The sequence below is a fragment of the Corynebacterium sp. HMSC074A09 genome (assembly GCF_001811545.1).
Lineage (GTDB): Bacteria > Actinomycetota > Actinomycetes > Mycobacteriales > Mycobacteriaceae > Corynebacterium > Corynebacterium hiratae.
Genome location: NZ_KV805177.1, coordinates 1 through 81606, shown reverse-complemented (window position 1 = coordinate 81606; position 81606 = coordinate 1). Strand labels below are relative to the sequence as shown.

The window sequence follows — 81606 nt, the reverse complement described above, 5'->3', positions numbered from 1 at the left end:
TTGTCCCTTAACGGGCTGTGGGTGCACCTACAGCATGGGGCCAGTGGGCGGGAGGAAACTGGTGTTCATCGAGATCCCCGTCAACCATCTTCCAGTCGTCGGGTGCGCTGTCCCTGGGATCGCTGAGGTCCCCGTCAGTCTGGCTTTGGATCGCCGAGGCCCCGTCAGTCTGGCTTTGGTTGGCGCGTCTCGTTTTTTAAGGGCTTAAACCCGGCCGTGCCGTCACTGTCGTTGCATCTGGGTGGCGGGCTTCTCCTTTAAGTGCTCCGGTACACCCCACAGCATGTTGTGGCGCATTAGCCGTGGTCAGGGATCCCCGCGTGCCTTGTTGTGGTTTGTGGGTGGTGTCTGAAGGATCGCCGGTGTGCCCGCGAACCTTCCCTCGGTTGGCGGGTGGCGGTGTTGTCGCTGGTGGTGAGCCGTTTCCTTTCAGTCGTTGCTGTGTGTGGTGGCTGGGGCGTTAGCTGCTGTCGGGTGGTGGGTCTGGTGGTCGTTCTGCTTCTCGTTCGGCGGTGAGTCTGGCTAGTGCTTCTTGGTATTCCGGCATTGCGGTAATCGGTGCACCCCACGGTGGGATGAAGCTAACCCCGGTATTAAGCCGGTACATGTAGCCGCGCCCGGTAGGCCTTTGTGGGTCATCGTCGTTGATGCCGTTGTGGTAGGCGCACAGGAAGGTGAGGTTTTTAATGTTGGTGTAGCCACCCGCCTGCCAAGGAATGAGATGGTGCACTTGGCAGTAATCAGCTGGTTTATTACAGCCAGGGCGTGAGCAGGTGTGGAATTCCGCGTGGAGGGTCAGGCGTTGGTTGAGGTTTGCTCCACGCGATAGCCGCCAGGTGTTGATGGGTCCTTCGACAGGGTGGATGATGGTGGCGTAGCCGATTTCGGCAAACTTGTGGGTGAGGAATTCAGCGCCTGTCATGCGCGCGCCGTTGGTGAGGTTGAGTTCGATCTCGTCCCCGTTGCCGTTGATGATCTGGTCCAACTCGTTCAACGTGACGATGACTTGGGTGCGCACGGCAGGCTTGGTGCCGGTGGCTTGGGTGAAGAAGACGTCGTTGGCGGCTTGAAGCAGATCGGTGTTGTTGGTGGATTCTAAGACTGCGCGCATGTTGGCAATCGTGGTGGCGTCATCGGTAATGGAGAGTGTGTTAGGGCCTTGCTCTCGGTAGGTGATGCGCACACCTGGTTTCGCGGTTCTTTTACGTGTGAGTTCTTTCAGCCGCGCGGTAGCAACGGTGGGGATGCGGTGTGCTGGTGTGGCGGCGAGTTTGGCTCTAAGGTTCCACGCATCCAGGGTTTTCTTGACTTTTGAAACGTAGGTTTCAATCAGTGTGAGGGTGCCCAGGCTGTGTTTCTGGGCGAGTGCTGCTTGGCGGGCTTTGCGTTGTTTGCCGCTAAAGCGGGTGGGACCGAAGTAAACCTGGTGCAGCTGTGAAAGCTCGGTGGCATCAGAGGCATCGGCGCCGAGCGCGCGGAGCTTTTCGGGTGTGCCAGGTATATGCTCCACCAGCGCAATCCCCGAGTTGCGGAGGCGGAGGTAGGTTTCAATATCCCCCATGGGCACAGAGACTAAAACAGCACCAGCAACCCCGCAACCGGAAGCAGAAACCGCCTGGTTAGCAGGGGTACCACGGCGAAGAGGGGAATGGGCGGAAACGCAAGCCAAGGGCAGGGAGAGTGTTGGCCTTCGCTAGTACAGCGCCGGTTTAATCGCATCCCACGCCGGCTGCAATTGCTTGCCAAACATCACCCAGTCGTGGGTGCCGTCGGTGAGATAGTCGGTGGTGTGGGGGATTGAGGCGTTGTCAAGCGCTGCGGAAAATTCCTCCGTACAGCGACGCGAGCCAGCCTCCAAAAGGGTGCCGCCGATGCGATCATTGACGGATTTCCCGGGATAGGCCGCCAGTTCCTCGTCCGTCCACGCGCCCGAGGCAGCGGCGAGATAGAGCGCCGTGCCGCGAAGCCCCTCCGGATGCGACATGACGTCATTGCGCAGCCAGTCTTCCGAACCGCGCGGCCCCCACATGTTCGTTGGGTCGCCGCCTTTAGTGCGCACCGTCAAGTCCACTGTGCCCTGGCCCACCTTGCTGGTGGTGGAATAGCAGCCGGAAATACCCGCCACGCCACTGAAGAAACCCGGGTTGTTGTTCGCCATCATCACCGCGCCCGACGCTCCCATGGACAACCCAATGAGTCCGCGCTTGCCGTTGTGGTTGAGCTCCGCTTCCACGACGGGGGCGAGTTCGGTGGTGACAAAAGTTTCCCACTTGTGGCGCCCCAGCTTGGGGTCATCCTCTCTCCAATCGGTCCACATGGAACCTGCGCCTTGCGACGGAATCACCATGCTCGCATCCGTATCCCCAAACACGCGGCGCACGTGGCCCTTGGTGATCCAGTTCGAGGTCTCCGGGGAATCTACGCCCTCGAGAAAGTACACAACGGGCCCGCCGTTGCCCACGACGACGTCGACGGGAATATCGCGCCCCATCGACGGCGAGGAGATGATCCACTTCTCACGGCCTGGTTCGTCGGTAGCACGCCGCTCCACGAGGGAAACCTCGTCGATTTCTTTAATCGGGTATGGGTACTCTTCCTGCTCCGTAGACCACGCGTCGGTAAGCAGATGGGAGGAAGTGCCTAAGCCATCGATGACGTTGAACATGGTGTCCACGGCCCACTGCGATGAGGCCTCGTCGCGGCTCGACAGTTGGTAGGAGGAGCCGGGCGTGAACATCAGGGAGCTGGCCACCAGCGCGGGGAAGAGCTTCATAAACGGCTACCTTAATACAGATTCCGGTATGCTCGGCGCACATGCTCGGAAAGGATGACACCATGAAGATGGCCCCGCGCCACCGTCAGCAATTGCCACCGCTTCCGATGGTTTCGGCCAAGCTGGGGGAGCGGTTGGCCAGCCAGGTGTTCGTGGAGGAAGGCCGGGAGTTGCTTCCGGAGTTGCAGGAGTTCCGCCGCGATTTGCACCAGAACCCGGAGGTGGGGCTGCACCTGCCGCGCACCCAGGAGAAGGTGCTCGAAGCCCTTAAAGGCCTACCGCTGGAGATTCATCTCGGCCGTGACCTCAGCTCGGTCGTCGCGGTGCTGCGTGGCGGCAAGCGCGGCGAGCGCCCCGTGTCGGTGCTGCTGCGTGCGGACATGGACGGCCTTCCGGTGCGCGAGCAGACGGGCAGCCCGTTTGCCTCGACGAATAACAACATGCACGCCTGTGGCCACGACCTGCACACGGCGGGGCTGATCGGCGCGGTGAAGATGCTGTGCCGTCACCGCGAGGAGTTGTTGGGCGATGTCATCTTCATGTTCCAGCCGGGTGAGGAAGGCCCGGGCGGTGCGCAGCCGATGATCGATGAGGGCGTGCTCGACGCCGCCGGCCGCCGCCCCATTGCCGCCTACGGTTTGCACGTCGGCCCGCAGGATCGGGGCACGTTCCACCACATCGCGGGCCCGATGATGGCCTCGTCGTCCAACTTGGGAATCACCGTCTACGGCAAGGGTGGGCATGGCTCGCGCCCGCACGATGCGATCGATCCGGTTGCGGCCCTCGCGGAGATCCAGGTGGCGCTGCAGGTGGCGCTGACCCGGCGCTTCGACGCGAACTCGCCGATTGTCATCACGGTGACCAACCTGCGCGCAGGCGACGGTGCGGTCAACGTCATCCCGGACAAGGCGGAGCTGGGCGCGACGGTGCGCGTGCTTCGCGACGAACACATCGACGCCGTCCGCCAAATGATCATCGAGGTCTCGAGCTCCGTGGCGGCCTCGCACCGTTGTACCGCGAAGGTGGACTTTGAGGTCCTGTACTCAGCCACCAAGACCTCACCGCGCGAGGACCAGTTCGCGGCGTCGTTGTGGGCGGGGATGTTCGGCGCGGAAAACGTGCTGACCATGGATACGCCGATGATGGCCTCGGAAGACTTCGGCGCGGTGCTCGCCCAGGTGCCGGGCACCTTCATGTGGTTCGGTACGGGGGATCCGCACACCCCGGAGCACATGCGCGAGTGGAACCACTCGCCGCTGGTGCGCTTTGATGATTCGGTTCTGGGAGACCAAGCCGCAGCCCTGGCGGCGGTGGCCTTTGAGCGCCTCGCTGCCGAGGACGCGCACCCCTCGCCGGCCACGAAGGCTATGCGTGCGCCGGTGCAGGGGACGGGGTCGGATGCGCAGCCGCCTTCTTCCGCAGCGCAATAACGCCCCAGATGGTGGCTACCCACACGGCTAGCACGACGGCCATGCCGGCGAGGACGGGCCAGATGGCGTCGCCAAGCGTAGTGCTGAGCGACGGGAACAGGTTATTCGTCACGTGCACTGCGATGGCGGCAATGAGCCAGCGCACCGGCTGCGTGCGGGAGAGGCCGTAGGCGCTGAGCCCGGTGAACAGCGAGTGGGAGAGCGGGTTGGACGCCAGTCGGATGACCACCGCCCCGATCGACCCGGCGGTATCCGAGTCGAGGTTATCCACCGTCATGCGCGCGAAGGCGGTGGCGTCCTCACCTACAGTGAAGCCGATGCCCACGGCCACGCCCACGAAGACGTAGTCGAGCCAACTGCGGGGCCGGATGACGAAGGTGCAGATAAGCAACACACCGAGGAACTTGAGCACTTCCTCGATGAGCGGCGCATACCCCGCAGCGCCCAGCCAGTCCAAGCCAACGCGGGCGAGAAGGTGAGTCATGTTCGTATTGAGCTCCACCGCGAGCCCGGAGACAGCAAAGCCCCACACCACGCCGTGCGCAATTCCTGGGCGGCGGCGCAGGAAGAACAGCGCGAGGGAGACGAGTACGGCGGCGAAGGCCACCGCAGTCAGCGCGCTGGCGGGCAGAAAGGGTTCATGGGTGTAGTGAACAACGGTCACCCCCAACGCGCCGAGGGTCAGCAGGTAGTACAGGTACTTCAAGCTTCCTCCTTCTGAACCCGATCGGCGAAGTCACTTGCCTTCGGGCCCTCGATATACAGGAAGGAGATGGTGTTGTCGTGCGGGTGAGCCAGCGTGATGCCGTCGCCGTCCTCGACGCGGTAGAGCTCTGGCGCCTGGGTGGTGATGGGGGCGTCGGTGAGCGCGCGCGTCCCGATGAAGGAACGGTGCTGCCGCGGCAGGTAGGTCTCGACCTCGTGGGAGGAGCTGCCTTCCTCAGAAATGATGGTCGCACCACCGCAGTTCCAGGTCTGCGAGGAGGCGTACGGATCCTCCGGGCATTCAAGCCCCGGGATACCGCGTACGGGCGTGGTGTCGGGAGTGGGGTCGGGGAGGAGGGCGTCGGCAAGCGGTACTGCGGCGAGGACGCCGATGCAGGAATAAATCAGTGTGTTTCTCATGCTTTTGACCCTAAGAGCTGCGATTTTGCGCCGGTATCCTCCGCAGGGAGGATTTTGCGGAGTTTCACAATGCTGACAATCGTGGCGACCCACAGGCCGATGAGGATGAGGAAGGTAGGGAAGATGGGCCAGAAGGCGTCCTCAAACGCGGTAGAGATAGACGGGCCGAAATTGGCCGTGAAGTGCACCGCCATGGCGATAAGCAGCCAACGCACCGGTTGCCTGCGGGAGAGTCCATATGCTGCGATGCCGGTGAAAAAGGAGTGCATGAGCGGGTTCGCGATGAAGCGGACAAGGAGCGCCAGCAACGTTCCCCTGAGATCAGAATCGAGGTTCTCCAGCGTCATGTTGGCGTAGTAGACGGCGTTTTCGCTCACGCTAAAACCCATCCCCACGGCCACGCCGACGAAAACGTAGTCCGCCCAGTGGCGGGACCGGATGACGCAGGTGCAAATGAAGATGACGCCGAGGAATTTGAGGACTTCCTCGGTGAGTGGGGCGATGCCAGCGATGACCAGCCAGTCCGGGACCGTACGGATGAGGAGGTGGTACATGTTCTCGTTGAGCTGGCCGGCGACAGTGGAGACCGCAATACCCCACACCACCCCGTGCGCAATGCCCGGGTGCTTGCGCAAAATCAGCAACGTGAGACCGATTGCCACGGCCGCGTACAACACTGCGGCGAGCGCGCTGGTAGTGACGAAAGCGCCGTGGGAGAAATCATAAGCGACGAACACCAGTCCGGCGGCGGTGAGCAGTTCGTACAAAGTCTGTGTTCTTCTCATGCGGTTTAGGTTATGAACCGGGCTTGGGGTGCCGGTATCCTCCGCAGGGAGGATTTTCCGGAACGCAGGGAGAACTATCGTGGCAACCATGACGAGAAAGACGCGACCACTGTGGATCACGGTGCTGCTCATTCTGCTCTGCGTGGTGGCGGATTTGGCGGCATGGATCCCCCATATCGAAAACTTCGAGGGGACGGATCAGGAAGCCCTTGTTATGGGCTTGATGGGTCTATTTAGCTTCGCCACGTGGATTCTGCTGCCCTTCGCCCTGCACCACTCACGGCGGGAGCGCAACATCCACGAGGAGTACCCCGGCCACCCGGTGGTGCTGATTGCGGCTCTGCTCGTCCTGGTACTAGGCGGGTTTCGCCCACTGTCGCTGTCAGTGCTGGTGGTGTTGATTTCAATCATCTCGCGCGGCCGATTGCGGTGGTCCCTGGCGGGGACGGCGGTCTTCGTGGCCTCGTGTGTGACCGTTATCTCTGTGCCTTACATTCGGATGAACATCTTCGATCCCTTTGGTTACGTGTTCTATGGGAGCCTCTTTCTTATCGTTGCCTGGATTACGGGCTCGGTGCGCGCGCAGCGCCGCCAGCGCGAGGTCACGCTGGTGAGCTTGGCGGAGCTTAATGAGGACCAGCTGCGCTCGCGCGAGGAGCGGGCGCGTCTGGAGGAACGCAACCGCATTGCCCGCGATATCCACGATTCCCTCTCGCATCGGCTCAGCCTTATTTCCGTGTACGCGGGTGGCCTGAGCTACCGCAAGGATGCGGACCCAGAGCACATCGCCGAGGCGGCAGACACCATCCAGTCGGAGGCGAAGGCCGCTGTGGAGGATCTGCGCGGGGTGATCAAGGCGCTGCGCGTGGACGATCGGGTGGATCCGCGCGCGAGCATCGAAGAACACATCGAGCGCGCACGGGCGACGGGGACGAAGGTGCGGTATGAGAAAGGGGACGCGCATGAGAGCATCGATAGGCTTAGCACGATGGCAGCTCACACGCTGGGCCGCGCCGTGCAGGAGGGGCTGACCAACGCGCGCAAGTACGCGCCGGGGCAGAAGGTAAGGCTCACCGTGGAGAACGAGGAGGATAAGGTGCGGGTGACCATGCAGAATAAGAAGGTGACGCACCAGCCGAAGTCCGGCGGCGGCAATGGCCTGTTGGGGCTGGAGGAACGCGCCCGGCTGGCGGGAGGCACCTTCACAGTGCTTGACGACGCCTCCACCTTCACCTGGGTCCTCGAGCTACCGGAGGAGGCACACGCGTAATGATTTCAGTGGTGTTAGTCGATGACGAGCAGGCACTGCGGCGCGGTATCCGCTTCATCCTGGAAGGCGCAGCAGACATCGAGGTGGTGGCCGAGGCCGGCAATGGGCGCGATGGCGTGGCCCGCGTGCTGGATCTGCAACCGGATGTCGTTCTCATGGATATCCGCATGCCCGTGATGGACGGCATCGAGGCGGCCGGACAGCTGCGCGCGAGCGCGGCAGACCTTCCGGTGGTCATGCTCACCGCTTTTGATACGGATGAGTTCATCGTGGATGCGCTACACGCCGGCGCGATGGGGTTCTTGCTGAAGACCATCGAGCCGGAAGGACTGGTCTCGGCGGTGCGGGCCGTGGCCGCAGGACAGCAGCTGCTGAGCCCGAAGGCGCTGAAGAATTTGCTGGCGCTCAAGCGTCCTGAGCCTGCGCCCACAACCGCAGCCAAGTCGCCTGAGCCCCGCCCACTGGAGGGCTTAAGCCAGCGCGAAAACGAGGTGGCGGAGCTGGTGGCCCAGGGCCTAGACAACCAGGAGATTGCCGGACAGCTCTACGTTTCCGTGACCACGGTGAAGACCCATATCAAGCACATCTTGGACAAGCTGGGCGGTACCAACCGCGTGCACATTGCGATTGCGGTGTTGGAGTCGCGCTAGCCTCGGCGGAGGAAGGCGGAAATGATGCCGATGATTGCGATGACCACCACGATGATGGAGGCCGCCGGCCAGTACCGGGGGTAGTACTTCAGCGTGTAGCCAAAGACCTGGCTGTCGTTGAACTGTTGGGCCAGTGCGATGGGCATCCACCACAGCTTGGTCAGCGTCAGGATCGCGCCCAAGAGCCCGGCGATGATGCGGACCGGCCTGCGCAGGAAGAAGCTGGCCGCCACGAGGAGAACACCAACAATCGTGAGTGCGAAAAGCAGAGGCGTATCCACGGCGAGCGGCGAGCCATTGATGAGGAACTCGTGGTCCACTTCGTGCTGTTCGATAAGCGTGTAGCCGTCGAGGACGACATCGTCGGGGATGCCCACTTAGGTCTCCTTCTGCTCAGAGTTCGGGTCGTAGCCATCGGCCCAGGTATCGGTGTCGAAGTCGTAGTCTACATTCTCGCCCTTTTCATCGGTGCGCTGGTACCAGTCTGTGTAGCGGTGCGCTGAGGAGTCGAAGTCGGAGCCGGCACCGCGGCCCTCGTCGGCGTGCTCGACGGTGATCTCGAAATCATCGCCGTGCTCCTCGATGCCACGCACGACGGCGTTTTCCACCGCGGCACGCGCGTAGGCGCGGCGGATGAATACCGGGTCGGAGCGCAGGTCCTTGATGAAGGCCACCATCATGACGAGCAGCACGATGCAGAAAGGTAGCGCTGAGAGGATTGTCAGGTTCTGCAGGCCTGTGAGCACGTCCTCACCACCGGTCAGAAGCATGACAACAGCGATGCCCATCATGCACAGGCCCCAGAAGATAACGATGATCTTGTTCGGGGCGGGATTGCCCTTGGAGGACATGGTTCCCATGATGACCGATGCGGAATCCGCAGAGGTGATGAAGAAGACCGCCAGCACCAGGATCAAAATGAAAGGCGTGATGCTGCTCAGCGGCAGGTTGTCGAACATGGCGAAAAGAACCTGCTCGCCGGAGGCGGAGCCATCAAAGTTGGGTAGTTCTTCGCGCTGGAAGGTAATGGCCGTGCCGCCGAAGATGGTGAAGGCCAGGATGAGGATGAGGGAAGGGGCGAAGACGGTCACGGCCGTGAATTCGCGCAGCGTGCGGCCACGGGAGATACGGGCCACGAACATGCCGACGAACGGCGTCCAGGCAATCCACCACGCCCAGTAGAACGCAGTCCAGTAGGACTGGAACTCGACGGTTTCATCGCCCCAGGACAGGCCTTTGGCCATCATCGGCAAAAGCTGGTCGATGTAGGTCACGATGCCGGAGGGCACGAGATTGAGCAGGAGCAAGGTCGGACCGGTGAAGAAGACAAAGATGACCAAGCCGAGTGTCACCGTGATGTTGAAATTAGAGAGATAGCGCACGCCGCGGGAGACACCCGAGACCGCCGAGATGATGAAACCGCAGCCCAGGACCGCAATGATCACGATGAGCACGGAGTTGGTCAGCGGGCCGGCACCACGGATGATGGAGACGCCTTGGCCGATCTGGATGGCGGAAAGACCCAGTGTGGCGGCGGTGCCGAAGAGCGTGGCGACGAGGGCGAGGACGTCGATAAGCTTGCCCAGCGGGCCGTCGGTATCGCGGGAGCCGAACAGCGGCTTGAAAATCGAGGACACCAGAGGGACGCGTCCGCGGCGGTAGGAGGAATAGGCGATGGCGCCGCCGACGAGGGCATAGGCTGCCCAGGGCGAGATTCCCCAGTGGTAGTGCGCCTGGGCCATGGCCTGGTGCAGGGCCTCGACGCTGTTGCCGTCGACGGTGTGCGGCGGCGGGGTGAGATAGTGCGACAGCGGCTCTGACGGGCCGTAGAAGAAGATGCCGACGCCGATGCCGGCGCCAAACATCATGGCGACCCAGCTAAACCAGCCGAACTCAGGCTCTTCGTCATCGGTCCCGAGCTTGATGCGACCTAGACGGGAGCAGCCGATGTATAGCATGGTGGCTACGGCCATCATCATGGTGATGTTGAGCAGCCACCCGGCGTTCGTGATGGCCCAGGAAAAGGCGGAGGAGGATGCGGCCGAGACGGATTCTGGCGAGCTAATGCCCCACACGATGAAGGCTACGACGAAGGTAGCGGTGCTGAAAAAGGTGATTTTGTCGAGGGCGAAAGCGTTGCGTTGGTCCTCCACGCCGATGCCAGGGACCAAGCCCGGGTGCATGTCGTGGGGATAGATGCCTACTGGGGGACCGGTGGCTTGTCGAGAGTTCATGGTGACCATTATCGCAGGTGCGCGAAATGACAGTGTTGTGAGCTAGGATGAAGACACTTATTTCTGCGTCGATTGGAATGCCATGTCGCTGCCTAATTTTGATGAGAATGTCCGTGAGCTGGAGGAAGCCTTCGCTCTCTTCGAACTCGTGGAGGAACACGTACTCGATCCGAACCTTTTGCTGTCGGTGAAATGATTCGCGGGCAACCGGGGGTTGCCCGTGCTAGGAGGTCAGGACCGCATTTCCGCTGCGGTGATTTTCTCGATGAGCGTGTCCAATTCCGCGCGGCTGGGCTGCGAGAGCGGATTGACCACGCAGAAATCTAAGAGGAAGTAGCCGGCCGGTTGCAAGGCGGTGTGGCGCTCCCAGAACTCGCTGATATCGGAGTGGTTGGTCGCCAGCGACTGGATGCTACGCCGTTCCGAGAGCAGCTCGTAGTGCAGGTCGCGCCGCTGTGCCAGCGCTTCCTCGGGGGTCTTGATGAGTAGCGCGCCGAGCAGGGCGGCCATCGCCTCGAAGCAGCGCGTTTGCAGGCGGTAGTGGTTGGTCAGCTGGGCGCGCGGCTTCCACAGCCACAGGAAGAGCATCGCCACGACCACGGAGAGTCCAATCTCCGCCATGCGCGAGCCGATGGTGTGGGCCATGTGCTCCGAAGAGTTGCCCATGAGCAAAGCGAGCGGCGTGGAGAAGATAACGCACAGCGCGTAGTTCTTCACCACCAGAATCTCTGCGCAGAACTGGCAGAAGGCCAGCGCGAGCACCAACCCCCAGCCGTGCGGGCTGAAGGACGCAATGAGCGCAAAGACGCACACTCCTAAGACGGAGCCCAGCATACGTTGCACACCGCGAATCGTTCCCGGAACCCGGTCCGGCCCCCACTGCAAGAGCAGGAGCACCGAGACCGCGCCCCAGTCCGGGCGGTTGAGCCCCAGCGCCATGCCAATGAACGCGGTGGCCAGGCCACCGAGCGCGATCTTTTCCGCCGTCACCACCGCGTGGGAATTGCCCACCGCGGCGCGGTAGAAGCGGTAGCGCATCGTCGGCTTGGTGTGCGGGATGGTGGTGCGGTCCGGGTCCACGTAGGTGGGGGAATCAGACAGCTCATCCGAGTTGCCGCCCACCTGCTTGTGGTGCGCCACGATGCGCTGCTGGGCCGCCAGGGCGCGGTGTACCAGCTCCGCCTGGGCGGGGTGGCGGATGCGGCCGCCGCGGATGACGCCGGCGTCGGCAAGCGCTTGCCAGGCGGTGGAAATAGCAGACTGCGCCTGGTGGTGGCGGGCCAAGAAATCGCTATCGGAGTTCACGAAGGCCTCGGCGGCCTTTTCCAGCGCGGCCACCGCGCGGGTCTCCGGGCCGTGCGGATCCCGGAAACGCGGCAGCATGCCCAGCACGTAGCCGGCCGCCACGCCGGCCAGGCTCCACGCGGCCACCTCCCACGGCGAGACCCCGCGCAGCATTGTGGAACCACCGGCCACCATCACGATGAAGAAGGAACCCGGTGGCGGCAGCCGCAGCGCATTCTGCACGAACGCGCCGATGGTTGCCAGAGCCACCGTAAACACCGCGGACAGCGCCAGGCCATGCACCCCGACGAGGGAGCCGGCTGTGGCCGCCAGCGTGAGCAACCCACCGGCCGTCAGGATCACGTGGCGCCGGGTGCGGTAGGGGTGTCCCTCGCCGTAGATGACGGAGAAGGCGCCGGCGGAAATGAGCAGCACCGCATCCGGGTGGCCTGTCGCTACAGCGATCCCGCCGGGGATAATGATCGCCAACGCCGCGCGCAGGGCACCGGGCCAGCGGCGCGCGGAGGTGTTAAAGGCGGTAAAGAGCTGAAGGGCGTTAGGACGTTGTGGCAGAGGGTGTTCCATATCGGGAGAACACCTTACTCGCTTCGCCGCGCTCGACCAGCCGGCCGTCCTGCAAGACCGCCACCGTGGGGCACAAGTGGCGCACGACGTCAATGTCGTGGGAGACAAAAACCAGCGTCATGTCCTTCGTCACGCGCTGCAGCAACTCGAGGACCTGGGCTCGCGAGGTGGCGTCCAGTGCCGAGACGGCCTCATCCGCCAGCAGGATCTCCGGCTTGCCCACCACGGCGCGCGCCAGCGAAATACGTTGGCGCTGCCCGCCGGAGAAGTCCCGGGGATAGCGCTCGAAGCCATCGATGCCGACCTCACGCAGCACGGCCTCGGCCTCTTCGCGCGTCCCGCCGCCCTCGGCCACGATCTTCCAGATGGGCATGCGCGGGTTGAGCGAGCCCTTGGGGTCCTGGAAGACCATGTGCACCCGCTTCTTCACCGCCACCGTCCCCGAGGTCGGCTGCGCCAGCCCCGTGAGAAGCTTGAGCAGCGTGGATTTGCCGGAACCGGAACCGCCGACGATGCCGAGGCGTTCGCCCTCGCGGACGGTGAGGGAGACGTCGTCAAGCGCGGTGACCCCGCGGTAGGCCTTGGTCACGTTCTTAAGCTCGATGACGGGCTCGCCCAGGGTGGGCATGGGCGGCGGGGTGAGGTCGGAAGTGGTGAGCTCACCGATGCGCACGACGCGGTCGCACACGCGCTTGACGACGTCCTGGTCATGGCTAATAAACAGCAGCGCCGTGTCTTCGCTGTCCGCGGCATCGACGATGGTGGAGAGGATCTCCTCCTGGGTGAAGGGGTCCAGGGCGGTGGTCGGCTCATCGCAGATGAGCAGCTTGGGGCGGCGGGCCATGGCCATCTCGATGAGCGCGCGCTGGCGCTGTCCGCCGGAGAGCTGGTGCGGGAAGCGGTTGAAGCCGGGCACCTTCATCAGCGGGTCGAGTGCGGTCATGGGTTCTTGGAAGACCATGGCCAGCGGGAGCTTGCGCAGGTCGCGGTCGCGCATGCCCAGCAGCTCCTGGCCGTTGAAGTTAATGGATCCGGTGGCCTGCAGGTGGTCGGGCAACAGCCCCATGATGGCCAGAGCCGTCAGGGACTTGCCGCTGCCGGAATCGCCGATGAGGCCGACGCGCTCGCCGGGTGCGATGGAAAAGGAGAGGGGGCCGACGGGGCCCACGCGCAGATCAGTGACGGTCAGCATGGCTTCCTAGCAGGTTGAATCCGAGGACGGTGCCGGCGATGGCCAGCCCGGGCCACAGCGCTTGGAGGGGGTGGGTGGCCAGGAGGGGTTGGGCGTCGTGCAGCATGCGACCCCACGAGGCGGTCGGCGGGGCAGTGCCCAGGCCGAGGTAGGAGAGGCCGGCTTCGGCGAGGACGGCCAACGCAAAGTAGACGGAGGCCTGGATGGCCACGATGCCGCCGAGGTTGGGTAGGACGTGGCGCCACGCGATGAGCGCCGGCGGCACGCGCGAGATGCGGGCGGCGGCGATATAGTCCTGCGTCATGATTTGCAGCGTGCCCGAGCGCGTGACCCGGATGAAGGAGGGGATGCCGGCGATGCCGATGGCGATGGTCGCCGTGAGCGTCGACGAGCCCCACACCGCGCCGGCGACGATGGCCAGAAGGAGCGCGGGGAAGGCGAGCAGCAGGTCGGTGGCCGCCATGATGAAGCCACCACCGCGCATCCCGGCGATAATGCCCAGCGGTACCCCGATGAGGGCGGCGATGGCCACCGCCACCACGCCCACCAGCACGGTGATCTGGGCGCCGGCGAGGATGCGGGAGAAGGTATCGCGCCCGAAGCGGTCGGTGCCCATGAGGTGCTCCAGGCTGGGGCCGGCCAGGCGGTCTGGGGAGATGAGGTTGGGGTCATAGGGCGTCCACACCAGGGAGACCAGGGCGAGCAGGATGGTCAGGCCCACCAGAATGTAGCCGGGTTTCATCGCGCCTCCTTGAGCCTTGGGTCGATGACCCGGTAGGCCAGGTCCGTGAGCAGGTTGACGGTCAGGGTGAAGGTCACGAAGACCATGATGAGGGTCTGGACGGTGGTGAGGTCGCGGGTGGAGACGGCGTCGAGAAGCAGAGAGCCCAAGCCGGGGATGACGAAGACGTTCTCGATGACCACCGCGCCCACCACCAGGGTGCTCAGCTGCACGCCGGTGACGGTGAGCACCGGCAGGGCGGCGTTGCGCAGGCCGTGGCGGATGAGCGCCCCGGTGCGGGATTCACCCAGGGAGCGGGCGGTGCGGATATAGTCCTTGTCCATTTCCTCGCGGAGGGTGGCGCGCACGTAGCGGGTGAGCATCGCTCCTTGCACCAGCGCCAGCGAGATGACGGGAAGCACGAGGTGGCTCAAACCCTCGCGAGGCAGCTGCCAGCCGTTGGCCGGCAGCCATCCCAGGTGCACGGAGAAGACCGCAACCAGCAAAATACCGACGAGGAAGCTCGGTACCGCGATGCCCAGCTGCGTGGCGGCATTGAGCACGGGGAGGCGAAAGCGGGCGAGCAGGATGCCCATGGGGATAGCCCCGGCCAGCGCGAGGGCGATGGCCAGCCCGATGAGCAACAGTGTGACCTGCGCGCGGTCAATCACCAGCGGGGTGATGTCCTGCTGCGAGGACAGCGAGACGCCGAAGTTGCCGGTCAACAGCCCTTTCATCCACTCCAGGTATTGCACGAGAAGCGGGCGGTCCAGGCCCATGGCGTGGGTCAGCTCCGCCACGGATTCATCGGTGGCGTTGACGCCCAAGGCCACGCGCGCCGGGTTGCCGGGCACGGCCCGCATGAGCAGGAAGATGATGATGGAGGCGGCCCACATGGTGCCGAGGAAGCGCAGTATTCTCATCGCACCCCTCGCAATTCAATGGCATCGGTGATTTGGTTCGGCTGCAGGCCAGTTAGGCCTTCGCGGTAGAGCACGATATTGGGCATATTCATCAGCGTCAGGGCAGGCATGTCCTCCATGATCTGGTCCACGGCCCCTGTCATGTCATCCTGCTCCAACAGCGTGCGGGCCTGCGGCGAATCATAGCCGAGGTAATAGTCCGGGTTGCCAAAGATGGTGGGGATATCGCGCGGCTCGACGTGCGCGACGAGCGACATCTGATAGTCCTTGGCGCCCATGACTTGGCTCAGCCACACCGCGGGGAACTCCGCGGTTTCCAGCGTGACCTCAAAGCCCATCTCTGTGAGCTGCGAGTAGAGGAACTCGGAGAGCGTTTGTGCATAGGGCAGGCTCGGCACCGTGAGAGTGAGCGGCGTGCCCACCGCGCCGGCCTCCTCCATCAGCGCGCGGGCGCGCGCAGGCTCATAGGGGTAGTAGTCCTTCCCGCTAAACCAGGGGTCAGTGGGCGGGACGGGTGCTCCGCCAGTGTCCTGCGCGCGGCCTTCCCAGAGGATCTCGTTGGCGGCCCGGCGGTCGATGCCATAGGCCACGGCGCGGCGCACGCGGGGGTCGTCGAAAGGCGCTGCCTGGTTATTCATGGACAGCAGCACCTCACCGTTCGTGGTGCCCACGGCGGTCTCGATGGAGTCATCGAGGGTGTCGAGCAGCTCGGGGTTCTGCACGCCCCATACCGCATCCACCCCGCCGGAGCGCAGCGCGTTAACCGCGGTGAGGGAATCCGGGAAGTAGCGGATGGTGATGTCTTCCTTCGCCGGGGTGCCCCAGTAGTCCGGGCGGGCGCGCAGCGCGATGTATTCGTTGGGGGAGAAGCCCGCGACGGCAAAGGGGCCGGTGCCCACCGCTTCGGTGGGGGTGCGCATCGCGCCAATAGCGGTGCCCATGGACCATAACCACCCAGCGGAGGGACGGCTTAGGGTGACGAGGAGCGTGTGATCATCGACAGCCGTGGCGGATTCCACCACGTCCATCTGGGCGCTAATGCCGTTCGTCCACTCCGTCTTCACCGCGTTGATGGACCACGCGGCGGTGTGCGCGGTGAAAGCCTCGCCGTTGGAGAAGGAAGCCTCACGCAGGTGGAAGGTGTAGCGCGTGGACTCGACCTCCCAGGACTCGGCGAGCCCGGGGACAATCTCTCCTTCCGGGGAGATGCGCACCAGGGTTTCGTAGACGTTGCTCATGAGTGCTGCCGGGATGGCGGCGCCGCCGACGGTGGTGAAATCCAGGGAGGTCGCCGGCGTCGTGGTGGCCAGCGTCAGCGCGGCGGAATCAGAATCAACCACTGCCGTGGAGCCAGCAGAACACGCGCTTAACGACGCCCCCACGACCACCCCCAGCGCACCAATCCAGGCCCTCATCATCCTTCCGACAGCTTGACCTCGAGCGGGGACGTGGTGCCGCGCACGTTCGTCATACCAAGCGTCATGCGGTCCCCGAGGTACAGGATTTCGGTGCACTCGACGGGATGCCCGGAGTGATCCGAAATGTCTAAGTGGAGGCGCCACAACGGGGTGCCGGGTTCGACGTTGAGGGAGCGCGCATCTTCCTCGCTGGCGTAGGCAAGGGAGAGCTCGCGGTTGACGCTGTCGAAGTCCACACCCTGCTTGCGCAGGTGATCGTGGATGGACTCATTGTCGGCATCGAAGCTGAGGATCTGGCTGCCCACGTCCAGTGGGAAGAACATGCGCTCGATGGCGATGGGCATGCCGTTGGCGCTGCGCACGCGGTGCACAAAGATAACGGGGGAGCCGGTTTCTACCCGCAGGAACTCGGCCTCCCTATCGGTAGCAGGGCAGCGCCCCAGCCACAACGTGGACGCGCCGGGCTCGAAGCCGCGCTCGCGCAGCCAGTGCGTCACGGAGTAAATGGAATCGAAGGACTCCGAGGTAAAACGGCCGAGGACGACGGAGCGGCGGCCACGGCCGGAGGAGATGAGCCCTTCCGAGCGCAAAGCCGCGACGGCTTGGCGCACCGGGCCGCGGGAGGAGGAGAATTGCTCGCAGAGCTCGGCCTCGCTGGGCAGGAAATCGCCAGGAGAAAGTTTCTTGCTGCGAATGAGGGTGCGCAGGTAGTCAGCGATAATGCTGTGCTGCTGAGTACCGCGAAGGGCCACAGGGATCCTCCTCTATGTAAAACGCTGTGACGGGCAACGATGCGCGTACGCCTACAATTGCCACGCGCGCGCCAGGTTACTCATGTTACCCAACGCGGCCTTGTGGCTTGTGGATTGCAGGGAAATCATGAGTTCGTCCGCCTGAGCCAACTTCTGGAAGTCGGTGAGATACTCGCGCACGTGCTCTACATTTCCGACAGCGGAGTACTGCAGCATGCTGATGATTTGCTGGCCCTGAGGGGAGTCGATGATGCGGGCGACGTCGTCGTCGCTGAGCTGCCTGCCGCGGCTGACGAAGGCCTTCACGCGGCGGAAGCAGACCTTTTCGAATTCCTCTTCTGCGTCATCCCCCGCGGTGACGTTGACGCCGGCGATGACATAGGGTTCGGGGTGGGCTTCGGAAGGCTGGTAATTCTCGCGGTAATACGCCGTGGCGGCTTCCAAGTGCTGCGGGGCGAAGTGCGAGGCGAAGGCATAAGGCAGCCCGAACTTGGCGGCCAGCGAGGCACCGAAAAGCGAGGAGCCCAGGATGTAAATCGGCACGTTCGTGCCGTGGCCGGGGATAGCCTGCACACCGGGGACGAGAGATTTGCCGGAAAGGTAGCCTTGCAACTCCTTGACGTCCTCGGGGAAACGCTCGGCGGCGTTTCTATCGCGGCGCAGGGCGCGGCCCAAGGTCTTCATATCGGTGCCGGGTGCGCGGCCCAAGCCTAAGTCGATGCGGCCGGGGTAGAGCTCGGCGAGGGTTCCGAATTGTTCAGCGATAACATAGGGCGCGTGGTTCGGCAGCATGACGCCGCCGGAGCCCAAGCGGATGCGCTCGGTCTTCGCGCCGATGTGTGCGATGAGCACCGCCGGGGAGGAGGAAGAAATGGAGGGCATGTTGTGGTGCTCGGTGTACCACATGCGCTTAAACCCCAAAGCCTCCGCGCGTTGCGCTAGTTCGACCGACCTAGCCATGGACTGAGAAGGGGTCTCCCCCTCATAAATGGTGCAGAAATCGAGGATGGATAGAGCCGCGCGAGGCGTCATGGACTACTCACTTTTCTTCGACGAGGATGTAGATACAACGTCGATGATAACGCCGATGGCAAATGCGAGGAGCGTGGGAACCACCCAGCCCAAACCAACGTCTTGGCCAGGGGAGAAATCAAGCGGCACACCGAAGGAGGTGGCGGCGGACCACAGCACGGAAACCCACAGCGCCAAGCGGAATCCCCAGTAGAAGGTGACCCACTTCTTGACCGCCGGCTGCAGAAGCGTCAGCGCGATCAACGAGATAGCCGGCGGGTACAAGAACACGATGAAGGGCACCGCGATGGCAAGCACCGTGTCCAGACCCTGGAAGGCGAAGGCGATGGACAGTGCGGTAAACAAGCAAGCCCAGAAGTGGTAGGTGGTCTTCGGTACCAGCATGGCGAAGAACTCCGAGGTAGCGGAAATCAGGCCCACGGCGGTGGTCATACACGCCAGGATGACGATGGCGGAGAAGACGGCCTGGCCGACGTTGCCCATGGTGAGATTGGAGGCGTCGGCAAGCAAGGCGGCGCCGGAATCGTAGGAGGCACCGTTCGGCATAGTTTGGCCGATCCACGCCAGGCCCAGATAAATGGCGGCGAGCAGCGCGCCGGCGATGACGGTGGAAGTGATGGTTCCGCGCAGCAGCGCCCGGTCGGTGGAGAAGCCCTTGGAACGCAGCGAGGTCACGATGACGATGGAGAAAGCCAGGCCGGCGATGGCGTCCATGGTGTTGTAGCCCTCAAAGAGACCCGTGACGAAGGGCGCGGAAGCGTACTCCTCAGTCGGGGTGCCGGGAACGCGGGGATTCGCCACGGTAGCGAGGGTGATGAGGACGGCGAGCAGGATGACCAGTGCCGGGGTCAGGAACTTTCCTAGGGTGTCGATGATGTCATTCGGGCGCCAGGCCAGGGCCAAAGCGATGAGGAAGAAGACGACGTTGAAGGCGCCGTTGGCAAAGGTGCCCTCCCAGCCAAGCAGCGGGGTAATCGCAGTCTCCATGGACACCGCGCCGGTGCGCGGCAGGGCGTAGAAGGCACCGATGGCCAGGTAGGCGATGACGGAGAAGGCCACGCCGAAGATCTTGCCGCCGTGGTTTCCGATGTCTCGCACGGATTGACCGGAAATGGCCACCGCGATCACCGCTAAGACCGGCAGTGCCACGCCGGCGGCGAGGAAGCCCAAGGTGGCCGGCCAGAAGTTGGTGCCGGAGGAGACACCGACCTCCGGCGGGAAGATGAGGTTGCCCGCTCCGAAGAACATGGAGAAGAGCATGAGGGAGGCAACGATCACGATGCCGATGGGCGAGCTCGTCTTTGAAGCGGACTGGGCGGGGGCCTGAACGTCATTTATGGACATTTTTCTAAGGATAATGCCCATGGCATGAGATGTAAATTTTAGCTAAATGCTTTCTCCAGCCGGTCGAGTGCCTCTTCCAGCAGCTCACGTGAGGTTGCGAAATTAAGACGGGCATGATGCTCGCCGCCCGTACCGAAGGTGACACCCTCGTTGAGGGCTACCTTGGCGTGCTCGCGCACCCAGGCCGCGGGCTTCGGGTCATCCGCAATGGCGGTCTCGCTAAAGTCCAACCACAGCAGGTAGGTGGCCTGCGGGTGGGAGGTCTTCAATCCCGGCACGCGCTTGGGCAGCTCCTCCACCAGCCAGTCGCGGGTCTTCTTCAGATACTCGATTTCCTCGTCGAGGAACTCGCTGCCGTGGCGGTAGGCTGCCTCTGCCGCCAGCACGCCGAGCGTGCCGGTGCCGTCCTTGGCCACGCCGGTCAGCGAGTTCCAGCGCTCGACGTCCGCGGTGTTGGAGAAGATCACCTGCGCGCACTTCAAGCCCGCGGTGTTCCACGCCTTGGACGTGGCGGTGACGGTAATAACGCGGTCGGACAAAGCGCCGAGCGGGATGTGGCGGCCTTCGTAGACCAGCGGGGCGTGGATCTCATCGGAGAGGATGCGGGCATCGTACTTCTCCGCCAGCTCCACCAGCCCTCGCAGCCAGTCCTCATCAAAGACAATGCCCAGCGGGTTATAGGGGTGGGAGAGCAGGATGGAGCCGGCGCCGGCCTGGAAGGCGCGCTCGATATCGTCGAGCTCCAGCGTGGTTTCAATCTTCTCGCGCCCGGCGGTCTCCGGCAGCTCCAGCAGCGGCGGGTAGGAGGGAACCGGCACGGCCACCGCGCCTTCGGTAAAGTACTGCACGCCGAGCAACAAGCCGCGCACCACATCCCCGATCCAGAAGACGTGTTCTGGGCGCCAGCCGTAGCGCGATTCGTAGAAATCTGCTATTGCCGCGTTGAGCTCGGAGGCCCTGGGCGCTGGGGTGTAGCCGAAGGATTCGGCGTCGACCGCCTCCTGGATGGCCTCCTTGACCGCCGGCGCGGTGAGGAAGTCTGATTCGGCGATCCACAGCGGGATGACGTCTTCGTCATAGACGGTCCACTTGCGGGTGCCGCGGGCAGAGAGTTCTTTCAGGCTAGGGAAACGCATGCGTCCCACCTTACTCGTCGGTGGCTTGGACGAATCCGTATTTTTTCAATCGCTGCCGGTCGGCGGCGGAGGCGGATTGGGTCAGGCGCAGCAGTTCAGCGTAGATTCCGCCGGACTGGGCTAGCTCCGCCGGCGAGCCGATCTCGGAGATGCGGCCGCGGTCCAGGGTGATGATGGTGTCCACGTCCGCGATGGTGGACAGGCGGTGCGCGATGATGAGCGTGGTGCGGTCCTTCATTAGCTCGTCCAGACCCGCCTGCACGGCGCGCTCGGCCTTGGTGTCCAGCGCCGAGGTGGCCTCGTCGAGGACGAGGATGGGGGCGTCTTTCAGCATGGCGCGCGCCACGGCCACGCGTTGCTTCTGCCCGCCGGAGAGCTTAAGGCCGCGCTCGCCGATGACGGTGTCGTAGCCATCGGGGAATTCTTCGATGAAGCCGTGTGCATTGGCGCGCTTGGCGACGTCCACGATCTCCTCCATCGTCGCCCCCGGCTTGCCATAAGCGATGTTTTCCCGAATGGTGCCGGAGAAGAGGTAGGACTCCTGGAAGACCACGCCGACCGAGGCGCGCAGGCGCTCCGCAGTAAGTTCCGCGGCGTCGTGGCCCAGTACCGTCAGTTTTCCCTCCGTGGGCTGGTAGAGGCCCAACAGGAGGTTGACCAAGGTGGACTTGCCGCCGCCGGACTCACCGACGAGTGCCACCTTATGGCCTTCCTGGGCGGCGAAGGTGATATCGGCGACGACCGGCTTATCCGATTCATAGGAGAAGGACACGTCCTCGAAGGCAAAGACCGGGCCTTCGGTCGGGCGCAGCGGCTCGGCCGGGGTGAGGTCGAGCTCCGGCACGTCGGAGGTTTCAGCGGCGGCGACCAGCTGCGGGTTGACCGTGGGCTCCGGGACTTCCTCCATGACCTTGAAGTAATCCTTGGAGCCGGCGATGGCGCGCTGGCTGACATCCACGATCCAGCTCATCATGAACACCGGCTGCTTAGCCATGTTTACCAGCTGCAGGAGCATGACCATGTCACCGATGGAGAAGTGTCCCTCCAAGGTGCGCCAGAAGATCAGGCCATAGATGCCTAAGAAGATCAGCGCCATGGCCGCGCCGCGAGCGGTATCCATGGAATGCCACCAGCGCGACTGCGGCTTCGTGGTATCCACCACCGTGCGGTAGCGCGAACCGAAGGAGGCCAACTCGCGGGCCTCAGCGACGAAGGACTTAGTCACCTTCACCTGGCCGATGACCTCCGCGAAGCGCCCATTGGCCACGTCGATGTTTTCGTTCTTGATGGCCTCAAACTCCTGCCAGCGCTCCGAGGTCAGCGCGGTGAGCCACATATAGATAGGGAAGAGCGCGGACAGCAGGATGGCCAGCGGCCAGTAGTACACCGCGGTGATGACCAGGACTGCGGCGGCCTGGATGAGCATGACGAAGAAGTTATTGGAGAAGGACTGCAGGAATTGCGTGATATTCGCAATCGAGCGGTCCAAGCGCGCTATGATGGTGCCGGTGACCTGGTTATCGTAGTAGCCCTGCGGCACGGAGAGCAGCTTGGCAAAGTAGCGCGTCGAAAGAATCTGGCGCAGGCGTGCGACCATGACATCGCCGATATAGCCGCCGATATTCTTCACGACGTTGCCCAGCGCATCCGCCACAAAGAGTGCCACGACCCACCACAGGATGGTGCGCAGCGGGCCGCCCGCGACGACGGTGTCGGTGGCCTCGCGGAGGATAAATGGGGTCAGCAGCGAGAGAATCGCGGTGACTGACGCGGTGATAAGGACGCCAAGATAAAACGGCCACAGGGCGGATGCGCTGCGGACGATGCGGAGAATAGAGTTCATCGCCGGCCGATGTTACGCCCTTAATAGGAATATCCAACCCGTCGACTAAGGTAGGGGAGAAACCGAAGTCGTGATGGAAAAGGATCCGCGGTGAAGAAATACCTCCCCCTAGCGTGCGCCCCGCTGTGCCTGGCTGCTCTATCAGGCTGCAGCATCCTCCAGCCGCCGGACGTGGGCCCGCAGGACAACATCGTGGTGTCTAGCTCGGAGCCGCCGACCTTTGAGGCCAAGGATGTAGATGCTCATGAGGTCACCTCCAACCTGGCGGCACCCGTCAAAGATGAGGGGCTCAACGTGGAGTTCGAGCTCCAGGGGCTGTACTCCGGCGGCGGTGGAACGGTGCTGACGGTGAAGATTCACAACCTCAACGAGGTGCCCCTGCCTGCCGACGCCCTTGCGGAACCCACCCTCGAGCGCGCCGACGGCAACGGCGGCTGGGCCACCGTGGATCCTGTCCCTTATGACCCGGAGGTCAACGTGGACCTAGCCGCGCCGGGCTTGGATCACCCGCTGGGCGCCGGTGCGTCCACCAACCTTCAGTATGTCTATAACGTTGCCCCCGGAAACTTGTGGAACGCGCGCTTTAGCATCGGCAACGTGCGCTACGTAGGAGACCTCAATCTATGACGGAACTCGTCGTTCTAGCCTCGCCGGAGGGCAAGCCCGCCGGCACCGCTGACAAGGCCGCCGTACACACCGCAGATACCCCGCTGCATTTTGCCTTTTCCGCGTGGGTGGTACGCGATGGCCAGCTGCTGCTGACCCGCCGAGCCCTGTCCAAGCTGACCTGGCCCGGCGTGTGGACCAATTCCTTCTGTGGGCACCCGGGCCCCGACGAGCCGACTGGCGACGCCGTCGTGCGCCGCGGCCGCTTCGAGCTTGGGCTGACCGGTACGCCGCGTTTGGTGCTGCCGGACTTTGCTTACCGCGCGGTGGATTCCTCCGGCGTGGTGGAAAATGAAATCTGCCCGGTCTACCTCTTCGAGACCGAAGACGATCCGACGCCCAACCCGGAGGAGGTTGACTCCTTCGCGTGGGCGCCGGTGCGCGATGTGCTCGCTGCCGTCGACGCCACACCTTTTGCCTTTAGCCCGTGGATGGTGGAGGAGCTGACCCACGAGCCGCTGCGCGCGGCCCTTCTGGCCTAGAGCAAGCTGCCGTCCTGGGCAAAGGCCGCCGAAATATAATCCAAGCTGGAATACGCCACGCGATGCTCGTCGTTATCCAGGTTGTACTCCCAGATAGCGTGCTCCGGGCGGTAGGCCTCGAATCCGGGCTCGCCTGTGCGCACAAAGTCCTGCAGCCACTGGGCCAGCGGCGTCCTGCCGAAGAGCGGACGCAGCTCCTCGCAGTGCAGGGCCGGGCCCGAGGATCGGGTAAATTCCACCATCCAGGTCTTCCCCGGAGCCTTCTCCGCCACTTCGGCCGCCCACCGGCGGATGATGGAATCGCCCACCATTCGGCCCATCGGGCGGTCCTTGTCCATGTGCTGCGCCACCTGATACCAGGGTGTGAAACCGTTGCGGGGAAAGCCGAAGCGCGGCGCCGCATAGCGCAGGATGAGGGCACGGAAAGGGGAGCGGTCGACCTTCTGCGTGGCTGGGATGTTGTAGAACTCGTCGCGGGTGCTGGCGAGGATGAGGGGGACGTCGGCAAGCTGCCCACACTCCAGCGGGGTGGGGCCCAGCGCCATATCGAGGCTGTACTTCTTGCGGAACTTGGCGTAGCCGGCGGCGAGCTCCTCCTGGCTCATCGCCGCCAGGGAGGAACGCGTGATGGGCTTTTTCATCACCTGGCGCAGAGTGGCACTGCGCTCCTCGAAGCTCTCTCGCGGGAAACCAGGGGACAGAGCTAGCGCTCGCCGAAACGCCCCTCGGTAGTGGTCGCGCCGGCACAGCCACAGTACGGCGTTGGCGCCGGCGGACTGGCCCAGGATGGTGACGTTGGTGGGATCGCCGCCGAATGCCTCGATGTTGTTCTGGATCCATTCCAAGCCCAACTGCAGGTCCTCGATGGCGCGGTAGCGGTCGGGCTCGTCATCACGAAAACGGGCAAGCCCCGGCAGCCCAACGCGATAGCCCAGTTGCACGTGGACGATGCCCGCCTGTGCGGTCGGCGTGCCCTCCGCGCGGGGATCCTCGTGGGAACCGTGCTCATAGCGGCCGCCGTGGATATAGACCAACGTCGGCGCCAGGGACGTCGCGCGGCTGCCGGGCGCGGGGGCGGTGATGGTCAGCGCGATCTTCTCCGGGTGCGGGGTGCGCGCATCCTGGTCACGTGGCGGTGCGGGTTCGGGGTTCTCAAAATCCCCGGGGATGTGGGAGTACTCGATGGAATGGAAATGGGCCACGTCCTCATCGAGGTAGCCGGTGATGGTGCCCGCGGGGCAGGTGACAGTGAAAGGTGCACGGCTCATGCACAACAGGCTACCCTGAGGGCATGGAATGGCTCGTGCAGGCGCCGGTGTGGGTGCAAATGGCGGTGCTCGCCGTCACGGCGGTGCCGGCCGCAACCGTCATGGGGTGGCTCCTGATGTGGGCAATCGACCGGGTGTATTCGTGGCTTGTGCCCGTGACTAGGATGAAGAACCATGACTCCCGATGATCACCGCGAAGGCCTGTGGGACCCCGAGCGCTCCGAACACGTCCACCGCAAGCGGGCACTGCCTAAATCCCGAGTGAGCGTGACCCTGTGGCTGATGATCGCGCTCATCGTCGTGGTGGCAGTGGTGGGCGTCGTCCTTTAAAGGGACGACGCTTTAGCGTTCGTCCCCTGGCCTCTTGGCGGCTTGGGCGAGGCGCTGGTAGAGCTCCTGCTTCGGTAGATCCTCCAAGAGGACTGGCTCGCCGGCGGTATTGCACAGCGGGATGCACCAGTTGGGGTACTGATCTTTCGTCGTGCCCGGTTGGTTTTGCGCGCGCACGTCACCGACCATATCCACCACGTTGGTGACCGTCAGCGCGGAGGGGGTTCCCGCAATGTAGCGGTGCAGGGCAACCAGCACGTCCTCTTCGTTCTCGCGGTTCTCCAACATGCCATAGGCATGCAGGTTATCCTTGACCTCATCCTGCCACGCGCGATCCTCGGCTTCTTCCTCCGCCACCGGGCGGGTCAACAGGCCCAGGCGGGCGCGCAGTGCGATGTGGTCGCCGCGCAGGTAGGCCAGTGTGGGCGGCAGATCGTGCGTGCCTACAGAGGACATCGCCATGTGGCGGTATTGATCCTGCGGGCGCGGGGTGGGCCCTTCGTTGGCGTGCTCAAACCAGATGATCGTGGTGCCGAGTACCCCCATATCGCGTAATGCATTTTGAACCCAGGGCTCGAGGGTGCCCAGGTCCTCACCCACGAGGACCGCGCCGGCGCGCTCGGCCTCGAGCGCGAGGATGCCGAGCATGGCTTCCCAGTCATAGGTCACATAGGTGCCGTTGAGCGGGGTGGACTGGCGCGGGATCCAGTACAGGCGGAACAAGCCCAGCACGTGGTCGACGCGCAGACCGCCAGCGTTGCCCAGCATCGTGCGCAGCAAATCGCGCCACGGCTCGTAGCCGGCCTCTGCCAGACGGACCGGGTGCCACGGCGGCTGCGACCAGTCCTGACCCTGCTGGTTATAGTCATCCGGCGGAGCGCCCACCGAGCACTGGGGAGCCAGGTACTCGGAGAGGTTGACAGCATCGGCACCAGCGGGGTGGATGCCCACGGCCATATCGGTGATAAGCCCGATGCTCATGCCGGCGTCGAGCGCGCGGCGCTGGGCGGCATCCAGCTGCTCATCGCAGAGGAACTGCAGCCAGGAATAGAACTCGGCTAAGTCGTTGACGTCGAGGCTCAGCGCGTGGCGGCGACCACTGTGGCGCGAGAGTTCAGTCTCTGCACACCACAGCGCGAAATTGCGCAGGCCGCGGCCCTCGCGGCGCTGGTACTCGCTGAAGGCGGTGCGGCGCTCCGGGGTCATTCCCTGGTTGAAGAGCTCCTGCAGCACCTGCAGCTTGGCCTCGAAGATGGAATCGCGGTCGATCTCTTCGGCAGACCGGTTGCGCTCGCGGAACTCGGCGGCGAGCTCGGCGACGTCCTCCTGAAGCTCCGGGCTGAGCTGTTTCAGCTCCGGAATATCCTCGATGCGGATGTAAATCGGGTTGATGAAACGCCGCGTGGTGGGCAGGTAGGGCGAATCCTCCACAGGCGGGATTGGCTCGCCCGCGTGCAGCGGGTTGATAAGGAGGAAGTCATAATCCGGAGCCAGTACCTCCGCGAGCTCGGCTAGATCTCCGAAATCGCCCATGCCCCAGGACTTCTCGGAGCGCACCGAATACAACTGCGCCATCGCGCCCGCGGCGGGGCGCTCGAGGAAGCGATCTGCTGTGCTCAGATGGTTCGGCACGACGATGAGCGGGCATTCGTGTTCGCCGATGCCGGGCGAGGATAAGTGCAGCTTGTGGAAACCTAAGGGCAGGTCACCGGGGACGTGGAAGCTGGCCTCGCCCCACATGGTTCCGGCGACGTCGGCAGCCGGGGCGTTGTTCGGATCCTGGTAAGTCGGCCGCGTCTCGCCGTTTTCCAGCTCGATGGTGACGGTGACGGGGTCGCCGTCGTGGACGTGGACGACGAAAGACTTTTCGGCACCCTCGCGGGCCACCACGCACGGCGGCAGCGGGCGGGAGGCGCGCTCGAGATAATCCTCGAACAGGGCTTGGGTTAGCTCCTCATCGTCCGGACGGTCGGAGATAGAGACGCCGAGTGCGCGCAGCGTATAGGTAATTGTTTCCTCGCTGACGTACACGGGCTGTCCGTTCTGGGCGGTGTACTCGCAGGCCACGCCGTGGCGTTGGGCAAGTTCTTGAAGCAGATCACGGGTAGTCACATCCCCCAATTGTGCCACGCCCTCCCTGCGCGCGGGAGAAATCCGGTTGGTAGAGTGGGCTGGAATTTAATTTTTGTGGGAAAGGACACAACTGTGACTTTGAATGAAGCGCATACGAAAGCGGAGTTCGAGATCAAAGACGGGGAGACCTGCCTTACCGCCATGATGGCTACGGCACACGCCCGCCCACATGGCGTGCTGTTTACCCGCCCCGCGAACTACGAGTGGGTCAACGTCACGGCCAAAGAGTTCGTGGAAGAGGTCTACGCGGTGGCCAAGGGCCTCATCGCTTTCGGCGTGGAGCAGGGAGACCGCGTGGCTCTTATTTCTACCACCCGCTACGAGTGGTCCCTGTTGGACTATGCCATCTGGGCCGCCGGTGCTATCTCCGTTCCGGTGTACCCGTCTTCATCGATGTCACAGGTCCAGTGGATCATTGAGGATTCCGGCGCGATCCTCGCCATTACGGAAACCCGCGAGCACTCCGAGCTGGTTAAGCACCTGAAGCTGCAGGAGGATGGCACCCCGCAGCTGCACGGCTCGCCCTCCCAGCTGCGCCGCGTGCTAGAGATTAACTCTTCGGCCATCGATACGCTGAAGTTTGAGGGACGCGACATCAGCGACGACACCGTCGACCAGCGCATCGAAGCCACGAACACCGATGACGTCGCCTCGCTGGTCTACACCTCTGGCACCACCGGTCGCCCCAAGGGCTGCATGCTGACCCACCGCAATTGGCTGGCAGAGGCGCGCGGCCTGCTGACCAACCCCATTGGTGCCATCGCCGTGCCGGGTGCGCACGTTTTGACCTTCCTGCCTTTGGCACACGTCTTTAGCCGCGCGGTGTCACTGGCGGTCACCATCGGCGGTGCCTCCCAGAACCACTGGTCCGATTTCGGCACCATCACCATCGAATTCGCGCGCTCCCGCCCGAACCTGATCCTCGGCGTGCCGCGCGTGTTTGAGAAGGTACGCAACGGCGCGTCCGCGAAGGCCCACGCCTCCTCCGCATTCAAGGGTGCAATCTTCGACCAAGCTGAAAAGGTCGCCATCGAATACTCCAAGGCGCTGGATACTCCGGAGGGGCCTAACCGAGTCCTCAAGGCCAAGCACAAGGCCTTTGACAAGCTGGTCTATTCCGCCATCCGCCAGGCGATGGGCGGCGAGGTCAAGTACTGCATCTCCGGTGGTTCGGCCATCTCGCAGGACTTGCTGCACTGGTACCGCGGCATCGGCGTGACCATCTACGAGGGCTATGGCCTGACGGAGACCGCAGCGGCTGCCGCCGTGGACTTCGTGGACCAGTCCATCGGTACCGTCGGCCCGCCGCTGGGTGGAACGACGCTGCGCATTAACGACGACGGCGAAATCATGATCAAGGGAGATATCGTCTTCAAGGGCTACTGGCAGAACGAGGAAGCCACCGAGAACTCCCTGCAGGACGGCTGGTACAACACCGGCGACCTGGGTGAAATCGATGAGGACGGCAAGCTCGTTATCACCGGCCGCAAGAAGGACCTCATCGTCACCGCCGGCGGCAAGAACGTCTCGCCGGGGCCGATGGAAGATATCCTGCGCTCCCACCCGCTGATTTCCCAGGCCATGGTGGTCGGCGACGGCAAACCCTTCATCGGCGTCTTGCTCACCCTCGATGAGGACGCGCTCAAGCGCTGGAAGGCCGATCACAACATTTCCGCGACCAAGGGCATGCGTGAGGTAGCTGCTGATCCGGCACTGCGCGCGGATATTCAGGACGCCATCAACCAGGTCAACGCTACGGTCTCCCACGCCGAGGGCATTAAGAAGTTCGTCATCCTCGACCAGGACCTCACCGAGGAAAGCAACGAACTCACCCCCACGATGAAGGTGAAGCGCTATGTCGTGGCGCAGCGCTACGCAGCGGACATTGAGCGCCTCTACGCCGGCAAGAAATAAGGCTGGATGGAGTCTGTGAATTCCTTCGGAGTGTCGCGCAGACCCACGGGAGAATCTCTAATAGAGTCAGCGGGGTCAGAAAAACTCTAAACCTCAACTAGAGGTTCTCGCGGAAAGGGCAGCCTATGCACAAAATCGCAGCCGAGCTGCGCCACCGTGAGCTGACCCAAGAAATCTATAACATCGGCGACGAAGTCGTTGACTACATTGAGCACCTCATCGAGGCCATCGAGGACTGGGATGATGAACTCTCCCTCGACTGCTTGGCTGAGCTGGGGGACATCGTCGAGGACGCCCGCGTGGATTCCGGGCGTTGTGTCGGCGAACTCATCGGCCTGCGCCACGCGCTGGTCTCCGGGCTGAAGTCCGGCACCATCTCGGCTGCCTCCTCCGGCGACAACGACGTTGAGGAACCGAAGCAGCTTACCGCCCGCGCGCTCGCTGAGGGCCTGCCCATCTCCGGCCCGCCCGTTGTGGTTTCGGAGCTGGCAGAAACCCTGCGCGGCCGCACCGCCGCGGTGGCCGCCTACCTGCGCGAGCTGGTTGAGTACGTGCTGGCGCAAACCGACGCCGTGGCCCGCAACCTCGATGTGGTCTCCCTGCCGAACCTGTACAAGCGCGCCGGCGAGTCCGCGCTCATTGCAGTGCAGGCCTGGCGCCACACCGTCGTTGAGGCACACCCCGCCTTCGTGCGCACCATGCGCGGGCATAACCCGCCGCCCTTCCTGGAGGAGCGCGCGCGTATCGACGCCGTTGTTGCCCGTGTGCGCGCCAAGCGTCAGAAGAAGGCCGCCACGACTGCCTAGTCGCCGCATCACAGACTTCCTTGTTGCCAACACACAAGGATTACCTAAGAAAAGCGCCACCGAGATTCCCTCTCTCGGTGGCGCTTTTCGCTGTTAGCGTGTCACGTCTAGCTTCGTGTGCCACGCCTAGCTTTCCGTGTCACGCTTAGCTTCGTGTTCCCCCGTTTAGCGCGTAAGCGCTAGACCCCCGGGTTCTTCGACGCCGGCACGGCCTGGTCCAGCTGCTCCGTAATCTGCGGCCACAGCTGGCCCATGATGTCATCCCAGGTGAGGATCCACACCGTCTTGTCCTTGGTGGGCTTGCCCACGACGACGAGCTGCTCATTGCGGGCGCGCATCTGGTCCAGCGTCTTCTGCACGGTGGAGGAGGAGCCCACCGCCAGTGCGGGGCGCGAGAAATCTAGCACCGGAGTTTCCGGGTCCGCCAACAGGGTGTCGCGCACATGGACGATGCGGGGGATGCGCGAGGTACGCGGGTAGACCAGCACGCGCATGATGGACTTGCGTACTACGAGCTCGTGGAGCTCGGCCACGGTGGCATCGGAGGAAAGCGGCAGGATTTCCGAGCCGTGCTCGCGGGCCAACTGGGCCGCGGTGGAGGCTTCCAGCTCGATGACGCCGGTGATCTGGTTCGCGGAGTCGTCGTCAAGCGTGCCCGTCAGGCGCGAGTGCTCGACCAGATGGCGCAAGGTTTCTGCGTCGTAGCCGGCTGCACCGGCGCGGTCCACAGGTTCTTCACCAGTCATGCGGACCAGCTTGTTGGCCATCTTGTTAATCCAGATCAGCAGCGGGCGGAAGAGCCAAATGAAGCCGCGAGCAGGGACCGCGATGAGCTGCAGAGCCGTTTCCGGGTGGGCAATGGCCCAGGACTTTGGCGCCATCTCACCGATGACCAAGTGCAGGAAGGTCACGACGAACAGCGCAAGGAGGAAGGAGACGACGTCCGCAACGCCCAACGGCAGGCCCAGCGCCTCAAGTGGGCTCATCAGGAGGTGATGGACCCAGGGCTTGGTCACCGCACCAAGGACGAACGTCGCGGCGGTAATGCCCAGCTGCGCGCCGGCCAACATGATGGTCAGCTCGTTGAGCGAGCGCAGGCCCGCACGCGAGGCCGCTGAGGACTCCGCGGTTTCTTCCAAGCGGTTGCGGCGAGCGCCCATGAGGGAGAACTCGATGACCACGAAGAACGCGGAAGCAGCGATGATGAGCAGGGTGACGATGAGGTTAAACCACCAGGTATCAGTCATTAGTCATCTTCTCCTTCCGGGAATTCCTCCACCAGCTCGAGTGATAGGACGGAGGGGACGTGGCGGTCGATTTCCTCGACGCGCACGTTGAGCGTGCGGATGGGGGCTTCGTCGCCATCGACCCAGTCTTCCGGCTCGGCCTCAAGCTCGATGGAAAGCTCTTCGCCTTCCTCCGGCAGCGTGCCGGAATGAGCGATGAGCAGGCCGGCGACGGTTTCGAAATCGCCCTCTGGCAGGTCGTGGCCGATGGCGCGCTCCACCTCGTCGATGGGCGTGTCACCGTCGACGATCCAGTGCGTCTCGTCCTGCTCAGTGATTTCCTCGGTTTCTTCGAGGTCGTGCTCGTCGGTGACATCGCCGAGGATTTCCTCGGCCAAGTCCTCCATGGTCACGATGCCGACGAAGCCGCCGTATTCGTCGATGACGCAGGCGAGTTTCTCGTCGGCGTCGCGAAGCTCCGTGACGACGTCGGGAAGCGGCATGAGCTCCGGCACCACCACGGGGGCCTTCATGATTTCGCGGGCCGGGGTGGCCGCGGGCAGCTCGGTGCCCAGCACGTCGTAGAGGTGCACCACGCCGATGGGATTGTGTTCATCGTCGATGATGGGGTAGCGGGTGTGGTTCTCCGACATCATCTCGCGCACCTCGCCGATGGTGGTTTCGGGCTCGATGACATCCACGCGCGAGCGCGGAATCATGGCGTGTCCCACGTCGTGTTCGGGGAAGTCGAGGAGGCGGTCGAGCACCAGGTAGGTGTCCTCATCCAAGTCGCCGGCCTCGTGGGAGGCATCGACGATGGACTCCAAGTCATCGGTGGTGGCAGAAGAATCGACATCCTCCACCGGCTCGATGCCGAATAACTTGAGCAGGGCATTGGAGGAATACTCGAAGAAGTGGATGAGCCAGCCAAAAATCTTGAGGTACCACATCGTCGATGCGGACAGCCACAGCGCTGACTTCATGGGGGCTGCGATGGTGTAGTTCTTCGGGAAGAGCTCGGCGAAGAGCATGGTGAGAACCGTCGAAATAGCAAGCGCCGCCACGGTGCCTACCGCGACGGATACACCCGTGGGCACGCCCACGCCGCCCAGCAGCTGGCCCAGGCCTTGGCCCACGAGGGGCTCGGCCACATAACCGATGAGCAGGCCGGTAATCGTGATACCCAGCTGCGCGCCGGAGAGCATGAAGGATGTCTTTTGCGTGATCTTTAAGGCGCGCTCCGCGGGCTTATCCCCAGTCGCTGCGCGCTGGCGCAGCTGCGTGCGGTCCACCGACATGAAGGCGAATTCCTGCGCCACGAAGTAGGCGTTGGCCACGATAATGAGAGCGATGACGGCGAAACCCGCCACAATCATCAGGATGGCAGATAACACGGCTTACCCCACCGCCTTAGGGAGGCGGCGGGGACATCGACTCGGAGGTTCCACTTAAAAGAGGCCTTTCTTCACTATCGGGGTTGCAAATCTGCACTATAGACTACCGCTTTAACGGCGCTGTCGGATACTTTGTTCCCATGGATCCCTTTGGTCTCTACATTCACGTTCCTTTCTGCGCCTCCCGTTGCGGCTACTGCGACTTCAACACCTATACCCCGGGTGAGCTGGGAGGGGACCTGACCAGCGATTATCTGGCTGCTCTGGAGAAGGAACTGGAGATGGCGGCGGCCCAGGTGGGGCGCGAGGCCGAGACGGTTTTTATTGGCGGTGGCACGCCGAGCCTGCTGGGCGCCGACGGCCTGGGCCGTGTCTTGTCGAAGGTTCGCGACACCTTCGGCCTCGCCCCGGACGCGGAGGTCACCACGGAATCCAACCCGGAATCCACCTCGCCGGAGTACTTCGCTGGGCTTCTCGACGCCGGCTTCACCCGCCTTTCCCTGGGCATGCAATCCGCCTCCCCGGGGGTGCTCGCCGTGTTGGAGCGAGCCCACACGCCGGGCCGGGCCTTCGATGCGGCGCGCGAAGCCATCGATGCGGGCTTCGAGCACGTCAACTTGGACATGATTTATGGCACGCCGACAGAAGAAGATGCGGATGTGGCCCTGACCTTGGAGCGTGCCTTGGAGACCGGGGTGGATCACATCAGCGCGTATTCGCTCATCGTGGAAGATGGCACGCGTATGGCCCGCAAGGTATCGAAGGGTCTGCTTCCGGCCCCGGATGAGGACGTGCTGGCCCGGCGCTATGAGATGATCTCCTCCACGCTCGAAGCCGAGGGTTTCGAGTGGTATGAGGTGTCCAACTGGGCCAAGCCGGGCGGGGAGTGCCAGCACAACCGCATCTACTGGATGGACGGCAATTGGTGGGGCGCGGGCCCGGGCGCGCATTCGCACCTGGGCAACGAGCGCTTCTTCAACGTGAAGAACCCGCGGACTTACATCAAGGCCGTCGGCGAGGGGGAGCTGCCCATCAAGGAGCGCGAGCAGCTCAGCGCCGCCGACCGCCACACCGAGCGCATCATGCTGGGCCTGCGCCTGCGCGAGGGCATCCCGGCGTCCTGGCTCGCGCCGGCCGCCGAGCCCGTGGCCGCGCGCTTTATTGAGCGCGGCCTGCTCGAGCTTTGTGACGGCCGCCTCCGCGTGACCAAGGCGGGCCGCCTGCTCGCGGACGGGATCATCACCGACCTCCTTGTGGCTGAAGACACCGCTCGTTAGCGGCTTGCCCCACCTGCGGGCCGGCCTCCAAGTCCGCATCAGCTGGCCCACTAGCGGCTGGCTTCGACCCTCGTAGATGGTTCCAGTGAAAAGGCTCCAGTCAGAAGGTTTGTTTGGGGGGCAAACAAACCTTCCTTGGGCTGCAAGAAGGTTCGTTTGGGCACAGGTAAACCGTATGACCCGAACCATTTGAGTAGAACCACTTGGAAGCGGCGGTGAACTACCTGCCCGTAGTCGTTGATTTCCACAGCTTTTCCACCCCTGACCGCCAGAACGGATAGCCTTAAAGACATGTCTAGCTCCACCGATGCCCGCCGCCAAGAAGTCCTGCGCGCCATCGTCGCGGACTACATCGCCTCGCAATCGCCGGTCGGCTCCAAGGCCCTGCTCGAGCGCTACCAGCTGGGCGTGTCCTCGGCGACGATTCGCAATGACATGGCCGTGCTCGAAGCCGAAGGCCTCATCGCCCAAGAACACGCCAGCTCCGGGCGCGTGCCCACGCAGAAGGGCTACCGCCAGTTCGTCGACACGCTCCACGACGTCAAGCCGCTCTCCAAGGCCGAGCGCCGCGCCATGCTCACCTTCCTCGAAGGCGGCGTCGATTTGGAAGACGTCCTGCGCCGTTCGGTCCAGCTGCTGGCCCAAGTGACCAAGCAAGCTGCCGTGGTGCAGATGCCCAACCTCAAAGTCTCCCGCGTCAAGCACTGCGAGGTCGTAGCTTTGTCACCGGTGCGACTGCTGCTGGTGCTCATTACGGATAATGGGCGCGTCGATCAGCGCAATGTGGAGCTCGATGACGTCATCGACCCCGAGCAGACCCACCGCCTGCGCGATATCCTCAACACCGCCCTGGAGGGTAAGACGCTCACCGATGCCTCGGCGGAGTTGGCCGCGCTTGTCGACGACTCCCCAGCCGACATCCGCCCCCACCTCCTCAAAGCAGCCACCACGCTGATTGAGACCCTCGTCGAACAGCCCTCCGATCGCCTGATCATGGCGGGAACCTCTAACCTCACCCGCGTGGCCCTGCCCGAGGGCCTGCCGTCGATCATCGAGGCCCTGGAAGAGCAGGTCGTGGTGCTGAAATTGCTGGCGCGCGTGCCAGACCTGGGCAATGTTTCGGTCTCCATCGGCGAGGAAAACGAGGCCGATGAGCTGCGCCAAACCTCCGTCGTGGCCACGCGCTATGGATTCGGCACCGGCTCGGAGGCCGCAGCACTCGGCGGGCTCGGTGTGGTGGGGCCGACGTATATGGACTACTCGGGAACAATCTCCAAGGTCTCTGCCGTTGCACGCTATGTGAGTGAAATTCTGGCGGGCGAGTAAGCTGGCCCGTCGGATTAGATTTAGCATCAACGAGATATAGAAGGATGACAGTACGTGGCTCGTGACTACTACGGCATTCTTGGTGTAGAAAAGTCGGCGTCGGATGCCGAGATTAAGAAGGCCTACCGCAAGCTGGCGCGCAAGTACCACCCGGACGTGAACCCGGGCGATGACGAGGCCGCGGAGAAGTTCCGCGAGGCTTCCCTTGCACAGGAGGTTCTGCTGGATCCGCAGAAGCGCCGGGTTGTGGACATGGGTGGTGACCCCATGGAGGAGCGCGCAGCCCAGGGCGGCGGCTTTGGTGGTTTCGGTGGCGGCGGCCTCGGGGATATCTTCGCCGAGTTCTTCGGCGGGGGAGCTGCCTCCCGCGGTCCGCGTTCCCGCGTGCAGCCGGGCGATGATGCGCTCCTGCGCACCACCATTACCCTCGAGGAGGCCTATAGCGGCGTGAAGCAGCAGGTTAAGGTCGATACCGCTGTGATCTGTGACCGCTGTGAGGGAACCGGTTCCGAGTCCAAGTCCAAGCCGGTGACCTGTGATCACTGCGGCGGCATGGGCCAGGTTCAGGAGGTCCAGCGCAGCATGCTGGGCAACATGATGACCACCCGCGATTGCCCGAAGTGCTACGGCTTCGGCGAAGTCGTTACCGATCCTTGTGGCCACTGCGGCGGCGATGGCCGCGTGCGCAAGCGTCGCGATATTACGGTGAATATCCCCGCCGGCATTGGTGATGGCATGCGCATCCGCATGGCTTCCCAGGGCGAGGTCGGCCACGGCGGCGGCCCCGCTGGTGACCTGTACGTTGAGGTGCACACCGAGCCGCACCCCGTCTTTGAGCGCAATGCCGATGACCTGCACTTGACGGTTCGCGTGCCCATGGTGGATGCAGCTTTGGGCTCTTCCTGCACCGTCGAGCAGCTCGACGGCGAGGAGCTCACCATCGATATCGCGCCGGGCACCCAGCCGGGCGAGTCCATCACCCTCCAGGGCAAGGGCATGCCGCGCCTGCGCACCGATGGCTTTGGCAACCTGCACGCCCACGTGGATGTGGTGATCCCGACGGTCCTGGATAAGAAGACCCGCGAGGCCCTGGAGAAGGTCCGCGCCGCTGGCCACGGTGGCACCGAGGTGCACCGCGCCGGTGACAACCAGGGCGAATCCCTCTTTACCCGCCTCCGAGGCAAGTTCCGCCGCTAATGTCTCTGCCCGTCTTCCTCCACCCGGACCTGTCCCTCGCCGAGGTCGGCCAGCCCGTGGGCCTCGATGGCGCGGAGGGCCGCCACGCGGTCACCGTCAAGCGCATGGGACCAGGGGAGCACCTGGCCCTGATCGATGGGTCCGGGCGCCGCGCCACCGCCACCATCACCGATACGCAGGGCAAGGACACGCTGGCCGCGCTTGTCGACGACCTCGTAATCCTCCCCGAGCCCTCCCCACGGGTGGTCGTGGTCCAGGCCATCCCGAAATCGGAGCGCGCCGAGTTGGCCGTCGACCTGGCCACCCAGGCCGGCGCGGATGAGATCATCGCCTGGCAGGCAGACCGCTGCGTGTCCAAGTGGGATGCCAAGAAGGCCCCGAAGGCGCTAGCCAAGTGGGAATCTGCTGCCGTGGCGGCCGCTAAGCAATCGCGCCGCGCGCGCGTGCCCGCCGTGCGCGGCCCGCTGACCACCCGCCAGCTGTGCCAGGAAATCTCCGGTGCTCGCGCGCTGGTCCTCCACGAGGACGCCGAGGCTCGGCTCAAGGATCTTGCTGACCTCGACTCCGCCGAGACCATCTACCTGCTGGTGGGCCCGGAGGGCGGCATCGGCGCGGAGGAACTAGCCCGCCTACAGGACGCCGGTGCGACGGCGATCAAGTTGGGGCCGGAGGTGTTGCGGACGGCGTCGGCAAGCATGGTGGCGTTGGCCAGCATCGGCACCCTGACCGCGCGCTGGTAGCCTTTTGGGCGTGCCTATTATCACCACCAAGTTTGATCTCGATTCCGCCTACCTCGCCACGGTGCTCGGTCCGGCGGACGATAACCTGCGCGTTTTGGGCAACCTCGTGGGCGTGGACCTTTTCGCTCGCGGCACCACAGTCACCGCCGCCGGCCCGGACTATGAGGTGGCCCGCGCACGCAAGGTCTTAGAGGAGCTCGAGGCGATTGCCCGCCGTGGGCATCCGGTGAGCACCGATACCGTTAAGCACACTCTGGACCTTGTCACGGTGGATGCTCCCGCTTCCGTGTCTGAGACGCTCGCGGCCGATATTGTCTCGCGCCGCGGTAAGGCTGTGCGGCCGAAGACTCTTGGGCAGTCGCGCTACGTGCAGGCCATCGATGAGAACACGATTGTCTTCGGTATCGGTCCGGCCGGTACCGGTAAGACCTACCTGGCGGTGGCCAAGGCGGTGCAGGCCCTGCGCGCCAAGCAGGTCAGCCGCATTATCTTGACCCGCCCGGCAGTTGAAGCGGGGGAGAAGCTGGGCTTTCTGCCCGGCACCCTCAACGACAAGATCGACCCTTACCTGCGCCCGCTGTACGACGCTTTGCGGGACATGATCGATCCGGAGATGATTCCGAAGCTCATGGAGGCCGGCATCATTGAGGTCGCACCCCTGGCCTATATGCGTGGCCGCACGCTCAACGATGCCTTCGTCATCCTCGACGAGGCCCAAAACACCACCCCGGCGCAGATGAAGATGTTCCTGACGCGCCTGGGCTTTGGCTCCACCATCGTGGTGACCGGCGATATTTCCCAGGTGGACTTGCCCGGTGGCCAGGTCTCCGGACTGCGTCTGGTTCGCCGCATCCTGAAGGGTGTGCCGGATATCCACTTCGCGGAGCTGGGCTCTGCTGATGTGGTGCGCCACCAGCTGGTCGGGCGCATCGTGGAGGCCTACGATAACTTTGCTGAGCAGGAGGAGAAGAAATGAGCATCGAGTTTATTAACGAGTCCGGTTATGACGGCGTCAACGAGGAGATGCTGATCGACGTCTGCTCCTACGCCCTCGGCCGCCTCGACGTGAATCCGGATGCCGAGTGCACGATTACCGCGGTGGATCTGGATACCATCGCGGAGTTGCACGTGCGCTGGATGGATCTGGAGGGCCCGACCGACGTGATGAGCTTCCCCATGGATGAGCTCACCCCGGGTGCTACGGCTGGCCGCCCCGACGCGGTGGAGGCCGGACCTGCGATGCTGGGCGATATCGTGCTTTGCCCGGAGTTCGCTCAGCGCCAGGCCACGGCCGCCGGCCACTCACTGGGCCACGAGCTGGCTCTGCTCACCGTGCATGGTTGCCTGCACCTGCTGGGCTATGACCACACGACTGCGGCGGAGGAAAAGGAAATGTTTGGCCTGCAGAATGAGCTGCTGGCGGACTGGTACGAGGACTTGGCAGCACGCGGCGTGAGCTACCAGCCCAAGCCTTCTGGCCCGAAGGCCTTCCCGGATGCGGCCGAGCGCGCCGAGCTGGATAAGGAAGTCCCCGGCGGCGGTCTGTAATCCGGATGCGGGTGGGCCCACCGCCTGTGTCAGTTGCGGCCAAACACAGGCAGTTCGTTTGCTTAAATGAGGCCAATCGTTGAGGTGCTGCGTGGGGCGTAGCACAATAGGGGATTATGAACATCCTCTCCATTCAGTCCCACGTCACCTTCGGCCACGTGGGCAACTCCGCAGCAGTCTTTCCACTTCAGCGCGCTGGCCATGAGGTGTGGCCGATTCACACGGTGAACTTCTCCAACCACACCGGTTATGGCGATTGGGGCGGGCCGATGATCCCGGCGGAAGAGGTCACGGCGATTGTGGACGGCATCGAGAAGCGCGGCGCCTTTCCGCGCATTGATGCGATTTTGTCTGGCTACCAGGGCGGCCCGGACATCGCCGGCGCCATCGTGGATGCCGTGAACCGCATCAAGGCGGTTAACCCGAGTGCCCTCTATGCCTGCGACCCGGTGATGGGCAACGCCAAGTCCGGCTGCTTCGTCTCCGATGAAATCCCGCCGCTGCTGCGCGATAAGGTCGTTCCCGTCGCGGACATCATCACCCCGAACCAGTTTGAGCTGGGCTACTTGACGGACTCCGAGGTCGGCACCTTGAAGCAGACCCTCGCCGCGGTGAAGCGCGCTCAGGAGATCGGACCGAAGACTGTGCTGGTGACCTCGGTGCAGCGCCCAGAGACCAGCGAGGACGAGATTGAGATGCTCGCCGTTGATGGCGAGCGCGCCTTCCTGGTTACCACCCCCAAGCTGCCGTTCAAGCGCAACGGCTCGGGCGATGTCACGGCCTCGCTTTTCACCGGCCACTACGTGGAGACGCATGATGCGAAGGAAGCGCTCAAGCGCACCGCGTCTTCCGTCTTCGACTTGCTGCAGAACACCTACGAGGCGGATTCCCAGGAACTGCTGCTCATCGAGTCGCAGGACGTCTTCGCTCACCCGCAGCTGCAGTTCCAGGTCACGGAGCTCTAGCTTTCACGCCTCTTTCGCTGCCCGCGCGCCTTTGCAGCCTTGGGCTCTGTCTGGTTTTCTTGGTCTCGCGCACCAGCCTGATCCTTGGTTTTGCTTGGTCTCGCGCGCCAGTCTGATCCTTAGCCCCGCAAAAGGCGTCCGGCAAATGGCATCCCGCAGAAGGCATCTGTCAGAAGGCGTTTTCACTCCTGAAAACGCCTTTTGCGGCGTCCAGATGGCGTTTTTCCTACCAAAGACGCCTTTCGGAAGATGCCGTTTGCAAGATGCCATGTGGCGCAAGCTTTTTCGCAGTCGCCATGCGGCGGATAACCTCGCGCCACCAACCTTCACCCGCACCTCGTTGCTGCTTTCGCGGCCCACCTTCAACGATGTCGTTTCCAGCTATAAGGTTCTACTCACATGGTTCGGGTCAGAAGGTTCTCTTGGGGGCAAACAAACCTTCTGGAGGCCTCTAGATGGTTCGTTTGGGGGCAAAGAAACCTTATGACTAGAACCGTCTGACTGGAACCCTCTGCAGGGCGGATAAACTCCGCGAAAGTGCAGAAGGTCCCTTTAGTCTGGTCCCTTCGCACACTAAAGGGACCATTTAGCACGCGAAAACCGGCACCAGATGGTCCCTTTGCACAGAGAAGGGACCAGAGTAGAAGGACCAAACTACAAGGACCATCTGCCGGTGCATCGGCAGGAAGCTCTCGGGGCCGCACGTCGAGAGTCAGAGCAGCGCTTTACAACAAGAACGGGACTCGGCAGCTGTTGCGTTATGATATGAGGCAATATGAGCACTGATTTCGATGCCGCCTTCGCCGACCTACCAGCCGAGGGCGAAGCCAACCCCGCCGACTATTCGCAGTACACCGACACGCCCGAGGGCTTCCACTCCGGCTTCGTGTCCTTCGTCGGCCGTCCCAACACCGGCAAGTCCACCCTGACCAACGCGCTGGTGGGGCAGAAGATCGCCATCACGGCTGACCAGCCGGAAACCACCCGCCACCCCATCCGCGGCCTGGTCCACCGCGAGGATGCGCAAATCGTCCTCGTCGACACCCCCGGCCTGCACCGCCCGCGCACCTTGCTCGGCGAGCGACTCAACGAGGTCGTCAAAGACACCTACGCCGACGTCGACGTCATCGGCCTGACCATCCCCGCGGATGAAAAAATTGGCCCCGGTGATCGCTGGATCCTGGAGAACGTGCGTAAGGTCGCCCCGAAGACCCCCATCATCGGCATCGTCACCAAGCTGGATAAAGCATCCAAGGACCAAGTCGGCGCCCAGCTGCTCGCCCTGCATGAGCTGCTCGCCGAAGAGAACCCCGATGCCGTGGTCATCCCAGTTTCCGCCACCGAGCGCGTGCAGCTGGATGAGCTGACCCAGGTCATCGTGGACCACCTCCCCGAAGGCCCCAAGTTCTACCCCGATGACCATGTCACCGACGAAGACCAGTCCAAGCGCATCGCCGAGCTGATCCGCGAGTCCGCGCTGTCCGGCCTGAAGTACGAGCTCCCGCACTCCGTCGCCGTCGAGGTCGATGAGATCCTGCCCAGCCAGGAACGCCCAGACGTCCTCAACGTCCACGCCATCCTCTACCTGGAGCGCCCCGGCCAAAAGCGCATCATCGAGGGCAAGGATGGCCGCCGCTTCCGCCGCATCGTGGGCACCGCCCGCAAGGAAATCATCCAGCTGCTGGGCCAGAACGTCTACCTTGACCTGCGCATTAAGGTTTTGAAGAACTGGCAATCGGACCCGAAGGCGCTGGGCCGCCTGGGCTTCTAAGAGCTGGCGAGCTTCTACATGCGCGAGAATTTCCGCGACCGCGCCCTCGTCATCCGCACCTATGATTTCGGCGAGGCAGATCGCATCATCGTGCTCTTGACCCGCTACCACGGCCTCGTGCGCGGGGTGGCCAAGGGTGTTCGCCGCGCCAAATCGCGCTTCGGCTCGCGCCTGCAGCTCTTTGTCAACCTCGACGTGCAGCTGTATCCCGGCCGCAACCTCTACACCATCTCCCAAGCCGATACCGTTGACTACTTCGGCGCGCGCATCATCGAGGACTACGAGCGCTACACCGCCGCCTGCGCCGCCCTCGAATCCGCCGAGCGCCTCGCCGCCGCCGATGCCCCCGGGGACCCCTACCTCTACGATGCCTGCGTCGATATCCTCAACCAACTCCAGCACGGAGATCCGCTCATGCTTCTCGACGCATTCCTCCTCAAAGCCATGTCCCACGCCGGCTGGGCACCCAGCCTTTTCGATTGCGCCCAGTGCCAAAGGCCCGGCCCCCACCACGCCTTCCACCCGGCCGTGGGCGGAGCTGCCTGCCACCAATGCCGCCCGCCGGGAGCCGCCGAGGTGGACCCGGAAACCCTGCACCACATGTGGCTTATCGCTCACGATCACCCCAGCCAGCCGACGAACGCCCAAGCCCAAGAGGCCCATCGCCTCACCCGCGCCCACCTGCAATGGCATCTTGAGCGAAGCGTTGGCGCGCTGGGGATCATGGAACAGTAGACTGTAATCCGTGATTACGCCTGACCCGAACCGAGTCCTTCATCCGCCCGCTATCCCGCAGGAGTTCCTGCCGCGCCACATCGCACTGGTCATGGACGGCAACGGCCGCTGGGCGGAGGAGCGCGGCATGAAGCGCACCGAAGGCCACCGGCGCGGGGAAGCCGTGCTTCTCGATGTCGTCGATGCCTGTCTTTCCCTCGGCGTTCCCTACCTGTCCGCCTACGCCTTCTCCACGGAAAACTGGCGCCGCAGCGCGGAGGAAGTCCGCTTCCTCATGGGCTTTAACCGCGACGTGCTGCGCCGCCAGCGCCACTGGCTCAACGAGAGAGGAGTGCGCGTGGTGTGGGCCGGCCGCCGCCCGCGCCTGTGGCGCTCCGTTATCAAGGAGCTCGAGGCCGCCGAGGAGCTCACCAAGGACAACACCACGATGACCCTGGTGATGTGCGTGAATTACGGTGGGCGCGCCGAGCTTGTCGACGGCATCCGGGAACTCGCCGAGCAAGTCTCCCGCGGCGAGCTGGACCCGCGCTCCATCAACGAGAAGACGGTGAGCTCGGTGATGTATGACCCCGATATGCCGGACGTGGATCTGTTCTTGCGCCCCTCCGGTGAGAAGCGCACCTCCAACTTCCTGCTCTGGCAGTCGGCTTATGCAGAGATGATTTACCAGGACAAGCTCTTCCCGGATTTCACTCCGGAAGACTTGTTTGCCGCGGTGGAGGAGTACGCGCGGCGCGACCGCCGCTTCGGCGGCGTCAAGTAGCCAGCATCGTTTCTAACGCCCGAAACCCTGATTTCGGGCCTTAGTTTCGGGCGCGGCACTCGGCGCAGATGCCGAAGATTTCGGCATCGTGGCCGGTCAGCTCGAAGTCGTGCTTCTTGGCTACCGAGGAGGCCCACTCTTCAATAGGGCCGCCGTCGATTTCTTCGGTGCGGCCGCACTTGGTGCACACCAGGTGGTGGTGGTGCGCATCGCTTTCGCAGTGGCGGTAGAGGGTTTCACCGGAGGGCATGTGGAGCGCGTCGACAGCGTCGATCTCCGAGAGTGATTGGAGCGTGCGATAGACGGTGGTGAGGCCGACTTTTTGGTTACCGTCGATAAGCGCTTGGTGAATGTCCTTGGCAGAGACGAACTTGTCGAGACTACGCAGGACCTCAACGACGGCGGTGCGCTGGCGGGTATTGCGAGCACCGAGTTTGGGAATACTGTCGTGGATGGACATGGCCCCTAGTTTATCAACACACTTCCATTAAGCGGTGGCCAGTGAGGCGTCGCGAAGCAAGGGCAGCACCTTAGGCGCCACCAGAGAATAGCGAACCTCGCGGCCGGTGCGCTCACTGTCGACGATCTGCGCGCGCTTGAGAACCCGCAGGTGCTGGCTGATAAGCGGCTGCGATTTGCCGGTCGCGGACACCAGCTCGTGGACGTAGTGGTCGCGCTCGGAGAGGCGCTGAATGATATCGATGCGCAGTGGTGAATCCAAAGCGCTAATCACGGTGGCAGCCGCGGCACGATCGAAAGGGAGAGCTATCGGTACTATAGCCGAAGAATGCGGAAATGTGTATAAAATGCACCACACTTTTGGGGTGACGGCACGCGGCGGTGAGGGGCACGCTAGACTAGGCCGCACTGTATAAAGACTGTCCCCTACCAGAGGAGTCCCATTAGCTATGGCATCCGTCATTGATACCGTCGTCAGCCTGTGTAAGCGCCGCGGCTTGGTCTACCAGGCAGGTGAAATTTATGGCGGTTCCCGCTCTGCGTGGGACTACGGCCCGCTTGGCGTCGAGCTCAAGGAAAACATCAAGCGCCAGTGGTGGCGCCACATGGTGCAGTCCCGCGATGACGTCGTGGGTGTCGATACATCCGTGATCCAGCCGCGCCAGGTGTGGGTGTCCTCCGGCCACGTCGAGGTTTTCACCGACCCGCTGGTGGAGTCCAAGCACACCGGTAAGCGCTACCGCGCCGACCACCTGATCGAGGCTTACGAGGAAAAGCACGGCCACGAGCCGGAGAACGGCCTTGCGGATATTAATGATCCGGAGACTGGCCAGCCGGGTGACTGGACCGAGCCGAAGGCCTTCTCCGGTCTGCTCAAGACTTTCCTGGGTCCGGTCGACGATGAGCAGGGCCTGCACTACCTGCGCCCGGAGACCGCGCAGGGTATCTTCGTGAACTTCAAGAACGTGATGACCTCGGCGCGTATGAAGCCGCCGTTCGGTATCGCGAACATCGGTAAGTCCTTCCGCAATGAGATCACCCCGGGCAACTTCATCTTCCGCACCCGCGAGTTCGAGCAGATGGAGATGGAGTTCTTCGTCAAGCCGGGCGAGGATGAAGAGTGGCACCAGTACTGGATCGATGACCGCTTCAACTGGTACATCGACCTGGGGATTAAGGAAGAGAACCTGCGCCTCTACGAGCACCCGCAGGAGAAGCTCTCCCACTACTCCAAGCGCACCGTGGACGTCGAGTACGCCTATAACTTCAAGGGCTCCAAGTGGGGCGAGCTGGAGGGCGTGGCCAACCGCACGGACTATGACCTTTCCGTGCACACCAAGGGCTCGGGCGAGGACCTGTCTTACTTTGACCAGGAGGCTGGCGAGCGCTGGACCCCGTACGTTATTGAGCCGGCTGCCGGCCTGGGCCGCGCCATGATGGCCTTCCTTATCGATGCCTACGACGAAGAGGAGGCCCCGAACGCCAAGGGCGGTACCGATAAGCGCGTGGTGCTGCGCCTGGACCGCCGTCTGGCTCCGGTCAAGGTGGCCGTGCTGCCGCTGTCGAAGAAGGAAGAGCTGTCCACCCCGGCCCGCGAGCTGGCCAACAAGCTGCGCGCCAACTGGAACGTGGAGTTCGATGTCTCTGGCGCCATCGGCCGCCGCTACCGCCGCCAGGACGAGATTGGTACGCCGTTCTGCGTGACCTATGACTTCGACACCCTCGAGGACAACGCGGTCACCGTGCGTGAGCGTGACTCGATGGAGCAGGAGCGCGTCAAGCTCGACGAGCTTGAGGCTTACCTGGCTGCCCGCCTGGCTGGCTGCTAATGCACTACACCAGCTGGGACCGCAGCGACCGCAAGAACCCGGTCCTCCTCGTGGGGGAGGGGCCGGCGTCGTTGGGCATGTTCCAGGAACGCTCGGCAGATGTGGAAGGCGAGCACTGGCGCTTGGGCCTCGATGACCTGGGCGCGTCGGTGACCCTGGAAGACGACCGCGTCTACCGTCTGGCGGGCAATCCCAAGCGTGATAAGCGCTTGGAGGCCTCGCTGGACGGGCGCACCTTTGCCTTCATCAACGAGGCCGGCGGTGACTGGATTGTCGAGGACCACGAGGGGCTGAAGATTGCCCAGTTCTCCTCCAAGAACTCTGGCGTGCGCAAGGCCATCCTCGAGTTCGAGGGCGAGAACAGCGATGACTCCGATGACCTCAGCCATTCGGAGATTGCGGCTTTGAGCTGGTTTACCCGCGTCATTTTGGAGGCCCGGACGCAGAAGACCGCGATCCCGATCATCGCCATGCTGTTGCTCATGACCATTGTCGCCATCATTGCGGTGCTCCTCTGATGCAACGCTGGGTGTGGCGCGATGGGGCGCTGGTGGATGGCGCGGGCGAGGTCATCGCCCGCGTGAGACCGACGGGCCTGCTGCTGCCCGGGACGGGCACCACCATCGCCTTCGAGCACATCCCGGGCGCTCGCAGCTTTACTGTACGCGGGCCCGACTTTTCGGCGGAGCAGACCAGCTTCACGGTGAAAAAGCTGCGTGCGGTCTGTCAGGGCCGCGAGTACTTGCTCGAGCGCACGAACCCCTTCCGCCGCGAGCGCCGCATCCTCGCTTTGTCTGGCCCCGCCGCCGAGGTTGCCCGCACCACCCCGCGCGGCCGCGACCTCGAAGTTGCGGTGGGCGAGCTCCCCCTCACGGACGCCGCCTTCACCAGCTACTGTTGCCTGCTTCTCGACGGCTCCATCCGCCCCTTCCGCACCTAAGCCCACCTTCCGCGGTGCCGCCCATTTGTGCACCGAACCCCTACTTCGCACTGCTGCCCGTCAAAGCCCACTTCGCTTTCTTGCTGCCTGCCTGCTCGGCGCACGTCCCCTTCTTGCTTCCTGCCTGCTAGGCCGTGCTTTCCGCTCTCTCACAGATGGTCCTTCTGGTTTGGTCCCTCCACTCTGGTCCCTTATGAGTGCAAAGGGACCATGTGGCGCAGCTTTTCGCCTGATAGATGGTCCCTTTACTAGGCAAAGGGACCAGAATAAAGGCACCAAACTAAAGGGACCTTTCGCGATATAACCTGCACCGACATGCGAGTAGTGGAGTTTGTCTTCGAAGAGGAGCTCTCCGAGTGTGTTTGCTCGGCTTGGTATGCCGGTAGAGGGTTCGAGTCAGATGGTTGCAGTCATAAGGTTTGCTTGCCCCCAAACGAACCATCTAGCGCATTGCAGAAGGTTTACTTGCCCCCAAGTAAGCCGTTTGACTGCAACCATCTGAGGCGAACCGTTTGGCCAGAACCATGTGCATGACCGGTTTACACCAATCATGTACGTGCACCAATCCCGTATCCGTGGATCTACTTGGCCGACAATCGAGTCGGTATCCAACCGCCCGATGCGTGCAAGGACATTCGGCAGAAGGCATCCCGCAAACGGCATCCGACAGTCCGGCAGAAGGCATCTGGCAGATGGCATCTGTCAAAAGGCGCCTTTGGGGCTGAAAACGCCATGTAGAGGGTGCAAAAGGCGTTTTTAGCTGTGAAAACGCCTTCTAGAAGATGCCTTTTGCCAGATGCCTTTTGCAAGGAGCCTTGTGCGAGATGCCATGTGGGACCGCCCTGGTTATGAGATGCCGGGTGTGGGCCGCGGGTCTCGAGGGCTCGCGCGGGGAAGTGGGTGAAGCCGGCTGGGAGGAACTGGCGCGGGGAAGGGGAGAGGACGGGGAAGTGGGTGAAGACAGCTGGGAGGGCCTAGGTGCGGGGAGGGGGAGAGGGCGGCTAGAAGGAGCCGCCGCGGAAGCCACCTCCACCGCCGCCGCCCGAGAAGCCACCGCCGCCGAAGCTGCCACCACCGGAGAAGCCTCCGCCGAAACCGCCACTGTGGCCGCGGGAGCTGCCGCCACCGAGGATCTGGCCCAGCACCATGCCGGTGAGGATGTTGCCCGCGGCATCGGTGGCCTGGCGGCGCTGTTCTTGGCGGCGGTAGGCCTCTAGGTCTTCCTTCGCGCGATTGAGCGAAGTCTGCGCGGCAGTCGCGGCATCGCGGGAGTAGTTGAGGGCCGCGCGCAAGTCCTTCGAGGCGGAGTTCTGGGCTTGGGCGAAGAGGCGGGTGGCATCGGCAAGAGCCACACGCGCATCGGGGCCCACCACGCGGCCACGCGAGGAGAGCAAGTCCTCAGCTGCCTGGATAGCGGACTCGGCCGCGGCAATCTGCTGGCGGTAGAGCGCGATCTGGCGCTCGCGGGTGGCGTTGGTTTCGCGGACGGTGTCCAGCTGCTGGTCCAGTTCGCCATCGATAGCCGTCAGCGCCGTGTACTGACCCAGTGGATCACCCTGACCGTGCTCGCGGGCTGCGCGCAGAGCCTCCCGGGCGCGGGCCAGCAACTCCTCCAAGGCGGCCCAATCAGCAGTCGAGCCCTGGGCCTTGCCGCGCTGTTCCAAGTGCTGGGCTTCGGCGATTTCTTCCTCGACCTCATCGATGAGCGCCGGCAGGTTATCGCGAGCCGCGGTGATTGAGTTCTCGGCATTCTCCACGCCATTCAGCAGGCGGTCGGAGACCTCCAGGGCGTGCTCGGCATCGCGGATATAGCCCACCAAAGGACCCTGCTGGCCAGCCGGCTGGGACTGCAATTCTCGGCCGCGGGAAAGCAGCTTTTCAGCCTCATTGAGCGAGACCTCCGCCATCTCTGGGTTATCCGCAATGGAGGACAACACCTCCTCGGAATAGGAGCCGCTGAGAGTAGACAAGGTAGCGCGTGCCTGCGGCAGGCGCCCGCGCAGGTCGACCACCCGACGCGTCAGCTCATCCAGCTTGGAGCTGGCGTTAATGAGCAAGTCACGCATCTTGGCAAAGTCCGCCGCCTGCGCATCCAAGGCATCGTCGGCCTGCCCGCAGGAGGAGATAATCTCCACCAGCATCTGGCGGCGCTCCGCCGTCGATTCCGGCAGGTTATCTTGCAGCTTCTGCTGCAGCTGGAACGCCTTCTGCAGGGTCAGCGTGGAATGGTTCATCGCGCGCGTGAACGGGCGGGTGCGCTCGGGGCCGAACTCGGCCACCGCGATGTCGAGCTCCTCCTTGCCGCGGCGGATCGACTCATCGGTGGAGACCAGCTCCTCCTGGGCCAGCTTCTCCAAGGTCGCCATGTCCAAGCGGTCGAGCTGCGCGGTATTGCTCGGCTCAATCTGGCGCGCCGATTCCAACGTCGCAGCTGAGTCCTTCTTGGTCTTGCGCCGGCTGGCCACCGCGATGCCACCGCCGGCCAAAGCTAGGGCACCCGCGCCGCCGACAAGCCACAGGCCTCCCGAGCCATCGGAATCAGAAGCAGCAGAAGCGCCAGAAGAAGACCCCGCAGAACCGGAAGCGGCAGCGTCGACAAGCGCGAGTGCGGAAGCACCGAACTGGCGGCCGTCGGCAAGCTTGGCGTAGGCCGCGTCATACATCACATCCAGGCGCCCGCGCGGCCAGTCATTGCCCGTCTGCACGCCCACGGTGGAATCATCCACACCCACCACGTAGGCCGCGGAGTTCGGGCCCTTGGCCTGCACAATTTCACCCGCATAGCTCTCCGCGCCCTCCGGGAGCGAGGATGCAAAGACCACGAAAATCACCACGTGGTGCTCCTGCTGCAGCGCGGCAATCTTGTCCTCCAACTCGGATTTCTCTGAGTCCGAGAGAACCCCCGCCTCATCCGTCACCTTATCCGTGAGCGAGGCCGCCTCCGGCGCGGCAACAACGAAGTCCGCAGCCACGGCCGGGCTAGCAGTGGCCAACCCCAGCACGAGGGCGGCGAGGGCGGCGCGTCCAATACGAGCAGCAGTAGTCATGCGAACCACGATACCTGCCACCCAACGCTAAAGTGGACAGGCAGTGAAGTACGTTATTGTCCTCGGCGCCGCGCAATACGACGGGCGCCCCTCCCGCATCCTTCGCGGCCGCGTGCGCTTCGCCGCTGAGTACGCCGCCGCGCACGACCTGCCCATTATCACGGTGGGCGGGAACTTGCCCGGCGATAGGTTCACCGAGGCCGGGGTGGCACGGGCCTTGCTTGACGACGAGCCCCTTAAAGTCACCGCCCTCGAAGAGGGCCTCGACACCCGCAGCGAGCTAGCCGCCGCCCGCGACAAACTCGGCGTGACCGAGGCCGTCATCATCACCGACCCGTTGCACCGCCTGCGCACCTTCCTCATCGCCCGCCAAGAGGGGATTGCCGCCACCGTGCTGGGCACGCCCTATTATCCTTCCCGGCTTTTTTCCATCCCCTGGTGGCGCTACCTGGCCCACGAGACCGGCGGCCTGGCCTACCTGGGCCTGCGCACCCTGCTGGGGGAGAAGCGCACCGAAGGCGTGCGGACGGCCTTCTACCGCATCGAGCGCCTCATCCGCCCCAACCAGGCCCTGCGCCACCGTGTTATTGGCGCGAGGCAGACCCAGGAAGACCAGGACTCCGCCTAAGCTTAAAACCCGTGAGCTATACCTATTGCGCAGAAGACGTCGCCCGCCTTGCCTCCGAGTCACCCAAAGGCTCGGCCCTGCTCAAAACCGAGGAGCACCGCGGCGCCTTCTCCCGCGACCGCGCCCGCGTCCTGCACTCCGCGGCGCTGCGCCGCCTAGCGGATAAGACCCAAGTGGTGGGCCCGCGCGATGGCGATACCCCGCGCACGCGGCTGACACACTCCCTGGAGGTCAGTCAGATTGCCCGCAGCATCGGTGCAGGCTTGGGCCTGGACCCGGACTTGTGCGATATGGCGGGCCTGACGCATGACATTGGCCACCCGCCCTACGGCCACAACGGCGAGAATGCCCTCAACGAGGTTGCGCTCGGTGGCTTCGAGGGCAATGCCCAGACCTTGCGCATCCTGACCAAACTGGAGCCCAAGGTGGTGCTGGATACCCCGGCGGGCCCGCGCAGCTATGGCCTCAACCTCACCCGCGCCTCACTCGATGCCGCCTGCAAATACCCCTGGACCAAGACCAACCCGGATGGCACGACCAACCGCAAATACGGCGCCTACGACGAAGACACCGACGTCCTGGAGTGGCTGCGCCAGGGGCATAGCGATAAGCGCAAGTCGATGGAGGCCCAGGTCATGGACTGGTCGGATGACATCGCCTATTCCGTCCACGACGTCGAAGACGGCATCATCTCCCGCCGCATCTCTTTGGGTGTGCTCTGGGATCTGGTGGAGCTGGCCAACCTCGCGGACAAGGGCGCAAAAGCCTTCGGCGGTACCGCCGACGAGCTCCTCGAGGCAGCCGACCGCCTGCGCCAGCTGGATGTCATCAACGCCATCGGTAACTTCGACTACTCCCTGCGCTCTTATGCCAACTTAAAGAAGATGACCTCGGAGCTTGTCGGCCGCTACGTCGGCGCCACCGTCTCCGCCACGCTGGCGGCCAACGACGGCCCCCTCGGCCGCATGCACGGCGACCTCGCCGTCCCACCCGGCGCAGTGGCGGAGGTAACGCTGCTCAAGACCATCGCCGTTCTCTACGTCATGGATGAGCCCGCCCACCTGGCCCGTCAGGACCGGCAGCGCGAGCGCATCTACCGCGTCTACGACTACCTGGTGGCCGGCGCGCCGGGCTCGCTGGACGCTACCTTCGCCCTGTGGTGGAACCAGGCCGACACCGATCTGGAGCGCGACCGCGCCATCATCGACCAGATCGCCTCCATGACCGAATCCCGCCTAGAGCGCCTAGCGCAGCGCAGCGCCGAGCTCTTCGGTTTCTTGAGCTAGCGCACGAGCGCGACACCCTGGTCCTTCAGCACCATGCTGATCGGGGCCAGGTCTTCCTCCACCATGTCGAAATCCGCAGCGATGATCGCCACGATGTGCTGCTCGCGGAGGAAGTCCGCCAGGGCATCAAGGTTGCGCGGGGCACCGGACTGGCAGCCGCGCAGGCGCCCAAGCGCGCCATAGAAGTCCTCGCGCGTACGGATGGGTTCAGTAATCAGGATGCGCTGCATGTCTTAGTCCTCCGCGTCCGGGATGCTGCAGAAGCTGTCGTAGTGATCATCGGTGTAGTACCAGACATCCGGGTCGGTCTCGCTCCCGCCACCGGTGACAATCCGCTTGGCCCCGCGGTGCCCAATCCCCGGCGTTTCCACCGTGTATTCGCGGTAGTAATTCCTGTCCTGCTGCGGCAGCACGCCCTCATAGTTGCCAAAGCGCACGTTGTCATTATCCGGGTAGTCATAGGGGCCGCCCGCCAGGATATCGCTGGCTGTCTCGTGGGCCTCCTGGGGCAAGGAATCCATGGAACAGGTGGGCAGGTCGGAGCCGCCCTGCTTGGCGACGTCCCCCTCATCCCCACCAGACGCACCAGCGGCAGAGGAAGACGGTGCTGCCTTCTGGTCCGCGCCATCGCTGGAGTCACCGAGGTCGATGCCGAAGTAGCCCGCGACGAGGACGAGAACCGCGCCGCCGATGAGGGCCGGCAGCGACTTTTTAGAAGGGGAAGACTGGGCCATGGCCCCATCATTGCAGGTGCCAGGGCAGAAAAAGAAATCAGGACCGCGCTCTTTTCCCAATTCCCACATATGGGTTCTTCCAGGATGTGGGACTCGCAGCTCTAGCCCACCCAGCCGTGGGTACCTGTACCTTGCGTGGGCGGGGTAGTCTGTACGCATGGCACGAGGCAGAATTCCGGACAGCGACATCCAAGCTATCCGTGAACGCGCGCCTATTGATGAGATCGTGGGCGAATACGTCCAGCTCAAACCCGCTGGCTATGACTCTTTGAAGGGCCTGAGCCCTTTCAAGGATGAGAAGACCCCGTCTTTCCACGTGCGCCCGCAGCGCGGCTACTACCACTGTTTCTCCACCGGCAAGGGCGGGGATGTTTTCAGCTTCCTCATGGAGATGGAGCAGGTCTCCTTCCCGGAAGCAGTTGAGGCCGTAGCCCAGAAGATTGGCTACCACATCAACTACCAAGGCGGCTCCACCGGTGCGCGCGATGAAAAGCCCGGCACGCGCCGTCGGCTTATCGCCGCCAACAAGGCTGCGCACGAGTTCTACCGCCAGCAGCTAGAAACCCCGCAGGCCGCCGCCGGGCGCGAGTTCCTCCTCGACCGCGGCTTCTCCAAGGAGATCATCTACGAATTCGAATGCGGCTATGCCCCGGAAGGCTGGGATACCGCCACTAAGCACCTGCTGCGCATGGGCTTTTCCTTTGAGGAGCTGGAAGCCGCCGGCATTTCCAAGATGGGCAAGCGCGGTCCCATCGACCGCTTCCACCGGCGCCTGCTGTGGCCCATCAAGGACCTATCCGGCAACGTCATCGGCTTCGGCGCACGCAAGCTTTACGACGATGACAAGCTGGGCAAGTACATGAACACGCCCGAGACCATGCTCTATCACAAGTCCAAGGTGCTCTTCGGCCTGGATTTGGCCAAGCGCAACATCGCGGAGCAACACCAAGCCGTGGTGGTGGAGGGCTACACGGACGTCATGGCCATGTACGCCGCCGGTGTCAAGACCGCCGTGGCCTCCTGCGGCACCGCCTTCGGCCCGGACCACCTCCAGGTGCTGCGCCGCCTGATGCTGGATGATTCCTACTTCCACGGCGAGCTCATCTACACCTTCGACGGCGACGAGGCCGGCCAGAAAGCCGCCATGCGCGCCTTCGAGGGCGAGCAGAAATTCACCGGCCAGTCCTTCGTCTCCGTGGCCCCCGACGGCATGGATCCCTGCGATCTGCGCCTTGCGCGCGGCGACGCTGCCGTGCGCGACTTGGTGGCGGACCGCATCCCCATGTTCGAGTTCGTCATCCGCTCCGTCATCTCGGAGTTCAGCATCGACTCGGCCGAAGGCCGCCTCCAAGCCCTGCGCCGCGCCGTGCCCGTCGTGGCCCAAATCCGGGATCAACCTCTGCAACGCGAGTACGCCCGCCGCTTGGCCGGCTGGGTGGGCTGGCCCGACCCGGAGGAAGTACTCCACCAAGTACGCCAGGAAGCCCGCAGGCCGAAGAAGGAGCAGCGCCCGCGTTTTGCCTCCCTGGAGCAGACCTCCTCCGTTCCTGCGCAGTCCAATGCCCCCGTCATGCACATCCCCGGCCCCCGGGAGCCGCACCTGTGGCCGCAGCGCGAGGCCCTCAAGTTGGCTCTGCAGTACCCGCAGATTGCCGGCAGCTACTTCGACGGCATTACGGAGGATGCCTACTCCAACGAGGCCTACCGCACGATCCGCCGCGCTATCTCCACCTTGGGTGGCGTGACCGCCGGCGCTGAACAGCCCGGCGTGGAGTGGCTCGCCGCCGTGGCCGGGGAGATGCCGGACCTTATGGCCCGCAACTTCGTCTCTGAACTGGCCGTGGAGCCCATCAAGCTGGGGGAGACCGGCAACCCTGATACCGACCTGGAAGCCTACGCCGATTCCGTGCTCTCGCGCCTCCAGGAAGCCCGCGTGGGCGACCAAGTAGCCCAACTCAAAGCTCAACTAGGCCGCATGCGCCCCTCCGACGACGAAGAGTCCTATAACTCGCTCTTCGCCGACCTCGTCGCACTTGAGCAAGCCCGCCGCGAGCTCAACGACCGCGCCTTCCGCGGCGTGCGTTAGCAAGCACTACGCACTAATCCACACCCCGCGCACGCGTTCTAGCGTGCGCGTTAATCCTCGTCCGGCTCGTAAATCCGATCCGCCGGCATTTCATCCGTGGCACCTCTGGTGCCACGCTTGCCGCGGCGCCCCTTGTTATAGTCCTTGAGCTCGCGCATACGCGGCTCCGGATCCAAGCGGTTGGCCACGGCCTTGCGCGCGGAGCGCACTGCGGCCTTGGTGGCGGGGGAGTTCACGGCCTTTTCATAAGCGCCCTTAATTTGGTGGTAGCGCTTGCGCCCAGCCTTGGTTCCGAAGACGTATCCGGCGGCAGCACCCACAACAAATTGGATCATTGGAAACTAGTCATCCCCTTACTTCAAGCCGGCGCAGCGGCCAGCGTTTGCGTACAACGTACGGGCAACGTGCAATTCTCACGATCAGCCTACCTGCCTAGGCCCACCGGCGTGGGCGGCAGTGCAGCCGTGGGGCGAATAGATATTGTGCGAACTCTTCCCAAAGACCATTCGCTTCGGTTAACTTAAGTTCTGTGGAGAGTTCGAAGCGTACGCACGCGGTCTCGGCAGCCGTGGCGATGTCAGCGCTATTAACAGCCAGCGTGGCGGCAGCTGAGCCGCGCGTGGCTGCTTTCGAAGAGCCACGGGAAGTCACCGTGAGCGAGGACTAGCGTTCACAGGACTGACGTTCTTCTCTCCGCTATTCACTGGGCGATGTGCACGCGGCACAAGCACTGTAGACTCTTACGGAGATTCTCTCCCGGTAATAAATGAAGGAAATTTATGTCTAAGCCGAAGATTATGACCGTGTACGGCACCCGCCCCGAGGCGATCAAGGTAGCCCCAGTCATTAAGGCATTGGAGAAGGACGATCGCTTCGAATCGGTTGCTGTCTCCACCGGCCAGCATAAAGAAATGCTGGAGCAGGTCAACACCATGTTTGGCATTGAACCGAAGCTGGATCTGCACCTGATGAAGCCGGGCCAAGGTCTCAATGAGATTGTTTCCCGCGCGCTCATGGGGCTGGATGAGATTATCGATGCCGAACAGCCCGACGTCATCATTTCCCAGGGCGATACCTCCACGGCCATGACTGCAGCGCTTGCTGGTTTCCACCGCGGTGTGAAAATCGTGCACCTGGAAGCAGGCCTGCGCACCGGTGACATTCACTCGCCGTTCCCGGAAGAGGCGAACCGTAAGCTGATCGGCCAGGTTGCGGAGCTGCACCTCGCTCCCACGGCAGGCTCAATGGAGAACCTGCGCCGCGAGAACGTGCGCTCCAAGGACATCGCGGTCACCGGCAACACTGTTATCGATGCCCTACTTGAGGCTGCAAGCTGGGACACCGAATTCGAAGACTCGGCCGTCCAGGAAGCCGCGCAGTCGGCCAAGCGTCTTGTCGTGGTCACCACCCACCGCCGCGAAAACCTTGAAGCCATGAAGGAAATTGGTGGGGCCGTCAAGGATTTGGCAGAGGCTTACCCGGACATTAACTTTGTTCTACCCCTGCACCTCAACCCCAAGGTCCGTGAAGCCGTGCTTCCGGAGGTTGAGTCCCTGCCTAACGTCATCATCACGGATCCGCTGCCCTATGACCAGTTCACCAAGCTTCTGGACCGTGCAACCATTATCCTCACCGACTCCGGTGGAGTTCAGGAAGAAGCCCCGGCTCTGGGCAAGCCGGTCTTGGTCATGCGTCAGAATACCGAGCGCCCCGAAGCTGTTGTGGCCGGCACCGTGAAGCTCGTGGGCACCAACCGTAGCCTTATCGTGGCGGAGGCTAAGCTGCTCCTTGATGATGATGCTGCCTACGAGGCCATGGCCAACGCCGTCAACCCCTACGGCGATGGCAAGGCCGCTGAGCGCGCTGTGGCAGCTATCGCTGAGCTCCTTGGAGTAGGGGAGCGCCTGCCCGATTTTGCCCCCGAGATCGAGTCCTAACAAGAATCCAGGAACGAACGAATAAGCGCGGCGAAGTGTTCAGCACTCTTCGCCGCGCTTAAATGCGTGCTTCCACGTAAAATCAAGACATGGAATCACGAGACATCAAATGCACGAACTCTGAGCGCACCACCGCTTCACAGGTGTTGGCGGATGCGATGTCGGTAGGCCAGCTCAGCGTCACTGAATTCGAGGAGCGCTCCAGCCGCTGCGCCGATGCCACGACACGCGGCGAGTTGGTCGACCTTGTTTCCGACCTGATCGAGGCCCCAGAACAAGTCCTGTTCGGCAGCCACCAGGTGGCACGTCAACGGTCGAAGGAAGTCAAGACCGCTAATCAAGGAACCGCCACCGCTGTTGACCAGGCTTTAGCCCAAGTAGAACCATCGGTACACGGCGCGCAGGGGCTTTCCCTCGGCATCTTTGGCGGCAGCACTGTGCGCGGCATTCCCATCGCCGCTCATCACACCACGATGGGAATCTTCGGCGGCACCGATGTAGACCTTCGTGGCGCCTCCCTCAAAGAACACGTCACGACAATTCAAGCAGTCGGGGTATTCGGCGGCGTCGATGTCTGGGTCCCGGAAGGATTCCGCGTTCGTGTCAACGGCGTCGGCCTCTTTGGCGGCCACGACATCAAGGTCGAACGTGGTGCCATCGACCCTGCAGACTTGCCTGCCAGCGCTCCTGAAGTAGTGGTGAACTGCTTCAGCCTTTTCGGTGGGGTAGATGTACACGTGGTGAAGCGGTAGTCACCAGACACAGGCGGGGCCCAGAAATCCGCTAGGACTGATGGGACCCAGCCTGGCTTGTACTGTCTCGTCTAAGTTCGCAATTTAGAAGGGCAGATGGATTCCATACTTGTTGAGGATGCTCTTAATCTGCTCAGCGTTGGCAGCAGCGGCGCCGACAGCGATTGCCAGTGCACCAATGACCGCAGCGACAATACCCCACACCCCGGCCTTGGAAGACACAACATCTGACGGTGATGGCTGCGGAGTGTCGTGATTTTGATCTTCCGTGAGGCGGGCCTTGGAGTGGTCCGATGTTGAGCCAAGCGGAAGACAAGCGGAAAGCTCGTCGATGGTGTAAAACGTCGATGCCTCAGCAATGGGTTCGCAGCCGTCATGGAAAGCGATTTCCTTCTCGTTATACAGCATGCGAACGATTGTCTCCCCGCGTTCATTTTGGAAAGCATCCCACTGAATATTGGCCCCCATCGGAGCTACCTGGTCACCGCGCCATCCGGAGTTCTCCCACGAATAAACCTCATCGGCGGGAGTGCCTTTTTCGGAACCAGGAAGCTTCAGCAAAGCTGCAAGAGGGATAATGGTCTCTGCATGTCCAAAGCGATATTCAGCAGCGACATCGCCGCCCTCGGCACGATCCTTAACGCCTTGAATCATTTCCTTGAGCAACGGCTCGTAGTTGTCGTAGGCCACCGTCTGACCCTCGATAGCTGGTCCCTTCTGGTAGTAATCCTCAACATCGAGGAGGTAGGCAAAGGTCGGGCCACTCGCATCATCCATGTATTGGTCAAAAATCCAACCCTCGGCCGGAGTCTTCTCCTCATGCGCAAGGGCTGGGGCGATGATGTACAGGTTGTAGAACTGCAGGGCAGCGTCCACAATGCCCTCAACAGTCTTGTCATCCTTCTCACGGCCGACAAAGCTAATGGAGCCGTCTTCGAGGGCAGTAATGAAGTCGTCGGTGAAGATCTTGTTCAGTAGGTTGCGCGCAGCAGTCTGTGATGCTGGCTTGGCAGAAGCCTCCTTAACCTTGCTGTTGAGTGCTTCGGAGTCTTGCCACTGCGAGTATTTTTCGTAGGAAGGAGCGTTCTTATCCTTGTGCGCGTACATGAGGTCGGTTCGAGTCTCAATAATCACGTGGCCGTCCTCCATACCATCGACAAGATTGTCTGACAGTTGAGGGTTTTCCGAAAGCCAAGCGTTACCGAAGTTCCAACCGGAGTCGTTGGCGCGGTCTTCGCCGGAAGAAATGTACTTGACCTTGAGGTCATCATTCTCGATGCGGTCCATCAATGCGGAATTACGCTGAGCATTGCGCTGACCGATGCCCTCCAGCTCCTCACGTCCCACGACAGTGAGGTTGCCATAGCCGGCCTCCTGACCGGTACCTCCCGCGAGTTCCTTATTGACGGTGATCATGGCTTCAACCTGTGGGATGAGCTTTTCACCCAACTCCGTGAGCTGGCCGTGCTCCTTGGCGTACTCCAACATCTGCTGTGCTAGATCGTCGTACTTGAAACTGGACAGGCCACGGGAACCGTGGCGGTTTACGGTCGAGGTATAGATCTGGTGAAAGCCTGCGGGTGCCTCAGCATAGGCAGAACCCTGTGGCTCATAATGCTGCTTAGTGGAGTAGTAGGTCGAAGCATTAGCAGCAAAAGCTGAAGCCGGGGAAACAGTACAAGCAACAGCAGTTGCAAGTGCGATAGCACGAATGTGCATGAGAAAAAGTTCCTTCGAGAGGTAGTCGGTGACGAGACAGAGTCACCGTACAACAGGAACCTTTCGTCAAAGTTTCTGAGAGGTTAAATGTGCTTCGGGTTTTAGCTAGGCCCGCCTTGAGGCCCTTAGCTGGCCATCCTTAGCCCCCAGAAAAGCAAAAAACCGCCCTCAACCAGGCGGTTTATTTGCTCCTCCAACTGGGCTCGAACCAGTGACCCTTCGATTAACAGTCGAATGCTCTGCCAACTGAGCTATGGAGGATTATGCGTATGCTGCTGAGCAAGTGGCCTTGCTCGGTGCAACGAGATGTAACTATATAAGGTCTGAGGTGTTCAATACAAATCGCCAGCACAACACGCTTTTTCACGCGGGTTAGTGTGGTGCCTTTCGGGCCCGCCTCCATGCAAAGCTAGACTGTCCGTCAGATATCACTCGCAGGGAAGAGGTTTCTTCATGTTCGTTGGACACACTCGCTTTAGTCTCTTCGTCCCCGATTCGGCGTCGTGGCGTGCGAGCAACGAGCAGACCGGGTTCTCGGAAGACGAGTACCGCGACTACCTCTACGACGATGCACGCCTGTCGTTGCGCACGGACATTTTCCTCAACCACACCGTGCCAACACTTGCGAAAGCCGCCGAAGGCTTCGACGTGAAGCACGTTGTCTCCTTCTCTGAATCCTTGCCGCAGAAGTTCAAGGCACAGCTGCAGGAGGCAGCGGACAGCTCCGACGTATTGCACCTCGACGAGCTTCCAGATGGTGATAGCGGATGGACCGCAGTACGCCGCTACGTCCAAGAAATTGGGTTTAAGGGCACGTTCGGGCGCTATCGCCTAGACGACGATGACGTTTTATCCGCTCACTACTTCCAGACCACAGCGCCCTATATCAAGCCCGAGTTTGAAGGCATGCTCGTTAGCATGCCGCTCGGCATTGAGGCGGTCTACGCGGATGGTCAGTTTTTCCACCTGCGTGAAGCCCACACACCTATGAACTCGATGGGCTTGATGTCCATCTGTGCTGTGAAGGAAGACGGCACCGTCGTGGAACCCCAAAGCGGGCCGCACGATAAGTCAGATCGCTATGCGCCCGTGATTTTGGACGCCTCCCAAGTGGGCTATTTGAGGGCTATTCACGCAGGGCAGGACAACGCCATGCGCCATGAGCCAGGTGTGGTCATGGCACGCCTCATGGAGAACATGGCAGCCTTCCCACCTTTCACGGATGTCGCCGCCCTTGAGGCAGCCTTTCCCACGGTGGCTAAGCAGATGCAGAGCACAAGCACAGCGCTAAATATTGATGAAATCGTTGGCAGCGGCCAGCACTACCTTCTTCAGCCCGCTAGCGGGGATGTCAGCCTTGTCATCCACGGAGAATCAGAGTGGGAACTTGATAATGAGCTCCTTGTGAGCCTGTGGATCGAGGATTCCCGTGGGCGACGCGTCCCCTCTTACAAAACAGTCGAGGGCTTTGCTGCCTCCAATAACCCGAGCATCGGGCATTTCGCGTACATTCCCACGGAGAACGGAACCTTTCGGACCTTGGTGAGCCTTCATTTGGAGCACGGCTACGTCCTTCGTGGCTTCCGAATTCTGGCACAAAGCGAGCGAGCCGAGGGAGTTCGGGTCGCAAAGATCGTCACGCAACAGCGAGGTGGGAAGGCACGTTTCGTTAGCACCGAGGACTGGGAATCAGCACGAAGCCAAGGCGTGCGTGGTCTAGTTGACCAAGCCATCGACAGCGTTTATCAGAACCGGACGAGCATCGTGTCTAACGTGCGCAGCGTTCTTGGGGAGGACCGTGCCAACAAAGTCATCGCGCGCTTGGACCAGTTGAACAAGAAGCTACGCAACTAGGGGCGGCCCTAGCCTGAGCTGGCAAACATCTCGTCTTCGAAGAGTCGCTCCCAATCGCCAGCTAGTGATGCTGCGTAGCCGAGAATTCCGGTGAGAAGCATTTGTGGGGCAGGGGCGTGACCTTCGCCCCAATCTCCGAGCAGGAGCCTCCACTGCTGCGGGCGCTCGGCTACTGCCTGGGACCACGGCAGATAATGCTGGGTGTAGTGCAGCTCGTCATCTTCGTTCTGAAGGTAAGCCACGTAGTTCTCGAAACCCTTGCCGTATTCAGTAACCAGGTCGAAGGTCATGGTGGTCTCGGAAAGCTTCCGGCTGCTCCAGCATTTCTTGCGATACGCCTTTACCTGCGGCTCAAGGTAGCGCCCAATATGGGTTTGGGGGTTAGACACCACGGCCAATGAACCGGGGAAGCGGCGCGAGAAATACAGCGCGGCAAAGCCGCCGGCTGATGCCCCGAAAAAGATTGTCTTCTTCCCCAGGTCCTCGACAGGCACATCAGGGTAAAAGCTAGCGAAAATATGAGTCAGGCACGAAGTGAGGTCTTCCTGAAATGGTCGCGTCTCATCCCCTGTGAACCATCCAATACTTGCGCCCCTGTCGAGCGACGGATCGGAAATGTAGACCACGTTCGCCTCAACGCCTTCAACCATCTGCCTCCCAATGAAGACAGGGAGAGAGGTCTTCGCTGGGTCGATGGCCGCGTGAAACAACACGATAGTGACATCGGCGCCGCGATCCTCAACGAGCACATCCATGAATGCAGCGCCGTAGCGAATCGAAATGGCCTCAGCTCCCTCGGAAGAGCTGGCGGGCACGGGGGAGCTGAGAAACTCCTCGACAGAGTCGAAAAAAGTCGTCGAAGCGCCGTAGCGCGCGTAGTTTCTCCTCAGTGCCATAGTCTGTCAGCTTATCGTGCAGAAGTTGCAAAGCGGGATTTCTGTGGGGCAGTGGATATAGATCCCGAAGGAAAACTAAAAGCGGGGAAGGATAAACTTGCAATAGATTTTTCTATTAGTGAGACTGTCATGTTTGCGGAATGTCTTCGCGTGCTACCGTTATCTGAGCACAGTAGCGAGAAAGGTAAATGATGGCGCCTCAGGAAAATGCTGCCAATAGCTTCGACAAAGTTTGCGTTGTAGGCCTCGGATACATCGGTCTGCCTACGGCAGCTTTTATCGCCTCAAAGGGCGTCAAAGTCGTCGGTATTGACGTCAATGAGCGTTTCGTCAAGCTTATTAATGAAGGCAAAGTGCCGTTCTTTGAGCCGGGTTTCGAAGAACTTCTGGCCAAGGTGGTGGAGGAAGGAAACCTCGTCGCACAGGCTGAGCAGGTCGAAGCTGACGCTTACATTGTTTGCGTGCCAACACCTTTCCAGGACAATCACAAGGTAGATACTAAGTACATTCGTGCAGCCTCTGAGGCACTTGCACCGCACCTTCGTCCTGGCGCGCTTGTCGTTCTGGAGTCGACCTCCCCTCCGGGCACTACTGAGGATATGGCGAAGCATCTCATTGAGCTGCGACCGGATCTATCCCTTAACGATGAAGATGACAACGCCATTTTCGTAGCTCACTGCCCAGAGCGAGTTCTTCCGGGGCAGATCATGGAAGAAATGGAAAACAATGACCGTGTTATCGGTGGTTTGACCCCCAAGGGCACCGAGCTTGCTCGTGATCTGTACGCAACTTTCTGTACAGCAGAGCTTCTTATGACCAACGCCACGACCGCAGAGATGGCAAAGCTTACGGAGAACTCCTTCCGTGACGTCAACATTGCGTTCGCTAATGAGCTATCCCTGATCTGCGACCGTCTGGGGATTGATGTTTGGGAGCTCATCGAACTGGCGAACCACCACCCGCGCGTTAACATCCTGCAGCCGGGGCCAGGCGTTGGCGGCCACTGCATCGCGGTTGACCCGTGGTTCATTGTGTCGGCAGCTCCTGAGGAAGCAAAGCTCATTAAGCTGGCTCGCGATGTGAACGATGGCAAGCCTGAGTGGGTTATTGAGCAAGTAGTCAAGGCTCTTGAGGGCAAGGAGAAGCCGGTTGTAGCAGCTCTTGGTATTGCTTTTAAGAACGACATCGATGATCTGCGGGAATCGCCTTCGTTGGAAATCGTGAAGCGCCTCGGTGTGGATAAGCCAGAGCTCGATATCCGGGTCGTTGAGCCGAATGTCGAAGAGCTTCCCGCTGTACTTTCGAACATTTCCAACCTGACAAAGCAGGATACGAAGGAAGCTATTGCGGCTGCTGACGTAGTTCTCCTCCTCGTTAACCACAAGGAGTTTGTCAATCTCGATCAGTCTGTGCTGGAAGGCAAGACTGTTATTGATACCAAGGGTATTTGGCGCTAAAGAAACATCCGCGCGGTCTAAGTGTAGGTCCGCGCAGGATGTCGACACTTAGGAAGAACGGCGTAGAATGCGGATTCTAGTCCTCTCCCAGTACTGGGCCCCAGAGAACGGCGTGCCGCAGCGACGATGGTCGTGGCTGACAAAGATCCTTGTCGAGGCTGGGCATGAGGTGGCTGTGATTGCGCCTCCACCTCACTACCAACGTCAAATCCGTTTGAAGCAGTGGCTGTCTAAAGACGCCATCCTTGGCTGTCGTCGAGCTGAGCTAGGAAACTCGGGTGAGCGGATCTTCCGCTCAGGGTTTTTCCCTGCTGGTTCTACGCTAACTCGCCGAATATTAAACCAAGCCTCAGTCGCAACTTCGATGCTGGCAATGCAAGTGACGCATCGGAAGCAAATTCAGGAGATTTCTCCTGATCTGGTTATCGGCACCGTCCCTGCTCTTCCAACATCGGTGGTAACCATGCTGGTCGCACGGCATCTTGGAGCTCCCTACATCGTGGATCTTCGCGACGCATGGCCGGAGCTTCTGCGTGAGAAAGATGACTGGAACTCCGGAACGGGCAGACGCTCGATTCGCGAGGTGGTCTTGAGTAAAGGCCCCTTTCAAGTTTTGACCGCTCTTACGGAGAAGGCCATGATGCGCGCCTTGACCCATGCCAATGGAATCATCACGACCTCCAAGGATCTAGCAACGCACCTGGGAGCCACATTGCCTGCGAAGCGGGACGGTCGTGAGCGTGTTATCCGCACCGTCCGTAATGTGTTTCCGCCAAAAACCAAGTATGTGGCCGCGGATATGAGCAGAATACGGCGGGATGAGCTCCACGTCCTCTACGCCGGCACGGTGGGGCGTGCACAACGCATCGATAATGCAGTCAGAGCGGTAAAAATTGCTCAGGATCGTGGTTATAAGGTGCGGTTGCGTATCGTCGGCGACGGTGCTGCGTGGCTTGCAGTTAGGGACTTGATTCAAAAAACAGGGGCTGACGCCACCATCGAGCATCGCTATCCTGCAGAGGGACTCGAAGAGTTTTATGACTGGGCAGACACAGCCTTGGTTCATCTCACTTCATGGGAGCCTCTAACACGCACGGTGCCTTCAAAGACCTATGAGTTGATGTCGGTTGGCCTCCACATTAGTGGTGTAGTGCAAGGAGAAGCAGCCGCATTGGTTGAGAAACTTGAGGCCGGACATGTTGTGGAGCCTGATGATCCAGAAGCTCTGGCAAACATGTGGATAAGCCTCATGGAGGACCGCTCGAAGCTTCACGTATCCGCGCGTGGACGTGAATGGGTTGCCAAACAACGCGATGAAGCCGTTCCACATGTCATTCGGGAGATCGTAACGAGCGTCATTTCGGAAAAGAACTAGCTGGGCAAGGACAACGTGCCGATGAGAATTGGATCGCTTGATGATTACAAGCCCGCCGATACCGATTATGCAGTGCTCCTGTGCTCCTCAGAGCAGCTCCATCCCTTACCCGCTAGCCATGGGACGGTGGTGTTTTGCTTCAGCGAGGAGGAACTGGATAACGCGGTTAATATGCCGGTGGTGCTTGCCGACGTTCCCGCTGCCCAAGCAACTCCTATTCTTGCTCGGCTCATCGGGGATAGGGGAGTAGTCGAATACTGGGCGCCACGCTCAGCGGCGGACAACCTTCGTGGCCTAGTTGATAGCGATGACGTAGTGAGCGAAGAGCTAGGCGTCTCGGGATTGCATATTTCCGAAAGGTGGATTCATCTCAGAGTGGAGGAATCAGTTGGTACGTCCCGGCCCTCCGATGATTTTCTTCGGGGACTTTCCGCGCCTCTTTCGCTGTCCAATCTCTCCCCGCGCGACCAGGGACCAGCCCCCGATGCCCCGACGCTCCGAGCACTAGTGATTTCACGCGTGGCAACCTTGGCTAAGCCCGTCAAGCAATTCCTGCCAAGTTCTGTGGTGGTGTCGCTGTACAAAATTTTGGAGAAGATCCGATGAGTACCAATCTCCCAGGAATCAGCGTCATCATTCCTTCCTATGCGAATGATTCAACCAACACTGCAGGCTCGGGCCTGACTGCGGCGCTCACTTCGCTTTCGAATCAAACCTTAAGCACCGATCTCTTCGAAGTCTTAGTCGTCTTCAACGGGCCAGCAGCACTAGATATAGAACTGGATCTGGCAGATCAGTTCCCGCAGCTCAACCTACGGGTACTACGGACCAAAGCCCCCGGCGCTGGCCGCGCCCGCAACCTTGGTATTGCAAGTGCTGGTCGCCGTTTCGTTACCTTTCTCGATGACGATGACGCCCTTCAACCTCGATTCCTTGAGACGGGGTTAGAGCATGCCCGCAATGGCGCTTGTGTGCTTCTGCCGATCCTCGATAAGGGACATGATGGTTCCCTTCAAGAGAATTCGCTCAACGCGCGTATATCAACACTTCGCGGAACCACCGTTCCAGTGGCGAGAGCGCCGTGGGCGCTGGGCTTTAACGCCTGCAAGGTATTCCCCACGGATCTGGCCCAACGCTATCGCTATGAGGAATCGCTGCGCTCGGGTGAGGACGTCGCCTACTTTGCGCACTTGCTCGAAGAATCAGGACTCGTGTTCAACGTTCCAGCAGCACCAAGTAGCTCATCGTATTTGAGAACCATCCGACATGATTCTGTGTCGCGCCAAGCCGAGAGCTTTGATTTCAACGTAACGCAGCGCCTCGAATGCATTGCACAGCTCCGAGAAATCCGTGAGGTTGACTCTAAGCAGCAGGCCCTTCAGAAGCTTGAGGACGCCCAATTCGGATTCCTCGAGACTTACCTACGCGCCCATCCCACAGATGTTCAGCGGGCCATCGACACTGCCGTAGATATTGGTGTTTCTGGTTTGCGCTGGGGCGGTTTGCGTACCGAAAAAGCGAATCGACTAGTGTTCTCCTACTGTTTCCCACCCTTTGCAGACACTTCGGCCAACGTGACAGCAAAAGTGATTCGGAATGATGCGAAGCTTGTTGACGTCTTCTATGCAAATATGGGGCGCGTGCGCGGTCGCGATGATTCGACAAAGCTCATCGTCGATCCTTACCTTGTTCATGCTGAAAAGCTCGATGTCGTCGCTTCTTTTGCACACTGGGGTGCTATCTGTTCTTATGCGCGACAAGCTGCGAAGAAAGCCGCCAAACGTGCGAAGACCTACGGTCCCTATAACTCGATGTATTCGCGCGCTCTTTGGTCTGGTTCTCATGTAGCTGCGGCTCTTTTTAAAGACAACCACCCTGAGACACGATGGGAAGCGGAGTTCTCTGATCCACTCTGCATTGGCGTAGACGGAAAGCCTCGGCCAGGAAAGCTCACTAGGGGGTTGACCACTCACAAGCTTAAGACGATGGTCACGCGATCCGATTGGCCGAATATCTCGTATACCACTCACTTTGAGCTGACTGAATTAGTAACACTGCTGTACGCCGACGAAGTCATCTTCACTAATTCCAATCAGCAACAGGTCATGCTGGAGCGTTATCCCACCAGCCTCGAAGAGCTCGTGCGCGCTAAGTCGACGATTCGACACCATGCAGAGCCGACAAAAGAAATGTATCAGCTCGTGGAGGCGGACTATACCCTCGATGCAGATCGCATCAATATCGGTTACTTTGGCAACTTCTATGCCAACCGCGGAATCGGTGACGTCCTAACCGCGCTCCAAGACCATCCGGTGCGTAACCAATTCCGCCTTCATATCTTCACCGCAGCGCCCGAAAAGCTTCGTCGTCAACTGTGGAATCATCCCGCAGCGGAATGCCTTTGCATTAACGGGTATATGCCGTACCTCGAATTCCTTAGCGTTTCCACTCGTTTCGACGCTCTCGTTGTTAACGACACCAACACAGCGGGTACAGCGTTGAGTCTTAACCCATTCCTTCCCTCGAAGTATGCTGACTACGTCGGTAGTGGGGCAGCTGTGTGGGGAGTCATCGTAGAGGGCTCGCCTCTGTCAAGGCTTCCACTTGACTTCACTTCGCAGGCGGGTGACGTTGAACAAGCCCGCGGTGTTCTCGACGAACTTCTTAGACAGACTGAGTACAATTCCCTGTAGCAATTCTCAGCGTCCTCAGCGAAGCTCGTGACTTATATGGACGTTCGAACACAATAGATCTGGAAGGGCTGATTCATATTGGCACGCCACAAATGGCGCGGTTCCAAGACTTCACAGCGAGGAGTCGAAGAGCTCAATGCCCAGGTAGCGCGACATGAAGGCCGCGTACAAATAGTCAACCCTGAAGGTCTCCATCCGCTGGCTACTCGCCCGACCCTTGGAGAGTACATTTCGCAGTTGGCAGCCCGCCGGCATTTTATCGCCGCAGATGCACGCGCCAAGGCGCTGCGCACAACACGGGATTATCGTCTTTGGCAATTGTGGCTGGTGCTCAACCCACTATTCGATGTCGCACTCTATGGTTTTCTCTTCGGACTTCTCCTCAAGACCTCTCGTGGTATCGAGAACTTTATCGGTTTTCTTTTTATCGGAATCATCTTTATCGGGATGATAACGGGCCTCATGAATTCAGGAATTAGCCTAATGCAGTCCTCGCGCTCAATGATTCGCGCGTTCCAATTCCCGAGGGCGTCAATTCCTTTCTCGACCACATTGCGTTCACTAATAGATAATATATTGCCAGCGTGCGTGGCGCTCATAGCGGCTTTTCTTTTTCAATGGGGAACATGGCCATCGTGGACTGTAGTTTTTGTGATACCACTATTCCTTCTAATCCATGTTTTCGGCTGCGGACTAATGATGATTACAGCGAGGCTCACTGCCCAGATCCCAGAGGCAAAGACGATTCTTGGACTTGTGACTCGAGGTCTTTTCTTCTTATCTGGTGTGATGTTTTCCGTGGATCGATTTGCAGAGCATTCAGCGGTTCATCAGATAATGTCGGCTAACCCCTGCTACATCTTTCTTACAGCTGTCCGAGACTGCTCTATATACCGCACCGCGCCGAGCCTTGCGACGTGGGGAGAGCTCTTAGCGTGGAGCGTAGGTGCCTTTGTGATTGGTTTTATCTTCTTTTGGAGAGCGGAGGACAAGTATGTTCGACTCGTCTAAGTTGCCAGCAGAACCCGGAAAGTATCTCCAAGCGAAGAGAAAAGTAGAGAAGATACAGGGGCCGGAAACCTCAACATCGTTTGAGGAAACTGAAGCTGAGCCTGATATCAACTATGTCGAGCGGGCAAATGTCATTGTTGACAACGTGTCTAAGCGATACGTCATTAGCCAGGGGCGTTCCTCAGATGCCAGTATGACTCGGGTAGGACGTGGGAAGACAGTAGTTGACGCGATAGTCAATGCCTCTCTGATCGCTTTGCCAGGCGAGTCGATCGGAATTATTGGGCTAAACGGTTCTGGTAAGTCGACACTCCTTAGCATGATTGCGGGTGGTATTGCTCCGACTGCAGGGCGCATTTTGACTCGTTCACAACCTACACTTATGGGAGTCTCGCCAGCCCTCCAACCAGATCTGTCGGGAGAACACAACATTTATCTTGGATGCCTTGCTCTGGGTATGAGCCGATCGGATGCTAAGGCTCAGATCAATGAGATAGCGCAGTGGACGGAGCTCGGTGACGCCATCAAACGCCCGATGAAAACGTACTCGTCAGGCATGTCGGCTCGCTTATCTTTTGCCATATCTACTGCGGTGCGGCCGGATATCCTCATGATTGATGAAGCGCTTTCCACGGGTGACGCCGCTTTTGGGGCCAAAGCCAGCGGTCGAATGCAGGAGCTCTTGGAACGTGCCGGCAATCTGTTTCTTGTTTCACATGCGATTAAAGAAATAGAAAAGAATTGTGTCCGCACGATCTGGATCTCGGAGGGGCGAATTATCGCTGATGGTCCGACTGATATCGTGGCACCACAATATCATGAGTGGGCTCGGCTCATGGGTAGGGAGGACAAAGGTCCTGCGGCTCAATATCTTGCCGAAATCAAGAAAGAATACAGCGATCCGATGATTATTTTGGATCTACCCGTAGATGGGTAGCGGGGCGTTGTCCACAGTAACTGAAATTGAAACTGTAGCAAGAAAGAACTCTATCCAAGAGGAACAGTATCGATGAAGATTGATTCCTTTCAGCGGGGCAGATCCCTGACCATTATCGCTGCTATGGCGGCGTCGTTCTTAATAGCGAGCATCGCTGTTGGCGGCAGTCTTGTCGGGCGAGCTCTTTCGGTAGGGGCTATCGCAATGGGGGTTGTATTTCTAGCGGCCTTTATCTCTTCGCAAAAGAAGGCCGAGGGTATTTCAAAAGATGCACGGCGCCGTGCTGTAGAGATTGAAGAAAAGCTCTCCAGGCTGGAAGCTCACTTCGAGGATCAAACGCGAGAAAGGGAGACAGCTTCTCTCCGAGAGCTCAGTGGCGCTATGAACCCTGGAACTGGGGAAGACGCATTAAATAGCCCTAGTATCTTTGCACCAAACACTATCCCCGCCACGAGAATACTCGCACGCCCCACAGCACACTCTGCAGGTCGGCTTGCTGCTGAGCAAGTAATGGAACGAGATGGCTTTGTAGCGCTCAGCGCGATGATGACCGCTGAGGCCGAATTGTGGACTCGGGAAATCAGTCTTATTGGATCTGTTGATTTGGAAGCCGCTCTCAGTGAGGCTGGACGAGTTCACCGGCTTGCGGGACCTCACCTATTGGGAAGCGAAAACCAGGGGACGAGTTACCTCATCATTGATGAGCAAGAATTCTGGAAGGGCTCTTGGGAAGGTTTGTTATCAGCACAAAAAACTGGACTCTATCTAAAGCTTATCGAGCACATTGCTGATGCCCAGAACCAAGGGGTAGTCGTGGTAGTTCGCGCAAGTAATTTGACGAGCCATTTCACAAATGACTTGCGGGACCGGGCTAACGTCGTACTTAATGCCTCGTCGCCTAATTGGGGATGGTCGGAAGATTTAAAAACACCAGTACTTGCGGCATTGAACAATATAGATGCGGTCCCAGCACGCCAGAGCATTGCAAAGGGAGAAAACTAAGATGAGCGCCGTAGTAGTTTATGGGGATACGAACGCCAACATTATCGATGGTTCCTCAATATGGCTGATGTCGGTGTGTGAAGTACTTTCAGGTGTCTTCGACGAGGTCCACTTGCTGCTAAAAGCGGTTCCTGAAAACGATACACTCCTTCAAGCGATCCGTCCCATCACGAATATTGAGGTGCATGCCCCTTCGGTCGAGGCCGAGGGTGGGGTGCTGGACGCAGAATCCGCAGCAGAACTCGCCCAAGAACTAGTGGCGAAAACCAGCGCTGAAGCTGTTGTTGTACGAGGATTGGAGGCCGCATTTGAATTCACGTCAAACGAGAAGCTTAGTCCGATTGTTTGGGCATACGTCACAGATCTTCCCTTCCCTCCTTCTAAGCTTTCTGACACAAATCTGAATCGACTACATCATATTGCTGCGCACTCTAAGAGAGTATTCGCGCAAACCGAAGCGGCCCGCTCCTACTGGGAAGGCCTCGTCCCACAGGCAGCTGGCAAAGTAGTTCTCATTCCACCGATGATTCCTCGGTATGCGTATGGGAAGGTCGAAGAAAAAGGCGAACGAAGCCAACAAGAATTGCAGCTCATTTACGCAGGAAAACTTGCCAAGGAATGGCGAACCTTAGAAATGCTGGAGCTCCCACGTGCGCTCCGTAAACGTGGTGTGAGCGCGACGCTTGAAGTGGTGGGAGCGAAGTTCAATAGAGCTCGGAACGACCCTACATGGGTGAACAGGATGAGAACAGCCCTAGAAGAAGCTGACCGGGATTCATCGAGCGGCGTCTCTTGGCTTGGGGGACTACCTCGTCACGAGTCAGTTTCTAGGATCAAGAGGGCAGACATCGGTCTTGGCTGGCGTTCTAGAGAGCTTGATTCTAGTTTGGAATTATCGACTAAAGCACTTGAATACGCGTCGGCAGGAACAGTTCCGGTTGTCAATTTCACTGAGGACCACAAATCCCTCTTTGGCGCCACCTACCCTTTTTTTGTAAGTGCAGAGGCCACGGTAGAGGAGATTGCGGACACGATCATCGCGGGATTGCCAAAGGTTAAAAAGTCCCGAGCAGATGTGCGTTCAGTGGCAGAGTACTTTTCTATGGAAAACGCGCAAAAGCGATTGAGCGAGTCGTTCAAGCGTGCTGGGCTGTTGAGTCATAGAAGCCGCACCAGATCTGCGGAGCCCCTTCGGTTGGTCGTTGCCTCTCATGATCTAAAGTTCATGGGTGAACTCATGGATTATTTGGAAACTAGTCCTGAGTTTGAGGTTCGCATCGACAAATGGGCGACCCTCCACCAGCACGATGAATCAGAAAGCGAAAACCTCGCCGCGTGGGCAGACGTTGTTTTTTGTGAATGGGCTGGGCCGTCTCTTGCCTGGTACTCTCAGCACCTGCCTCAGGGCGTGGCACTCGTGTCACGTTTGCACCGATTTGAGCTCAATGGCCCTTGGATGAACAAGGTTAAATGGGAGAGAGTTAACCGTCTTGTCTTTGTCTCTGAATGGGTAAGAAATCAGGCAATTCAAAAATTTAATCTTGCTGATGAATCCACGTTAGTTATTCCTAATGTTGTTGACGCCCACGATTTCAATCGTCCTAAAAGCGAAAATGCGCAATTTACGCTCGGCCTAGTTGGAATGGTTCCGTTTCTCAAGCGCCCCGACCGCGCATTAGACTTATTAGAGCAGCTACTCGAAGTTGATGATCGCTACATTCTAAGGATTAAGGGTCGTATGCCCTGGGAATACCCTCATGTGTGGTCCGATCCTATCGAAAAACAGCTCTACCTTGATTTTTTCGAGCGGATAGCTATGGACAGAGCGTTAAAGGAACACGTCGTGTTTGATGGCTTCAGCGCAGATGTTGCATCGTGGTTCCGGAGTATCGGATTCATTCTTTCTTCGAGTGAATTTGAGAGTTTTCACCTCGCCCCTGCTGAGGGGATGGCTAGTGGTGCTGTCCCAGCCTTTTGGGAACGGGAAGGAGTGCGTGAGGTGTTTGGTCGATACGCAGACCAGGCAAGTTTAAGTGAAAATACGACGCGTATTTTAGAGCTGCGAGATGCTTCTGACTTCGAAGCAGCGAGCAAGCTTTCACGGGATTTTGCTCAACAATGGGATGTTTCTGCGATTCTTCCCCAGTGGCACACTCTTTTCAGTGATTTTTCCTAAGGTGGCGAAAACGCCTGCGGGTTTTGGCGCCGTGGGGCGTAGTCGAAAGCGACCAAGTTGAACCTGACAACTATCGAAGAATCAAGCATTTGGGTGGTGCAGCATCGGGAAGACCATTACACCGAAGAAGAGCGTGAGTCATGTAGATAGGGATTTAGATCGGAGCCCTGTGTACTTTTCTTTGGCCGGAGGGTTTGCAATGCAATTCTCGTCCGCTCCAATCCTTCTCTACATGTTTTCAAGTACTAGGATTCTTTATGTCTCATCTATTTTGTATAAAGGATCTTTCGATGCGCCGACCACCTCGTACCGGTAAAGTCCTAGTGGCTTTAGCCCTTATCGCTTCACTTAGTACCGCACCGCTTACTACACCAGCATCCGCCCAGGCCCAGCAGTTTCCTGCTCCCAAAATGACTGTTCTGCCTCAATTCAACGAGGAACAGTTCCGCCAAGCCATCACTGCACTCGTGTCGCTTGCCGTCGGTATCGGTGGTTTGGCGCTCCTTGCAGGCGTCCTTCCAGGCATCGGTTCTTCCCAGGGGTCTACGCCTACTCCCACGCCGACGGCAAAGCCAACCCCTTCCGCCCAGCCAAGTACAACCGCAACTCCGACGACCAGCGCTGAGCCCGGTACCACCTCAGCCAAGCCGACTACGAGCGCTCCCGCGGCGCCGACGACGTCCGTGGAACCTTCCCCCGGCTATGCACAACACGTTGCCGATATCAAGGATCGACTCTCTAGTAGCGAAAACAAGGCACCACTCTGGGCGTGGGCAGCTCCGCGTGGTCCACAGCTCAATCTGCCTACCCATGAGGGTAGTGGCCAGGCCACACATCCCTCCGTCCTTTACTTTGAAAATGGTTGGCACGGTTGGAAGTACTGGATGGCCATGACCCCGTATCCGGGCAGTGATGAAGGTGAAGAGGACCCCAACGTCGTCGTCTCCAACGACGGCTGGACCTGGCAGGCTCCCAAAGGGCTCAAAAACCCCATCGATGATCAAGAGGGTAAGCCCAATCCGCACAACTCCGATACCCAGCTCGTCATGGCTCCAAGCGGTGAAATGTACCTAACGTGGCGCATGGTGGATCGGCCTAACGGCAAGACCAACCGCATTTACCTAGTCAAGTCCATTGATGGCGTGCATTGGTCTGAAAAGGAAGAAATCTGGTCTGGTGAACCACAGTTTATGTCGCAGGCCCTTATTTGGACCGGTGAAAATTGGCGTCTATACGGCATTGAAAACCGCGCCGGTGTGCCTAACCGAATCATCTTTTACGAAAGCAGTGATCTCAAGGCGTGGTCCGCGCCTCGGTACCCCTCTGTTGATCCATACCTTCAGTCTAATGAGCGCTGGTGGCACATCGATTTGCAACGATACGACGGCGAATATTTTGGCCTGGTCCACATCATTCCGAGCAACACAGTACAGAAAGGTAACCTGTACCTGATGCGTTCGAAGGACGGCATCAACTGGAAGCGCTCAGACACCCCGATCATCTCCCATGAGGAATCCGGCTACCCCAACCTCTACAAGTCTGCGCTCGTCCCGCATGGCAGCGGCGATAACCTGTATTTCGAGTTGTATTACTCGGGCTTTAGCAGCAGTTCTCGCCCCGACTGGCGGATAAACCGCACCGTAGCGGAACGTGTGTCAACGGAGCCATAGCCCGAAGAAGTTTACGGACAGGTCCTGCTTGGCCATGTGTTAGCTGAGTTGGTTACTGCGTGGGTATTGTGCCACTTACCTCCGGCAATTAGGTGCGTATTGCGGGTATAGGACGTTAAGAACAGCGTCGTTTAGTGCTAGTCGATTCTTTTGAAAGGAGCATCTATGTCTCTTTATTCTGCCCCGAACCGTGGGCGGCACATCTTGATTTCTGGGGGGTTGGGCCGTCTCAATTCCATGTCTCAGGTATTGAGCGGCAAGCTAGTAATACATTCTTATGAACCTGTTGTTTTTGATCCGGAAGAACCTTTCTGGCAGCAAATCGAGGCCAAGAAGCTACATCCTACGGTGCGCTTTTACTTGCATTCCCTGAACTGGATCGACTTTATTGTAGACCGCGCTGTGGAGCGGCCAAGATCTGATTGGAGTGAGCAGATTGTTAGCTCTATACAGTTTGTGAGGACCACAGCCCAACGCTGGTGGGAAATGAATGGTGTTACTCCCAACTGGCAAAAAGATGAATACGTCTGGGGAGGGCACGCAGTCGCTATTAGGGCTGCTTCGTTAAGTGTACTTAGCGAGGTTTTCCCTGATGACAAATGGTTGCATGAAGCTCTTGAATATCATGGGCGGTGGCTCGTTGAGCATTTTGACGGCTATTGGAATCACGGTCTCTCACAGGCCTTGGCCCTGCTTGCGGTAGGGGGAAGGTTGAGCGAAAACCCAATGCTCGCTATCGGCGCGGAGCGAGCAGTGGCCTGCCTCGAAGTGATGGTTGATGACGAAGGAGCTATCAACGAACAAGCGCCAGAGTATGCCAGTTACATTGAGCGGCTGCGCCAAACTACCGTTGAGGCCTTGGAACGGCTCGGAGCGCCGGGAGTAGATGAGCTCCGGTTGAAGCAGAAGATATTAGAAGAATTCATGGCACACTCCATTACTCCCGGTGGCACCTATGTGGAGATTGGAGACTCCATGCCGCGGCGCCCAGAATTCGTGCGTGGGGGCGCATTGGAGTTTGTCTACTCTAATGGAGCAGTTGGAACCGAGATCCCGCGGGCCAAGGTGTACAAAGCTGGGTACGTGTTTGGGCGCTCAGGATTTGGGCAGCTCCGACCCAAGGAGTTGGAGAGCTACTACTGCTTGAGGTTTGGGCCAGCACGGCAAATTCACGGTCATTTTGACCATCTTTCTCTTACGTACTGGGACCGTGGTCGAAACATTATTGTGGATGCTGGACACCCAGGATATGCGCGCGGCCCAATGCGTGATTACGCTCGAAGCAGGCAAGCACACAATGTGCTGACGGTGCGGAATAGAGAGCATGACGTTGATGCAGCGTCGGATTTGGTGGATTCTCAGACTGGCGAGAATTGGTCAGCATATGATCTCGAAGATACAGGGTGGACAGGGCTCACGTGGAAGAGAAGTGCTTGCTTCATGGATTGTGGCCCCTTTGCTGTAGCAGATCACATGAGCCCCACAGAGTCCGTGGAGTATGCGGAACAACGATGGAATGTGGCTCCAGAATTTGAGTACGTGGGATCCCAGTATGAGTCCGTTCGTTTCCGTTCCGTTGTGGATGGAACGCAACTGGTGTTTATTCGTTATGGCATCGAAGGTGAAAACTTCTTTGCTTCCACTGATGTGAACCTAGCTCGTGGAGATCGTGAGCAGCTTCGGGGAATAGTTTTTCGTAACGAACACGCTACGGACACGTGGACAGTGGGGTTTGGTCGTGCGACAAAAGACTTTGGTCTGCTGACGGCGGTTATCGTTGCAGGAGCAGAAGAAAAAATTGGCTATACTTTCAAAGGCAATGGTCCTGGAAAACGCACTCTTCGCATCGTACGTGGGAGGCAGACATTCTTGTTTGATTACGATGTCGAGACGCGGCGGGTTCGGGCGCTCTCCGCGCCGATTGACCGTGGGTATGCAGATGGTGGGCTGAGCCCCAAGTGTAGAAACGTGTGTTAACGCGAGGGCGGACTTCAGTCCGCAACATCGCTCCAGCAACGAGGCGAATCGCCGCAAATGAACAAAGCTAAAGCTAGCCTAATCGCGGCGATCCTATAGCCAGGTAAGTTATCATGGCTGTAAACAATTCTCGTTTGTAAAACCTAGAATCGGAAAGTCAGAGAAGAAAAATGGCAGTCCAAGAGATTGATGTTTTGAAGCGTCCATTGGATGGCGTCAGCCTACGCGAAAATGTTTCACCAGGGCAAAAGATCTCGTTATTCATCGAGACTGTTTCCGAAGACGATCGCTCAAGACTCGCACTTATCGCATTCAAATTCTTGGATTCTGACGGAGAACCGATTGAGGACTTTGAGTGGAACCGAATCTCTGAAGCTGTAGGATTCTATTCCTACCTTTCGCCTTCCATTAATGGGAAGCCCGTTCAGGACCGGCTGGACTTTATCGTTCCACCTAAAGCAGTTGCCTTCGAAGCTGTGGGGAAGCAGTGGAGAAAGGGGAAGAACGGGACCCAAACAATGCTTTTAGGCGATTTACTTTTCCAAACTACTTCAGACGGTGTGGCTGCCTTCCGATACCCTTCAGGTAAGCCAGCTACGCTTTCGTCAAGTGAGTTTATTCAGCGTATCGCTGTGGATTCGTCAGCACGAGAAGTGACACTGTCGGCTACATATATCCCAAGCAAGGAGCTGAAGAATATTGCTCCGCTTAGTGTGCGTTTCATGGACAGAAATGGTAGCGAGCTTTTGGGGACAACAGACTTGCCGCAAAACCCGAGGTTTGGGTCTTTCATAGGACTGACCGCTGGCGAATCCATCGAAACAGAATTTGAACGCACGATCGAGGTCCCCAAGGGGGCGGCGACTCTCGAAATTGCGGGTGTTGAATGGGGAAAGTCTCGTGCAGCTATCGTAGGCCCCTTTGAAACCAGTGCGGCACAAGATCGGTCCTTTAGCATTCAAGATTTCATTAGGCAGTTGGGCCCCGAAACTCCTTTGATGATTATTGACACAACTGCTCCGCCATTGGGACACGAGACCTTGTCGCTGCGTCCAAATAATCTAGCCGCAGCGTATAGCCGTTTAGGAATCGGAGTTGTGTTTATCCCGTTTGGGTCGTTGCAGGAGTATCCAGCAAAGGTGAGCGATAGGCTAGCGCAGATTCCACGCACTGATTTTGATCAATTGTTGGAGGTTGCTATTGCGGAAAGAACGCCCCAAAACAGCACTTTTATTTGCTCGTCTTTCCCAAGTATTCAAAGTGTGACAGCGGTTCAACGGCTCAAGACAGCTGGATGGAACACGGTCTATGAGTGCCGCGACGATATGGAGGAGTTTAATCGGGTAGGCTATTCCAAATGGTATGACCCGCAGCTCGAGCGTCAAATGCTCCGGATGGTAGATACAGTTGTTAGCGTTAGCGCCGCTCTCGATGAGAAACTGGTTTCGTTATACCCCACCCTAGAACGCCATTTTATTATCCCGAATGCTGTCAACAAGCATGTCATCGACACAACTCGTGAACTTCGTTCAACTGAAGTAACCGCGCAGCGAAATGCCTCGAGGAAAGTCGGTTATGTCGGCCATTTGACCGAAAGCTGGTTTGATTGGCCGTTAGTGGTGGAAGCAGCTAAAAGGCTGCCAGATGTCACGTTCCAAATTGTGGGGCACGGAATGCCCAATGGGATCAGGCTACCGAAAAACGTTGAGTTTCTGGGTGCGATGAATCATGACGAGCTTCGACCATTGGTTAAGACTTGGAAGGTTGGCCTTATTCCTTTCGCGGACATTCCGCTCACGAGGTCTGTAGATCCGAATAAGATTTATGAGTATTTTGCATGGGGGCTTCGTTGCGTTACCGCCCCCATGGGCATGGTTCATGAGTATCCTTCGACTTGGGTCTATCGAGGAGTCGACGAGTTTATTCATTGCATTGAGAGCGCCTTGTACTCTGAATTGACCTATGGCGAGATCGAAACGCTTACTCACTTCCTCGAAAGTGCATCCTGGGATGACAGAGCTCGCGAAATGCTCGAAGTCATGAAGCTCGAAAACTAAGTGCTAGGAGAAACTGATGCGTAAGTTGATTATTTACCCAAATTGTTCAAAGGGTGGCGTTTCCTCCGTGATTCGCGGTAGGGCTGCGGATGAGCCAGACACTCATTTTGACGTTATCTTCTTAAAAGACCGCGGTGGACTACAGACTTTTGCCGATGTACCTAACGTCGAAGTTCGGATTATCCGCGAGGATCGAGCGAACCCTTATCTCACTTACCTTATTAACCGTGTGGAGTACGATTCGGTTCATGTTTTGAGCTCTCCTAAGATTGCAAATGCTTTGGTGGAGAACCCAGATGCTGTAGTGATTTACGAGTTCCACTCGTCTAGCATGCCTGTGGTGGAGCAAGAGATTAGTATTCTCGACATCGATAAGATGAGTGAAATAGTGGTTCCGTCAGACGCTATGAGAATACAGATTGGGGAGAGGCTGCCGCGCCGCATACTCAGTCGACTGTCGGTAGTTCCTAACTTGGTCGACAAACGTGTTTTTAGGACTGACGGTGCCGGGGACTTTTTCGATAGGGACCAAAACTTCACTACGCGGAATCGTCGTCCCCTTGTTTGGGTCGGGCGCTTTGATAAAAACAAGGGCTATCAATACGCATTGCGTGCATTAGCCCAGCTACCGGAAGAATACATCGGTGTATTTATCGTAAGTTTGGAACACGAGCCAGCACGAACTGCGAGCTTCTTGTCTGAATGCGATGCCATGGGGATCAGAGACAGAATTCAGCTCTACATGAACCTCTCTCAGCCTGAGATGGCCAAACTATATCGATCAGCACGCGATCGCGGTGGCGTTTATGTATCGACCTCCCTGATGGAGTCTTTTGGTTACGCCATTGCAGAATCGATGGCATGCGGCCTGCCGTGCGTTTCCTTTGAGCTTCCTATCTTGGATCTACACCAAGGCTGGGGCTTGCTCCAATCAGTTCCAATTGGTGACGTCAAAGCTTTGGTCGACACCCTTGCTGATCTAGAAACGGCTGACCCAGCTTGAGCTTTTTAGATCTCGTCCTTCGGAGTCTTATCGATCGTAGTGACGGCAAGACTGCTAGAGATTGGAACGCCTTGAGCCATTTTAGAAGCATATTCGTCATGGGCTGGATGCGTCCGTAATGTCTTCTATGATTGGGTTTAAATCTAGCCACAAGTACGGACAAATCTGAGAGGAGATTTAATGCCCCGTACAGTTATATTGATTAGATGTGTTGAGTTTGACCAACGGGTTTCTGAAATGGTCGATTCATTTAAAGTATATTTGCCCGGCTGGACGGTCATAGCGGTTCCAGACATGTTAGGGAAAAGCGACGGTGGGGTAAAATCTGCTTTAGGTGATTATCCAATAATCACACTTCCAATTACGGATGAGTTCGTGCGCTCTAATGGACTTCATTATGCGCCTAATGTTAATAAAACGGGATGGTTATGTGGAGACTATGTTCTCTACCGAGCCCTTGAAAAGGAATGGGACTACGCGTGGGTAGTTGAGCCGGATGTCTTTTTCCTAAACGGGGCAGAAAAGTACCTTAAGCGTTTGCAATTGCTTGAACATGACCTTTTAGCAACTCAGGTATGGCCTACTGGTCGAAACTGGATGTGGGGTAAAGCGCTAGATGATGTTATTCCTGGCCTGACGCTGGGTGCCATGTCATTTCCGCTTCTACGATGCAGCCGAGAACTCGCGCTAGAGGCGCTTGAGCTGCGACGACGGGTGGCTGAGAATTCTATGGATGCGGCTTTGCTTCCAAATGATGAAGTTATTGTCGCTACAGCCGCACGCAACAGTGGTAAAAGTTCACTCAACATTATGACTCTCTATGAAGAAGAGTTCCAACATTTCGGGACCGAAGTGAAGCGGAATGTTGATGATTTACAACGTTCTTACTCGGAGCCTTTGATTGTACATTCTGGACGGGGCAAAGATGAGTTTATGGAATTCTTGAGTTTCTATTGGCATGGCACGCTCGATGGTAACAAGGCGCGGAAGAGGCAGTTTCTTTCAGCTCTGGCTACTTGTAATATCGAAACCGTAGTTGAATTCTTAGAAGATAATGTATAGCTGGTTGAATTGGGGCCCGTTATGATTTTAGAATTTTTTAGTTATGGCGGGATAGGAGAGTGATTGAGGCTTGGGTTGAATTCCGCCGCCGGTTTTAAATTGGATGGTTATCGTACTGAAGATGATTAAAGCCATTCAATGCTCTGTTGATAGAGTTCGAGTGGTAGGCCGGTGGAGCGCATCTTTAGAGGCCTAAAACTGCGCGTGTACCTCGGACGTGGGGATGCTATCGAAAAGGCTGGTTAGCGCCAATTATTGCCTGGAGGATATGGGCGCGCGAGCCTTTGTGCTTAGCTTTGTTGAGGAACTGCTATCAAGGCGTTCACAGCCTGCGTCCTGTATAGGTCGCAAAGGATGATCTATTGTTAATAGCGGTCTCTACCTGCGTATGAAGATGGCGACAGCAATCAATAGCCTCGTATGATGATTTCAAGTGGTGAAAGGGCTTAGATGATGAGATTGCGTACCGTCGTGGTCCCCGCAGCGGGTATGGGGACGCGCTTCCTGCCTGCTACGAAGACTGTCCCGAAGGAGTTGCTTCCAGTCGTGGACACTCCTGGCATTGAGATGATTGCCGAGGAGGCCGCGGGTGCTGGGGCAACGAGGTTGGCGATTGTTACCTCTCCTAACAAGGACGAGGTTATGCGGCACTTTGATGAGTTTCCTGAACTTGTGGAGATTCTGCGTGCACGCGGCAAGGACGAGCAGGCGGCGAAGGTGGAGCGTGCCGCGCAGATCATCCAACCAGTAGCGGTTGTGCAGGACAAGCCATTGGGCTTGGGCCATGCAGTTGGCTTGGCGGAGACCGTGCTAGATGACGATGAAGACTACTTTGCTGTCATGCTTCCCGATGACGTCATTGAGCCCACCGCCGCCATGAGTGAGATGATTCGTGTGCGCCAGGAGCATGGCGGTTCAGTGCTGTTGGCTGTGGAAGTGGAACCCGAGGATGTCTCGAATTACGGTGTGTTCGACATCCAGGACACCGGTGAGGATGGAGTGAAGAAGGTCGTCGGGATGGTAGAAAAGCCCGCGGCAGAGGATGCGCCGTCGAACCTCGTCGCAACTGGCCGCTACCTGCTTGACCGCGCTATTTTTGATGCTTTGCGTCGCATCACTCCGGGCAAAGGCGGGGAGCTTCAGTTGACCGACGCCATCGACTTGCTCATCTCCGAGGGGCATCCAGTCCACGTTGTTGTGCACGACGGTATTCGCCACGACTTGGGAAACCCGGCAGGTTTTATCCCTGCCAGTGTGGAGTTTGGTCTGCGCCACCCGAAGTACGGGCCGGCGCTATTCCGGGATATTGAGGCAATTATGGAGAAATACCGCGGTCACTATGCGAATTAGGTAGTGGGATTAGATTGATAAAGCCAACCATTTCAAAACCTGACAACACTAATGCGCTTATTGCTCAGATTCAGGGTTTGGATGAGGAAGACCGTCGCCGTTACGTCGACTACTTAGGACGGGAGATTGCCAATTGGTCCGAGGATCTTAACCGCCGTCTAGCTTGACTACTTTCCCCGACGAAGAGAAAGCTTATCGTCGGGAAATAGCCTTGTGGGGTCCCTCCACAAGTTCTTGACTCCAAGCAGTTTTAGACTCAACTAATTCAAGCGCACTAGATGTGCGTTATCGTCCTTTCTAAAATTCACGGGCATCAGGCTGCCTATGGTGGTGGGCAAAAGGAAGCGTCGTCAAGCACCCTGTTCCTGCGTTGGAAGTACTTGCGTACTCGCAGTATCTGGGTGTCCAGCGGCAGAATACTGCGATGGCCAAAAACGATTAAGTGGCCCTTCCGGTTTTAGAGTGCGTTGATTTTGTCCTGTAGTTGTCCGGAGTGGATTAGGCATCGCAAGATGTAGTGGTTGAGGTTTTTAAATCCTAGGGCGATGCCGCGTAAGTGTTCGAGTCTGCCGTTGATCGCCTCGACGGGGCCGTTGGACGCACCGATATCAAAGTAGGCAAGCACATCTTT

The 81606-nt window shown here is 60.1% G+C and carries 73 protein-coding genes and 1 tRNA gene; 43 read left to right on the top strand and 31 right to left on the bottom strand.

What is annotated here, in order from left to right; all coding sequences use genetic code 11:
* Positions 1-460 precede the first annotated feature (460 nt).
* Positions 461-1561, bottom strand: coding sequence for an HNH endonuclease signature motif containing protein (locus tag HMPREF2807_RS13275; protein ID WP_070513661.1), 1101 nt, complete (start codon positions 1559-1561; stop codon positions 461-463).
* Between the two features lie 132 nt (positions 1562-1693).
* Positions 1694-2773, bottom strand: a complete 1080-nt coding sequence (locus HMPREF2807_RS13270) for an alpha/beta hydrolase (protein ID WP_070513658.1) — start codon at positions 2771-2773, stop codon at positions 1694-1696.
* Between the two features lie 62 nt (positions 2774-2835).
* Between HMPREF2807_RS13270 and HMPREF2807_RS13265 the strand changes: the two genes are divergently transcribed.
* The gene (locus HMPREF2807_RS13265) at positions 2836-4203 is read left to right on the top strand and encodes a M20 metallopeptidase family protein (protein ID WP_070513655.1); all 1368 of its coding nucleotides are present in this window, start codon (positions 2836-2838) and stop codon (positions 4201-4203) included.
* On the opposite strand, the gene HMPREF2807_RS13260 is transcribed toward HMPREF2807_RS13265, so the two are convergent.
* Genes HMPREF2807_RS13260 through HMPREF2807_RS13250 form a run of 3 tightly spaced genes read right to left on the bottom strand, consistent with a single transcriptional unit; the run spans position 4139 to position 6113 of the window.
* Positions 4139-4909 (bottom strand): PrsW family glutamic-type intramembrane protease, encoded by a 771-nt coding sequence (locus HMPREF2807_RS13260; protein ID WP_049154795.1) that lies wholly within the window; start codon positions 4907-4909, stop codon positions 4139-4141. The genes HMPREF2807_RS13265 and HMPREF2807_RS13260 overlap by 65 nt on opposite strands.
* Entirely contained in the window at positions 4906-5328 is a 423-nt protein-coding gene (locus HMPREF2807_RS13255; protein WP_070513652.1) for a hypothetical protein, read from the bottom strand. Before HMPREF2807_RS13255 ends, HMPREF2807_RS13260 begins: the two co-directional genes overlap by 4 nt.
* Positions 5325-6113, bottom strand: coding sequence for a PrsW family glutamic-type intramembrane protease (locus HMPREF2807_RS13250; protein ID WP_083306732.1), 789 nt, complete (start codon positions 6111-6113; stop codon positions 5325-5327). The genes HMPREF2807_RS13255 and HMPREF2807_RS13250 overlap by 4 nt, the downstream gene beginning before the upstream one ends.
* 88 nt (positions 6114-6201) lie before the next feature.
* On the opposite strand from HMPREF2807_RS13250, the gene HMPREF2807_RS13245 reads away from it, so the two are divergent.
* Positions 6202-7383 (top strand): sensor histidine kinase, encoded by a 1182-nt coding sequence (locus HMPREF2807_RS13245; protein ID WP_232751692.1) that lies wholly within the window; start codon positions 6202-6204, stop codon positions 7381-7383.
* The gene (locus tag HMPREF2807_RS13240) at positions 7383-8033 is read left to right on the top strand and encodes a response regulator (RefSeq protein WP_070513646.1); all 651 of its coding nucleotides are present in this window, start codon (positions 7383-7385) and stop codon (positions 8031-8033) included. Before HMPREF2807_RS13245 ends, HMPREF2807_RS13240 begins: the two co-directional genes overlap by 1 nt.
* Here HMPREF2807_RS13240 and HMPREF2807_RS13235 read toward each other — a convergent pair.
* From HMPREF2807_RS13235 to HMPREF2807_RS13180, 12 genes are all read right to left on the bottom strand, one after another.
* Positions 8030-8410 (bottom strand): hypothetical protein, encoded by a 381-nt coding sequence (locus HMPREF2807_RS13235; RefSeq protein WP_070513643.1) that lies wholly within the window; start codon positions 8408-8410, stop codon positions 8030-8032. The genes HMPREF2807_RS13240 and HMPREF2807_RS13235 overlap by 4 nt on opposite strands.
* Positions 8411-10276 carry a BCCT family transporter gene (locus tag HMPREF2807_RS13230; protein WP_070513640.1) on the bottom strand — a complete coding sequence of 622 codons (1866 nt, stop codon included), beginning with the start codon at positions 10274-10276 and terminating at the stop codon, positions 8411-8413. It lies immediately after the preceding gene.
* Between the two features lie 222 nt (positions 10277-10498).
* A complete protein-coding gene (locus HMPREF2807_RS13225; protein ID WP_070513637.1) occupies positions 10499-12136 on the bottom strand; it encodes an FUSC family protein in 1638 nt (545 codons plus the stop codon).
* A complete protein-coding gene (locus HMPREF2807_RS13220) occupies positions 12108-13328 on the bottom strand; it encodes an ATP-binding cassette domain-containing protein (RefSeq protein ID WP_070513635.1) in 1221 nt (406 codons plus the stop codon). Before HMPREF2807_RS13220 ends, HMPREF2807_RS13225 begins: the two co-directional genes overlap by 29 nt.
* Positions 13312-14070: an ABC transporter permease gene (locus tag HMPREF2807_RS13215; protein ID WP_010190814.1), complete on the bottom strand. Its 759-nt coding sequence runs from the start codon at positions 14068-14070 to the stop codon at positions 13312-13314. Before HMPREF2807_RS13215 ends, HMPREF2807_RS13220 begins: the two co-directional genes overlap by 17 nt.
* On the bottom strand, positions 14067-14972 hold the full coding sequence (locus tag HMPREF2807_RS13210) for an ABC transporter permease (protein WP_070513633.1): 906 nt from the start codon (positions 14970-14972) through the stop codon (positions 14067-14069). Before HMPREF2807_RS13210 ends, HMPREF2807_RS13215 begins: the two co-directional genes overlap by 4 nt.
* Positions 14969-16387, bottom strand: coding sequence for an ABC transporter substrate-binding protein (locus HMPREF2807_RS13205; protein WP_070513630.1), 1419 nt, complete (start codon positions 16385-16387; stop codon positions 14969-14971). Before HMPREF2807_RS13205 ends, HMPREF2807_RS13210 begins: the two co-directional genes overlap by 4 nt.
* A complete protein-coding gene (locus HMPREF2807_RS13200; protein ID WP_070513627.1) occupies positions 16387-17142 on the bottom strand; it encodes a GntR family transcriptional regulator in 756 nt (251 codons plus the stop codon). Before HMPREF2807_RS13200 ends, HMPREF2807_RS13205 begins: the two co-directional genes overlap by 1 nt.
* Before the next feature lie 51 nt (positions 17143-17193).
* Positions 17194-18174, bottom strand: a complete 981-nt coding sequence (locus HMPREF2807_RS13195; protein ID WP_070513624.1) for an LLM class flavin-dependent oxidoreductase — start codon at positions 18172-18174, stop codon at positions 17194-17196.
* A 3-nt stretch (positions 18175-18177) separates the two neighbouring features.
* Complete coding sequence (gene brnQ, locus HMPREF2807_RS13190; protein ID WP_070513621.1) at positions 18178-19518, bottom strand: branched-chain amino acid transport system II carrier protein; 1341 nt, start codon at positions 19516-19518, stop codon at positions 18178-18180.
* 38 nt (positions 19519-19556) lie between these two features.
* Positions 19557-20654 carry a MalY/PatB family protein gene (locus HMPREF2807_RS13185; RefSeq protein WP_070513619.1) on the bottom strand — a complete coding sequence of 366 codons (1098 nt, stop codon included), beginning with the start codon at positions 20652-20654 and terminating at the stop codon, positions 19557-19559.
* 10 nt (positions 20655-20664) lie between these two features.
* A complete protein-coding gene (locus tag HMPREF2807_RS13180) occupies positions 20665-22497 on the bottom strand; it encodes an ABC transporter ATP-binding protein (RefSeq protein WP_070513616.1) in 1833 nt (610 codons plus the stop codon).
* A gap of 90 nt (positions 22498-22587) precedes the next feature.
* Here HMPREF2807_RS13180 and HMPREF2807_RS13175 point away from each other — a divergent pair, with 90 nt between their 5' ends.
* Together HMPREF2807_RS13175 and idi are read left to right on the top strand one after the other, a co-directional pair.
* Positions 22588-23124: a hypothetical protein gene (locus HMPREF2807_RS13175; protein ID WP_046649026.1), complete on the top strand. Its 537-nt coding sequence runs from the start codon at positions 22588-22590 to the stop codon at positions 23122-23124.
* On the top strand, positions 23121-23645 hold the full coding sequence (gene idi, locus HMPREF2807_RS13170) for an isopentenyl-diphosphate Delta-isomerase (RefSeq protein WP_070513613.1): 525 nt from the start codon (positions 23121-23123) through the stop codon (positions 23643-23645). The genes HMPREF2807_RS13175 and idi overlap by 4 nt, the downstream gene beginning before the upstream one ends.
* Here the strand turns inward: idi and HMPREF2807_RS13165 are convergent.
* Positions 23642-24913: a carboxylesterase family protein gene (locus HMPREF2807_RS13165; protein WP_070513610.1), complete on the bottom strand. Its 1272-nt coding sequence runs from the start codon at positions 24911-24913 to the stop codon at positions 23642-23644. The two genes, idi and HMPREF2807_RS13165, sit on opposite strands and share 4 nt — an antisense overlap.
* Positions 24914-25087: 174 nt before the next feature.
* Here HMPREF2807_RS13165 and HMPREF2807_RS14075 point away from each other — a divergent pair, with 174 nt between their 5' ends.
* On the top strand, positions 25088-25243 hold the full coding sequence (locus tag HMPREF2807_RS14075) for a hypothetical protein (RefSeq protein ID WP_168162657.1): 156 nt from the start codon (positions 25088-25090) through the stop codon (positions 25241-25243).
* Between the two features lie 12 nt (positions 25244-25255).
* Here HMPREF2807_RS14075 and malQ read toward each other — a convergent pair whose 3' ends face one another.
* The gene (gene malQ, locus HMPREF2807_RS13160; RefSeq protein ID WP_232751691.1) at positions 25256-27355 is read right to left on the bottom strand and encodes a 4-alpha-glucanotransferase; all 2100 of its coding nucleotides are present in this window, start codon (positions 27353-27355) and stop codon (positions 25256-25258) included.
* A 93-nt stretch (positions 27356-27448) separates the two neighbouring features.
* On the opposite strand from malQ, the gene HMPREF2807_RS13155 reads away from it, so the two are divergent.
* Both HMPREF2807_RS13155 and HMPREF2807_RS13150 read left to right on the top strand, forming a co-directional pair.
* Positions 27449-29290 carry an AMP-dependent synthetase/ligase gene (locus HMPREF2807_RS13155; RefSeq protein ID WP_070513603.1) on the top strand — a complete coding sequence of 614 codons (1842 nt, stop codon included), beginning with the start codon at positions 27449-27451 and terminating at the stop codon, positions 29288-29290.
* Positions 29291-29415: 125 nt separating this feature from the next.
* Positions 29416-30096 carry a hypothetical protein gene (locus tag HMPREF2807_RS13150; protein WP_070513599.1) on the top strand — a complete coding sequence of 227 codons (681 nt, stop codon included), beginning with the start codon at positions 29416-29418 and terminating at the stop codon, positions 30094-30096.
* Positions 30097-30275: 179 nt separating this feature from the next.
* Here HMPREF2807_RS13150 and HMPREF2807_RS13145 read toward each other — a convergent pair whose 3' ends face one another.
* Both HMPREF2807_RS13145 and HMPREF2807_RS13140 read right to left on the bottom strand, forming a co-directional pair.
* Positions 30276-31343: a CNNM domain-containing protein gene (locus tag HMPREF2807_RS13145; protein ID WP_070513595.1), complete on the bottom strand. Its 1068-nt coding sequence runs from the start codon at positions 31341-31343 to the stop codon at positions 30276-30278.
* Positions 31343-32716: a hemolysin family protein gene (locus HMPREF2807_RS13140; protein ID WP_046649032.1), complete on the bottom strand. Its 1374-nt coding sequence runs from the start codon at positions 32714-32716 to the stop codon at positions 31343-31345. Before HMPREF2807_RS13140 ends, HMPREF2807_RS13145 begins: the two co-directional genes overlap by 1 nt.
* Before the next feature lie 140 nt (positions 32717-32856).
* Between HMPREF2807_RS13140 and hemW the strand changes: the two genes are divergently transcribed.
* The 11 genes from hemW (at position 32857) to HMPREF2807_RS13090 (ending at position 43038) form a co-directional block, all read left to right on the top strand.
* Positions 32857-33993 carry a radical SAM family heme chaperone HemW gene (hemW, locus tag HMPREF2807_RS13135; protein WP_049157273.1) on the top strand — a complete coding sequence of 379 codons (1137 nt, stop codon included), beginning with the start codon at positions 32857-32859 and terminating at the stop codon, positions 33991-33993.
* A 291-nt stretch (positions 33994-34284) separates the two neighbouring features.
* Entirely contained in the window at positions 34285-35319 is a 1035-nt protein-coding gene (hrcA, locus tag HMPREF2807_RS13130) for a heat-inducible transcriptional repressor HrcA (protein WP_046649033.1), read from the top strand.
* Between the two features lie 54 nt (positions 35320-35373).
* The gene (gene dnaJ, locus HMPREF2807_RS13125) at positions 35374-36516 is read left to right on the top strand and encodes a molecular chaperone DnaJ (RefSeq protein ID WP_070513593.1); all 1143 of its coding nucleotides are present in this window, start codon (positions 35374-35376) and stop codon (positions 36514-36516) included.
* On the top strand, positions 36516-37256 hold the full coding sequence (locus HMPREF2807_RS13120; RefSeq protein ID WP_070513590.1) for a 16S rRNA (uracil(1498)-N(3))-methyltransferase: 741 nt from the start codon (positions 36516-36518) through the stop codon (positions 37254-37256). Before dnaJ ends, HMPREF2807_RS13120 begins: the two co-directional genes overlap by 1 nt.
* 10 nt (positions 37257-37266) lie before the next feature.
* Positions 37267-38232, top strand: a complete 966-nt coding sequence (locus HMPREF2807_RS13115; RefSeq protein WP_046649036.1) for a PhoH family protein — start codon at positions 37267-37269, stop codon at positions 38230-38232.
* On the top strand, positions 38229-38804 hold the full coding sequence (ybeY, locus tag HMPREF2807_RS13110; RefSeq protein ID WP_070513587.1) for an rRNA maturation RNase YbeY: 576 nt from the start codon (positions 38229-38231) through the stop codon (positions 38802-38804). The genes HMPREF2807_RS13115 and ybeY overlap by 4 nt, the downstream gene beginning before the upstream one ends.
* 116 nt (positions 38805-38920) lie before the next feature.
* Complete coding sequence (gene pdxY, locus HMPREF2807_RS13105; protein WP_070513584.1) at positions 38921-39769, top strand: pyridoxal kinase PdxY; 849 nt, start codon at positions 38921-38923, stop codon at positions 39767-39769.
* Between the two features lie 145 nt (positions 39770-39914).
* Positions 39915-40256, top strand: a complete 342-nt coding sequence (locus HMPREF2807_RS13945; RefSeq protein ID WP_141761689.1) for a hypothetical protein — start codon at positions 39915-39917, stop codon at positions 40254-40256.
* Between the two features lie 288 nt (positions 40257-40544).
* Positions 40545-41540, top strand: a complete 996-nt coding sequence (gene era / locus HMPREF2807_RS13100) for a GTPase Era (RefSeq protein WP_070513581.1) — start codon at positions 40545-40547, stop codon at positions 41538-41540.
* Positions 41541-41558: 18 nt separating this feature from the next.
* Positions 41559-42275: a DNA repair protein RecO gene (gene recO / locus HMPREF2807_RS13095; protein ID WP_046649039.1), complete on the top strand. Its 717-nt coding sequence runs from the start codon at positions 41559-41561 to the stop codon at positions 42273-42275.
* A gap of 10 nt (positions 42276-42285) precedes the next feature.
* Positions 42286-43038 (top strand): isoprenyl transferase, encoded by a 753-nt coding sequence (locus HMPREF2807_RS13090; RefSeq protein WP_046649040.1) that lies wholly within the window; start codon positions 42286-42288, stop codon positions 43036-43038.
* Between the two features lie 40 nt (positions 43039-43078).
* On the opposite strand, the gene HMPREF2807_RS13085 is transcribed toward HMPREF2807_RS13090, so the two are convergent.
* Both HMPREF2807_RS13085 and HMPREF2807_RS13080 read right to left on the bottom strand, forming a co-directional pair.
* Entirely contained in the window at positions 43079-43498 is a 420-nt protein-coding gene (locus HMPREF2807_RS13085) for a Fur family transcriptional regulator (RefSeq protein ID WP_070513579.1), read from the bottom strand.
* A 27-nt stretch (positions 43499-43525) separates the two neighbouring features.
* On the bottom strand, positions 43526-43816 hold the full coding sequence (locus HMPREF2807_RS13080; RefSeq protein ID WP_083306733.1) for an ArsR/SmtB family transcription factor: 291 nt from the start codon (positions 43814-43816) through the stop codon (positions 43526-43528).
* A 130-nt stretch (positions 43817-43946) separates the two neighbouring features.
* On the opposite strand from HMPREF2807_RS13080, the gene HMPREF2807_RS13075 reads away from it, so the two are divergent.
* From HMPREF2807_RS13075 to HMPREF2807_RS13065, 3 genes are read left to right on the top strand one after another with little or no spacing between them, the layout of a single operon-like run.
* Positions 43947-45326 carry a glycine--tRNA ligase gene (locus HMPREF2807_RS13075; RefSeq protein WP_070513576.1) on the top strand — a complete coding sequence of 460 codons (1380 nt, stop codon included), beginning with the start codon at positions 43947-43949 and terminating at the stop codon, positions 45324-45326.
* Positions 45326-45844, top strand: coding sequence for a hypothetical protein (locus HMPREF2807_RS13070; RefSeq protein ID WP_070513573.1), 519 nt, complete (start codon positions 45326-45328; stop codon positions 45842-45844). Before HMPREF2807_RS13075 ends, HMPREF2807_RS13070 begins: the two co-directional genes overlap by 1 nt.
* Complete coding sequence (locus tag HMPREF2807_RS13065) at positions 45844-46266, top strand: hypothetical protein (protein ID WP_070513570.1); 423 nt, start codon at positions 45844-45846, stop codon at positions 46264-46266. The genes HMPREF2807_RS13070 and HMPREF2807_RS13065 overlap by 1 nt, the downstream gene beginning before the upstream one ends.
* A 1001-nt stretch (positions 46267-47267) precedes the next feature.
* On the opposite strand, the gene HMPREF2807_RS13060 is transcribed toward HMPREF2807_RS13065, so the two are convergent.
* Complete coding sequence (locus HMPREF2807_RS13060; RefSeq protein ID WP_070513568.1) at positions 47268-49313, bottom strand: TPM domain-containing protein; 2046 nt, start codon at positions 49311-49313, stop codon at positions 47268-47270.
* Between the two features lie 43 nt (positions 49314-49356).
* Between HMPREF2807_RS13060 and HMPREF2807_RS13055 the strand changes: the two genes are divergently transcribed.
* Both HMPREF2807_RS13055 and HMPREF2807_RS13050 read left to right on the top strand, forming a co-directional pair.
* A complete protein-coding gene (locus HMPREF2807_RS13055; protein ID WP_070513565.1) occupies positions 49357-49941 on the top strand; it encodes a YdcF family protein in 585 nt (194 codons plus the stop codon).
* An 11-nt stretch (positions 49942-49952) separates the two neighbouring features.
* Positions 49953-51227, top strand: coding sequence for a deoxyguanosinetriphosphate triphosphohydrolase (locus HMPREF2807_RS13050; RefSeq protein ID WP_070513563.1), 1275 nt, complete (start codon positions 49953-49955; stop codon positions 51225-51227).
* On the opposite strand, the gene HMPREF2807_RS13045 is transcribed toward HMPREF2807_RS13050, so the two are convergent.
* Both HMPREF2807_RS13045 and HMPREF2807_RS13040 read right to left on the bottom strand, forming a co-directional pair.
* Positions 51224-51457 (bottom strand): barstar family protein, encoded by a 234-nt coding sequence (locus tag HMPREF2807_RS13045; protein WP_046649054.1) that lies wholly within the window; start codon positions 51455-51457, stop codon positions 51224-51226. The genes HMPREF2807_RS13050 and HMPREF2807_RS13045 overlap by 4 nt on opposite strands.
* A 3-nt stretch (positions 51458-51460) precedes the next feature.
* A complete protein-coding gene (locus HMPREF2807_RS13040; protein ID WP_070513665.1) occupies positions 51461-51961 on the bottom strand; it encodes a guanyl-specific ribonuclease in 501 nt (166 codons plus the stop codon).
* A gap of 157 nt (positions 51962-52118) precedes the next feature.
* On the opposite strand from HMPREF2807_RS13040, the gene dnaG reads away from it, so the two are divergent.
* Positions 52119-54047 (top strand): DNA primase, encoded by a 1929-nt coding sequence (dnaG, locus tag HMPREF2807_RS13035; protein ID WP_070513561.1) that lies wholly within the window; start codon positions 52119-52121, stop codon positions 54045-54047.
* 50 nt (positions 54048-54097) lie between these two features.
* On the opposite strand, the gene HMPREF2807_RS13030 is transcribed toward dnaG, so the two are convergent.
* Positions 54098-54382, bottom strand: coding sequence for a hypothetical protein (locus tag HMPREF2807_RS13030; protein WP_070513558.1), 285 nt, complete (start codon positions 54380-54382; stop codon positions 54098-54100).
* A gap of 194 nt (positions 54383-54576) precedes the next feature.
* Between HMPREF2807_RS13030 and HMPREF2807_RS13940 the strand changes: the two genes are divergently transcribed.
* The 3 genes from HMPREF2807_RS13940 (at position 54577) to HMPREF2807_RS13020 (ending at position 56736) form a co-directional block, all read left to right on the top strand.
* Entirely contained in the window at positions 54577-54714 is a 138-nt protein-coding gene (locus HMPREF2807_RS13940) for a hypothetical protein (RefSeq protein WP_157844611.1), read from the top strand.
* A gap of 112 nt (positions 54715-54826) precedes the next feature.
* Complete coding sequence (wecB, locus tag HMPREF2807_RS13025; protein ID WP_070513555.1) at positions 54827-55984, top strand: non-hydrolyzing UDP-N-acetylglucosamine 2-epimerase; 1158 nt, start codon at positions 54827-54829, stop codon at positions 55982-55984.
* An 89-nt stretch (positions 55985-56073) separates the two neighbouring features.
* A complete protein-coding gene (locus tag HMPREF2807_RS13020; protein WP_070513552.1) occupies positions 56074-56736 on the top strand; it encodes a DUF1707 SHOCT-like domain-containing protein in 663 nt (220 codons plus the stop codon).
* Positions 56737-56820: 84 nt separating this feature from the next.
* On the opposite strand, the gene HMPREF2807_RS13015 is transcribed toward HMPREF2807_RS13020, so the two are convergent.
* The gene (locus HMPREF2807_RS13015) at positions 56821-58455 is read right to left on the bottom strand and encodes a histidine-type phosphatase (protein ID WP_070513549.1); all 1635 of its coding nucleotides are present in this window, start codon (positions 58453-58455) and stop codon (positions 56821-56823) included.
* Positions 58456-58643: 188 nt separating this feature from the next.
* A tRNA-Asn gene (locus tag HMPREF2807_RS13010) sits at positions 58644-58716 on the bottom strand.
* Between the two features lie 192 nt (positions 58717-58908).
* On the opposite strand from HMPREF2807_RS13010, the gene HMPREF2807_RS13005 reads away from it, so the two are divergent.
* Positions 58909-60309: a glycosyltransferase gene (locus HMPREF2807_RS13005; RefSeq protein ID WP_070513546.1), complete on the top strand. Its 1401-nt coding sequence runs from the start codon at positions 58909-58911 to the stop codon at positions 60307-60309.
* An 8-nt stretch (positions 60310-60317) separates the two neighbouring features.
* On the opposite strand, the gene HMPREF2807_RS13000 is transcribed toward HMPREF2807_RS13005, so the two are convergent.
* A complete protein-coding gene (locus HMPREF2807_RS13000; protein ID WP_070513543.1) occupies positions 60318-61205 on the bottom strand; it encodes a hypothetical protein in 888 nt (295 codons plus the stop codon).
* 188 nt (positions 61206-61393) lie between these two features.
* Between HMPREF2807_RS13000 and wecC the strand changes: the two genes are divergently transcribed.
* From wecC to HMPREF2807_RS12930, 14 genes are all read left to right on the top strand, one after another.
* Positions 61394-62662 (top strand): UDP-N-acetyl-D-mannosamine dehydrogenase, encoded by a 1269-nt coding sequence (gene wecC, locus HMPREF2807_RS12995; RefSeq protein WP_070513541.1) that lies wholly within the window; start codon positions 61394-61396, stop codon positions 62660-62662.
* 67 nt (positions 62663-62729) lie between these two features.
* On the top strand, positions 62730-64037 hold the full coding sequence (locus HMPREF2807_RS12990; protein ID WP_070513538.1) for a glycosyltransferase family 4 protein: 1308 nt from the start codon (positions 62730-62732) through the stop codon (positions 64035-64037).
* 21 nt (positions 64038-64058) lie between these two features.
* Entirely contained in the window at positions 64059-64643 is a 585-nt protein-coding gene (locus HMPREF2807_RS12985; RefSeq protein ID WP_070513535.1) for a hypothetical protein, read from the top strand.
* A complete protein-coding gene (locus tag HMPREF2807_RS12980; RefSeq protein WP_070513534.1) occupies positions 64640-66730 on the top strand; it encodes a glycosyltransferase in 2091 nt (696 codons plus the stop codon). The genes HMPREF2807_RS12985 and HMPREF2807_RS12980 overlap by 4 nt, the downstream gene beginning before the upstream one ends.
* Positions 66731-66808: 78 nt before the next feature.
* Complete coding sequence (locus HMPREF2807_RS12975) at positions 66809-67741, top strand: ABC transporter permease (protein ID WP_070513531.1); 933 nt, start codon at positions 66809-66811, stop codon at positions 67739-67741.
* A complete protein-coding gene (locus HMPREF2807_RS12970; RefSeq protein ID WP_083306730.1) occupies positions 67725-68678 on the top strand; it encodes an ABC transporter ATP-binding protein in 954 nt (317 codons plus the stop codon). Before HMPREF2807_RS12975 ends, HMPREF2807_RS12970 begins: the two co-directional genes overlap by 17 nt.
* Before the next feature lie 72 nt (positions 68679-68750).
* Complete coding sequence (locus HMPREF2807_RS12965) at positions 68751-69680, top strand: hypothetical protein (protein WP_070513528.1); 930 nt, start codon at positions 68751-68753, stop codon at positions 69678-69680.
* A 1-nt stretch (position 69681) separates the two neighbouring features.
* Entirely contained in the window at positions 69682-71856 is a 2175-nt protein-coding gene (locus tag HMPREF2807_RS12960; RefSeq protein ID WP_070513524.1) for a glycosyltransferase, read from the top strand.
* A 410-nt stretch (positions 71857-72266) separates the two neighbouring features.
* Entirely contained in the window at positions 72267-73526 is a 1260-nt protein-coding gene (locus HMPREF2807_RS13935; protein WP_158010546.1) for a hypothetical protein, read from the top strand.
* Between the two features lie 165 nt (positions 73527-73691).
* Complete coding sequence (locus HMPREF2807_RS12950; protein ID WP_070513519.1) at positions 73692-75503, top strand: heparinase II/III domain-containing protein; 1812 nt, start codon at positions 73692-73694, stop codon at positions 75501-75503.
* 170 nt (positions 75504-75673) lie between these two features.
* Positions 75674-77560: a glycosyltransferase gene (locus tag HMPREF2807_RS12945; protein WP_070513516.1), complete on the top strand. Its 1887-nt coding sequence runs from the start codon at positions 75674-75676 to the stop codon at positions 77558-77560.
* 16 nt (positions 77561-77576) lie between these two features.
* Positions 77577-78563: a glycosyltransferase family 4 protein gene (locus HMPREF2807_RS12940; RefSeq protein ID WP_070513514.1), complete on the top strand. Its 987-nt coding sequence runs from the start codon at positions 77577-77579 to the stop codon at positions 78561-78563.
* 180 nt (positions 78564-78743) lie between these two features.
* Positions 78744-79625: a hypothetical protein gene (locus HMPREF2807_RS12935; RefSeq protein WP_070513511.1), complete on the top strand. Its 882-nt coding sequence runs from the start codon at positions 78744-78746 to the stop codon at positions 79623-79625.
* Between the two features lie 450 nt (positions 79626-80075).
* Positions 80076-80975, top strand: coding sequence for a UTP--glucose-1-phosphate uridylyltransferase (locus HMPREF2807_RS12930; RefSeq protein ID WP_070513508.1), 900 nt, complete (start codon positions 80076-80078; stop codon positions 80973-80975).
* A gap of 457 nt (positions 80976-81432) precedes the next feature.
* On the opposite strand, the gene HMPREF2807_RS12925 is transcribed toward HMPREF2807_RS12930, so the two are convergent.
* Positions 81433-81606 (bottom strand): transposase (locus HMPREF2807_RS12925; protein ID WP_167595614.1); only part of this gene is annotated, 174 nt, incomplete at its 5' end.

Coding starts and splice junctions, on each gene's coding strand:
- HMPREF2807_RS13275 (WP_070513661.1), bottom strand. CDS start 1,561: ATGGGGGATATTGAAACCTACCTCCGCCTCCGCAACTCGGGGATTGCG.
- HMPREF2807_RS13270 (WP_070513658.1), bottom strand. CDS start 2,773: ATGAAGCTCTTCCCCGCGCTGGTGGCCAGCTCCCTGATGTTCACGCCC.
- HMPREF2807_RS13265 (WP_070513655.1), top strand. CDS start 2,836: ATGAAGATGGCCCCGCGCCACCGTCAGCAATTGCCACCGCTTCCGATG.
- HMPREF2807_RS13255 (WP_070513652.1), bottom strand. CDS start 5,328: ATGAGAAACACACTGATTTATTCCTGCATCGGCGTCCTCGCCGCAGTA.
- HMPREF2807_RS13250 (WP_083306732.1), bottom strand. CDS start 6,113: ATGAGAAGAACACAGACTTTGTACGAACTGCTCACCGCCGCCGGACTG.
- HMPREF2807_RS13245 (WP_232751692.1), top strand. CDS start 6,202: ATGACGAGAAAGACGCGACCACTGTGGATCACGGTGCTGCTCATTCTG.
- HMPREF2807_RS13240 (WP_070513646.1), top strand. CDS start 7,383: ATGATTTCAGTGGTGTTAGTCGATGACGAGCAGGCACTGCGGCGCGGT.
- HMPREF2807_RS13230 (WP_070513640.1), bottom strand. CDS start 10,276: ATGGTCACCATGAACTCTCGACAAGCCACCGGTCCCCCAGTAGGCATC.
- HMPREF2807_RS13225 (WP_070513637.1), bottom strand. CDS start 12,136: ATGGAACACCCTCTGCCACAACGTCCTAACGCCCTTCAGCTCTTTACC.
- HMPREF2807_RS13220 (WP_070513635.1), bottom strand. CDS start 13,328: ATGCTGACCGTCACTGATCTGCGCGTGGGCCCCGTCGGCCCCCTCTCC.
- HMPREF2807_RS13215 (WP_010190814.1), bottom strand. CDS start 14,070: ATGAAACCCGGCTACATTCTGGTGGGCCTGACCATCCTGCTCGCCCTG.
- HMPREF2807_RS13210 (WP_070513633.1), bottom strand. CDS start 14,972: ATGAGAATACTGCGCTTCCTCGGCACCATGTGGGCCGCCTCCATCATC.
- HMPREF2807_RS13205 (WP_070513630.1), bottom strand. CDS start 16,387: ATGAGGGCCTGGATTGGTGCGCTGGGGGTGGTCGTGGGGGCGTCGTTA.
- HMPREF2807_RS13195 (WP_070513624.1), bottom strand. CDS start 18,174: ATGACGCCTCGCGCGGCTCTATCCATCCTCGATTTCTGCACCATTTAT.
- brnQ (WP_070513621.1), bottom strand. CDS start 19,518: ATGTCCATAAATGACGTTCAGGCCCCCGCCCAGTCCGCTTCAAAGACG.
- HMPREF2807_RS13185 (WP_070513619.1), bottom strand. CDS start 20,654: ATGCGTTTCCCTAGCCTGAAAGAACTCTCTGCCCGCGGCACCCGCAAG.
- HMPREF2807_RS13180 (WP_070513616.1), bottom strand. CDS start 22,497: ATGAACTCTATTCTCCGCATCGTCCGCAGCGCATCCGCCCTGTGGCCG.
- idi (WP_070513613.1), top strand. CDS start 23,121: ATGACGGAACTCGTCGTTCTAGCCTCGCCGGAGGGCAAGCCCGCCGGC.
- HMPREF2807_RS13165 (WP_070513610.1), bottom strand. CDS start 24,913: ATGAGCCGTGCACCTTTCACTGTCACCTGCCCCGCGGGCACCATCACC.
- HMPREF2807_RS14075 (WP_168162657.1), top strand. CDS start 25,088: ATGACTCCCGATGATCACCGCGAAGGCCTGTGGGACCCCGAGCGCTCC.
- HMPREF2807_RS13150 (WP_070513599.1), top strand. CDS start 29,416: ATGCACAAAATCGCAGCCGAGCTGCGCCACCGTGAGCTGACCCAAGAA.
- HMPREF2807_RS13145 (WP_070513595.1), bottom strand. CDS start 31,343: ATGACTGATACCTGGTGGTTTAACCTCATCGTCACCCTGCTCATCATC.
- hemW (WP_049157273.1), top strand. CDS start 32,857: ATGGATCCCTTTGGTCTCTACATTCACGTTCCTTTCTGCGCCTCCCGT.
- hrcA (WP_046649033.1), top strand. CDS start 34,285: ATGTCTAGCTCCACCGATGCCCGCCGCCAAGAAGTCCTGCGCGCCATC.
- HMPREF2807_RS13120 (WP_070513590.1), top strand. CDS start 36,516: ATGTCTCTGCCCGTCTTCCTCCACCCGGACCTGTCCCTCGCCGAGGTC.
- ybeY (WP_070513587.1), top strand. CDS start 38,229: ATGAGCATCGAGTTTATTAACGAGTCCGGTTATGACGGCGTCAACGAG.
- pdxY (WP_070513584.1), top strand. CDS start 38,921: ATGAACATCCTCTCCATTCAGTCCCACGTCACCTTCGGCCACGTGGGC.
- HMPREF2807_RS13945 (WP_141761689.1), top strand. CDS start 39,915: ATGGCATCCCGCAGAAGGCATCTGTCAGAAGGCGTTTTCACTCCTGAA.
- era (WP_070513581.1), top strand. CDS start 40,545: ATGAGCACTGATTTCGATGCCGCCTTCGCCGACCTACCAGCCGAGGGC.
- recO (WP_046649039.1), top strand. CDS start 41,559: ATGCGCGAGAATTTCCGCGACCGCGCCCTCGTCATCCGCACCTATGAT.
- HMPREF2807_RS13085 (WP_070513579.1), bottom strand. CDS start 43,498: ATGTCCATCCACGACAGTATTCCCAAACTCGGTGCTCGCAATACCCGC.
- HMPREF2807_RS13075 (WP_070513576.1), top strand. CDS start 43,947: ATGGCATCCGTCATTGATACCGTCGTCAGCCTGTGTAAGCGCCGCGGC.
- HMPREF2807_RS13070 (WP_070513573.1), top strand. CDS start 45,326: ATGCACTACACCAGCTGGGACCGCAGCGACCGCAAGAACCCGGTCCTC.
- HMPREF2807_RS13065 (WP_070513570.1), top strand. CDS start 45,844: ATGCAACGCTGGGTGTGGCGCGATGGGGCGCTGGTGGATGGCGCGGGC.
- HMPREF2807_RS13060 (WP_070513568.1), bottom strand. CDS start 49,313: ATGACTACTGCTGCTCGTATTGGACGCGCCGCCCTCGCCGCCCTCGTG.
- HMPREF2807_RS13045 (WP_046649054.1), bottom strand. CDS start 51,457: ATGCAGCGCATCCTGATTACTGAACCCATCCGTACGCGCGAGGACTTC.
- HMPREF2807_RS13040 (WP_070513665.1), bottom strand. CDS start 51,961: ATGGCCCAGTCTTCCCCTTCTAAAAAGTCGCTGCCGGCCCTCATCGGC.
- dnaG (WP_070513561.1), top strand. CDS start 52,119: ATGGCACGAGGCAGAATTCCGGACAGCGACATCCAAGCTATCCGTGAA.
- HMPREF2807_RS13030 (WP_070513558.1), bottom strand. CDS start 54,382: ATGATCCAATTTGTTGTGGGTGCTGCCGCCGGATACGTCTTCGGAACC.
- wecB (WP_070513555.1), top strand. CDS start 54,827: ATGTCTAAGCCGAAGATTATGACCGTGTACGGCACCCGCCCCGAGGCG.
- HMPREF2807_RS13020 (WP_070513552.1), top strand. CDS start 56,074: ATGGAATCACGAGACATCAAATGCACGAACTCTGAGCGCACCACCGCT.
- HMPREF2807_RS13015 (WP_070513549.1), bottom strand. CDS start 58,455: ATGCACATTCGTGCTATCGCACTTGCAACTGCTGTTGCTTGTACTGTT.
- HMPREF2807_RS13005 (WP_070513546.1), top strand. CDS start 58,909: ATGTTCGTTGGACACACTCGCTTTAGTCTCTTCGTCCCCGATTCGGCG.
- HMPREF2807_RS13000 (WP_070513543.1), bottom strand. CDS start 61,205: ATGGCACTGAGGAGAAACTACGCGCGCTACGGCGCTTCGACGACTTTT.
- wecC (WP_070513541.1), top strand. CDS start 61,394: ATGATGGCGCCTCAGGAAAATGCTGCCAATAGCTTCGACAAAGTTTGC.
- HMPREF2807_RS12990 (WP_070513538.1), top strand. CDS start 62,730: ATGCGGATTCTAGTCCTCTCCCAGTACTGGGCCCCAGAGAACGGCGTG.
- HMPREF2807_RS12985 (WP_070513535.1), top strand. CDS start 64,059: ATGAGAATTGGATCGCTTGATGATTACAAGCCCGCCGATACCGATTAT.
- HMPREF2807_RS12980 (WP_070513534.1), top strand. CDS start 64,640: ATGAGTACCAATCTCCCAGGAATCAGCGTCATCATTCCTTCCTATGCG.
- HMPREF2807_RS12970 (WP_083306730.1), top strand. CDS start 67,725: ATGTTCGACTCGTCTAAGTTGCCAGCAGAACCCGGAAAGTATCTCCAA.
- HMPREF2807_RS12965 (WP_070513528.1), top strand. CDS start 68,751: ATGAAGATTGATTCCTTTCAGCGGGGCAGATCCCTGACCATTATCGCT.
- HMPREF2807_RS12960 (WP_070513524.1), top strand. CDS start 69,682: ATGAGCGCCGTAGTAGTTTATGGGGATACGAACGCCAACATTATCGAT.
- HMPREF2807_RS13935 (WP_158010546.1), top strand. CDS start 72,267: ATGACTGTTCTGCCTCAATTCAACGAGGAACAGTTCCGCCAAGCCATC.
- HMPREF2807_RS12950 (WP_070513519.1), top strand. CDS start 73,692: ATGTCTCTTTATTCTGCCCCGAACCGTGGGCGGCACATCTTGATTTCT.
- HMPREF2807_RS12945 (WP_070513516.1), top strand. CDS start 75,674: ATGGCAGTCCAAGAGATTGATGTTTTGAAGCGTCCATTGGATGGCGTC.
- HMPREF2807_RS12940 (WP_070513514.1), top strand. CDS start 77,577: ATGCGTAAGTTGATTATTTACCCAAATTGTTCAAAGGGTGGCGTTTCC.
- HMPREF2807_RS12935 (WP_070513511.1), top strand. CDS start 78,744: ATGCCCCGTACAGTTATATTGATTAGATGTGTTGAGTTTGACCAACGG.
- HMPREF2807_RS12930 (WP_070513508.1), top strand. CDS start 80,076: ATGATGAGATTGCGTACCGTCGTGGTCCCCGCAGCGGGTATGGGGACG.